This is a genomic window from Pseudomonadota bacterium (genome assembly GCA_038533575.1).
Lineage (GTDB): Bacteria > Pseudomonadota > Alphaproteobacteria > Rhodobacterales > Rhodobacteraceae > Shimia_B.
Genome location: JBCAYL010000001.1, coordinates 1107555 through 1219790, shown reverse-complemented (window position 1 = coordinate 1219790; position 112236 = coordinate 1107555). Strand labels below are relative to the sequence as shown.

At 66.7% G+C, this 112236-nt stretch carries 107 protein-coding genes and 4 tRNA genes (1 of these 111 cut by a window edge); 54 read left to right on the top strand and 57 right to left on the bottom strand.

Annotation, left to right across the window (positions count from 1 at the left end):
* Positions 1-354: the 5' portion of a translation initiation factor IF-3 gene (gene infC, locus AAFM92_06220; GenBank protein ID MEL7299962.1), read on the bottom strand. Its footprint begins 192 nt before the window's first position; only the first 354 of its 546 coding nucleotides appear in the window; it begins with the start codon at positions 352-354; its stop codon lies beyond the left edge, outside the window.
* Between the two features lie 262 nt (positions 355-616).
* Between infC and AAFM92_06215 the strand changes: the two genes are divergently transcribed.
* Positions 617-1453 (top strand): hypothetical protein, encoded by an 837-nt coding sequence (locus AAFM92_06215; GenBank protein MEL7299961.1) that lies wholly within the window; start codon positions 617-619, stop codon positions 1451-1453.
* A gap of 67 nt (positions 1454-1520) precedes the next feature.
* Here the strand turns inward: AAFM92_06215 and AAFM92_06210 are convergent, their stop codons facing one another.
* On the bottom strand, positions 1521-2339 hold the full coding sequence (locus tag AAFM92_06210) for a ferredoxin--NADP reductase (GenBank protein MEL7299960.1): 819 nt from the start codon (positions 2337-2339) through the stop codon (positions 1521-1523).
* A 121-nt stretch (positions 2340-2460) separates the two neighbouring features.
* Here AAFM92_06210 and AAFM92_06205 point away from each other — a divergent pair, with 121 nt between their 5' ends.
* On the top strand, positions 2461-2934 hold the full coding sequence (locus tag AAFM92_06205; GenBank protein ID MEL7299959.1) for an Lrp/AsnC family transcriptional regulator: 474 nt from the start codon (positions 2461-2463) through the stop codon (positions 2932-2934).
* On the opposite strand, the gene AAFM92_06200 is transcribed toward AAFM92_06205, so the two are convergent.
* Positions 2931-4085 carry a cytochrome P450 gene (locus tag AAFM92_06200; protein MEL7299958.1) on the bottom strand — a complete coding sequence of 385 codons (1155 nt, stop codon included), beginning with the start codon at positions 4083-4085 and terminating at the stop codon, positions 2931-2933. The two genes, AAFM92_06205 and AAFM92_06200, sit on opposite strands and share 4 nt — an antisense overlap.
* Before the next feature lie 294 nt (positions 4086-4379).
* Here AAFM92_06200 and AAFM92_06195 point away from each other — a divergent pair, with 294 nt between their 5' ends.
* The gene (locus AAFM92_06195) at positions 4380-5357 is read left to right on the top strand and encodes an extracellular solute-binding protein (GenBank protein ID MEL7299957.1); all 978 of its coding nucleotides are present in this window, start codon (positions 4380-4382) and stop codon (positions 5355-5357) included.
* Between the two features lie 46 nt (positions 5358-5403).
* On the opposite strand, the gene AAFM92_06190 is transcribed toward AAFM92_06195, so the two are convergent.
* Genes AAFM92_06190 through AAFM92_06180 form a run of 3 tightly spaced genes read right to left on the bottom strand, consistent with a single transcriptional unit; the run spans position 5404 to position 8217 of the window.
* Entirely contained in the window at positions 5404-7023 is a 1620-nt protein-coding gene (locus AAFM92_06190; GenBank protein MEL7299956.1) for an iron ABC transporter permease, read from the bottom strand.
* Positions 7024-7027: 4 nt separating this feature from the next.
* Positions 7028-7771, bottom strand: a complete 744-nt coding sequence (gene tpiA / locus AAFM92_06185) for a triose-phosphate isomerase (protein MEL7299955.1) — start codon at positions 7769-7771, stop codon at positions 7028-7030.
* A gap of 59 nt (positions 7772-7830) precedes the next feature.
* Positions 7831-8217, bottom strand: coding sequence for an iron-sulfur cluster assembly accessory protein (locus AAFM92_06180; GenBank protein ID MEL7299954.1), 387 nt, complete (start codon positions 8215-8217; stop codon positions 7831-7833).
* Positions 8218-8354: 137 nt separating this feature from the next.
* Between AAFM92_06180 and AAFM92_06175 the strand changes: the two genes are divergently transcribed.
* Genes AAFM92_06175 through AAFM92_06165 form a run of 3 tightly spaced genes read left to right on the top strand, consistent with a single transcriptional unit; the run spans position 8355 to position 10753 of the window.
* Entirely contained in the window at positions 8355-9170 is an 816-nt protein-coding gene (locus AAFM92_06175) for a transporter substrate-binding domain-containing protein (protein ID MEL7299953.1), read from the top strand.
* Positions 9171-9173: 3 nt separating this feature from the next.
* Positions 9174-10028 (top strand): amino acid ABC transporter permease, encoded by an 855-nt coding sequence (locus tag AAFM92_06170; protein ID MEL7299952.1) that lies wholly within the window; start codon positions 9174-9176, stop codon positions 10026-10028.
* The gene (locus tag AAFM92_06165) at positions 10022-10753 is read left to right on the top strand and encodes an amino acid ABC transporter ATP-binding protein (GenBank protein MEL7299951.1); all 732 of its coding nucleotides are present in this window, start codon (positions 10022-10024) and stop codon (positions 10751-10753) included. The genes AAFM92_06170 and AAFM92_06165 overlap by 7 nt, the downstream gene beginning before the upstream one ends.
* A gap of 1 nt (position 10754) precedes the next feature.
* Here the strand turns inward: AAFM92_06165 and AAFM92_06160 are convergent, their stop codons facing one another.
* Positions 10755-11576, bottom strand: a complete 822-nt coding sequence (locus AAFM92_06160; protein ID MEL7299950.1) for a LysR family transcriptional regulator — start codon at positions 11574-11576, stop codon at positions 10755-10757.
* 85 nt (positions 11577-11661) lie between these two features.
* Between AAFM92_06160 and AAFM92_06155 the strand changes: the two genes are divergently transcribed.
* Entirely contained in the window at positions 11662-11808 is a 147-nt protein-coding gene (locus tag AAFM92_06155; protein MEL7299949.1) for a hypothetical protein, read from the top strand.
* On the opposite strand, the gene AAFM92_06150 is transcribed toward AAFM92_06155, so the two are convergent.
* The 3 genes from AAFM92_06150 to AAFM92_06140 are packed head-to-tail and all read right to left on the bottom strand — an operon-like array spanning position 11800 to position 13061.
* Positions 11800-12327 (bottom strand): sugar O-acetyltransferase, encoded by a 528-nt coding sequence (locus AAFM92_06150; protein MEL7299948.1) that lies wholly within the window; start codon positions 12325-12327, stop codon positions 11800-11802. The genes AAFM92_06155 and AAFM92_06150 overlap by 9 nt on opposite strands.
* Positions 12328-12363: 36 nt before the next feature.
* Positions 12364-12693, bottom strand: coding sequence for a TfoX/Sxy family protein (locus AAFM92_06145; GenBank protein ID MEL7299947.1), 330 nt, complete (start codon positions 12691-12693; stop codon positions 12364-12366).
* Between the two features lie 8 nt (positions 12694-12701).
* Positions 12702-13061: an SUF system Fe-S cluster assembly protein gene (locus AAFM92_06140; GenBank protein ID MEL7299946.1), complete on the bottom strand. Its 360-nt coding sequence runs from the start codon at positions 13059-13061 to the stop codon at positions 12702-12704.
* A gap of 164 nt (positions 13062-13225) precedes the next feature.
* On the opposite strand from AAFM92_06140, the gene AAFM92_06135 reads away from it, so the two are divergent.
* Complete coding sequence (locus AAFM92_06135) at positions 13226-13522, top strand: DUF6525 family protein (protein MEL7299945.1); 297 nt, start codon at positions 13226-13228, stop codon at positions 13520-13522.
* A 9-nt stretch (positions 13523-13531) separates the two neighbouring features.
* Here the strand turns inward: AAFM92_06135 and rimK are convergent, their stop codons facing one another.
* Positions 13532-14929, bottom strand: coding sequence for a 30S ribosomal protein S6--L-glutamate ligase (gene rimK / locus AAFM92_06130; GenBank protein ID MEL7299944.1), 1398 nt, complete (start codon positions 14927-14929; stop codon positions 13532-13534).
* 80 nt (positions 14930-15009) lie between these two features.
* Between rimK and tgt the strand changes: the two genes are divergently transcribed.
* Positions 15010-16140, top strand: coding sequence for a tRNA guanosine(34) transglycosylase Tgt (gene tgt / locus AAFM92_06125; GenBank protein ID MEL7299943.1), 1131 nt, complete (start codon positions 15010-15012; stop codon positions 16138-16140).
* 79 nt (positions 16141-16219) lie between these two features.
* On the opposite strand, the gene AAFM92_06120 is transcribed toward tgt, so the two are convergent.
* Complete coding sequence (locus AAFM92_06120) at positions 16220-16606, bottom strand: DUF4149 domain-containing protein (GenBank protein ID MEL7299942.1); 387 nt, start codon at positions 16604-16606, stop codon at positions 16220-16222.
* Positions 16607-16667: 61 nt separating this feature from the next.
* Complete coding sequence (locus AAFM92_06115; GenBank protein ID MEL7299941.1) at positions 16668-17180, bottom strand: hypothetical protein; 513 nt, start codon at positions 17178-17180, stop codon at positions 16668-16670.
* 329 nt (positions 17181-17509) lie between these two features.
* Between AAFM92_06115 and lon the strand changes: the two genes are divergently transcribed.
* From lon to AAFM92_06080, 7 genes are all read left to right on the top strand, one after another.
* Positions 17510-19921: an endopeptidase La gene (gene lon, locus AAFM92_06110; protein MEL7299940.1), complete on the top strand. Its 2412-nt coding sequence runs from the start codon at positions 17510-17512 to the stop codon at positions 19919-19921.
* 148 nt (positions 19922-20069) lie between these two features.
* Positions 20070-20537, top strand: a complete 468-nt coding sequence (locus tag AAFM92_06105; protein MEL7299939.1) for an HU family DNA-binding protein — start codon at positions 20070-20072, stop codon at positions 20535-20537.
* A 32-nt stretch (positions 20538-20569) separates the two neighbouring features.
* Positions 20570-20644: transfer RNA gene (locus AAFM92_06100), tRNA-Val, on the top strand.
* A 92-nt stretch (positions 20645-20736) separates the two neighbouring features.
* Positions 20737-21327 (top strand): histidine phosphatase family protein, encoded by a 591-nt coding sequence (locus tag AAFM92_06095; protein ID MEL7299938.1) that lies wholly within the window; start codon positions 20737-20739, stop codon positions 21325-21327.
* Positions 21328-21369: 42 nt separating this feature from the next.
* Positions 21370-21445 (top strand) — tRNA-Val (locus tag AAFM92_06090).
* Positions 21446-21566: 121 nt separating this feature from the next.
* Positions 21567-22508, top strand: a complete 942-nt coding sequence (locus AAFM92_06085; GenBank protein ID MEL7299937.1) for a pirin family protein — start codon at positions 21567-21569, stop codon at positions 22506-22508.
* Positions 22509-22625: 117 nt separating this feature from the next.
* Positions 22626-22702 (top strand) — tRNA-Asp (locus AAFM92_06080).
* A 131-nt stretch (positions 22703-22833) separates the two neighbouring features.
* Here AAFM92_06080 and AAFM92_06075 read toward each other — a convergent pair.
* Entirely contained in the window at positions 22834-24210 is a 1377-nt protein-coding gene (locus AAFM92_06075) for a M20/M25/M40 family metallo-hydrolase (GenBank protein ID MEL7299936.1), read from the bottom strand.
* Positions 24211-24366: 156 nt separating this feature from the next.
* Between AAFM92_06075 and hemA the strand changes: the two genes are divergently transcribed.
* Both hemA and AAFM92_06065 read left to right on the top strand, forming a co-directional pair.
* On the top strand, positions 24367-25590 hold the full coding sequence (hemA, locus tag AAFM92_06070) for a 5-aminolevulinate synthase (GenBank protein MEL7299935.1): 1224 nt from the start codon (positions 24367-24369) through the stop codon (positions 25588-25590).
* A gap of 135 nt (positions 25591-25725) precedes the next feature.
* The gene (locus tag AAFM92_06065; GenBank protein MEL7299934.1) at positions 25726-27255 is read left to right on the top strand and encodes a RodZ domain-containing protein; all 1530 of its coding nucleotides are present in this window, start codon (positions 25726-25728) and stop codon (positions 27253-27255) included.
* Positions 27256-27269: 14 nt separating this feature from the next.
* On the opposite strand, the gene AAFM92_06060 is transcribed toward AAFM92_06065, so the two are convergent.
* Entirely contained in the window at positions 27270-28022 is a 753-nt protein-coding gene (locus tag AAFM92_06060) for a DsbA family protein (GenBank protein MEL7299933.1), read from the bottom strand.
* Positions 28019-29368: a M48 family metalloprotease gene (locus AAFM92_06055; GenBank protein MEL7299932.1), complete on the bottom strand. Its 1350-nt coding sequence runs from the start codon at positions 29366-29368 to the stop codon at positions 28019-28021. The genes AAFM92_06060 and AAFM92_06055 overlap by 4 nt, the downstream gene beginning before the upstream one ends.
* Before the next feature lie 23 nt (positions 29369-29391).
* On the opposite strand from AAFM92_06055, the gene AAFM92_06050 reads away from it, so the two are divergent.
* From AAFM92_06050 to prfB, 4 genes are all read left to right on the top strand, one after another.
* Positions 29392-30546, top strand: coding sequence for an aminotransferase class I/II-fold pyridoxal phosphate-dependent enzyme (locus AAFM92_06050; GenBank protein MEL7299931.1), 1155 nt, complete (start codon positions 29392-29394; stop codon positions 30544-30546).
* A gap of 54 nt (positions 30547-30600) precedes the next feature.
* Entirely contained in the window at positions 30601-31857 is a 1257-nt protein-coding gene (locus AAFM92_06045) for an N-acetylmuramoyl-L-alanine amidase (protein MEL7299930.1), read from the top strand.
* A 70-nt stretch (positions 31858-31927) separates the two neighbouring features.
* Positions 31928-34474 (top strand): penicillin-binding protein 1A, encoded by a 2547-nt coding sequence (locus AAFM92_06040; GenBank protein MEL7299929.1) that lies wholly within the window; start codon positions 31928-31930, stop codon positions 34472-34474.
* A gap of 99 nt (positions 34475-34573) precedes the next feature.
* Positions 34574-35698, top strand: coding sequence for a peptide chain release factor 2 (gene prfB, locus AAFM92_06035; protein ID MEL7299928.1), 1125 nt, complete (start codon positions 34574-34576; stop codon positions 35696-35698).
* Positions 35699-35759: 61 nt separating this feature from the next.
* On the opposite strand, the gene AAFM92_06030 is transcribed toward prfB, so the two are convergent.
* The 4 genes from AAFM92_06030 to bcp form a co-directional block, all read right to left on the bottom strand.
* Positions 35760-37217 (bottom strand): MFS transporter, encoded by a 1458-nt coding sequence (locus AAFM92_06030; GenBank protein ID MEL7299927.1) that lies wholly within the window; start codon positions 37215-37217, stop codon positions 35760-35762.
* A gap of 19 nt (positions 37218-37236) precedes the next feature.
* Entirely contained in the window at positions 37237-37728 is a 492-nt protein-coding gene (locus AAFM92_06025) for a polymer-forming cytoskeletal protein (protein ID MEL7299926.1), read from the bottom strand.
* The gene (locus AAFM92_06020; GenBank protein MEL7299925.1) at positions 37718-39037 is read right to left on the bottom strand and encodes a M23 family metallopeptidase; all 1320 of its coding nucleotides are present in this window, start codon (positions 39035-39037) and stop codon (positions 37718-37720) included. Before AAFM92_06020 ends, AAFM92_06025 begins: the two co-directional genes overlap by 11 nt.
* Before the next feature lie 176 nt (positions 39038-39213).
* A complete protein-coding gene (bcp, locus tag AAFM92_06015) occupies positions 39214-39675 on the bottom strand; it encodes a thioredoxin-dependent thiol peroxidase (protein MEL7299924.1) in 462 nt (153 codons plus the stop codon).
* A 67-nt stretch (positions 39676-39742) separates the two neighbouring features.
* On the opposite strand from bcp, the gene AAFM92_06010 reads away from it, so the two are divergent.
* From AAFM92_06010 to lpdA, 5 genes are all read left to right on the top strand, one after another.
* Positions 39743-43009 carry an AsmA-like C-terminal region-containing protein gene (locus AAFM92_06010; protein ID MEL7299923.1) on the top strand — a complete coding sequence of 1089 codons (3267 nt, stop codon included), beginning with the start codon at positions 39743-39745 and terminating at the stop codon, positions 43007-43009.
* 19 nt (positions 43010-43028) lie between these two features.
* Positions 43029-44075 (top strand): tRNA preQ1(34) S-adenosylmethionine ribosyltransferase-isomerase QueA, encoded by a 1047-nt coding sequence (gene queA / locus AAFM92_06005; GenBank protein MEL7299922.1) that lies wholly within the window; start codon positions 43029-43031, stop codon positions 44073-44075.
* Positions 44076-44188: 113 nt separating this feature from the next.
* On the top strand, positions 44189-45484 hold the full coding sequence (locus tag AAFM92_06000) for an MFS transporter (protein MEL7299921.1): 1296 nt from the start codon (positions 44189-44191) through the stop codon (positions 45482-45484).
* A 72-nt stretch (positions 45485-45556) separates the two neighbouring features.
* The gene (locus AAFM92_05995) at positions 45557-46132 is read left to right on the top strand and encodes a DUF924 family protein (GenBank protein ID MEL7299920.1); all 576 of its coding nucleotides are present in this window, start codon (positions 45557-45559) and stop codon (positions 46130-46132) included.
* Positions 46133-46266: 134 nt separating this feature from the next.
* Complete coding sequence (lpdA, locus tag AAFM92_05990; GenBank protein MEL7299919.1) at positions 46267-47673, top strand: dihydrolipoyl dehydrogenase; 1407 nt, start codon at positions 46267-46269, stop codon at positions 47671-47673.
* A gap of 224 nt (positions 47674-47897) precedes the next feature.
* Here lpdA and AAFM92_05985 read toward each other — a convergent pair whose 3' ends face one another.
* Entirely contained in the window at positions 47898-50678 is a 2781-nt protein-coding gene (locus AAFM92_05985; GenBank protein ID MEL7299918.1) for a VWA domain-containing protein, read from the bottom strand.
* A gap of 126 nt (positions 50679-50804) precedes the next feature.
* Between AAFM92_05985 and AAFM92_05980 the strand changes: the two genes are divergently transcribed.
* Both AAFM92_05980 and uvrA read left to right on the top strand, forming a co-directional pair.
* Positions 50805-51932: an MFS transporter gene (locus tag AAFM92_05980; GenBank protein MEL7299917.1), complete on the top strand. Its 1128-nt coding sequence runs from the start codon at positions 50805-50807 to the stop codon at positions 51930-51932.
* A gap of 81 nt (positions 51933-52013) precedes the next feature.
* On the top strand, positions 52014-54902 hold the full coding sequence (gene uvrA, locus AAFM92_05975) for an excinuclease ABC subunit UvrA (GenBank protein MEL7299916.1): 2889 nt from the start codon (positions 52014-52016) through the stop codon (positions 54900-54902).
* Between the two features lie 3 nt (positions 54903-54905).
* Here uvrA and AAFM92_05970 read toward each other — a convergent pair whose 3' ends face one another.
* From AAFM92_05970 to AAFM92_05945, 6 genes are all read right to left on the bottom strand, one after another.
* A complete protein-coding gene (locus AAFM92_05970; protein MEL7299915.1) occupies positions 54906-55052 on the bottom strand; it encodes a hypothetical protein in 147 nt (48 codons plus the stop codon).
* Complete coding sequence (gene mmsB / locus AAFM92_05965) at positions 55052-55921, bottom strand: 3-hydroxyisobutyrate dehydrogenase (GenBank protein MEL7299914.1); 870 nt, start codon at positions 55919-55921, stop codon at positions 55052-55054. Before mmsB ends, AAFM92_05970 begins: the two co-directional genes overlap by 1 nt.
* Complete coding sequence (locus AAFM92_05960) at positions 55918-56943, bottom strand: enoyl-CoA hydratase/isomerase family protein (protein ID MEL7299913.1); 1026 nt, start codon at positions 56941-56943, stop codon at positions 55918-55920. Before AAFM92_05960 ends, mmsB begins: the two co-directional genes overlap by 4 nt.
* 94 nt (positions 56944-57037) lie before the next feature.
* Positions 57038-58177, bottom strand: coding sequence for an acyl-CoA dehydrogenase family protein (locus AAFM92_05955; protein ID MEL7299912.1), 1140 nt, complete (start codon positions 58175-58177; stop codon positions 57038-57040).
* Between the two features lie 71 nt (positions 58178-58248).
* Complete coding sequence (locus AAFM92_05950) at positions 58249-58668, bottom strand: hypothetical protein (protein ID MEL7299911.1); 420 nt, start codon at positions 58666-58668, stop codon at positions 58249-58251.
* A gap of 2 nt (positions 58669-58670) precedes the next feature.
* Entirely contained in the window at positions 58671-60170 is a 1500-nt protein-coding gene (locus AAFM92_05945; protein ID MEL7299910.1) for a CoA-acylating methylmalonate-semialdehyde dehydrogenase, read from the bottom strand.
* A gap of 214 nt (positions 60171-60384) precedes the next feature.
* Between AAFM92_05945 and coaD the strand changes: the two genes are divergently transcribed.
* On the top strand, positions 60385-60876 hold the full coding sequence (gene coaD / locus AAFM92_05940) for a pantetheine-phosphate adenylyltransferase (protein ID MEL7299909.1): 492 nt from the start codon (positions 60385-60387) through the stop codon (positions 60874-60876).
* A 36-nt stretch (positions 60877-60912) separates the two neighbouring features.
* On the opposite strand, the gene AAFM92_05935 is transcribed toward coaD, so the two are convergent.
* The 4 genes from AAFM92_05935 to tkt all read right to left on the bottom strand — a co-directional run bounded on the left by AAFM92_05935 (position 60913) and on the right by tkt (position 64568).
* Positions 60913-61077, bottom strand: a complete 165-nt coding sequence (locus tag AAFM92_05935; GenBank protein MEL7299908.1) for a hypothetical protein — start codon at positions 61075-61077, stop codon at positions 60913-60915.
* Between the two features lie 131 nt (positions 61078-61208).
* Positions 61209-62210, bottom strand: a complete 1002-nt coding sequence (gap, locus tag AAFM92_05930) for a type I glyceraldehyde-3-phosphate dehydrogenase (protein ID MEL7299907.1) — start codon at positions 62208-62210, stop codon at positions 61209-61211.
* A gap of 116 nt (positions 62211-62326) precedes the next feature.
* A complete protein-coding gene (locus AAFM92_05925) occupies positions 62327-62470 on the bottom strand; it encodes a hypothetical protein (GenBank protein ID MEL7299906.1) in 144 nt (47 codons plus the stop codon).
* A gap of 82 nt (positions 62471-62552) precedes the next feature.
* Positions 62553-64568, bottom strand: coding sequence for a transketolase (gene tkt, locus AAFM92_05920; protein ID MEL7299905.1), 2016 nt, complete (start codon positions 64566-64568; stop codon positions 62553-62555).
* Between the two features lie 222 nt (positions 64569-64790).
* On the opposite strand from tkt, the gene AAFM92_05915 reads away from it, so the two are divergent.
* The gene (locus AAFM92_05915; protein MEL7299904.1) at positions 64791-65333 is read left to right on the top strand and encodes a hypothetical protein; all 543 of its coding nucleotides are present in this window, start codon (positions 64791-64793) and stop codon (positions 65331-65333) included.
* Positions 65326-65718 (top strand): cell division protein ZapA, encoded by a 393-nt coding sequence (locus tag AAFM92_05910; protein MEL7299903.1) that lies wholly within the window; start codon positions 65326-65328, stop codon positions 65716-65718. The genes AAFM92_05915 and AAFM92_05910 overlap by 8 nt, the downstream gene beginning before the upstream one ends.
* 52 nt (positions 65719-65770) lie before the next feature.
* Here AAFM92_05910 and grxD read toward each other — a convergent pair whose 3' ends face one another.
* The 5 genes from grxD to AAFM92_05885 all read right to left on the bottom strand — a co-directional run bounded on the left by grxD (position 65771) and on the right by AAFM92_05885 (position 70170).
* Positions 65771-66145, bottom strand: a complete 375-nt coding sequence (gene grxD / locus AAFM92_05905; GenBank protein ID MEL7299902.1) for a Grx4 family monothiol glutaredoxin — start codon at positions 66143-66145, stop codon at positions 65771-65773.
* 4 nt (positions 66146-66149) lie between these two features.
* Positions 66150-66392 carry a hypothetical protein gene (locus tag AAFM92_05900; protein MEL7299901.1) on the bottom strand — a complete coding sequence of 81 codons (243 nt, stop codon included), beginning with the start codon at positions 66390-66392 and terminating at the stop codon, positions 66150-66152.
* Positions 66393-66396: 4 nt separating this feature from the next.
* Positions 66397-66633 carry a BolA/IbaG family iron-sulfur metabolism protein gene (locus AAFM92_05895; GenBank protein MEL7299900.1) on the bottom strand — a complete coding sequence of 79 codons (237 nt, stop codon included), beginning with the start codon at positions 66631-66633 and terminating at the stop codon, positions 66397-66399.
* Positions 66634-66754: 121 nt separating this feature from the next.
* Positions 66755-68920 carry a phosphoribosylformylglycinamidine synthase subunit PurL gene (gene purL, locus AAFM92_05890; protein ID MEL7299899.1) on the bottom strand — a complete coding sequence of 722 codons (2166 nt, stop codon included), beginning with the start codon at positions 68918-68920 and terminating at the stop codon, positions 66755-66757.
* Positions 68921-69264: 344 nt separating this feature from the next.
* On the bottom strand, positions 69265-70170 hold the full coding sequence (locus tag AAFM92_05885) for a LysR family transcriptional regulator (protein MEL7299898.1): 906 nt from the start codon (positions 70168-70170) through the stop codon (positions 69265-69267).
* Between the two features lie 201 nt (positions 70171-70371).
* Here AAFM92_05885 and AAFM92_05880 point away from each other — a divergent pair, with 201 nt between their 5' ends.
* The 11 genes from AAFM92_05880 (at position 70372) to AAFM92_05830 (ending at position 79201) form a co-directional block, all read left to right on the top strand.
* On the top strand, positions 70372-71262 hold the full coding sequence (locus tag AAFM92_05880; protein ID MEL7299897.1) for a lysophospholipid acyltransferase family protein: 891 nt from the start codon (positions 70372-70374) through the stop codon (positions 71260-71262).
* A complete protein-coding gene (locus tag AAFM92_05875) occupies positions 71262-72074 on the top strand; it encodes an aspartate/glutamate racemase family protein (GenBank protein ID MEL7299896.1) in 813 nt (270 codons plus the stop codon). The genes AAFM92_05880 and AAFM92_05875 overlap by 1 nt, the downstream gene beginning before the upstream one ends.
* Positions 72075-72123: 49 nt before the next feature.
* Positions 72124-73152, top strand: a complete 1029-nt coding sequence (gene argC, locus AAFM92_05870) for an N-acetyl-gamma-glutamyl-phosphate reductase (GenBank protein MEL7299895.1) — start codon at positions 72124-72126, stop codon at positions 73150-73152.
* 16 nt (positions 73153-73168) lie between these two features.
* Positions 73169-73612, top strand: a complete 444-nt coding sequence (gene ccmE, locus AAFM92_05865) for a cytochrome c maturation protein CcmE (GenBank protein ID MEL7299894.1) — start codon at positions 73169-73171, stop codon at positions 73610-73612.
* A 194-nt stretch (positions 73613-73806) separates the two neighbouring features.
* Positions 73807-74418 carry a holin-associated N-acetylmuramidase gene (locus tag AAFM92_05860; protein ID MEL7299893.1) on the top strand — a complete coding sequence of 204 codons (612 nt, stop codon included), beginning with the start codon at positions 73807-73809 and terminating at the stop codon, positions 74416-74418.
* Positions 74409-74993, top strand: a complete 585-nt coding sequence (locus AAFM92_05855) for a holin family protein (GenBank protein MEL7299892.1) — start codon at positions 74409-74411, stop codon at positions 74991-74993. Before AAFM92_05860 ends, AAFM92_05855 begins: the two co-directional genes overlap by 10 nt.
* Before the next feature lie 72 nt (positions 74994-75065).
* The gene (locus AAFM92_05850; protein MEL7299891.1) at positions 75066-77027 is read left to right on the top strand and encodes a heme lyase CcmF/NrfE family subunit; all 1962 of its coding nucleotides are present in this window, start codon (positions 75066-75068) and stop codon (positions 77025-77027) included.
* A complete protein-coding gene (locus AAFM92_05845) occupies positions 77024-77470 on the top strand; it encodes a cytochrome c-type biogenesis protein (protein MEL7299890.1) in 447 nt (148 codons plus the stop codon). Before AAFM92_05850 ends, AAFM92_05845 begins: the two co-directional genes overlap by 4 nt.
* Before the next feature lie 60 nt (positions 77471-77530).
* Positions 77531-78307 (top strand): enoyl-CoA hydratase-related protein, encoded by a 777-nt coding sequence (locus AAFM92_05840; protein MEL7299889.1) that lies wholly within the window; start codon positions 77531-77533, stop codon positions 78305-78307.
* A gap of 127 nt (positions 78308-78434) precedes the next feature.
* Entirely contained in the window at positions 78435-78725 is a 291-nt protein-coding gene (locus tag AAFM92_05835; GenBank protein MEL7299888.1) for a hypothetical protein, read from the top strand.
* Positions 78726-78886: 161 nt separating this feature from the next.
* A complete protein-coding gene (locus AAFM92_05830; GenBank protein MEL7299887.1) occupies positions 78887-79201 on the top strand; it encodes a hypothetical protein in 315 nt (104 codons plus the stop codon).
* 18 nt (positions 79202-79219) lie between these two features.
* On the opposite strand, the gene gltA is transcribed toward AAFM92_05830, so the two are convergent.
* Together gltA and gltX are read right to left on the bottom strand one after the other, a co-directional pair.
* A complete protein-coding gene (gene gltA, locus AAFM92_05825; GenBank protein MEL7299886.1) occupies positions 79220-80515 on the bottom strand; it encodes a citrate synthase in 1296 nt (431 codons plus the stop codon).
* A gap of 72 nt (positions 80516-80587) precedes the next feature.
* Positions 80588-81988: a glutamate--tRNA ligase gene (gene gltX / locus AAFM92_05820; GenBank protein MEL7299885.1), complete on the bottom strand. Its 1401-nt coding sequence runs from the start codon at positions 81986-81988 to the stop codon at positions 80588-80590.
* Between the two features lie 92 nt (positions 81989-82080).
* Between gltX and AAFM92_05815 the strand changes: the two genes are divergently transcribed.
* A complete protein-coding gene (locus AAFM92_05815; GenBank protein MEL7299884.1) occupies positions 82081-84147 on the top strand; it encodes a ComEC/Rec2 family competence protein in 2067 nt (688 codons plus the stop codon).
* 3 nt (positions 84148-84150) lie between these two features.
* Here AAFM92_05815 and lexA read toward each other — a convergent pair whose 3' ends face one another.
* From lexA to AAFM92_05785, 6 genes are read right to left on the bottom strand one after another with little or no spacing between them, the layout of a single operon-like run.
* Positions 84151-84843, bottom strand: coding sequence for a transcriptional repressor LexA (lexA, locus tag AAFM92_05810; protein ID MEL7299883.1), 693 nt, complete (start codon positions 84841-84843; stop codon positions 84151-84153).
* A 44-nt stretch (positions 84844-84887) separates the two neighbouring features.
* Complete coding sequence (glp, locus tag AAFM92_05805; protein ID MEL7299882.1) at positions 84888-86081, bottom strand: gephyrin-like molybdotransferase Glp; 1194 nt, start codon at positions 86079-86081, stop codon at positions 84888-84890.
* A complete protein-coding gene (gene moaC / locus AAFM92_05800; GenBank protein MEL7299881.1) occupies positions 86078-86554 on the bottom strand; it encodes a cyclic pyranopterin monophosphate synthase MoaC in 477 nt (158 codons plus the stop codon). Before moaC ends, glp begins: the two co-directional genes overlap by 4 nt.
* Complete coding sequence (gene trpC / locus AAFM92_05795; GenBank protein MEL7299880.1) at positions 86551-87366, bottom strand: indole-3-glycerol phosphate synthase TrpC; 816 nt, start codon at positions 87364-87366, stop codon at positions 86551-86553. The genes moaC and trpC overlap by 4 nt, the downstream gene beginning before the upstream one ends.
* On the bottom strand, positions 87363-88382 hold the full coding sequence (gene trpD / locus AAFM92_05790) for an anthranilate phosphoribosyltransferase (protein MEL7299879.1): 1020 nt from the start codon (positions 88380-88382) through the stop codon (positions 87363-87365). Before trpD ends, trpC begins: the two co-directional genes overlap by 4 nt.
* Positions 88379-88960: an aminodeoxychorismate/anthranilate synthase component II gene (locus AAFM92_05785; protein MEL7299878.1), complete on the bottom strand. Its 582-nt coding sequence runs from the start codon at positions 88958-88960 to the stop codon at positions 88379-88381. The genes trpD and AAFM92_05785 overlap by 4 nt, the downstream gene beginning before the upstream one ends.
* 156 nt (positions 88961-89116) lie before the next feature.
* Here AAFM92_05785 and AAFM92_05780 point away from each other — a divergent pair, with 156 nt between their 5' ends.
* From AAFM92_05780 to AAFM92_05765, 4 genes are all read left to right on the top strand, one after another.
* Positions 89117-90742, top strand: a complete 1626-nt coding sequence (locus AAFM92_05780; GenBank protein ID MEL7299877.1) for a divergent polysaccharide deacetylase family protein — start codon at positions 89117-89119, stop codon at positions 90740-90742.
* Positions 90743-90849: 107 nt separating this feature from the next.
* Positions 90850-91254: a GtrA family protein gene (locus AAFM92_05775; GenBank protein ID MEL7299876.1), complete on the top strand. Its 405-nt coding sequence runs from the start codon at positions 90850-90852 to the stop codon at positions 91252-91254.
* Positions 91251-92240, top strand: coding sequence for a glycosyltransferase family 2 protein (locus AAFM92_05770; protein MEL7299875.1), 990 nt, complete (start codon positions 91251-91253; stop codon positions 92238-92240). Before AAFM92_05775 ends, AAFM92_05770 begins: the two co-directional genes overlap by 4 nt.
* Positions 92241-92247: 7 nt before the next feature.
* A complete protein-coding gene (locus tag AAFM92_05765) occupies positions 92248-93798 on the top strand; it encodes a hypothetical protein (protein MEL7299874.1) in 1551 nt (516 codons plus the stop codon).
* Between the two features lie 4 nt (positions 93799-93802).
* Here AAFM92_05765 and trpE read toward each other — a convergent pair whose 3' ends face one another.
* From trpE to AAFM92_05740, 5 genes are read right to left on the bottom strand one after another with little or no spacing between them, the layout of a single operon-like run.
* Entirely contained in the window at positions 93803-95314 is a 1512-nt protein-coding gene (gene trpE / locus AAFM92_05760; GenBank protein ID MEL7299873.1) for an anthranilate synthase component I, read from the bottom strand.
* Complete coding sequence (locus AAFM92_05755; GenBank protein MEL7299872.1) at positions 95311-97155, bottom strand: SurA N-terminal domain-containing protein; 1845 nt, start codon at positions 97153-97155, stop codon at positions 95311-95313. The genes trpE and AAFM92_05755 overlap by 4 nt, the downstream gene beginning before the upstream one ends.
* 30 nt (positions 97156-97185) lie before the next feature.
* Positions 97186-98361, bottom strand: a complete 1176-nt coding sequence (locus tag AAFM92_05750) for an aminotransferase (GenBank protein MEL7299871.1) — start codon at positions 98359-98361, stop codon at positions 97186-97188.
* Positions 98361-98864: a xanthine phosphoribosyltransferase gene (gene gpt / locus AAFM92_05745; GenBank protein ID MEL7299870.1), complete on the bottom strand. Its 504-nt coding sequence runs from the start codon at positions 98862-98864 to the stop codon at positions 98361-98363. Before gpt ends, AAFM92_05750 begins: the two co-directional genes overlap by 1 nt.
* Positions 98865-98869: 5 nt before the next feature.
* Entirely contained in the window at positions 98870-99655 is a 786-nt protein-coding gene (locus tag AAFM92_05740; GenBank protein ID MEL7299869.1) for an SDR family oxidoreductase, read from the bottom strand.
* A gap of 85 nt (positions 99656-99740) precedes the next feature.
* Between AAFM92_05740 and pdxH the strand changes: the two genes are divergently transcribed.
* The 4 genes from pdxH to AAFM92_05720 all read left to right on the top strand — a co-directional run bounded on the left by pdxH (position 99741) and on the right by AAFM92_05720 (position 101535).
* Complete coding sequence (gene pdxH / locus AAFM92_05735) at positions 99741-100346, top strand: pyridoxamine 5'-phosphate oxidase (GenBank protein ID MEL7299868.1); 606 nt, start codon at positions 99741-99743, stop codon at positions 100344-100346.
* Positions 100347-100444: 98 nt separating this feature from the next.
* Positions 100445-100981 (top strand): cold shock domain-containing protein, encoded by a 537-nt coding sequence (locus AAFM92_05730; protein ID MEL7299867.1) that lies wholly within the window; start codon positions 100445-100447, stop codon positions 100979-100981.
* A gap of 89 nt (positions 100982-101070) precedes the next feature.
* On the top strand, positions 101071-101415 hold the full coding sequence (locus AAFM92_05725) for a DUF192 domain-containing protein (GenBank protein ID MEL7299866.1): 345 nt from the start codon (positions 101071-101073) through the stop codon (positions 101413-101415).
* Between the two features lie 43 nt (positions 101416-101458).
* A tRNA-Pro gene (locus AAFM92_05720) sits at positions 101459-101535 on the top strand.
* A gap of 21 nt (positions 101536-101556) precedes the next feature.
* Here the strand turns inward: AAFM92_05720 and AAFM92_05715 are convergent.
* On the bottom strand, positions 101557-101979 hold the full coding sequence (locus tag AAFM92_05715; protein MEL7299865.1) for a hypothetical protein: 423 nt from the start codon (positions 101977-101979) through the stop codon (positions 101557-101559).
* Positions 101980-102408: 429 nt separating this feature from the next.
* On the opposite strand from AAFM92_05715, the gene AAFM92_05710 reads away from it, so the two are divergent.
* Entirely contained in the window at positions 102409-106074 is a 3666-nt protein-coding gene (locus AAFM92_05710) for a vitamin B12-dependent ribonucleotide reductase (protein ID MEL7299864.1), read from the top strand.
* Between the two features lie 211 nt (positions 106075-106285).
* A complete protein-coding gene (locus AAFM92_05705) occupies positions 106286-106516 on the top strand; it encodes a DUF2188 domain-containing protein (protein ID MEL7299863.1) in 231 nt (76 codons plus the stop codon).
* A gap of 288 nt (positions 106517-106804) precedes the next feature.
* Here the strand turns inward: AAFM92_05705 and tmpT are convergent, their stop codons facing one another.
* The 7 genes from tmpT to AAFM92_05670 form a co-directional block, all read right to left on the bottom strand.
* On the bottom strand, positions 106805-107431 hold the full coding sequence (tmpT, locus tag AAFM92_05700; protein ID MEL7299862.1) for a thiopurine S-methyltransferase: 627 nt from the start codon (positions 107429-107431) through the stop codon (positions 106805-106807).
* Positions 107431-107766, bottom strand: coding sequence for a multidrug efflux SMR transporter (locus AAFM92_05695; GenBank protein MEL7299861.1), 336 nt, complete (start codon positions 107764-107766; stop codon positions 107431-107433). Before AAFM92_05695 ends, tmpT begins: the two co-directional genes overlap by 1 nt.
* Before the next feature lie 51 nt (positions 107767-107817).
* A complete protein-coding gene (locus AAFM92_05690) occupies positions 107818-108444 on the bottom strand; it encodes a YitT family protein (GenBank protein ID MEL7299860.1) in 627 nt (208 codons plus the stop codon).
* Positions 108445-108546: 102 nt separating this feature from the next.
* Entirely contained in the window at positions 108547-108852 is a 306-nt protein-coding gene (locus AAFM92_05685) for an ATP-dependent Clp protease adaptor ClpS (protein ID MEL7299859.1), read from the bottom strand.
* Between the two features lie 86 nt (positions 108853-108938).
* Positions 108939-111122 (bottom strand): NADP-dependent isocitrate dehydrogenase, encoded by a 2184-nt coding sequence (locus AAFM92_05680; protein MEL7299858.1) that lies wholly within the window; start codon positions 111120-111122, stop codon positions 108939-108941.
* 198 nt (positions 111123-111320) lie between these two features.
* Complete coding sequence (locus AAFM92_05675; GenBank protein MEL7299857.1) at positions 111321-111548, bottom strand: hypothetical protein; 228 nt, start codon at positions 111546-111548, stop codon at positions 111321-111323.
* A 33-nt stretch (positions 111549-111581) separates the two neighbouring features.
* On the bottom strand, positions 111582-112235 hold the full coding sequence (locus tag AAFM92_05670; GenBank protein MEL7299856.1) for an alpha/beta hydrolase: 654 nt from the start codon (positions 112233-112235) through the stop codon (positions 111582-111584).
* Between the last annotated feature and the right edge of the window lies 1 nt (position 112236).

Genomic DNA, 112236 nt, shown 5'->3' with positions numbered 1-112236 from the left:
GTAGACGTTTTTCATCTTCACGTCGTAGTCGTGCGTGTCGGTGTTAGGGCGGAATTTCACCTCCTTCACCTCGATCGTTTTCTGCTTCTTGCGGGCCTCGGATTCCCGCTTCTGCTGTTCGTACTTGAACTTGCCGAAATCCATGATCTTGGCGACCGGCGGATTGGCGTTGGGCGAGATTTCCACGAGATCGAGCCCCGCATCCTCGGCCATTTCCATGGCCCGTGAGGGTGATACCACGCCGACATTGTCCCCATTTTCATCGATCAGTCGTATTTCCGGAGCGCGGATGCGGTCGTTGACGCGGGGTCCGGTGTCGCGCGTTGGCGGCGCGTTGTGGGGTCTGCGGGCTATGATCTTTTTCCTTTTATCGTGGGTCCGATTGCGAAGCCGCAAAATAGACGCGCGTGCGGCGTGATTCAAGGTCATTCCCGACAACGGGGCCGCCTCGGCGCCACGTGGGGGGATTGTTGCCACGCCGGGGCGCGGCGACACGCAAGGGCAGGCCGAAATTGCATGGAACTCTCCGTGCGGCTTCCGAATTTTTATGGCAGTGCCCACATTATGAAGGCGGGTGCCGCAGGATGCGGCCGCGCCACGGAAGAAAGGAAGCGCCATGCGCTATGTGATTTGGATTGTTATCGCCGCCGTCGTCGCGGGCGGGGCCTACGTGTATTCGAGCGGCGGCTTCGGTACGGCCTCCGAGGAACCGGCCGCCGCCGCGGAAGAGGCTGTCGACGCCGCCGAGGACGCAGTGGAGGAGGCCGGTGAGGCCGCGGGAGCCGCCACCGAGGCGGCCGAGCAAGCCACGGAAGACGCGATGACCACGGTGGAGGGCGCCGTTGAGGAGGCCACCGCCGCCGCCGAAGAGGCCGTGAACGACGCGACCGCCGCCGCGGAGGAAGCCGTCGACGACGCGACCGCCGCCGCCGAGGACGCGGTTGAAGGGGCCATGGAGGCCGCCGAAGGGGCCATGGAAACAGCGACCGAGGCGATGGACAACGCCCTCGAGAGCGTCACCGGGGCCGCGGACGAGGCCACCGATGAAGCAGGCGCAGCGCTCGACGAGGCCGCGGAAGCTGCAACGGAAACCGGTGAGGCTGCCGTGGATACCACGACCGAGGCCGCCACGGGCGCCGCAAACGCCGTGGAAGAAGGCGCTGCGGCCGTGCAGGACGTCCTGACGCCGGAAGAGGACGTGGAGACGACCTCTGACGCGTCGCGCACGATCGAGCTGCAGCCCGCGCCGGAAGCGGTCGACCCAGTGGAACTGAATGAAATGCTCAACCCGGAAAGCTTCGACTTTGAAGGCGTGGCGGAGATGGTGCAGGGCTCGGATCTCGACACGGACGTGAAGATGGGCCTCATGACGGCCATCGAGGCGGCCCAGGAGAGCCCCGAGATGCTGCAAAACGTGATCCGCCAGGTGCGCAACGAGTTCGGCGGCCAGTAAACGCGCCGTCTCAATGCCTGAAAAATGAAGAAGCCCGGTCCGTCGCCACGGATCGGCCTCTTGCGTGTCAGCCCACGAAGGCCCGCTCCACCACGAAGTGCTTGGGATCGGAGTTTGCCCCTTCCTCGAGGCCGAAGCCTTCCAGAATCTTCTTCAGATCGCTGTTGAGGCCGATGGAGCCGCAGATCATGGCGCGGTCCTCCTCGGCCGTCATCCCCGCCACACCGAGATCCGCAAAGAGGGAGCCGTCCTCGAGGCGCGTGGTGATGCGCCCCATCGTCGGGCTCTCTTCGCGGGTGGTGGTGGGATAATACGTGAGTTTTTCGATGCTGCCCGCGCCGAGAAGCTCGGCCATCATTTCATCGGTCCGGATGTGGTCGACGATCTCGCGGGAATAGGCCAGTTCGGCCACGTCGCGGCAGGTATGGGTGACGATGACGCGCTCGAACTTCTCGTAGGTCTCGGGATCCCGCAGGATCGAGGCGAAGGGCGCGAAACCCGTGCCGGTGGAAAAGAGCCAGAGCCGCTTTCCGGGCAAGAGCGCGTCGTGAACGAGCGTGCCCACGGGCTTCGGGCGCAGGATCACCTGATCGCCCGGCTCGATCTTCTGGAGCTTTGACGTGAGCGGGCCGTCCGGGACCTTGATCGAGTAAAAATCGAGCCCGTCGTCCCAGGAGGGCGAGGCGATTGAATAGGCACGCAGGATGGGCTTTGCCTTGCCCGTCGCCGGGTCCGGGTCGCCCATGAGCCCGATCATCACGAACTCCCCGGACCGGAAGCGCAGCGAGGCCGGCCGCGTCACGCGGAAACGAAACAGGCGGTCCGTGTAGTGCTTCACGTCGAGCACGGTCTGGGCGTCGGGGAGGACTGGGGTCGCTTGGTTCACGGGGGCGGGCCTCTGAATGTGTCAGCGCTGCTTTACAGCTGCGATGTGCGTGGCGGTGGCGCGGGTGTCAAGGCGCACGCGCGTCGCTTGATCCGCGCGGCATCTGTTTCTAAGGAGCGCCATGACTTCTCGTAAAGACATCCGCATCGACGATCTCGATCGCAAGATCCTCGCCGAATTGCAGCGGGATGCGGCGCGCTCCCTCGATGAGATCGCGAAGGTCGTGAGTTCGTCGAAGACGCCCGTGTGGAACCGGATCAAGAAGATGCGCGAGGCGGGCATCCTCAAGCACCAGACCGTGGAGCTCGATGCCGAGGCGCTCGGGTTCGAGGCGTGCTTTTTCGTCCTGATCCGAACGTCCGAGCATGACGCGGCATGGCAGGAGAAGTTTCTTACGGCCATTCGCAAGCGCCCGGAAGTGCAGGAGGCGCACCGCCTCGCGGGCGATATCGATTACATCCTGAAAGTCAGGGTGGCGAATGCGCGGGCTTATGATGACTTCTACCAGGCGATGATCGCAGAGGTGAAAGTCTACAACGTCACCGCGCTCCTGAGCATGGAAGAGCTGAAAAGCACGCGCGCGCTGCCGCTCTAGCTTGCGAGCGAGACCTGCAGCGCCTCGAGCCCGTGAAAGTGGTACGTGTCGCCATAGACAGGCGGGGCCTCGAGCCGCAGCGGCGGGAGCGCCCGGAGGCCAAGCAGCAGCTCGAGCCGCGCAAGGGGCGCGCCCACGCAGAAATGGAGGCCCGTGCCAAAGGCCACGTGCGCTTTCGCCGGGCGCGACGGGTCAAAGCGATGGGGATCGGGGAAAACCGCCGGATCCCTGTTTGCCGCGCCGAGGACGCAGGCCACCTCGTCGCCGCGCTTCAGGGTGTGACCTGCAATCTCGGTGTCCTCGTAGATCCAGCGCGTGAAGATATGGAGCGGTGGGTCGTAGCGCAGGATTTCCTCCACGCTGTTCTCGGACACATCCGTCAGGCCCTCGCGCAGGAGGACCGCGAGCCCGTTGCCCAGCGTGTGCACCGTGGCCTCGTGCCCCGCGTTCAGAAGCAGGATGCAGGTGGTGATGAGCTCGTCTGTGCTGAGCATCTGCCCGTCTTCTTCGGCGGCGATGAGATGGGTGATGAGATCGTCGGCGGGGCGGGTGCGGCGCTCCTTCACGTAGCCGCGCAGGAAGTCGCTGAACTCCGTGGCAGCCCGGCTGGCCGCCATCTCGATGTCTCGCGTGCGGCCGGTCTGGTACATCGCGACCATGGCGTTCGACCAGGCGAGGAGGTCAGGGGCCATGGTCTCCGGCACCCCAAGAAGCCGCGCGATCACGCGCACGGGCAGGGGGCGGGCGAAGTGCTCGAGGATGTCGAAGGCCGCGCCGCGCGGCAGGTCGGCCACGAGCTCGGCTGCGAGCGCCTCGATCTCCGGCCCGAGTTCGCGCACGCGGCGCCCCGTGAAGGCGCGGAGGACAAGGCCGCGCAGCCGCGTGTGCCGCGGGGGCTCGAGCTCCAGCATGGAATGCGCCTCCACCGCGTAAAAGGCACGGAGGTGATCCGGCACGGCGGGCGGAGAGAGCGGCGTCCGCCCCGCAGATCGGCTCTTGAGGATCGCACTGACCGCGCTGTGGCTCACGGCGGCGGCCATTGCGTACTCCTCCCACCAGACGATCTCACCCAAGGCGCGCGCGCGGTCGTAGGCCGGGTAGGGGTTCTGTACGAAATCGGGCTCGGAGGGGTCCTGGCTGAAGCGTTCCATGGCGCCTGCATCCGATGCCGCGCGGCCCTGCGCAAGGGACCGTGCGCCCGACACACGCATTCTCCATAAAAAATGCAGGGCATAGCTTGGATCGAGGTCTCCACGCGCCCAGGTGCACAGCGCGCACGAATTCCTTACTAAAATGATAAAAAATGTCGCCTGACGCAGTTGACCTCAGGGCTCAACACGGTAGTTGACTAATTGCGTCAGGCTTTCATTCAGAGAGCCGCACTAAGGGAGACCGCAATGACCACTCTTCGTGCCCGGCTTCTGGGCTCCGCCTTCATCTGTGCCATGTCCGCTCCGGCAGTGTTCGCGGAGGGTGAGCTGAACCTCTACTCCTCGCGCCATTACGACACCGACGAGCGCCTCTACTCGGATTTCACCGAGCTGACCGGCATCACCGTCAACCGCATCGAAGCAGGCGCAGACGATCTCATCGCGCGCATGCAGACCGAGGGTGCGAACTCTCCCGCAGACATCTTCATGACCGTCGACACCGTGCGCCTGACGCGCGCGAAAGAGCTCGGCCTGCTGCAGCCGGTGGAAAGCGAGGTCCTCGAGGCCGCGATCCCGGCCTATCTGCAGGACGACGACAACAACTGGTTCGGCTTCTCGCAGCGCTCGCGCATCCTGTTCTATGACAAGGATGACGTGGCCAACCCGCCGATGACCTATCAGGACCTCGCAAGCCCGGAATACGCCGGCATGGTCTGCATCCGGTCATCCTCCAACGTCTACACGCAAAACATCGTGGCAGCGCTCACCGCGCATCTCGGTGAGGAGGCGATCCAGGATTGGGCGACGGCCGTCGTCGGAAACTTCGCCCGCGATCCCCAGGGCGGCGACACCGACCAGCTGCGCGGCATTGCCTCGGGCGAGTGCGACATCGCCATGTCCAACACCTATTACTACGCGCGCGCCCTGCGGAAGGGCGACAGCACCATGACCGCCGAGGATCTCGCGGGCATCGGCTGGGTCTTCCCGAACCAGAACTCCATCGGCGCGCACATGAACATCTCCGGCGGTGGCGTGGCAGCCAACGCGCCCAACCGCGAGAACGCGGTGAAGTTCCTGGAGTATCTCGCGTCAGAGCAAGCTCAGCAGTACTTCTCGGCGGGCAATGACGAGTATCCGGCGGTGCCGGGCGTCGGTCTGAGCGACTCGGTGGCGACACTGGGCATCTTCCGCCCGGACACGATCGATCTTGCCACGATCGCCGACAATATCGACGAGGCCAACACGATCCTGACGAACGCCGGCTGGGAGTAATCGCCCCGCTGAGCGTCGAAGGCCCCCGGTTCAGCCGGGGGCTTTTTTATTTGCGCCTGCCGAGCGTCCGGCAGAGCAGGATCACCGGCAAGAGCCCCACCGCCACCAGCACGAGCGACGGCACGGCCGCCCCTTCGAGGCGCTCGTCGGAGGCCAGTCGATGGGCCTGCACGGCCAGCGTGTCGTAGTTGAAGGGCCGCATGATGAGCGTCGCCGGGAGCTCTTTCATCACGTCCACGAAGACGATGAGGAGCGCAGTGGCCACCGAGGGCCAGAGCGCTGGAACGAAGATGCGCCGCAGCAGCATGCCCGGGCCGGAGCCCAGCGTGCGCGCCACGGCCTCGGTATTGGGGTTGAGCGTGGCCATGCCGCCCTCGAAGGCATTGAGCGCGGCGGCCATGAAGCGCACCGCGTAGGCGACCACGAGCAGCCAGATCGACCCCGTGATGAGGAGCCCCGTGTCGATGCCGAACGTCCCCTCCATGAAGGCGTCGATACGATTGTCGAGCGTGGCGAAGGGCACCATGAGCCCCACCGCGATGACCCCGCCCGGCACGGCGTAGCCCAACCGCGCGATTTGCGCGGACGCATGGGCAACAGGCGTTGGGCGCAGACGTTGGCTCGCGCCGATGAGGATCGCGAAGGCCACCGTGACGATGGCCGCGACGGACGCTAGCGTGAGCGAGTTCTTCAGGAAAAGAAGGTAGCGCGCAGAGAAGAGATCCTGCTCGGAATTGAGCGCCATGGAGAAGAGGATCACGACCGGGAGCGCGAAGCCGAGGATGACCGGCAACGCACAGGCCGCCATGGCCCACCAGCGCGCCGCGCCCGTCAGCGTCACCATGCCCACCCGTTCGTGCCGCTTGCCCGCCCCGTGGTGGCGCGCGCGACCGCGCTGGGCCCGTTCGAGGAGCCCGATCAAGAGTGCCGCGAGGAGGAGGCAGAGCGCGAGCTGCGCGGTGGCGGGACGGTCCGCGAAGCCCAGCCAGGACCGGTAGATGCCCGTCGCGAATGTCTGCACGCCGAAGAAGGAGACGGTGCCGAAATCCGCCAGCGTCTCCATGACGGCCAGAAGCACCCCGCCCATGATAGCCGGGCGCGCCAGTGGGACCGAGGCACCGAGGAAGGCCCCAAGCGGACCGCGCCCGAGGGAGCGTGCGGCGAGGTAGGCCGTCGCGCTCTGCTGCAGAAACGCGGCGCGGGCGAGGAGGTAGACATAGGGGTAGAGCACGAGCGTCAGCATGAGCGCCGCCCCTCCGACCGACCTGATCTCGGGGAACCAGTAGTCGCGCGGGCCCCAGCCTGTCAGGTCGCGCAGGAGGGATTGGACGATGCCGGGATGGTCGAGCACGTCGGTGTAGGCATAGGCCAGCACGTAGGCAGGGAAGGCGAAGGGCAGGGCCAGCGCGATCTCGAAGAGGCGCGCGCCGGGAAACCGCGTCATCGTCACCAGCCACGCGCAGCCCGTCCCGATGCTCGCGGTGCCGATCGCCACCAGCACGATGAGGATGAGCGTCGTGAGCGTGTAGTCGAGGAGCACCGTGTTGGCGAGCTGCCGCACGGTGTCGAGTGTCCCGGTGGCGGCGACGCCCGCGACGAACGCCATGGGCAGCAGACAGAGCGCCGCCGCGCTGACCGCGCCAAAGCCGAGCCAGTTCGCCCTCATGGCGTCAGGGTGCCGCTTCCAGCGCTGCGATGATCGGGTTGAAGTCGTCCGCCTTCAGTGAGGCCCCGCCCACGAGCGCCCCGTCAACGTCGCCGATGGCAAAGATCTCGGCGGCATTGGCGGCCTTCACGGATCCGCCATAGAGGAGCCGCACCTCGTCCGCGCCATCCATGAGCTTCGAAAGCTCCTTGCGCAGGTCGGCATGGACCTCCGCGATCTGCTCGGGCGTCGCCACGACGCCGGTCCCGATGGCCCAGACGGGCTCGTAGGCGATGACAGTGTTGGCAGGCGTGGCGCCGGCGGGCAGGGAGCCCGAGAGCTGGCGCCGCACGATCTCGAGGGTCTGGCCCGCTTCCCGTTCGGCCAGGGTCTCGCCGATGCAGACGATGGCCCCGAGACCCGCGGCAATGGCGGCTTCGGCCTTGGCTTTCACCAGCGCGTCTGTCTCGGCGTGGTCCGTGCGACGCTCCGAATGCCCGACGATGACGGCGCTGGCCCCGGCCTCGGCTAGCATGGGCGCCGCGATATCACCGGTATGCGCACCGCTTTCGGCGGCATGGCAATCCTGCGCGCCCAGCGAGACGGAGGAATTGGCGAGCGCTTCGGCCATGCGCGTCAGCAGCGTGGCGGGCGGCGCCAGAAGCACATCGACCGACGGGGTCTGATTGGCGATGGACACGGCGCGCGCCTCGGCGATCGCGCTGCCCATCCCGTTCATTTTCCAGTTTCCGGCTGCAAGCTTGCGCATGGGATCTCTCCTTTTCGGCCCTCAATGTCGCGCAGGGCACGGGGGCGTCAAGCAGGGGCTTACGAGATCTTCGGGATGGCGTTGGGGTCGAGCTTTTCAACGGGCTCGAACTTGATCGATTCCCCGCATCCGCAGGCCTCTGTCACGTTCGGATTGTTGAACGTGAAGGAGCTCTCGAGGAGCGAGGTCTGGTAGTCGATCTCGGTGCCGAAGAGGAACATCTGCGCCGTGGGCGCGATGAGCACGCGCGCGCCATCCTGCTCGACGACCTCGTCGGATGGCTCTGCGCCGTCCACGTAATCCATGGTGTATTCCATGCCCGCGCAGCCGCCCTTCTTCAGCCCGATCTTCATGCCGTACTTTCCGCCCTTCGCCATGAGCTTTGAGATCTGCTTCACGGCGGCGGGGGTGATGGTCACGGGGGCTTGGCCCGGAATGCCAAACATGCGGCGTCTCCTGCGCTGGAAGCCAAAAGATAGGCTCTTTTGCGTGGTCGCTCAAGGGCATGGCCGCATGGGCCCCCGAAGGCTGGACACTCCGACGTGCGGGTCCATACTGAGCCGAAGCAACAAGGGAGGCTGCCATGAAATTCCTCGCGATCACCACTGCACTCACGCTCACCGCCACCACCGCTCTCGCAGGCGGTCATGCCTGCTACGAAGGCAAGACGATCACGGAGGGCAAATTGACCGTCGCGACGGGCAACCCGGCCTATTTCCCGTGGGTCATGGACGACAATCCCCAGTCCGGCATGGGCTTCGAGGCAGCCGTGGCCTACGCGGTGGCCGAGGAGATGGGGCTCGCGGCCGAGGATGTCGTGTGGGTGCGCACCTCCTTCGACGAGGCGATCCAGCCCGGTGCTAAGAATTTCGACGTCAACATTCAGCAATACTCGATCACCGCGGAGCGCGACATGATGGTGGACTTCTCGGCGCCCTACTACAGCGCGGCCATGGCTGTGCTGGCCGTGGGTCCCGCATCCTCCACCCCCGCGGAGCTCGGCGCGCTGCGCGACCTGCAATGGGGCGCGGTCGGGACCACGACCGCGGTGCCGAAGCTCCTCGAAACGATCGAGCCCACGAGCCAGCCACTCCTTTATGGCGATAACGCCGATGTCACGGCCGCCATGCAGGCAGGCCAGATCGACGCCGCGCTCTTTGACCTGCCCACGGCGCTCTTCCTGTCGGCCGTGGTCATCGAAGATAGCCAGGTCATCGGCCAGTTCCCGGCCGACCGCACGGAGATCCCGGATCAATTCGGCATGCTCATGGAAGAGGGCAACGCGCTCAAGGAATGCGTGGATGCCGCGCTCGCCGCGATCACGGAAAGCGGGCAATTGGCCGATATCGAGGCGCAGTGGCTGCAGGACACGACCGGCGTGCCGCTCATCGCGGAGTAACCCATGGCCTTGGCCGACGAGGGGGCGCGGCGCGGGCAAAAGCTGCCGCGGACGCGCCGTCAGATCTACGAAGACCGGATAAGGCGCCGCTCGCTCCTGATCGCGGGGGCGTCCACGGCGGCCGTCTTCGCGGCGATCATCGTGCTCGTGCCGATGGCGCCGGGCTGGGAGAAGGTCGCGCGCAGCTTTTTCAACGGAGACGTCTTCGCGCGCACCTTCCCGGGGCTGCTCGACGCCTTCTTGCAGAACCTGATGATCTTCGCGTGGTCCGCGCCGCTCATCGCGGTGCTTGGCCTCGGGGTCGCGCTGATGCGCGATGCGCGGTCGCCGGTGCTTTTTCCGCTGCGCATCTTCGGCGCGGCCTACACGGATGTGTTTCGCGGCCTGCCCGTGATCCTGACGGTCTATCTCATCGGCTTCGGCATCCCCGGGCTCGGGCTGCCGCGCCCGTGGAACAGCCCGTACATCTGGGGGACCGTGGCGCTTGTGCTGACCTATTCGGCCTACGTGGCCGAGATCTTTCGCGGGGGCATCGAGAGCGTGCACACCTCCCAGCGCGCGGCAGCGCAATCGCTGGGCCTGAGCGACCGGGACACCATGCGCTACGTGATCCTGCCGCAAGCGATCCGCCGGGTGATCCCGGCCCAGATGAACATGCTCATTGCGCTCCAGAAGGACGTGGCACTCCTCAGCTTCATCGGGCCCGTGGAGATCTTCCGGCAGGCGGGCGTCTACAAATCGCTTCTCGCGAATTTCACACCCTATGTCGGGGCCGCGCTGATCTTTCTGGCGATCACCATCCCGGCAACCCGCTACGCGGATTATCTCATCTCCAAGCAGGCGCGGGAGCGATCATGAAGCTCGCGCTGCGGGACGTGGTCAAGGAATTCGGGTCAAATCGGGTCTGCGACGGGATCTCGCTCGACGTCGAAGAGGGGCAGATGGTCTGCCTTATCGGTGCCTCCGGCGCCGGCAAGTCCACGCTGCTGCGCTGCATCAACCTCCTCGAGCCCATCGAGGACGGCGCGATCTATCTGGATGGCGAGGATATCAGCGTGCCCGGGCTCGATCCCGAGCCCGTGCGGCGGCGCATCGGCATGGTCTTCCAGAGCTACAACCTCTTTCCGCACATGACGGCGGAAGAGAATGCGATGCTCGCGCCGCGCCGTGTGCGCGGGATGAGCGTCGAGGCGTTACGCCCTGAGATCACAGCGCTTTTCGAGAGGTTCGGTCTCGCAGATCGCAGGGGCCACTATCCGGATCAGCTGTCCGGTGGGCAGCAGCAGCGTGTGGCGATCGTGCGCGCGCTGGCCATGCGGCCCGAGGTGATGCTCTTCGACGAGATCACCAGCGCGCTCGACCCCCAGCTCGTGGGCGAGGTGCTCGATGTCCTGCGCACGCTGAAGGGTGACGGCATGACGATGGTCCTCGCCACCCACGAGATGAACTTCGCCCGAGAAGCTGCTGACAAGGTGTGTTTTTTGAAGGATGGGCGCGTGGTGGAGGAGGGACCGCCCGCGCAGGTGCTCGCAGCGCCGAAGCGCGCGGAGACCCAGGCCTTTCTCGCGCGGACGATCAAGTGAGCTAGGGCAAGGCCGCGAGGTAATCGGCCAGCGCATCGAGCGCCGCACGGATGCCGGGCTCGTGGCGGCCCTCATGGTGGCTTACGAGCCAACGATGGTGCGTAAGCTCTTCGATGATCTCGCCTTTTCGCTCCAGCTCCTGCCGCGCTTCTCCCACGAAGGTCGGCAGCATGACCTGCCCGATGCCGGCCTCTGCCATGGCGAGAGCCAGCCTTGGATCATTGGCCGTCGTGACTATGTCGGCGCCGTGGTGCCGCGCTACCCAGGTCGACGACGCCGTGGCAGCCGCATCATAGGAGGCCCCGATCCAACCGGAGACTCCAGGCCGCCCATAGGCGGCGAAGGACACCGATCCGATGGCGCGCCCGGCCAGCCATGGCTGTTCCGGCCTGCGATTGCGGAGGCCGATGTCGATCTCGCGCCGCGCGATATCCATCTCGAGGTTGCAATGCAGGAATTCCGGCACCCAGATAGCGCCGGGCTGCCAGACTTGCGCGATATTCTCAGCCAAATGCAGCGCGGTCCACGTCCCGGCGGAGATCCGCACGCGCACCGGTCCGGCCTGCGCCTCGCGCCAGGTGGCGATATCGGCGGCAGCGGCCTCCATGCGCTCGGTCCGCTGCAGGAGCGCGCGGCCTTCGGCGGTGGGCGTGTAGCCTTGCGCGCCGTGCAGAAAGAGCCTGCGCCCCATCCGCGCCTCGAGCGAGGTCATCCGGCGCGACAGGGTGGCGGCGCTCACGCCTGTTTCTTGCGCGGCACGGGCCAAGGCACCGTGGCGGGCCACGGCGGAGAAAAGCGCGAGATCGTCCCAAGGCATTTGCATGAATGAAAGTGTGGTTGCGATTTGGCCGGGATGCAAGGGCGGGGCCGTGGCGTATCTTACTCCCGAGACACAAAGGAGTAAGTCCATGGCCGTTTGGTTCTTTCCGCCGCGTCCCGCCAAAACAGAAGCAGAGAAGGAGCGCGCGCTGTTTGCAAAATTGGTAGCAAAAGATCGCATCGAGCGCCGCGCGCGGCTCTGGGCACGGCTGCGCGCAGTGCTTGGCTTAGCGTAGGGGGCGGGCCGGATTGCCCGCAACGGTCACACCGTCGCGCACGTCCCGCGTGACAACGGCGCCCGCGCCGATGATCGCGTGGTCCCCGATGGTGACGCCCGGCAAGATGAGCGCACCACCCCCGATCCAGACATCCGCGCCAATGGTTATGGGCTGGCCAAGCTCGAGAAACGCGGCGCGGCTCTCCGCGTCTCGCGGGTGATCTGCGGCGAGGATTTGCGTCATCGGGCCGATCTGCGTTCGGTCGCCGATGGTCACCGGGCAGATGTCGAGCACGGTGCAGCCGTAGTTGAAGAAGACGTCGTCACCGAGGTGAATATTGGTGCCGTAATCGACGTAGAAGGGCGCTCGTATGGCGCAGTCCTTGCCGCGCGAGCCGAGCAGCTCGTCGAGGATCGGGCGACGCGCGTCACCGTCGGAGACGGTTGTCCGGTTATAAGCGGCCATGAGCTCCTGTGCCCTGGCACGCGCGGCCACGAGCTCCGCATCACCGGGGCGATAAAGATCGCCGGCGATCATCTTTTCTCTCTCGCTGCGGGTGTCTGTCATGCAGGATCAGCCGCGCACGGCTGCATCCAGAGCGCGCCGTGCCCAGTCCGCCGCCTCGTCCGGGTCATCGAGCGCGCTTTCCGGGAGCGTCCAATAGCCCATGGACGCCGTCTTTTCCTTGCCCTCGTAGACAAATTGCGCGCCGCCCTCCGCGGCGAGCGCCTCAGCCAATGGACCGGAGGCCTTGATGTAGATGCGGTTTTCCGGACCGATGATTGCGAAGATCTGCCCCTCGGAATAGACCGAGAGCCCGCCAAACATCTTGCGCGTGGTCAATGCTGGCAGGCCGGAGAAGAGATCCCTGACAAAGGCGATATCTTCTGCCGTGACCGCCATCTATCGCGTCACATGAAGCCGAGCTCGAGCCGGGCTTCCTCGCTCATCATGTCCATGCCCCAGGGCGGGTCCCAGGTGATCTCTACATCGACCTGCTTGATCCCCGGAAGGGGCTCGACGGCGTCTGCTACCCATCCGGGCATGTCTTCGGCCACCGGGCAGCCCGGTGCGGTCAGCGTCATGATCACAAGCACGGCGTTCTCTTCGCTGATCGAGATCGTGTAAATCAGGCCCAGATCGAAGATATTGACGGGGATCTCCGGGTCGTAGACCGTCCGGATCGCTTCCACCACGCTGTCATAGAGCGTGTGGTCGGTCGTCGACGGGCGAATTACGAGATCGCCCTCTGCCTGGCTCATTTGGGTCATGTGTCGCTCCTCGTGGGCGATATATGCACAAGACGAAGCATCGTAAACTCTTTCCCCGGCCATTCCAACGCGCGACGAACCGCGCTTCGGCGGTCTGCTCGGCGTCTTCCATTGGACGCAAGGGGGCTCCGTTTGCTATTCTACCTCTGATTGCTTCCGGGAGGATGCCCATGGCCCGCAATCTTGGCATGACCGGCTTGAGGTGCCGGGCGTCTCGGCGCCCGATGCAGGACTTCGATCAGCTGCCGCCTGAGCTGCGGCGCTGGGTGGCGAGCGCCGTGCTGCCCTGGAGTGTGGCGACCGTGCGCAAGGCCTTCGATCGCGCGCTCGCAAAGACCGGGAGCGTCGCGCTGGCCCTCGAGGAGCTCGACCGGCGGCAGAATGCGAAGCTCGAAAAGGATGCGGCGCTCGTCTGGGGCGTGGACCATCCGGCGGGTCATGCCCCGGGTAAACCGCACTAGCACCGTGATCTAGGCACTCCGCGTCCGGCCCTTGCGCAGCGGGGCAGGGCGCACGCGCGTCTCGATCTCGTCGAAGAGAAGCCCAGCGATGTTCTTGCCCGTGCTCTTCTCGATGCCTTCGAGACCGGGAGAGGAGTTCACCTCGAGGAGCTTGGGCCCCTCGGCCCCCCGCAGCAGATCGACTCCCGCGATGCCGAGCTTGAAGGCTCTCGCGGCCTTGGTCGCCGCCTCACGTTCGGCCCTCGAGAGCTTTGTCACCTTCGCCGTGCCGCCCCGATGCAGGTTCGAGCGGAAATCGTCGCCCGCGCTCGTGCGCTTCATGGCCGCCACCACCTTGCCCGCGATGACGAGGCATCGAATGTCTTCGCCGGCGGCTTCCTTCACGAAGTCCTGCACGAGAAAGTTCGCCTTGAGGCCGCGGAAGGCATCGATGACGGACTGCGCCGCCTTCTTCGTTTCTGCGAGCACGACGCCCTTACCCTGCGTGGATTCGAGTAATTTCACGATGAGAGGTGCCGTGCCCACGAGGCTCATCAGGTTCTCGGTGTCCTGCGGAGAGTTCGCAAAGGCCGTAACCGGCATTCCGATCCCGTGCCGCGCAAGGACTTGGTGCGCGTGGAGCTTGTCGCGGGAGGCGGTGATCCCGTCCGACCCGTTCACGCAATAGGTGCCCAACGTCTCGAACTGGCGGATGATGGCGGTGCCGTAGGGGGTGATGGAGGCGCCGATGCGGGGGATGACCGCGTCATAGCGCGGCAGGCGCTGGCCGTCGTAATAGACCTCCGGCGCCCGCGCGTTGATCGCCATGTAACAGCGCGTGGTGTCGATGACCTCCACGGTGTGCCCGCGCTTTTCCCCCTCAAGAACGATGCGTTTCGTCGAGTAGTTGTTCGGTTCGCGGCTCAGGACCGCCACGCGCAGGGCCCGGCTTTTGATCGCCTTCTTGAGCTGCGGCGCGGTGTAGGCCTCGTAATTGAGCTCCGGCTGCAGGCAGGCTTCCGTGGGGTTCACGATCGTGTCTTCGGTGAAGGCCTGTCGTCCGAGCAGCATCCGGTAGGCCATGCCGTCGCGATCGGTGAGGGTAACATGGATGGGCCAGGAGCGGTCGCCGAACTTGATCGGCGTCTCGATGACGTATCGCAGCTCCGTCTCCCCGTTCGACGAGGTGACCTCGCGGCGGTCGACGACCGTGGCCGAACAGGGGATGGTGAGATCGCGGTTTCCCGGGATGGGATGGATGGCGAAGCGGACCTTGGGGCGCGTGGCCGGACCGAATTGCTCGATATCGAACGCATGGAGGGCTGACGTCTTGGCCCCGGTGTCGATCTTCGCCTTGATCGCGGGAAGGCCGAGATCCGGCAGGGACAGCCACTCCTCCCAGCCCAGACTGATCGCCGTGTCGCTCATGCAATTTCTCCCCGTTGGCTTTATGCGCGTCTTGGCGTAGCTCGCGACATTAACCAGAGGCAGAAGAGTTGGTTCCCGGGATGAGCGACCGGTTCGAGTTTGAGCTGACGGCGCGCGACGGGCGCGCCCGCACAGGCGTCATCCGCACGCCGCGCGGCGAGGTGCGCACGCCCGCCTTCATGCCCGTGGGCACGGCGGCGACGGTCAAGGCCATGATGCCCGAGTCCGTGCGCGCGACGGGCGCCGATATCCTGCTCGGCAACACCTACCATCTCATGCTGCGTCCCACGGCGGAGCGGATCGCCGCGCTCGGAGGCCTGCATCGCTTCATGAACTGGGAGCGGCCGATCCTGACTGACAGCGGCGGCTTCCAGGTCATGAGCCTCGCGGGCCTCCGGAAGCTCGATGAGACCGGCGTGACCTTCAAGAGCCATATCGACGGCTCCGAGCACGCGCTCACTCCCGAGCGATCCATGGAGATCCAGCGGCTTCTCGGTTCCGACATCGTGATGTGCTTCGACGAATGCCCGGCCCTTCCGGCGGACCGCACGCGCATCGAGGAAAGCATGGAGCTCTCGATGCGATGGGCGGCGCGCTCGCGTGAGGCCTTCGGTGACAGGCCCGGACACGCGCTCTTCGGGATTCAGCAGGGCGGGCTCGAAGAGGATCTGCGCGCCCGGTCGGCGGAGGCGTTGCGCGCCATCGAGTTCGACGGCTACGCCGTGGGCGGCCTGGCGGTGGGCGAGGGGCAGGAGGCCATGTTTGGCTGTCTCGACTACGCGCCCGAACAGCTGCCGGTGAAGAAGCCCCGATATCTCATGGGGGTGGGCAAGCCCGATGACATCGTGGGCGCGGTGAAGCGCGGCATCGACATGATGGATTGCGTGCTGCCCTCCCGGTCCGGCCGCACGGGGCAGGCCTTCACGCGGCGCGGCGTCGTCAACATCAAGAATGCGCGCCATGCCGACGATCCGCGCCCCCTCGATGAAGACTGCACCTGTCCGGCCTGCCGGAACTACGCGCGCGCCTACCTCCACCACGTCTTCCGTTCGAACGAGATGATCTCTGGCATGCTGCTGACATGGCACAACCTGCATTACTTCCAGGAGATCATGGCAGGGATGCGGGCCGCCATCGCGGCAGGAACCTTTGACGCGTGGGAGGCAGACTTTCACTCCCGCCGAGCCGAGGGGGACATCGAGCCCCTCTAGCGCTCTCGCCGCAAGAGCGCACACCCCGCTTCTTTGTGCCTCGTACCTCCCCCGGAGGGCCGCCGGAGGCATCCGGTCTTCAGATCAGGAGCAGGGCCCAGCCACAGAGCCCGAGCTGGACGAGCTGGATCGCCACCGAGAGCCCATGGAGCCGCCCGAACGCTCTCGTGTCGCCCGCGTCGCTGGCCGCGTTGATCTGGTTCATCAGAACTTGCCGGGCGTAGATCGTGCTGACCGTGATGAGCGCAAGGAGGAGCCCGGCGCCCGTGCTCTGCGTGAACGCGAGTGCGGTCGCGAGCGCCGCGAGCAGAATGACCGCGGCGTAATAATAGGGAAACGTCCCGCGCAGCAGCGGTCGCACGCGCTCCATCGGCAGTTGCTTGAAGAGCACCGGCGCGAAACCGAAGCTGAAAAAGGTCATGCCGCCGAAGAGGATGGCGGTGGCGAGAAGGGCGATCTGTTCCATGGCCGGGCTCCCAAAAGGTCAGAGCGGGAGCTAGGGCATCCCTGCGCCGTGTCAGCCTTCCTCAGCGTCGGAACGTGAACGTCGCGTCCGGGTAGCGGAAAACATCGAAGCGGCCCTCGCGGCGGCGATCGAAGTTGAGCGACAGGAGGATCCGGGTGCCGGACACGCCGTCTTCCTCCAGGTCCTCGAGAGCGCGCTGGCGCGCCTCGCGGCGTTTGCGTTCGCTGATATTGGCGGCTGTGAGCGTGCGCGTCTGGGTTTCACCCTGGTAGGTGCAGGACAGGGCAAGCTGCGGCGCCGTGTTCTGAAAAAGCGGGAGCTGGACGGCGGCGGGGGTCGTGAATTGCGCGGCGTATCCCGGCCCGGTGAGCTGGCAGGGGACGGCGGAGAGCTCTGCCCGTGTATCGCCCGTCCTGAGGCGATTGCGCACGATCACCGTGTCGATGCCCGTCACGGAGGCCTCCCGGATGTCATTGGAAAAACGCATCTGGATGGGAGCCTGCGTAATCGGCGCGGTGGCCACGCAGGCGCTCAAGAGGGAGGGGAGGAGGAAAACACCGGCGCGCAGCAGCATTCGAAGACCTTTCACTGGAGACATATAAAAAGTAGCGCGAAGACGAAGGGTTATCCAATAGCATCCCTGTCAACAGCCGCGCCCGCGGATCCCGCGCCGCTCCCACTGCACCACGCCTTGTGGACAGTATTTAGGCCCCGAGGCCGATTATCTCGCTAAATCTGGGCCTGCGGCCTTGCGGCAGGGCGCGCGCAGGGGCACAGTGATGTGCAACGCGGATCGGTTGAAACCGCACGGCTCGGGCATTAGCTCCAGCTGACCTCAGTCGGAAAGGCCGGCGTCGCCGCTCTCGGGACGCCCGCACTTTGCCAGAAACAAGGATAGGTATCATGCAAGAGCCTCTCGCCGCTTCCTACCCGGTCTTGCCGTTGCGCGACATCGTGGTCTTCCCGCACATGATCGTGCCGCTCTTCGTCGGACGCGACAAATCCGTCCGCGCGCTCGAAGCCGTCATGCGCGACGACAAGCAGATCCTGCTCTCCTCTCAGGTTGATCCGGCCGATGACGAGCCCGACACCGACGGCATCTACAAGGCCGGCGTGCTGGCCAACGTGCTCCAGCTTCTCAAGCTCCCCGACGGCACCGTGAAGGTCCTCGTGGAGGGCAAGGCCCGGGTGCGCATCGACAGCTATCTGGAGAACGAGGATTATTTCGAGGCCTCCGCCGAGTATCTCACCGAGATGCCTGGGGATGGCGACGCCGTGGAAGCGCTGGTGCGCTCCGTGGCCAAGGAATTCGAGCGCTACGCCAAGGTGAAAAAGAACGTCCCCGAGGAGGCCCTGACCGCCGTGGCCGACACGCGCGAGCCGGCGAAGCTCGCCGATCTTGTTTCCGGTCACCTCGGGATCGAGGTCCAGCAGAAGCAGGAGCTTCTGGAGACGCTCTCCGTGAGCGAGCGCCTCGAGAAGGTCTACGGCCTCATGCAGGGCGAGATGAGCGTTCTGCAGGTCGAGAAGAAGATCAAGACGCGCGTCAAATCCCAAATGGAGCGCACGCAGCGCGAGTATTACCTGAATGAGCAGATGAAGGCCATTCAGAAGGAGCTCGGCGATGGCGAGGATGGCGCGGGCGAAGTGGCCGAGCTCGAAGAGCGGATCGCCAAGACCAAGCTGTCGAAAGAGGCCGCCGAGAAGGCGGAAGCCGAGCTGAAGAAGCTCAAGAACATGTCGCCCATGAGCGCCGAGGCCACCGTGGTCCGCAACTACCTCGACTGGATGCTGTCGATCCCGTGGGGGACACGCTCGCGGGTGAAGAAGGATCTAGGCCGCGCGCAGAAGGTCCTCGATGACGATCACTACGGCTTGGACAAGGTCAAAGAGCGGATCGTCGAATACCTCGCCGTGCAGCAGCGCTCCAAGAAGCTGAAGGGGCCGATTATGTGCCTCGTCGGCCCGCCGGGCGTGGGTAAGACCTCGCTGGGCAAGTCGGTCGCCAAGGCCACGGGGCGCGAGTTCATTCGCATCTCGCTGGGCGGCGTGCGCGATGAGAGCGAAATCCGCGGCCACCGCCGCACCTATATCGGCTCCATGCCCGGCAAGATCATCCAGGCGCTGAAGAAGGCGAAGACGACGAACCCGCTCATTCTGCTCGATGAGATCGACAAGATGGGGCAGGATTTCCGGGGCGACCCGGCGTCGGCCATGCTCGAGGTGCTCGATCCCGAGCAGAACTCGACCTTCGTCGATCACTATCTGGAGGTGGAATACGACCTGTCTGACGTGATGTTCCTGACAACCTCGAACTCCTACAACATGCCGGGGCCGCTCCTTGACCGGATGGAGATCATCCCGCTGGCGGGCTACACGGAGGACGAGAAGGCCGAGATCGCCCACCGTCACCTGATCCCCAAGCAGATCAAGAACCACGGCCTCAAGAAGGGCGAGTTCACGCTGGAGCCCGATGCGCTGCAGGAGATCGTGCGGACCTACACGCGTGAGGCCGGTGTCCGGAACCTCGAGCGCGAGATCGGCAAGCTTGCCCGGAAAGCGGTCACAAAGCTCGTGAAGAAGGAAGCCGACGAGGTGGTGGTGACGCCGGAGAACCTCGACGAATTCCTCGGGGTGAAGAAATTCCGCTACGGCCTCGCCGAACAGGAAGACCAGGTGGGCGTTGTGACCGGCCTCGCCTACACCTCCGTGGGCGGCGATCTGCTCCATATCGAGGCGCTGAAGCTCCCCGGGAAAGGCCGGATGAAGACCACCGGCAAGCTTGGCGATGTGATGAAGGAGTCGATCGACGCGGCCGCGTCCTATGTCCGCTCCGTGGCGCCCGAAATCGGCGTAAAACCGACGAAGTTCGACACGATGGACATCCACGTGCACGTGCCCGACGGGGCCACGCCGAAGGATGGCCCCTCGGCGGGTCTCGCCATGGTGACCTCCATCGTGTCCGTCCTCACGGGTATCCCGGTGAAAAAGGATATCGCCATGACGGGCGAGGTCTCGCTCCGCGGGAACGCCATGCCCATCGGAGGCTTGAAGGAAAAGCTTCTAGCCGCGCTTCGCGGCGGGATCACCACGGTCTTCATCCCCGAGGAGAATGAGAAGGACATGGCCGAGATCCCGGACAACGTGAAAGAGGGGCTCAAGATCATCCCCGTGAGCCACGTGTCCGATGTGCTGGCGCAGGTCCTCACGGACGTGCCCGAGCCCATCGAATGGGACGAGGCCGCCGAGGAGGCCGCGGCCGCTGCTCTGGCCGCGGAGCGCAATGACGGGGCCGGAGGCGCCGTCGCGCACTGAGCCTCCTCAGCTGACTGAAGAGAGGGCCGCGGCATCCGTCGCGGCCTTTTTCGTTGCGCTTTCTTCCGCGAATTCACTGCTTGGCGAACATTTTGGGTTCAGGTCACGGGCAAATTCGATATCTTGTGCGCAAAAAGGAGAGCAGATCATGGCAGCCAAACCGACCCGCAAGACCACATCGACCAAGTCCACCGCGACGAAGGCGCCCGCGAAGACCGCCTCCCGGACCACGACGAAGGCCGCCACGCCGCGTAAGACCGCGACACCGGCGAAGGCCGCATCGGCCCCCAAGCCCGCGGCTCAGGGGGTCACGGCACCGAAGGCCAATGTGCCGCCCGTGGTGGATCGGGAGCTCAAGAAGAAAGAGTTCCTCGAGCGGGTGGCGAAGCTGTCGGGCCTAAAGAAACCGCAAGCCAAGGCCGCCGTGGAAGCAGCGCTCGCCCTCCTCGGCGAAGCGCTCGAAAAGGGAGAGGCGGTCAATCTCGAGCCGCTCGGCAAAATGAAGATCCAGAAGAAAAAGGACCTCGGGAACGCCACGGTCTATACCTGCCGGGTTCGCCGCAAGAAGCCTGCCGCAAAACCGCCGAAGGCCCCCCTTGCGAAGGCTGCAGAGTAAGGCTATCTCCCGCGCCACAGGCATGGCCCTGCGGGTGATTAGCTCAGTGGTAGAGCGCTTCGTTCACATCGAAGATGTCAGGAGTTCAAATCTCTTATCACCCACCACTCCCCCTTTCAGGTGATGGTCGGGCGGTTCGGGCGCTCGTGGCTGCGCCCCTCGCACCCGCCCACCCGAATCCGTATCCGCGATCCTCTTGATGGTCGCGTCTTCCTATCCAGAGATCTTCGTCCTTCGGCACGGTCAGACGACGTGGAATGCCGAAGGGCGTCTGCAGGGGTCGCTCAATTCATCGTTGACCGCGCTCGGGCGTGAACAGGCGGCGGCGCAGGGGTGTATCCTGGCGAGGTGCGATCTTGCAGGCTTCAGGGCATTCGCCTCTCCGCTCGGTCGTGCGATCGAGACGGCGGGGATCGCCGTCGCGCCGCTCATGGCCCGCATCGAAACCGATGACAGGCTCAGGGAGATCGACGTCGGCGCGTGGTCCGGAAAGCTCAGGGATGAGCTCGGTGTCCTCTATGATCCGGCGATGCCCTCGGGGGAGACGATGGAGCTCTACGAAGCGGCACCGGGCGGCGAGGGGCTCGCGCGACTGGAAGAGCGTTGCCGCGCGTTCCTCGACAGTCTTGAAGGGCCCGCTGTTCTTGTCACTCACGGGATCACGAGCCGGATGCTGCGCGCGCTTCATCTCGGGCAGGGGCGGGACAGGCTCTCCGAGCTGCCGGGCGGGCAAGGGAATGTCTTTCATCTCAAGGACGGGACGCATCAGGAGCTGAGAGACGCGCGCTGAACCCTTGCGCTTCGCCGTGAGCTGTCGCAAAAGCCGCGGCACGGGTGGTTAGCTCAGCTGGTAGAGCGTTTCGTTTACACCGAAAATGTCGGGGGTTCGAGCCCCTCACCACCCACCACACCCCACCTTTGGCGACATCCCGAGCTCTGCGCGCTGGCGCACGATAGCTCATCTGTTCAGGGCGTTTTGTGCGCGCTTCCATCGCGCTACCGTACAATTGAGCTAGGAAGGAGACGCCCATGTCCTGGAACCCCGCCCTCGATCCGCATTGCCCCACGGGCACCGAGATCGATGCCATCGATACGGTCATCGTGCCGCGCGCCCGAGACATCGGCGATTTCGAGGTGCGCCGTGCCTTGCCCGCGCCCAAGCGGCAGATGGTCGGCCCCTTCATTTTCTTCGATCAGATGGGGCCTGCGGAGTTCGTGACGGGGCAGGGCATGGACGTGCGCCCGCATCCTCATATCGGCCTCGCCACTGTGACCTACCTCTACAGGGGTACCATCCACCACCGTGACAGTCTCGGGACCGATCAATGGATCGAGCCGGGCGCGGTGAATTGGATGGTCGCCGGTCACGGGATCACGCATTCGGAGCGGACCGACGGGGAGGTCCGCAAGAAGCCGCACAGCCTCTTTGGCATCCAGACCTGGGTGGCGCTGCCCAAGGATCACGAGGACCGCGGGGCCGATTTCGTCCATGCTGCAAAGGCCGATCTGCCCGAGATGGAGGGCGAGGGCAAAGTGGTGCGTCTCATCCTCGGGACGGCCTATGGGGAACGGGCGCCGGTGAAGACGGCGTCGGAGATGTTTTATGCCGATGCGGTGCTCGAGGCGGGAGCGAAGCTGCCGATGCCCGACGACCACGAGGATCGTGGGGTCTACGTTGTCGACGGCGCGATCGACGTGGCCGGGCAGCGCTTCGAGAAAGGACAGATGATGGTCTTCCGGCCCGGCGATCCGGTGAGCCTGACGGCTCTGGAGACCGGCGCGCGGGTCATGCTCCTGGGCGGAGAGACGCTCGAAGGCCCCCGATACATCTGGTGGAATTTCGTGGCCTCCTCCAAGGAACGCATCGAACACGCAAAGGAAGCATGGCGCGCAGGTGACTGGGAACATGGACGTTTCCAGCTGCCGCCCGGCGATGATCAGGAGCATATCCCGTTGCCGGAAAAGCGGTGATCTGCCGCCTGACGGGGCGATTGTTGCGGGTCACGCGAGGGCGCGGATGAAATTCGAGCAAGCGGTGACAAACGTGCTTGACGCCCCCTGACGCAAAGCCTAATCCGCACCCCACGCGCGGTTGTAGCTCAGTTGGTTAGAGTACCGGCCTGTCACGCCGGGGGTCGCGGGTTCGAGCCCCGTCAACCGCGCCACTTCCCCGCAGAACCCACTTCCATTCAGAACGCCGTCATCACGATTGGCCCATGGCTTAATTCGGCCATGCATCACCGGTGCACCGAGCGCCGACTGGGCACGGGCCCGTGCCAGCGCGCCCTCCGTCCCATTAGCGCGTCATCTCGGCGAGGATGCGGGCCCAGCTGCGGGTGCCCCTGTGAAAGCTCTCGAGGTCGTATTTCTCGTTGGGGCTGTGGATCTGGTCGTCGTCGCGGCCAAAGCCCACGAGCATCGCGTCCATCCCGAGGACCTCCTTGAAATGCCCCGCGATGGGGATCGACCCGCCGCCGCCTATATAGGCGGCGGGCACCGACCATTCCGCGCTGAGCGCGCCGCGCGCGGCCTCGAAGGCCGGGTGGTCGATGGCCATCTGGCTCGCCGGGCCGGTGCCGTGCTCCTTCCAGCTGACCGAGCAATCGGCGGGCAGGGCGGCCTCCACCATGGCGCGGAAGTTCCTGCGGATGGCGTGCGGATCCTGCGTGCCCACGAGACGGAAGCTGACTTTCGCATGGGCCTCGGATGGCAGGACCGTCTTGAAGCCGTCGCCGGTATAGCCGCCCCAGATCCCGTTCACCTCGCAGGTGGGGCGCGACCAGAGCATCTCGAGGACGCTGCGGCCCGCCTCGCCGGCGGGCTCCGAGAGCCCCACATCGCCGAGGAAGCCCGCCGCGTCAAAGCCGAGCGCGTCCCACTGTCCCTTGAGCTGGCCGGGTAACTCCGGAACGCCCTGGTAGAAATCGGGGATCGTGATGCGGCCGGTTTCGTCATGGAGGCTGGCGAGGATGCGCGTGAGCACGCGGATCGGGTTCATCGCCGCGCCGCCATACATGCCGGAATGCAGATCCTTCGTGGGCCCCGTGATGGTGAGCTCTTCCCCGAGCAGCCCGCGCAGCTGGGTGATTATGGCAGGGGTCGTGTCCTCGAACATGCCGGTGTCGCAGATGAGCGCGATATCCGCTGTGAGCTCGGCTGCGTTTTCTTCCATGAAGGGCACGAGGGAGGGGGAGCCTGATTCCTCCTCACCCTCGAAGAAGATTGTGATCTTGCAGGGCAGGGAGCCGTGGACGGCCTTCCAGGCGCGGCACGCCTCAACGAAGGTCATGAGCTGGCCCTTGTCGTCCGCGGCCCCACGGGCACGGATCACGCGGCCCTTGGCGGTCTCTTCGATAGCGGGGTCGAACGGGTCGCGATCCCAGAGGTGAAGCGGGTCCACCGGCTGCACGTCGTAATGGCCATAGAACAGAACGTGGGGCCCATCCGCGGGCCCCTCGCCATGGGCCACCACCATGGGGTGGCCGGGCGTGGGGCGCTTTGAGGCCGAGAAGCCCAGGGTCTCGAGATCGGCCACCAGCCAATCGGCGGCGAGATCACACTGCGACTTGTAGGCCGGGTCCGTGGAGATCGACGGGATGCGCAGAAGCTCCATGAGGCGCTCGGTGGCGGCGGGCAGGTCTGCGTCGATGCGCGACAGGACGGGGTCGATCATGGGAGCCTCTCTTTCTTCGTCCCGGGGACGCTAGAGGCTGGGCAGAAAGTGTCGAGGGCCTTGATCCAAATCAAGGCAGAATGCGCGGCAATTTGGAACTTGGAACCATTCCAAAAAGCGGCATATATCCGTTGAAAGCCAGAAAGGTCTCGTCTCTTGGACACAGAAGCCCATCTCGCCAGAGCGCTTGCACGCCTTCACGACGAAGGCCGCTACCGCACCTTCATCGATATCGAGCGGACGCAAGGCAACTACCCCAATGCCACGTGGACGAAGCCCTGCGGCGCGCAGGTGCCGATCACGGTCTGGTGCGGCAACGACTATCTCGGCATGGGCGAGCATCCCAAGGTGATCGCGGCGATGCACGCCGCGCTCGACGCCACGGGCGCGGGCTCCGGCGGGACGCGCAACATCTCGGGCACGACGGTCTATCACAAGGAGCTCGAGGCCGAGCTCGCCGACCTGCACGGCAAGCCCGCGGCACTGCTCTTCACCTCCGCCTACATCGCCAATGACGCGACGCTTTCCACGCTGCCCAGGCTCTTCCCCGGGCTCATCATATACTCGGACGCGCTGAACCACGCCTCCATGATCGAGGGCGTGCGCCGCAATGGCGGGGCCAAGCGCATCTTCCGGCACAACGACGTCGCTCATTTGCGCGAGCTCATGGCCGCCGATGACCCGGCCGCGCCAAAGCTCGTGGCCTTCGAGAGCGTCTATTCCATGGACGGCGATTTCGGTCGGATCGAGGAGATCTGCGACGCCGCCGACGAGTTTGGCGCGATGACCTATATCGACGAGGTCCATGCCGTGGGTATGTACGGCCCCCGCGGCGGCGGCGTGGCCGAGCGTGACGGGCTCCTTGACCGGCTCGACATCATCAACGGGACATTGGCCAAGGCCTATGGCGTCATGGGCGGCTACATCGCCGCCTCCGAGCGCATGGTGGATGCAATCCGCTCCTATGCGCCGGGCTTCATCTTCACGACCTCGCTTGCCCCGGCGATCGCGGCCGGAGCGGCGACCTCCGTGCGGCACCTGAAGGAAGATGCCGGACGGCGTGCGGCGCACCAGGCCAAGGCGGCTTCGATCAAGCTCCGCCTGAAAGGGCTCGGGCTTCCGATCATCGATCACGGCTCGCACATCGTGCCCGTGCATGTGGGCGACCCTGTGAAGTGCAAGATGATCTCGGACATGCTGCTCGAGCAGTTCGGGATCTATGTCCAACCGATCAATTTCCCCACGGTCCCCCGGGGGACGGAGCGCCTGCGCTTCACACCGTCGCCTGTCCATGATGCCGCGGCCTGCGATCACCTCGTGACCGCGATGGACAGTCTTTGGGCACGTTGTGAGCTAAATCGTGCCCAATTGGCGGGCTAACGGTAGCGTCATTCGTGCAATCCTAACCATTTAGTGGTAGGCACTTTTCAACGCTAGGCAGCGCCCGAATCGAGACGCGCTGCTTGTTTGGGGACAAGGGCAACCGATGAACGTGCAGGCAGCAGTTTCATCATGATGGGACGTTGGTCGCAGCCGACGGCTCCCGAAGCCGAAGACCAGCCGCGCGGCTTCGATGACTTCGAGCTCAAGCTCGGGGACATGATGCGCGGTGAGCGTGCGACGATGGGCAAGTCCCTCCTTGACGTGCAGCGCGAACTGAAGATCAAGGCCTCCTACGTGGCCGCGATCGAGAATTGCGATCCCTCCGCCTTCGAGACGCCCGGCTTCATCGCGGGCTTCGTGCGCTCCTATGCGCGCTATCTCAACATGGATCCGGAATGGGCCTTCGCACGGTTTTCCGAAGAGAGCGGCTTCACCACCGCCCACGGCATGTCCGCCGAGGCGCTCCCCGCCCGCAAGGGCCGCGAGGAGCGCGTGACGGGCCGCCCGGCCGCAGAGGCGCTCGCCGCGCCCTCCGTGCCGTTTCAGCCCGTGGCCGACAGCTTCCTGAGCAACGTCGAGCCCCGTGCCATCGGGTCCTCGCTCGTGCTTCTCGCGCTCGTGGCGGGCCTTGGCTACGGCGGCTTCGCGATCCTGCAGGAAGTGCAGCGCGTGGATCTCGTCCCCGTGGAGCAGGCCCCTGACGTCGTCGCCGATCTGGGCGATTTCACCGGCGGGCTCGACGTGGGCTTCGGCGCCTCCGATCTCACGAGCGATCTGGCCAGCGGCGGCGTGCCCACGGCTGCGGCCCCTTCGGCCGATGCGCTGGAGCGGCTCTACCGCCCGGCCGCGCTCGATGTGCCTGTCATGGTGGCGCGCGACGCGCCCATCGCCTCCCTCGATCCCAATGCCAACGGCCTTTTCGCCGCCGGGCCCCGCATCGACGCGGTCCCCGATGCCGACCGCGCGCCGAGCATCATGGTCACCGAGGGCGACGCCCCCGAGATCACGCTCGTCGCCACGCTGCCCACCTGGGTGCGCGTGCAGACGCCGGGCCGCTCCGTCGTCTTCGAGAAGGTGCTTGCCCCGGGCGAAGAGTACGCCGTGCCCGTCACGGAAGAGACACCGGTCCTGCGCGCGGGCAATGCGGGCGCGCTCTATTTCCGCGTGAACGGGACTCTTGTGGGCCCCGCGGGGCAGGGCTCTGGCGCCATCGACGATATCGAGCTCGCTTCCACCGATCTCAGCGCGGCCTACGCTCCGGCGAACCCGCTCTCCGACAGCGCGCTCTTCGAGCTCCTCGCGGAGCTTGGATCGCCAGACGTCCTGCCGAAGCCCACCGCGGCCTCGGCGGTCCTGCCTGATCTGAGCGAAATGACCGTCTCTCTCGTCGCGGTGGACGACAGCTGGGTGCGCGTGCGTGACGGCGCGGGCACCGTGCGGTTCGAGGGCATCATCCCGCCAGGCGGCACGGAAGAGCTGCCCATCGATATGGGCGATGCAACGCTGCGTGCGGGCAATTCCGGCGCGCTCTACTTCCAGGTGGGGGAGCTCTATTTCGGCCCGGCCGGCCCCGGCTCCTCCACGGCGCGCAACGTGGCGGTGACGCCGGAGGCTATCAAAGAGGCCTATCCGCTCGTGTCTGCTGAAGAGCTCGGCCTCTAGCCTCTAGGATCGGCTCAGCCGCGTTCTTCTGCCACGAGGGCCTGCATGCCCTCGAGCGGCAGAAATCCCCGCAGCATCTGACCTCCGATCACGAATGTCGGCGTGCCGGTGATCTGCATGGCCTGCGCAAGCGCGCGGTTGTCGGCGATGACTTCGTCGACCTCCGGCGCAGTCATCTTGGCCAGAACGGGCGCGGGCTCGAAGCCGAGATCCACGGCGACGGTGGCCAGGGTCGCCTCGCTGATCGGGCCACGAAAGCCGATGAGCGCGTCATGGACGGCCTTGTAGGCATCGTCTCCCTCCAGCATCTTCGCGGCGATCGCAAAGCGCGAGGCGAGGACGGATTGCGGCCCGAGGATCGGGAATTCCTTCACGATGAGGCGGATATTGCCATCGGAGGACACGAGCTCCTCGACCTCCGGGAAGGCGCGCTTGCAGAACCCGCAGCGGTAATCGAGGAACTCGATGATGGTGATGTCGCCGTCGGGATTGCCGCCCACCCATGAATTTTCGTCGCGCACGAGCGCGTCGTAATTGGCCTTTACGAGGGCCGCGTCTGTGTTGGCCTGCGTCACCGCCTCGCGGCTCTCCAGCACCTCGATGGCCTCCATGAGAACCTCCGGGTTCTCCAGCAGATAGGCGCGTATCTCGGCCCGGAAGGCTTCCCGCTCGGTCTCTGTCATGCCGGAGACGTCAAGCGCTGGGGCCTGCGTGGCGAGGCCGCCTGCGAGGAGGAGGGCGGCGAGGATCGGTCGGGTCTGGATCAACGTGAAAGCTCCGCTGTTCGGATGATGTCTTGGGCGCGCTGCCACCCTGTGGAGCCCGTGGGCAAAAGTCCAGCGGCGCGGCGGGCGAGGGTGGCGGCCTCGCCGATGGAGCCGCGTAGGGCGAGACGTTCGGCGCCCGAAAGAGCGGCCATGCCGGGATTGCCCGCGCGGGCATAGGCCAGACCAAGGTCCCGCAGGATGCGGGCATCCTGGGCGTCACGGCCGCGGGCGCGGATGAGCACGTCGAGGGCGCGGGCGTTGGAGCCCGCGGTGTCCTGCGCGAGGAGGGCACGGCCGTAGGCACCGAGGATCAGGGGATCGTTCGGTGCGAGGTTCACGGCCCGCGCATAGGCGTCCACGGCGGCGCCCACCTGCCGGCTTTCGAGCAGGATCTGGCCCTGCAGGTCCCGGTAATAGGGATCGTTCGGGCGCGCGGCCACGACGCGCGCGATCTCCGCGGTGGCGCGGCCGGTATCGGCTTGTCGGTGATGGGCCACGGCGCGGCGCATCATGTCCACGTCGCTGCTGCCTGTGGCGCGCCGGAGCGTCCAGCCCGGTGCCCTCTTGAACGCGCTCAGCACGCCCTGGGCGCGGGCGAAGTAGTATGCGGCGGTGCCATCGGCGGGTGCCGCGCCGCTCGCGCTCGCGCCCACGAGGGCCTGGATGGCGCGGTAGCGGTCGCTGGTGAGCGGGTGGGTTCGGTTATAGGGGTCCTGTCGCCCGGCGGAGAGCGCCTCCTGCCCGCGAAAGATGTCGATCAGTTCGAGCTTGCCACGGGTGTCGATCCCGGCGCGCAGCATGTAGCGGATGGCGGATTGATCGGCGGAGGCTTCCTCGGCGCGGGTGTGGCTGAAGAAGAGCCGCTGCGCCGAGCCGCTGGAGCCGATGGCGATGCCCGCGACGGCGCGTCCGTCGGCCCCGGCAGCAGCGGCGGCGCCTGCGAGCAGCATACCAAGCGCAGAGGCCCGGCCCGCGGCGCGGGCATTGGCCATGCGGCGCGAGATATGGCCGTTGGCGATATGGGCGGCCTCGTGGGCGATGACGGCCTGGAGCTGTTCTGCGCGGCCGAGCCGCATGAGCAGACCCGAATGGATATAGATGGTATCACCGTTGATGACGAAGGCATTGAGGCTCGCATCGTCGACGATGAGGATCTTGACCCGCCCGGTGGAAAGCCCGGCGGCCTCGAGCACGGGGCGCGCGAGCTCGCGCAGCGACCGCTCCATGCCCGCGTCGCGCAGGAGGCTCACGGCCTGCGCGGCCTGGGCCGCGAGGAGGCAGGCGAGAACGGCGAGGATCCGAATGACGGGAAGCACCATTGACGCGGCAGGCATCTGCGTAGACATGCGCGAACCATAGGAGGAGTGCCATGGAGAGCTCAAGCCGCAGCGCCGTCGATGCCTTCATCGTGATGGATGTCATGGAGGCCGCGCGCCGCGCGGAGGCCAGCGGCCGCCACGTGATCCGCATGGAAGTGGGCCAGCCCTCGACACCTGCCCCGGCGGCGGCGCGCCGCGCGGTGGCGGAGGCGATGGAGACCGGGCCCCTCGGCTACACGGTAGCCCTTGGCATGCCTGAACTCAGGGAAGGGATTTCGGCGCATTACCGGCGCTGGTACGGGCTCGAGATCCCGGCGGAGCGGATCGTGGTGACGGCAGGGGCCTCGGGCGCGTTCCTTCTCGCCTTCTCTGCGCTCTTTGATGCGGGTGACCGGGTGGGTCTCGCTGCCCCGGGCTATCCCTCCTACCGGCAGATCCTGAAGGCGATGTCGCTCGAGGCGGTCTCGATCCCCGGCGCGCCGCAATTCGGATTCCAGCCGCAGCCCTCGGACGTGACGGGGCTCAAGGGCCTGATCGCCGCATCGCCGGCCAATCCCACGGGAACGATGCTCTCCAGCGAGGCGCTGGCGGAGCTGAGCGCGGCCTGCACCGCCGAAGGGTGCGCCTTCATCTCCGACGAGATCTACCACGGGCTCACCTACGAGGGACGCGCCGTCTCCGCGCTCGAGGTCACGGACGAGGTCTACGTGATCAACTCGTTCTCGAAGTACTTCTCCATGACGGGGTGGCGCATTGGCTGGATGGTCGTGCCCGCGGCCCACGTGCGTGTGGTGGAGCGGCTTGCGCAGAACATGTTCATCTGCCCGCCCGCGGCGAGCCAGGTGGCCGCCCTCGGCGCGCTCACCGCTCACGAGGAGCTCGATGCCCATATCGAGACCTACCGCGCCAACCGAGCGCTTTTGCTCGACGGGCTCGCGCGGGCAGAGCTTCCAGTCATCTCTCCCGCCGACGGGGCCTTCTACATCTATCTCGATGTGAGCGCTTTCGTCAGCGACGCCTATACCAGCCTTGAGCTCTCGCAGGACATCCTCGCCGAGGCCGGTGTGGCGGTGACGCCGGGGCTCGATTTCGACGCCGTGCGCGGCGCGCGGACCTTGCGCCTCAGCTACGCGCGGGCGACAGCAGATATCGAGGAGGGCCTCGCGCGGCTCACGCGCTTTTTTGCCTCGCGCCGCGCCGTGTGAGTGGCGGCAGGTGCACGACTTTGGTAGGTGTCGGGCAAAACAAAGAGCAGGCGGATGCGCGCAGTCGCACTCATCTTCATTTGGCTAACGGGGCTTCTCGGCCCGGCTGGGGTTATTGGCCCAGTTGGAGTGCTTTACCTGACTGGCCTTGCAGCCCTCCCGACGCCCGTGCAGGGGCAAGAGCTCGGCGCGTTGGCGCGCGTGCTCCCGGACGAGACCCGGCTTGAACAATCGAGGGGCAACCTGACGCTCACGCTCGGCCTGAGCCAAGGCGTCCCTTACCGCGTCTATACCCTCGCCGACCCGCACCAGCTCGTGCTGGAGTTCTCCGATGTCACCTGGGCGGGCCTCGACGCCGAGGGCCTTGTGACGACCGATGCGGGGCCCGTGGAGGTCGGCGGGCTTGCGCCCGGCTGGTCGGGCCTCGTCGTCTCGCTCGGGGACCCGTTTCTCCTCGAAGGCAGCGCGCTCCGGCAGGGCGCGGACATGGCGACGCTCACGGTGGAGCTGAAGCGCGGCTCGGAGGCGGCCTTCCGCGCGGCCTCGGGCGCCCCGGCGAGCGCCGTGGCGCTCACCCGCAGCGCGCCTGCGCCAGAGGCCCCTGACGACACCGTCGTCGTTGTCATCGATCCCGGCCATGGCGGCGTCGATCCCGGCGCGGAGCGGGGCGGGGTGAAGGAGGCCGATCTCATGCTCATGATGGCGCGGGAGCTACGCGATGCGCTGCGGCGCGCCGGTGACTTCGAGGTGCACCTCACGCGGACGGAAGACGTCTTCACGAGCCTGCCCGCCCGCGCCGCGCTCGCGCGGCAACTCGGTGCCGATGCCTTTATCTCGCTTCATGCCGATGCGCTCGAGGAGGGCTATGCCGAGGGGGCCACGGCCTATGTCCTCGCAGACGAGGCCACCGACGCGGCCTCTGCGCTCCTCGCCGAACGCCACAACCGCGCGGATATCCTTGCGGGCGTCGATCTTGGCGGGCAGGGCGACGAGATCGCCACGATCCTGCTCGATCTTGCGCGGCTCGATATCGGGCCACGCTCCAGCACGCTGCAGGACGACGTCGTGAAAGGCCTTGAGGGCCGCGGCGCGCGGCTCAATTCCAATCCCCGCCGTGCGGCCGATTTCGCGGTATTGCGGAGCGCGGATGTGCCGTCGGTCCTCGTGGAGGTGGGCTTCCTGAGCTCCGAGCGCGACCGGCTCGAGCTGCAGAGCCCCGAAAAGCGTGGCCGGATCATCCGGGGGCTCGCCGACGGGATCAAGAGCTGGGCCGAGACGGACCGTGTCGAGCGGGCACTTCTCCGCCAGTGACACCAGCCAGTGATTTGATGCGGCGCGGCCTTTCTGGCAAAAGCGTGGCACTCAGCGAGGAGAGGCTCTGATGAGCGGACAGGCAATCAAGACCGGGGTCGATGCGACGAGCCGGGCCGTGGGCGGGGTCACGAGGCTCCTGCTCTCCATTCTTGGCGGGCTCTTCTCCTTCGTCACGCTCGGCATCTTCATGGCCGCCCTCGGGATCGGCGGCATTTTCTACATGTATGGCCGGGACCTGCCGTCCTACGGCGAGCTCGCGACCTACGCGCCGAAGACGATCAGCCGGATCTATTCCGGCGAGGGGCGTATCATCGACGAGTTCGCCTCCGAGCGGCGCCTCTTTGCCTCCGCCGAAGAAATCCCGCCGCTGGTGAAGGCGGCGTTCATCTCCGCCGAGGACAAGAATTTCTACGATCACACGGGCTATGACCCACGCGGCATCGCCGCCGCGATCCGCGATGCCGTCGTCAGCCGGGGCGAGGAGCTGCGCGGGGCCTCCACCATCACCCAGCAGGTGATGAAGAACTTTTTGCTCGACGGGTCGCGCTCGGTGGAGCGGAAGATCAAGGAGATCATCCTCGCCACGCGGATCGAGAAGACGCTATCGAAGGACCAGATCCTCGAGCTCTACCTCAACGAGATCTTTCTCGGTCAGAACTCCTACGGCGTGGCGGCGGCGGCGCAGACCTATTTCAACAAGTCGCTGCGCGAGCTCACGGCGCCCGAAGCGGCCTATCTCGCCGTCCTGCCCAAGGCACCCTCGACCTATCACCCTGTCCGGGAATACGACCGTGCCGTGGAGCGGCGCAACTTCGTGCTCCGCGAGATGTACGAGAACGGCTACCTGAGCGAGGCGGCCTTCCAGAGCGCGCGGGACGAGCCGCTGCGCACAGTGCAATCCGGCGATTTCGAGAGCTTCAAGTCGGCGCTGCCGCCCCGCGATTACTTCACCGACGAGATCCGGCGTCAGCTCACGCGCGATTTCGGCGAGGCGGAATTCTTTTCAGGCGGCTACTCCGTGCGCGCGACGATCGACCCGGAGATGCAGGTGGAGGCCGCCGAGGCCCTGCGCCGCGGTCTTGAGGACTATGACCGCCGCCAGGGGAGCTGGCGCGGCACGGGGGAGACCATCCCCACCGAGGCGCTCGGGAGCGAGACGGCATGGCGCGCGGCGCTCAGCGATGCCGATGTGGCCCGCGACATCGTGCTCGACGGCCTCTGGCATCCGGCCGTGGTGCTCGAAGCGGGGGCCGGTGCGACGCTCGGTATCGAGGGCTTCGAGGGCACCGCGTCGGTGCCCGCAGGCGATCTTGGCTGGGCCGGGTCCGAGGCCGTTGGCGATCTCGTGAGCGCGGGCGACGTCGTGCATGTGCGCCGGGACGGCGAGGGCTGGAGCCTGCGCCAGGTGCCCGAGGTGCAGGGCGGCTTTGTGGCCATGGACGTCAATACCGGGCGCGTGCTCGCCATGCAGGGGGGCTTTTCCTACCAGCATTCGGTCTTCAACCGCGCCACGCAGGCCGAGCGGCAGCCGGGCTCCTCCTTCAAGCCCTTCGTCTACGCGGCGGCGCTCGATTCCGGCTATTCGCCGGCCACCATCGTCATCGACGCGCCCATCGAGATCAACACGCCCCAGGGCGTGTGGCGGCCGCGCAATGCCTCCAACCAGTTCTACGGGCCCACGCCCGTGCGCACCGGCATCGAGCGTTCGCGGAACCTCATGACCATCCGCCTCGCCCAGGAGATCGGCATGGGCACGGTGGGCTCCTACGCCGAGCGCTTTGGAGTCTATGACGAGATGAACGAGGTGCTCGCGGCCTCGCTCGGCTCGGACGAGACGACGCTCTACAAGATGGTCGCCGCCTACGCGATGTTTGCCAATGGCGGCGAGCGGGTGGAGCCCACGCTCGTGGACCGCGTGCAGGACCGCTACGGCAGGACCGTCTTCCGCCATGACCAGCGCACCTGCGAGGATTGCGGGGTCCTGAACCTGCGCGAGGGCGAGCCGCCGTTCATCTGGTCGAACCGGGAGCGGGTCATGGATGCGGTGACGGCCTACCAGCTCACCTCCATGATGGAGGGCGTGGTCCAGCGCGGCACCGCGGCGCGCACGGTCAACCTGCCCGTGCCCGTGGCCGGCAAGACCGGGACGACGAACGACGCCAAGGATGTCTGGTTCGTGGGCTTCACGTCCAACATCGTGGCGGGCTGCTATATCGGCTTCGATGACCCGGCCCCCCTCGGGCGCGGCGCGGGCGGCGGCTCCATGTGCGGGCCCGTCTTCCAGGAATTCATGGAAGAGGCGGTGGAGAAATACGGCGGTGAGGCGTTCGACGTCCCGCCAGGCGGTGTGTTCATCAACATCGACCGCTTCACCGGCGCGCGCCTTTCGAACGAGGCCTTCGGCGAGAATGTCGTAGCCGAGTATTTCCGTGAGGGCGAGGAGCCGATCTTCGGCCTGACCTTCGACGGCGGCTTTGCCATGAGCAGCGACGTGCCGCTCTTCGGCACGGGCGAGGACGAGGCGGTGCGCACCATCCAGAAATCGGACGGGACAACGGCCACCGTGGGCGGCCCGGCATCGGTGGGCGCGCTCGGCTCGGGCGGGCTCTACTAGGCCACCTAAATCCCGGCAGCATCCACACGTCCCGGCCCCGGCGCGGGTTGTAAGCGCGGGGGCGCGGCGGTACTTAGGCGGCCTCAGACGGAGGGCCCCATGCGCACGGAAATTCAGTCACTTGCCGAGGCGATCGAGAAATCGCTCGACCTGCTCGGCCAGCGGATGGACATCGAGACCGCGGCGCACCGCATGGAAGAGTTCGACGCCATGATCGAGGATCCCAACCTCTGGGACGATCAGGCCCGCGCGCAAAAGCTCATGCGCGACCGGCAGGCGCTCATGGACAAGATGGCCACCTACGAGGGGATCCGCGGCGAGCTCACCGACAACGTGGAGCTCATCGAGCTGGGCGAGGCGGAGGGCGACGCTGAGGTCGTCGCCGATGCCGAGGGCGCAATCAAAGCGCTCGCGGAACAGGCCGCGCAAAAAGAGCTCGAGGCGCTCCTCGACGGCGAAGCAGACAGCAACGACACCTTTCTCGAGATCAACGCCGGTGCGGGCGGCACCGAGGCCTGCGACTGGGCCCAGATGCTCCAGCGGATGTATGTCCGCTGGGCCGAGAAGAAGGGCTACAGGGTCGAGCTGCAATCCGAGGAAGCGGGCACCGAGGCGGGCATCAAGTCCGTCGGCTACAAGATCAGCGGGCACAACGCCTATGGCTGGCTGAAATCCGAGAGCGGCGTGCATCGCCTCGTGCGCATCTCGCCCTTCGGCAAGGGCACGCGCGAGACCTCCTTCGCCTCGGTCTGGGTCTACCCTGTGGTGGACGACAATATCGAGATCGAGGTGAACCCGTCGGATATCCGCATCGACACGTTCCGCTCCTCGGGCGCGGGCGGGCAGCACGTCAACACGACCGACTCGGCGGTGCGGATCACCCACCAGCCCACCGGCATCGTCGTGACGAGCTCGGAGAAGTCCCAGCACCAGAACCGCGATATCGCCATGAAGGCGCTGAAATCACGGCTCTATCAAATGGAGCTCGACCGCCGGAACGCCGCCATCAACGAGGCCCACGAGTCCAAGGGCTCGGCGGGCTGGGGCAACCAGATCCGCTCCTACGTGCTCCAGCCCTACCAGATGGTGAAAGACCTGCGCACGAGCCACGAGACCTCGGATACCTCGGGCGTCCTCGACGGCGATCTCGATGCGTTCATGGCGGCCACGCTGGCCATGGATGTGGCCGGCAAGAGCCGGGCCGAGGCCACCGCGGAGGATTAGGCGCGAAGAGCAGGGCCTCTCCGATGCGCTCTCATTTTAGGTAGAAATCCGAGCCCCCGCCTCAGACCGCGCGCCGCGATCTGGCGGCGAGCATCACGACACTCGACGCCGCGCAGAGCGCAGCCGCCACGTAGGAGATCGCCGCGAAGGCCGTATTGACCGCGGCCACGTGGCCCGGCCCCGTCTCATCTCCGCCGAAGCTCAGCGTGCCGCCGGCGGCGCCGTAGCTCCACGCGGCCAAGGAGCCGAAGGCCGCGATGGCCACGAGGCTCGCCATGCGGCTGATGGCATTGTTCACGCCGGAGGCCGCGCCTGTTTCCGAATCGTCAACGCTGCCCATGACCGCCGCGGAAAGCGGCGCCACGACGAAGGCCATTCCGAGCCCCGCCAGCACCATCGCCGGGAAGGTGGCGAACCAGAAGCTCTGGAGCGGCGCTGTGACGGCGGTGGCGAGGTAGGCCAGCGCCACGATACCCGCGCCGATGGCGATGATGGGCTCCGGTCCGAAGCGGTCCGCGAGGCTGCCCATGCGTGTCGAGAGCGTCGAGATGAAGATGGAGAGCGGCGCGAAGGCGGCGGAGGCCTCGATCGGGGTAACGTCCCAGGCGGTGATCACGGCCATGGGCAGGTAAAAGAGCATGGCGCCGAGCGCGGCGTATAAGAGGAAGGTGGCGAGGTTGGCCGCCGAGAAACGTGCATCGCCGAAAAGCGAAAGCGGCATCATCGGGTGCGGGTCACCGGCCTCGTGCCAGAGAAACGCGGCCATGAGCAGCACCGAGAGCCCGAGAGCGGGCAGGGCGGGCCCCGCGCCCTCCAGCGCCGTGAGCCCGTAGGCCAGCGCGCCGAGGCCTGCAGTGGCAAGGCCCGCGCCGATCCAGTCCACGGGGTGATCCTCCTGCGCCGGGTCGCTCTTGACAGCGCGCCTCAGGATCCAGAGCGCGAGGAGCCCGAGCGGAAGGTTGATCGCGAAGATCCAGCGCCAGAATTCGGGGCCGCCGGCTGTCAGCACGAGCCCGCCGATGATGGGGCCGAGCGCTGTGGTGAGCGCCGAGGCCGCCGCCCAGATGCCGATGGCGCGGCCGCGCTCCGCCTTGGGATAGGCGCGCGAGATCAGCGCGAGGGAGCCCGGCACCATGAGCGCGGCGCCCACGCCCTTGAGCGCGCGGGCCACGATCATGAATTCCGGGGTGGGTGCCACCGCGCAGGCGAGCGAGGCCAAGATGAAGGCGCCGATCCCGATGGAGAAGACGCGCGCGAGGCCGAAGCGATCTCCCAGCGCGCCGCCCGCGAGGATCAGCGCCGAGAGAAAGAGCATGTAGGCATTGGAGAACCATTGCGCCTGCGGCAGCGTGGCCTCGAGCGAGGCGCGCATGGCCGGGAGCGCGATGGAGACGACCGTACCGTCGATGAAGCCCAGCGAGGAGGCGAGGATCGCGGCGGTGAGGATCAGCTTGCGGTTCTTCTCCGCGCAAAAGGAAAGCGCCGCAGAGGGCTGCGGCGCTTGATCCGTGGTCACCATGGTGTGCGGCCTCTGCCGATCAGTCGGCCGCGGCGGCCGCTTTTGGCACGGGCTTCTTCGAGGCCGTGGAGAGCGGATCGTCCTGCCGCTGGACCGAGCCTTCGAAATGCGCGCCGCTTTCAATGGCGATGGTCTTGTGGATGATGTCGCCTTCCACCCGGGCGGTGGAAGTCAGGCGGACCTTGAGCCCCCGCACACGGCCGATGATGCGGCCGTTGACGACGACGTCGTCGGCGATGCACTCGCCCTTCACGGTGGCGCCTTCGCCCACGGTCAGGAGGTGCGCGCGGATGTCGCCCTCCACCTGGCCTTCGATTTGGATGTCGCCGGAGGTCTTGAGGTTGCCCTGGATCGTAAGATCGGCGGAGAGGGTGGAGGCTGGCGGCTTCGCCTTCGGCGTCGCGGCCACGGAGCTCTTGAACTCCGGCTTCGGTGCCTCGGACTTTGTCTCCGGCTTCGGGGCGTTCTCGCCTGTGCTGGCGGGCTCGTTGATTTTGCTCTTAGAAAACATCTTGTGCAGCCTTGATGTAGATCATCGGATTGACGGGTTTGCCGCCGACGCGGATTTCGTAGTGCAGGTGAGTGCCGGTAGACCGTCCGCTGTTGCCCATATCACCGATATGCTGCCCGCGCGATACCCGCTGCCCCACATTCACTCGAATCTTAGATAAATGGGCGTAGCGCGTCTCGATCCCGAATTCATGCTGAATCTTGATCAGTCGGCCATAGCCCGAGAGCCATCCGGCATGGATGACCACACCGTCGGCAGTCGCGAAGATGTCGGTGCCCGTGGGCGCGGCGAAATCGGCGCCGTTGTGCATCCGCCCCCAGCGCGGCCCGAAGCCCGAGGTGAAGCGATGACGGTCGCGAACCGGGTGCGAGAAGGGCGCCCGCTCGGCGGCGATCCGGTAGAGGTTCATCTTGTCGAGCTCGTTCAGGATCCGGTTGGCGCGCTGGCCGTCCGGATTGGGGCCCGCGCCGCGCGTGGAGATGACGAGCGGCGTGAGCGGGCCGCCTTGCCCGGAATAGCCGCGGCGCACCTGCTCGAGGAGGCTCTCGGTGGGCAGGCCCGCCGCGCGGAACATCTTGTCGAGCGGCTCCACGCTCACGGTCATGGCTTCTTCGAGGCGGCGGAAGATCTGATCGTTGCGTGCCTCGAGCAGCTTCAGCTCGTTTTCCATGTCGGCGGCCAGCGAGAGGGCGAGGGCGGCATCGGAGGCCTCGGTATCACGCTCCTCGGCGGTGTCGGCGAGCGCATCGGCGAGGAAGGCCAGCGTCGCCTCGATCTCACCGGCACGCGCGGCCTCGGGCAGGGCGCCCCCGGCGGCTTCCATCTGCGCCAGCTCCGTTTCGAGCTCGTCGCGGGCGGCGTCGCGCTCCAAGGCCGTGCGGCGCAGCGTGGCCTGCACGACCTCGATCCCGCGCTCGAGCTCGCGGCGGCGATCCTCGCTTTCAAGAAGCTCGGCCTGCATGACCGAGACCTGCTCGAGCGCAGCATTAAAACGCTCCTGTGCCGCGGCAGCCTCGGCGGCACGGGCATCTCGCTGGGCCGAGAGGCTGTTGAGGCGGTCTTCGTAGATGGCCTGCTCGCGCTTGGCCTGTTCGCGGAAGTTGCCCGCGCCGATGGAGTCCATGAGCAGGATGGCTGTGGCGACGATGGCCCAGGCGACGATGGCGGTGCTGCCAGCCCAGGCGATGAGCTGGGTGCCGGGGCCGAGGCGGACGAACCGGGTCTCCGTGTCGGTCCTTAGAAACAGGCGCTTTTCAGGAATACGGCGCTCGAGCGCCGTGTGAAACCGGTGTCTGAATCTCGTCAGCAAGAAATCTGCCCCGCTCCCTTTGCCTCTTTTGGCAGGTCGCGCGCATTCCCCCAGCGCAGCCTGCGAGCCTGTCGCGCGTGTCTAGCCGCGGCGTTTCAGGCCCGCAACATGTTCGCGGTCAAACATGTCAAAACTGCGGCGTATTCGCTTGGGATTGGCGGGTTTTCGCCGAGTGCTCAGAGCCCTTTCACAGCCTCGAGGACGGCGTCCGCATGCCCCGGCACCTTCACCTTCCGCCAGACCTTGGAGACCTTGCCGGAGCCGTCGATGAGGAAGGTCGCGCGCTCGATGCCCATGTAGGTCTTGCCATACATGCTCTTTTCAACCCAGGTGCCGTATTGCTCGCAGACATCGCTCTCCTCGTCGCTGACGAGGGCGACCTTGAGATCGTGCTTGGCGATGAACTTGTCATGCTTTTTGACCGGGTCCTTGGAGACGCCGACGATTACTGCGCCGGCGGCCGCGAAGTCATCCACGCTTTCGGTGAACGCAATCGCTTCCTTGGTGCAGCCGGGCGTGTCATCCTTGGGGTAGAAGTAGAGAACGACTGCCTTCGGCTGGAGCGAGGAGAGCGTCAGGTCGCCCGCGCCGTCGCGGGGCAGGGTGAAATCGGGGGCGGTGTCGCCTTCGTTGATCATGAGGTGGTCTCCCGTGCGTTCATGTGCCTTGTTCTAGGCGGCGCAGGGACGGGTTAAAGGGCGGTCCGTGCAGGAAAAGACGCAGACGCCGAAGCGACGACGCTGGCCTTGGGTCACGGGGGGCATTGCCGCCCTTCTTGTCGTGCTCATCGTCGTGGCCGTGGCGCGCCTCCGCACGGATCCGATCCCCGTGGGGCCCTGGGTGACGGAGCGCGTCAACGCCGAGGCCGAGGCGATCGTGCCGGGCGGCGCGCTGAGCTTCGGGTCGATCCGCGTGGGGCTCGACGCAGACTTCCACCCGCAGGTCTACCTCGACGACGTGGCGCTGATTCAAGCGGGGGCGCCCATGCTCGACCTGCGCCGCCTGCGGGGCGACCTGGCGGTCGGGGCGCTCATCGAAGGCGATCTGCGCCTGCGGAAGCTCGCGCTCTCGGGCCTCGTGCTCCGCGTGGCGCGCAGTGGCGATGGCAGCTTCGACATATCGCTCGGCGGGGCACCGGGCAGCGGCTTTGGCGCGCTGCGGGACCTCGACGAGTTCTTTCGACGGATCGACACGGTGCTCGACCGGCCGGATTTCGAACGCCTCGTGGAGATCTCGGCGGAGAACGTCACGATCAACTACTCGGACGGCGTGACCGGCGGCAACTGGACAGGCGATGGCGGGCAGCTCCGCCTTTTCCGCGACGGCGATGACCTGCTCCTGACGGCGGAAGCCGCGCTTCTCACCGGGCGCCAGGACCTCGCCACGCTCTCGCTCTCGGTGGGCCGCGAAGGGAGTGACGGGCAGATCTCTGTCTCTGCCGTGGTGGAGGATGCGGCGGCCGCGGACCTCGCAAGCCAGGTGCCGGCACTGGCCTGGCTGGGCGTGCTCGACGCGCCGGTGTCCGTGGCGATGCGCACGAGCGTCGGGCGCACGGGGCTCGACACGCTCGAGGGCTCTCTCGAGCTCGGGCAGGGCGCGCTGCGCCCCAATGCGGCGAGCCGCCCGATCCCGTTCACGACGGCCTTCATGGCGCTCGCCTATGACCGCGCGGAGCAGCGGCTCCGCTTTGAAGAAATCTCGCTCGAAACCGACTGGGGCTCGGCCACGGCTCACGGCACCGCGCAGCTACAGGATTTTCGCGGCCTCGCGCCGCGCGAGATCGTCGGGCAATTCACCGTCGATCACATCGAGGGCAATCCCGGCGGGCTCTACGACGCGCCGCGCGCGCTCGATGCCGTCGCCGCCGATTTCCGGCTCCGTCTCGACCCCTTCACGCTCGATGTCGGGCACGGCGTGGCCGTGGACGGAGAGACGACCGCGACCGTCTCCGGCCGTATCGCGGCAGGGCAGGCGGGCTGGCGCGTGGCCGTGGATGCCGCCGTGGACCGGGTGGACGCGGCGCGCGCGCGCGAGCTCTGGCCGGAGAGCGCGCGGCCGGGGCTCCGCCGCTGGCTCGCGGCCAATATCGAGGGCGGCGTCATCGAGGATGCCCGCTGGGCGATCCGCACCGAGCCGGGGGAAAAGCCCACCATCTCCATGAGCCAGCGCTTCCGAGACGCGGAGGTGCGTATCCTGCGCAGCCTGCCCGCGATCACTAGCGGCGTGGGTGTCATGTCCGTCCATGACCACCAGTTCACGATCCTTGTCGAAGAGGGAGAGATGCAGGCTCCCCAGGGCGGCGTGCTCGATGCAGCAGGATCGGTCTTCAACGTGGCCAATATGCGCGAGAAACCCGCCACAGCGGAGATCGATCTCCGCGCGGCGGGGACTGTCACGGCGGCGCTTTCCGTGCTCGATGAGGAGCCATTCCGCTTCCTGTCGAAGGCCGGCCGGCCCGTGACCCTCGCTGACGGGCGCGCGAAGGTGGCGGGCCGCATCGCTTTTCCGATGAAGCCGCGCATTCGCGGCAGCGACGTGGCGCTCGAGATGGGCGCCGAACTCTTCGGCGTGCGCAGTACGGAGATCATCGCGGGCAAGACGCTCACGCTGCCCAGGGGGCGCGTGACCGTAGGCGTGGACGGGATCACCATCGCCGGGAGCGGGAGCCTCGGGCGCGTGGATTTCGACGGTGCCTGGTCTGCCGTCTTCGGCCAGGGCCCGCAGCCCAGCGAAGTGCGCGCAGAGGTGGCGCTCTCGCCCGCGCTCCTCGACGAATTCGGGATCGACCTTCCGCCCGGGAGCGTGAGCGGGGAAGGGCGGGGCACGCTGGCGCTCACGCTGCCACCGCGGGAGGCCGAGGGTGCGTTTCCGCGCTTTTCGCTGAGCTCTGATCTGGTGGGGCTGCGGGTGGCGGTGCCGCCGGTGAGCTGGGTGAAGCCGCCCGCAAGCTCGGGCGAGCTTCTCGTGGAGGGCCGGTTGGGGGAGACGCCCGAGGTCGAGGCCCTCGTCCTGCGTGGCCCGGGGCTTTCGGCGGAGGGCCGCATCACGCTCGCCCCCGGCGGGACAGGGCTGCGCCGCGCGGACTTCTCGCGGGTCTCGGTGGGCAACTGGCTCGTGGGCAGTGTCGCGCTGATCGGGCGCGGTGCGGGCCGCCCGCCGGCCGTGAGCCTCAGACAGGCCGCCCTCGATCTCCGCGGCGCGCGCTTCGGCGAAGGCGCAGGCGGGGCCGAGGGGCCGCCGCTCGAGGTCTCGCTCGACCAGCTCGTCGTCTCCGAGGACATCATTCTGACCAACCTGCGGGGCGACTTCACCACCACGGGCGGTCTTGCGGGCGTTTTCACCGCGCAGATGAACGGCGGAACCGCGCTCCAGGGCCGCGTGCAGGGCACGCCGGACGGGCCGCGCATCCGCGTGGAGAGCACCGATGGCGGCGGTGTCATCCGGGATGCCGGGCTCTTCCGGCAGGTGCAGGGCGGCAATCTCGCGCTCAATCTCGAGCCGCGCGCGGGCGAGGGGGTCTTCGATGGGCGCGTGGCGCTGAGCAACATCCGCGTCACCGACGCGCCCTCCATGGCCGCGCTCCTCTCGGCGATCTCGGTGGTGGGTCTTCTCGAGCAGATGGATGGCGGCGGGCTCGTCTTCTCGGACGTGGAGGCTGACTTCCGGCTGACGCCCGCCCAGGTGATCGTGACGGAATCGAGCGCCACCGGGGCCTCGCTCGGCATCTCGCTCGACGGGATCTTCGACCTCCGGAACCGCAGCATGGACTTCCAGGGCGTCGTCTCGCCCTTTTACCTCGTCAACAGCATCGGCTCCTTTCTCACACGGCGGGGCGAGGGGCTCATCGGCTTCAACTTCAACCTTCGCGGACCGGCCGCCGCGCCAGAGGTCTCGGTGAACCCGCTTTCCATCTTGACGCCGGGCATGTTCAGGGAAATTTTCCGCCGCGCGCCGCCCGAGGTGTCGCAGTAGCTGCTGGACGGTCAGGCCCATGAAGCTCTCCGATTTCGATTTCGCGCTGCCCGAGGCGCTCATCGCCACGCGCCCGGCTGTCCCGCGGAGCGCGGCGCGGCTTCTGGTCTCGGCGGCGTCGGGCCTGCGGGACGCGGTCGTGCGCGACCTCGCCGATCATCTCAATCCCGGCGACCGGCTCGTCTTCAACGACACGAAGGTCATTCCCGCGCGCCTCTTTGGCACGCGCACGCGGGCGAGCGCGCAGGGCGAGGTGACGGCCAAGATCGAGGTCACGCTCCTCGCACCGCAGCCCGACGGCACCTGGGACGCGCTTCTCAAGCCCCTGCGCAAGGTGGCCGAGGGCGAGACCATCGTCTTTGGTGACGCGCTCTCCGCGCAGCTCGTCTCCAAGGGCGAGGGGCAGGGGCGGCTCGCCTTCTCGCTCGCCGGGGATGATTTCGACGCGGCCCTCGACCGCGCCGGGCACATGCCCTTGCCGCCCTACATCGCCGCAAAGCGCCCGGCGGACGCGCAGGACCGCGATGATTATCAACCGATCTTTGCCCGCCATGCGGGCGCCATCGCGGCGCCCACGGCCTCGCTTCACTTCGATGACGGTGTCATGGCGAGCCTCGCGCGGCGCGGTGTTGAGCATTCCTTCGTCACGCTCCATGTGGGCGCGGGCACCTTTCTGCCCGTTAAGGTGGACGACATATCAAAGCACAAGATGCATGCCGAATGGGGCGAGGTCACGGAGGCTGCGGCCGCGGAGATCATAGCGACAAAGGCGGCGGGCGGGCGCGTGATCCCCGTGGGCACCACGGCCATGCGGCTCCTCGAGACCGCGGGCCGCGGCGGGACGCTCGGCGCGTGGACGGGAGAGACGGACATCTTCATCACGCCGGGCTTCGAGTTCGCCGTGGCCGACGGGCTGATGACGAATTTCCACCTGCCCAAATCAACGCTCATGATGCTCGTGAGCGCCTTTATCGGGAAGGACCGGGTGGACGCGGTCTATGACCATGCCATCGCCGAGAGATACCGCTTTTTCTCCTACGGAGACGCCTCCCTGCTCTGGCCCTGAGACGCCGCCAAGGGCGCGCGGTCTGAAACCGACATTCTTGGCCGTGGACGGGTGGACGCACCGCTGATTCCCAGCTAGCCGCGCCGCAGAAGCGCAAGCGAAGGAGCGGTGCGATGCGGGCTGTGGTGGCGAGCGCTTGGGCGCTCTTGCTCGGGATGGGCCTCTTGATGGTGGGCAACGGTCTGCAGGGCACGCTTCTGGGCGTGCGCGGCGGGATCGAGGGCTTTTCCACGCTCGAGATGTCGATCGTCATGTCGGCCTATTTCGCGGGCTTCCTCGGCGGCTCACGTGCCACGCCCGAGCTCATCCGCCGGGTCGGGCATGTCCGTGTCTTCGCCGCTCTTGGCTCGCTCATCTCGGCTGTGCTGATCCTCTTTCCGGTGCTCACCGATCCCATCGCCTGGACGCTGGGGCGCGCGATCATCGGCTTTTGCTTCTCGGGCGTCTACGTGACCGCCGAAAGCTGGCTCAACAACGCCACCACCAAGGAGAACCGGGGGCAGGCGCTCTCGCTCTACATGATCGTGCAGATGACCGGCGTGGTGGCCGCGCAGGGCATCATCGGCTTCGGAGATCCGGCGGGCTACGAGCTCTTCATCATTCCTTCGGTGCTGGTGAGCCTCGCCTTCGCGCCGATCCTGCTGTCGATCTCGCCCACGCCCGCCTTCGACAGCACGAAGCCCATGACGCTGCGCCAGCTCATCGCCATCTCGCCCTTGGGCTGCATGGGCATGGCGCTTCTCGGCGGCGTGTTCTCCGCCATGTTCGGCATGTCGGCGGTCTACGGCACGCAGGCGGGGATGAGCGTGCAGCAGATCTCGATCTTCGTGGCGACGCTCTACGTGGGCGCGGTCGTGCTGCAATACCCGATCGGCTATTTGTCGGACCGAATGGATCGCCGGGTGCTCATCCTTTACACGGCGGCGCTCGGCGGCGGCGCGGCGGCCTTCGCGTTCCTTTTGCCGTTTTCCTTTCCCGTGATCCTCGTCGCGGCGTTCTTCATCGGCGGCGCGGCCAACCCGCTCTATGCGCTCCTCATCGCCTATACCAACGACTTCATCGAGTACGAGGACATGGCGGCGGCCTCCGGTGGGCTCATTTTCATCAATGGGTTGGGCGCGATTTTCGGCCCGCTCGTCACCGGCTGGGTCATGGGGACGGTGGGGCCTCAGGGCTTCTTCCTTTTCCTGACCGTCCTCCTTCTCGGGCTCGCAGGCTACGCGGCCTACCGGATGATGCGCCGCCCGAGCACCTACAGCGCCGAGGATTACGAGGCGACGAGCTACGCGCCGATCTCGCCGGCCTCCTCGCCCGTGGCTTTCGAGGCCGCGCAGGAATACTACTTCGAGAGCGCCGAGGAGGACGCGAAAGAAGCAGAGGGCGGACAATCACCCGACAAGGTCGCCTGACCCTTGCGTTTTGGCCGCGGCTTTCGCAGCGTGGCGCAAAAGACGGTGGATGGCGGTGAAGGAGCGGGCACCATGACGACCCCGGAAGACGTGCTGGGCTTCTGGCTCGACGAGCTGAAGCCTGAAGACTGGTACCGCGGTGGCGCGGAGCTCGATGCCGCCGTGCGCGACCGGTTCGAGGCGGGCTGGACCGAGGCCATGGAAGGCCGCTACGGGCTCTGGCTCACCTATCCCTCGGGCACGCTGGCCTACATCATCCTGATGGATCAGTTCCCGCGGAACATGTTTCGCGGTACGGGCGAGGCCTTCGCCTCCGATCCCTACGCGCTCGCGGCCGCGAAGATGGCCGTCGATAAGAGCTGGGACAAGCGCATCGACGCCCCCGCGCGGCAGTTCTTCTACCTCCCGCTCATGCATTCAGAATGCCTGCCGGACCAGGACCGCGCCGTGAGGCTCTTTGCCACCCGGATGCCGGAGGCGGGCGCGGGTAACCTCCTGCACGCCAAGGCGCACCGCGAGATCATTCGCCGCTACGGCCGCTTTCCCACCCGCAACGCCGCGCTCGGGCGTCGGATGACGGCCCCTGAGCGGGAATTTCTCGATTTCGGTGGCTATGGCAGCGTGCTCCGGCAGGTGGAGGACGCCTGAGGCGGCGGTTCACGGCCGCGCCTCAGCTATGCCGTGGGCGCAGTGCGGCATTGCCGCCGGGTTGGCCTGCACCCCCTTTTGACCTTGGGTGAGTTTGTTTAACGTTAAACAAACGCTTGAGAAAGGTCTGCAGAATGGCTCAGAATTTCGACATGGTCGTCATCGGCGCTGGCCCCGGGGGCTACGTGGCCGCGATCCGCGGCGCACAGCTCGGCCTCAAGGTCGCCGTGGTGGAACGCGAGCATATGGGCGGCATCTGTCTCAACTGGGGCTGCATCCCGACGAAGGCGATGCTGCGCTCCTCCGAGGTCTTTCACCTGATGCACCGCGCCAAGGAGTTCGGGCTGAAGGCCTCTGGCATCGACTACGACCTCGACGCCGTCGTCGCGCGCTCCCGCGCGGTGGCCAAGCAGCTCAACGGCGGGGTGGGGCACCTCCTGAAGAAGAACAAGGTCACGGCCATCATGGGCGAGGCGAAGCTTGCCGGTAAGGGCAAGGTTACGGTCAAGACGGAGAAGGGCTCCGAGGAGCTCACCGCCAAGAACGTCATCGTGGCCACCGGCGCCCGCGCGCGGGAGCTGCCGGGCCTCGAGGCCGACGGCGATCTCGTCTGGACCTACAAGCACGCGCTGACGCCGAAGAAGATGCCGAAGAAGCTTCTCGTCATCGGCTCCGGCGCCATCGGCATCGAATTCGCCAGCTTCTACAACACGCTGGGCTGCGACACGACCGTCGTCGAGGTCATGGACCGCATCCTGCCCGTGGAGGACGAAGAGATCTCCGCCTTCGCGAAGAAATCCTTCGAGAAGCAGGGCATGAAGATCCGCGCCAAGGCGATGGTCAAAAAGCTCGACCGCAAGCCCAACGGCGCGGGCGGGAAGGTCACCGCGCATATCGAAGAGGGCGGCAAGGTCACCACCGAGGAGTTCGACACTGTCATCTCCGCCGTGGGGATCGTGGCCAACACCTCGGGCATCGGCCTCGAGGAGGCGGGTGTGAAGCTCGACCGCTCCTTTGCCGTGACCGATGAGTATTGCCGCACGGGCGTCGAGGGGCTCTTCGTCATCGGCGACGCCACGAACGGGCCCTGGCTCGCGCACAAGGCCTCCCACGAGGGGGTCATGGTGGCCGAGCTCATCGCGGGCAAGAACAACGTGCACCCGGTGAAGCCAGAAGCCATCGCCGGCTGCACGTATTGCCACCCGCAGGTCGCCTCCGTTGGCCTCACCGAGGCGAAGGCCAAGGAGACGGGCCGCGAGATCAAGGTGGGCCGCTTCCCCTTCATCGGCAACGGCAAGGCCATCGCGCTGGGTGAGCCCGAGGGCCTCGTGAAGACGGTCTTCGACGCCAAGACGGGCGAGCTCCTCGGCGCGCACATGGTGGGCGCGGAGGTCACCGAGATGATCCAGGGCTACGTCATCGGCCAAAAGCTCGAGACGACGGAAGAGGACCTCATGGAGACCGTCTTCCCGCACCCGACTCTGTCGGAGATGATGCACGAGAGCACGCTCGACGCGTGGGACCGCGCGATCCACTTCTGAGCGAGGTGTGCGCCGCCTAGCCGACGAGCGCCACCGCGATGGTGGTGGCGCCACCCCAGATGATCGCGGCGATGGTGAGGTAATGCAATTGCTTGAACATGGCGGCAGCCTTTCGAGATAATACAAAGAGGATGCCGCAATGGGTGGCGCCCTCCCAGTCTGGAAATCCTTCCTTCAGCTAAGTGAAGAATGCGTTAACGCGCGGCGCAATGGCGCCACGCGGATCAGTTCTCCGTCACGGTGATGGGGATGGCCGCGAGGCGCGACGTGTCGAGGCCGAGCACGTATTCGAGCACGTAGTCGCCCGGCGTGTCAGGCAGCGTGAGGCGCAACACCTCGCCGGGCAGGTCTCGCGTCCGCTCCGCGAAGCGATAGGGCCAGGCGATATCCTCGTAGTTGGCCGGGGTGATCCCGATGAAATCCCGGGCGTAACCCGGCCCCTCCCAGGCGATGTCTATCTCGCTGCCTGCCGCGCCTGTGGCGGGTGCCGTGAGCGTGGCGCTGACGGGCGTCACCGTGATGGGCACGGAGGCAAGGCGGCTCGAATCCTGGCCCAGCACGTATTCGAGGACGTAAGCGCCCGGCGTCGTGGGCAGCTGCACGCGCACGACCGCGCCCTCCGAGACCGGGGTCTCATCGGCGGCGAAGCGGTAGGGCCAGGCGATATCCTCGTAGTCGGCCGCTGTGACGCCGAGCTTGTCGCGCGGGTATCCTGGGCCGGTCCACGCCACGTCCACCTGCGCGCCCGCGGGGGCTTCTGCCGGCGCGGTGAGGGTGGCTGCGAGTGCCGTGACCGTCAGTGGCTCGGAGACGAGGCGGGAGCTGTCCTGCCCCAGCACGTATTCGAGGACGTAGGCGCCCGGCGCGGTGGGCGCGAGCATCGTGAGCGTCGACCCGCCCGCGACATCCACCGTGTCCTCGGCGAAGCGATAGGGCCAGCTGACATCCTCGGCATCGGCGGCGGTGATGCCCAGCTTGTCGCCCGCGTATCCCGGCCCTGTCCAGGCAACCTCGAAACGGGAGCCGGCGGCGACGCTTTCGGGCGCGGTGATTGCCGCGCTGACGCCGGTGACCTCGAGCGCCACGGCGACGAGGCGGGAGCTGTCTTGCCCCAGCACGTATTCGACCACGTAGGCACCGGGCTCCGTGGGGGCAGTCAGCATGAGCGGGCTACCCTCTGCCACCTCCGCGGTGTCGGAGACGAAGCGGTAGGGCCAGCCGATGTCTTCATGATCCGCCGCCGTGATCCCGAGCTTGTCGCCGGTGTAGCCGGGCCCGTCCCAAGCGACCTCGAAGGTCGCGCCCGCCTCCACGCGGGCGGGGGCGGTGAGCGTCGCGGCGACCTCTACCACCTCGAGCGCCACGGCGAGGAGGCGGCGGGCGTCCTGCCCGTAGGCGTATTCGACGACGTAGGAACCAGGCTCTGTGGGGGCCTGCAGCATGAGTGTCGTGCCTTCGGTCACGTCCACGGCGCGGGTCGCGAAGCGGTAGGGCCAGTTCGGATCCTCCGCGTCGGCCGCTGTGACACCGAGCTTGTCGCCAGCATAGGCCGGCCCCTCCCAAGCCACCTCGAACCGCGCGCCGGCGGTGACCGTCTTTGGTGACGTGATCGACGCGGGCGGCTCAGTGAGCGTGATGGGCACCGCGCCGATACGCGCGTCGCCTGCGCCGAGGCTGTATTCCACAACGTAATCCCCCGGGACCGTCGGCATGAGGAGGGGGAGCGGATTGCCCTCCGCCACGTCCGCCGTGTTGGCGTAGCGGTAGGGAAAGGTCACATCCGTCCGGCTCGCATCGGTGACGGCGACGAGATCGCCCGCTGTGCCGGGCCCAGCCCAGGCTACCTCGATGGTGGATCCGGCGAGGGCCGTCGCTGGGGCGGTGAGCGTGGCCGTGGGCGCGGGCTCCTCGAAGACGACCAGCACCTCGCGCCCGCCGGGGACGGCGATGAACTGCCGCGGATCAGAGGCGGCCTCTCCTGCGAGCCAATAGGCCGTGACAGTGTAGGAGCCTGCTTCGAAATCCGCCTGCAAGGGGTTGCCCGTCTGCGAGGCGCCGTTGCCCAGCGTCCATTCCACGGGGCCCTCCACGAGGGGGCCGTCCTCGGTGCCGAGCACGGCGCGGAAGGTGACGGGGACAATTTCCGGCAGGGGCTGGAAGATGACCTCGATACTGCTGCCCTCGGGCGGCACGACGAAGCCGCCGGAGATGACTTCGCCCGATTGCGCCCACTGGGCCGAGAGCGTCCAGTCCCCCGGCTCGAGCGTGAGCGTCTCTGTGCCCTCGAAGGCGCGCGCGTCCGCGCTGCCCGCGGGCGCGACGCTCCAGCGCACATCCTCGAGCAGGGGCCCATCGGCGCCCGCCCGCGCAACAAAGGCCATCTGCGCCAGTACGGGCTCCGGCGCCACCGCCACGCGGGTGAGCGCCGTGCTCAGTTCGGCGGCGTTTGCCGCGGTCAGAAACTGGCCGCCGGTATTGCCCGCAAGGCACTGCATCTGCGCCAGCGCCTCGGGATCGGTGACGTCGAAGCCCACCACGTGGGCGGTGAAATCGATGCCCGCCTCCTCGAGCGCCGTCGCCGCCGCGCAGGGATCGGGATTGCAGGTCTCGATGCCGTCGGAGACGAGGATGACGGTGGCCGCTTCCTCGGTGTAGCGCAGCGCTTCGGCAGCGTTGATGATGGCATCTGTCATGGGCGTCTTGCCGCGCGGGTTGATCCCGTTGACCGCCTGCTCGATGGCGCCGCGCGTGCCCTGGCCGGGGGCGACGACCGTCTCGATATCGCTGCAATCGCCCCGCGTGCGGTGGCCATAGACGGTGAGCCCAAGATTCTGACCGCCGGGAAAATCGGCGAGCAGCGTGCCTACCACCTCCCGTGCGATGACGATCTTGTTGACCCCGTCGATCTGACCCCACATGGAGCCCGACCCATCGAGCACGAGGATCGTATTGGTGCGCTCCTGCGCAGCGAGCGGGGCCGACAGGAGCAGGAAAAGAGCGATCAAAGAACGCAACAGCATCGGAAATCTCCAAAAGAATGCCCCGCAGGGTTGCGCGATTCGACCGCCCGGCAAAGAAAGGAATTCCGGGCCTGTCTTGCCTTCTTGCCGCAGTGGCGCGATGGGAGGCGGATGCAGCCTCCCGCGCGGACATCCTGGACACTCGTCGCCATTCTTTTCTTCGTCGGCCTTTTGGCGGCGATGCAGTTCATCAAGGTTTCGCTGACCCTCGATGCGCTCGCGGAGCACTACGAGGCAAGCGTGCAAGCGGTCTCCTTTTTCGTGACGATGGTCTCCTCCATCGGGATCGCGCTGGGCGTGGTGGCGGGCGCGCTCGTGGCGCGGCTCGGCACGCGGCCCGTGATCCTCGGCGCGCTGGCGCTGGGGGCAGGGGTGAGCCTCGCCGGCGCGCTTTTGCCGCCTTACCTGCCCATGCTGCTCCTGCGCGCGCTCGAGGGGGTCTCGCATCTCGCGCTGGTGGTGGCCGTGCCGCCCACTATGGCCGCGGCGGCCACCGATGCGGACCGACCGGTGGTCATGTCGATCTGGGCGATGTTCTTCGGCGTGGCCTTCGCCGTCGCCGCCGCCGTCTTTCCACTGCTTCTGGCGCTCGGCGGGGTGGAGGCGCTCTTTCTCACCCACGGCGCGGCCTTCGCTTTGCTCTTCGTCGTGCTCTGGGTGCTCCTGCCGCCCACGCGCGGGGAGCCCACGGACATCGCTTTCTTTTCCGCGCACCGGGAGGCCTATGGCAGCGCCCGGCTCGCGGGTCCGGCGCTCGTGTTCGTGATCTACACGCTGCTCTTCGTGGCAACGGTGACCTTCTTGCCGCCCGCCTTCGCACGTCCGGAGCTCGCGGGCATCCTGCCGCTCGTCTCGCTCGCGGGAACTTTCGCGGCGGGCTGGCTCTGCAAGTCGCAGCCGCCGGGGCGGGTCATGGCGCTGGGATATCTCTGCATGCTCTTTGGCGCATTGCCGCTGCCGCTCGGCTTCTGGCCCGCGAGCTACCTTCTCTTCATCGGGATGGGCCTCGTCCCGGGCGCCTGCTTTGCCGCGATCCCGGCGTGGAACGCGCGCGGGGGCGATCAGGCCCGGGCCACGGGAGCCATCGCGCAGATGGGCAATGTGGGGACCGGGCTCGGCACGCCGATCTTCGCATTCGTCATCGCGGGGACGGGAGATGCGGGCCTCTGGGCGCTGCTGATCCTCTGGCCGGTGGCCGCGCTCATGATTGTGCGTGCGGTGACGCGGCGCTTGAGGTAGGGTGTTCATGCTTCGTTCACAAATCTGAATTGGCGAGCGCGGGTTCGGGACCTATGTCTTGGATGTCATTAAGGGGTGGCCATGGCTGAGCAGAAATTCATCGAGGTTCGCGGCGCGCGAGAGCATAATCTCAAGGGCATCGACGTGGACATTCCGCGCGACGAATTCGTCGTCATCACGGGGCTGTCGGGCTCCGGTAAATCCTCGCTCGCCTTCGACACGATCTATGCCGAGGGTCAACGGCGCTATGTCGAATCCCTGTCGGCCTATGCGCGGCAATTCCTCGACATGATGGAAAAGCCCGACGTCGATCACATCTCGGGCCTCTCCCCGGCGATCTCCATCGAGCAGAAGACCACCTCGAAGAACCCGCGCTCGACGGTGGGCACGGTCACCGAGATCTACGATTACATGCGGCTGCTCTTCGCGCGCGCCGGCACGCCCTATTCGCCGGCCACGGGTCAGCCCATCGAGGCCCAGCAGGTCCAGGACATGGTCGACCAGGTCATGCGCATGGAAGAGGGGACGCGCGGTTACCTCCTCGCGCCCATCGTGCGCGACCGGAAGGGCGAGTACCGCAAGGAGTTCCTCGAGCTCCGCAAGCAGGGCTTCCAGCGGGTGAAGGTCGACGGCGAATTCTACGAGCTCGACGAGCCGCCCACGCTCGACAAGAAATTCCGCCACGATATCGACGTGGTCGTGGACCGGATCGTCGTGCGCGAGGGGCTGGAAACACGGCTCGCCGACAGTTTGCGCACGGCGCTCGATCTGGCCGACGGGATTGCGATCCTCGAGACGGCGCCGAAAGAAGGGGACCCGGAGCGCATCACCTTCTCGGAGAATTTCGCTTGCCCGGTATCCGGCTTCACGATCCCCGAGATCGAGCCGCGCCTTTTCTCCTTCAACGCGCCCTTCGGAGCTTGCCCTGATTGCGACGGTCTTGGGCACGAACTTTTCTTCGACGAGCGCCTTGTCGTGCCCGACCAGGGGATCACGCTGGCCGATGGCGCGCTCGCGCCCTGGCGGAAGGGCAAGAGCCCGTATTTCCTGCAGACCATCGACGCCATCGCGCGGCACTACGAATTCGACAAGAAGCTTAAGTGGAAGGACCTGCCAGCCCATGTGCAGCAGGTCTTCCTCCATGGCTCGGGCGAGGAGGAGATCGCCTTCCGCTACGACGAGGGCGGCCGGGTCTACCAGGTGTCACGGCCCTTCGAGGGCGTCATTCCCAACATGGAGCGGCGCTACCGCGAGACGGATTCGAGCTGGATCCGCGAGGAATTCGAGCGCTACCAGAACAATCGGCCCTGCGGGACCTGCGGCGGCTACCGCCTGCGCCCCGAAGCGCTCGCGGTGAAGATCGGCTCGAAGACCGACGGCGAGGTCGTGCTGCGTCACGTGGGCGAGGTCGTGGAGATGTCGATCCGTGAGGCGCTCGAATGGTGTGATGGCGTGCCCGAAGCGCTCTCGCGCCAGAAGAATGATATCGCGCGGGCGATCCTTAAGGAGATCCGCGAGCGGCTGGGCTTTCTCAACAACGTGGGCCTCGATTACCTCACACTCTCGCGCTCATCGGGGACGTTGAGCGGCGGCGAGAGCCAGCGCATCCGGCTCGCCTCCCAGATTGGCTCGGGGCTCACGGGCGTGCTTTATGTGCTCGACGAGCCCTCCATCGGGCTCCACCAGCGCGACAATGACCGCCTGCTGACGACGCTGAAGAACCTGCGCGACCAGGGCAATACCGTCATCGTCGTCGAGCATGACGAAGAAGCCATTCGCGAGGCGGATTACGTCTTCGATATCGGCCCGGGGGCCGGGGTCCATGGCGGCGAGGTCGTGGCGCGGGGCACGCCCGCGGAGATCATGTCCACCGACGCCTCCGTCACCGGCGATTACCTCGCCGGGCGGCGCTCCATCCCCGTGCCGGACGAACGACGCCCAGGCAAGAAGGGCAAGAAGAAGGTGACCGTGGTGAAGGCCACGGGAAACAACCTCAAGGAGGTCACGGTGGACTTCCCGCTGGGCAAGTTCGTCTGCGTCACGGGGGTCTCCGGCGGTGGCAAATCCACGCTCACGATCGAGACGCTCTTCAAAACCGCCTCCATGCGCCTCAACGGCGCGCGCCAGACGCCCGCGCCCTGCGAGACGATCAAGGGCCTCGAGCATCTCGACAAGGTCATCGACATCGACCAGCGGCCCATCGGGCGCACGCCGCGCTCGAACCCCGCGACCTATACGGGCGCCTTCACGCCCATTCGCGATTGGTTCGCCGGGCTGCCCGAGGCCAAGACGCGCGGCTACAAGCCGGGACGCTTCTCCTTCAACGTGAAGGGCGGGCGCTGCGAGGCCTGCCAGGGCGACGGCGTCATCAAGATCGAGATGCACTTCCTGCCGGATGTCTACGTCACCTGCGAGACCTGCGAGGGCAAGCGCTACAATCGCGAGACGCTGGAAATCCAGTTCAAGGGCAAGAGCATAGCCGACGTTCTTGATATGACGGTTGAAGACGCACAGGAATTCTTCAAGGCGGTGCCCTCGATCCGCGAGAAGATGGACGCGCTCATGCGCGTGGGGCTGGGCTACATCAAGGTGGGCCAGCAGGCCACGACGCTCTCGGGCGGCGAAGCGCAGCGGGTGAAGCTCTCCAAGGAGCTCTCAAAGCGCTCCACGGGCCGCACGCTCTACATCCTCGATGAGCCGACGACGGGCCTGCATTTCGAGGATGTCAGGAAGCTGCTCGAGGTGCTCCATGAACTCGTCGACCAGGGCAACAGTGTCGTCGTGATCGAGCACAATCTCGACGTCATCAAGACGGCAGATCACATCATCGACGTTGGCCCAGAGGGCGGGGATGGCGGGGGTACGATCGTGGCCACCGGCACGCCGGAAGAGGTCGCAGAAGTGCCGGAGAGCCACACGGGCCGCTATCTCAAGCCCATGCTCGAAGCACGGAAGCTCGCGGCCGAGTAGGGCTCAGAAGCCCGAGCGGTAGAGCCAGATGGCGCCGAGCCCGGCAAACGCGATGATGAAGATGCCGACGACGGTGGTGGTGGCCATGAAAGCCTCCTTCTTTAAGTCGCGGACGCAGGCACGATAGCAGGCGGGGTCAGCCCCGTCCATTAACCTCGTCCACGGGCCTCGAAGCGGGGCAGCATAGCGCTGAAATCCTTGCCGCCCTGGCCCTCGTCATCGACGAATTGCCGGTAAAGCTCCGTGGCGGCCGCGCCGAGCGGAGTGTCGGCGTTGGCATCGGCGGCGGCGGATTGCGAGAGGCGCAGATCTTTGAGCATCAGCGCTGCCGCGAAGCCCGGCGTGTAGTCGTTGTCCGCCGGGCTCTGGGGGCCGATGCCCGGGGCGGGGCAATAGGCATTCATGGACCACGAATATCCCGAGGACGTGCTCACCACGTCGAACATCGCCTGCCGGTCGAGACCCAGCTTGTCGGCGAGCGCGAAGGCCTCGCAGGTGCCGATCATGGTGATGCCGAGGATCATGTTGTTGCAGATCTTGGCGGCTTGCCCGTTGCCCGCGGGCCCACAATGGACGGCCTTCTGGCCCATGATATCGAAGAGCGGCTTGGCCGTCTCGAAGGCGGTGCCCTCTCCGCCCACCATGAAGGTGAGCGTACCGTTCGTGGCCCCGCCGATCCCGCCGGAGACGGGTGCGTCGAGCGTGGCCACGCCATGATCCGCCGCCGAGGCGGCCACCTCCCGCGCGGAGGCCACGTCCACCGTGGAGCAATCCAGCAGGATCGCGCCCTCGGCCATGGCTGGCAGGATGTCGGCTGCGACCGCGCAGAGGATATCGCCGTTGGGCAGCATCGTGATGACGACGTCCGCGCCCTCGGCGGCGCCCTGTGCTGTCTCGGCCATCGAGAGGCCCTCGGGCCGCGTGGCCGTGTCGAAGCCTATCACGTCATGGCCCGCCGCCACCAGATTGGCCGCCATGGGCGCGCCCATGTTGCCGAGGCCGATAAATCCGATCTTCATGCCGGGTCCTCCAGGTTCAGTGTGTCGGGGCCGAGCGGGCGGAGCATCGCGCTCACCTCCGCCGCCGAAAGGGTATCGATGCCCTGCCGCCAGCGCGGGCTCTTGTCCTTGTCGATGATCTGCGCGCGGATGCCCTCGATGAAATCGCCGTGCTCCATCGCGCGGTGCGTGAAGCGGTATTCGAGCTCGAGCGCGCGGGTGATGTCATCGGTAGAGCGCAGGCGGCGCACGGCCTCGAGCGCGCAGGCCATGGCAAGCGGGGAATGGCGCTTCATGCGCTGAGCCGCGCCTCTGAGGAATGGATCCTCCACGCCCTCGAGGCTGCGCAGGATGTCGGCGGGACCCGCGCCCGCGAAATGCTCCGCGAGCGCGTCCTGCTGCGCTGCGAGCGGCGCGTCGGTCGCGTCATGGCGGGGCAGGTCCACGCCCTCGCGGAGCGTGGCCTTGAGCGCAGGCCAGTCCGCCTCCGGCACGAAATGGTCGGCGAAGCCTGCATAGATCGCATCCCCGGCGGACATGCGTGCGGCGGTGACGGCGAGGTAATCGCCCGTGCGCCCCGGCGCGTGGGCGAGGATGAGCGAGCCCCCCACATCGGGCAGGAGGCCGATGGAGACCTCCGGCATGGCGATCTGTGAGCTTTCGCAGACGATCCGGTGCGAGGCATGGCACCCCACGCCCACGCCGCCGCCCATGGTGAAGCCGTGGAGAAAAGTGACGATGGGCTTCGGGTAGAGCTTGAGCTTGGCGTTGAGGCGGTATTCGTCCGTCCAGAAGCGGCGGCCATAGGCATAATCGCCTGCCATGCCCGTGGCATACATCTCTGCGATGTCGCCGCCCGCGCAGAAAGCCTTGTCGCCGGACGCGTCGATGACGATGTGGCCCACGCTGTCATCGCCGGCCCATGCGGTGATCGCCTCTTCGATCTCGAGGCACATGGCATGCGTGAGCGCATTGAGCGCGGCGGGGCGTTTGAGCGTGATCCAGCCCGCGCGGCCCTCGGTTCGGATATGAACGTCCGTCATCGCGTGCAACACGCCCCGGGCCTGACCCGGGGCCTCTCACTCCTGGCCACGAGGTCCCGGGGCAGGCCCGGGACGCGCTGAAACGGGGCCGTGCTCACGCGCGCAGCATGTCCCGCGCCACGATGAGGCGCATGATCTCGTTGGTGCCCTCGAGGATCTGGTGGACGCGGAGGTCCCGGACGATCTTCTCGATCCCATAATCGGCCAGGTAGCCGTAGCCGCCATGGAGCTGGAGGCACTGGTCGGCGACCTTCGAGCCCGCCTCGGTCACGAATTTCTTGGCCATGGCGCAGCGCTTGGTGGCGTCGGGCGCACCGGCATCGAGCGACTGGGCGGCCGAGCGCAGGAAGGTGCGCGCCGCCTGCAGCTCGATCTCCATCTCGGCCAAGCGGAATTGCAGAGCCTGGAACTCGGTGAGTTTCTTACCAAAAGCGCCGCGATCCTTCATGTAAGCGAGGGTCGCATCGAGCGCGGCCTGCGCGCCGCCGAGCGAGCAGGCGGCGATGTTGAGGCGTCCGCCGTCGAGGCCCTTCATGGCGTAGGCAAAGCCCATGCCCTCTTCCCCGAGGAGGTTTGCCGCGGGGATCGCGCAGGCATCGAGCTGCACCTGTCGGGTGGGCTGGGCCTTCCAGCCCATCTTGGCTTCGAGCCCGCCGAAGCTGAGCCCTTCTGCGCCGTCATCGACGATGACCGACGAGATGCCCTTCGGCCCGCCGTCACCCGTGCGCGCCATGACGATGTAGGCGTCCGAGTAGCCGCCGCCGGAGATGAAGGCCTTCGTGCCCGTGAGGATGTAGCCCTCGTTGGTCCGCTCCGCTTTCGTCTTCAACGCGGCCGCATCGGAGCCGGAGCCGGGCTCTGTGAGGCAGTAGCTGTAGAATTTCTCCATCGAGACGGCGTCCGCGAGCCGCGCCGCGTGCATCGCCTCGGAGCCGAAGCTGTCGATCATCCAGGCGCACATATTGTGGATCGAGAGAAAGGCCGAGACGGACGGGCAGGCCATGGCAAGCGCCTCGAAGACGAGCGTCGAGTCGTGGCGCGAGAGCCCCGAGCCGCCGCTTTCCTCGCGCACGTAGAGCCCGCCGAAGCCAAGCTCCGCGAGCTTGGGCCAGAGTGCCTTGGGGATCGTGCCGGCCCCTTCCCACGCGCGGGCATGGGGCGCGATCTCGGACTGGCCGAGCGCCTTGGCCATGTCGAAAATGGCGGTCTGGTCTTCGTTCATCTGGTCAAACATCGCATCCTCCCTGCGAGGTCTTGCACGTCTGAGATACTAGCGCCGTGGGCACCGGTGCAAGCCGATGACCCTTACGCGGGGACAAAGCCCAGCTCGGAAAAGCGCGTCTCGCTCCGCCCCACCATGGCGAGCGCCGCGGCCTCCTCGTCGGCGATGCGCGGCACCACAACCCCCGAACCATGCCAGAAGTCATACATCATCTTGGCCATCCGGCGCGCGGTGATCGTGGGCGCGTACATCACGAGCAGCGTCTCACCGCCCAGAAGGTCGAGCATGACCGCCACGTCGAGATTGATCTTCATCACTTCGAGCGCGTCCTTGTCGAAGCTCTCCACCCCCGAGAGATCGAGCAGATGCGGCACGCCCGGCTTCAGCCGCCCCTCGCTTACGATCTTGTGGAGCTCGGCATAGGCATCCTCGAGAGAGGCATGCCCGCGGTGCCAGAGGTAGAGAAGCGACCCGTCCGGGAGCGCGTTCGATCCTGTTGCCATGACTACTCCATGACGGGGATCGAGAATTCACCGCCCTCCTTGATGCCCGAGGGCCAGCGGGAGGTGATGGTCTTGGTGCGGGTGTAGAATTTGATCGCATCCGGCCCGTGCTGGTTGAGGTCGCCGAACATGGATTTCTTCCAGCCACCGAAGGTGTGGTAGGCAAGCGGCACGGGGATCGGGACGTTGACGCCCACCATGCCGATATTGATGCGGTTGGCGAAGTCGCGGGCGGTGTCACCGTCGCGCGTGAAGATGGCGGTGCCGTTGCCGTATTCATGGGACATGGCGAGATCGAGCGCGTCCTCGTAGGACTGCGCTCGGACCGTCGTGAGGACCGGGCCGAAGATCTCTTTTTTGTAGATGTCCATGTCCTTGGTGGCGCGGTCAAAGAGGTGAGGCCCGATGAAGTAGCCGTCCTCGTAGCCTTGCAGGCTGAAATTGCGGCCGTCGACGACGAGCTTCGCGCCTTGGTCGATCCCGCTTTCTACGAGCTTCTCGATATTGGCCTTGGCCGCGGCTGTGACGACGGGGCCGTAATCGACCTCGTTTCCGGCGGTGTAGGGGCCGACCTTCAGCTTCTCGATCCGGGGGACAAGCTTTTCGATGAGCCGGTCGGCGGCCTCATCCGTCACCGGCACGGCCACCGAGATCGCCATGCAGCGTTCGCCCGCGGCACCGTAGCCCGCGCCCACCAGCGCGTCGGCGGCCTGGTCCATATCGGCGTCAGGCATGACGATCATATGGTTTTTCGCGCCGCCGAAGCACTGCACGCGCTTTCCGTGCGCGCAGCCCTGGGCGTAGATGTATTCGGCGATGGGGGTGGAGCCCACGAAGCCCACCGACTGGATCACTGGATGCTCGAGGATCGCATCCACCGCTTCCTTGTCGCCGTTCACGACCTGGAGGATGCCCTTGGGGAGGCCCGCCTCCTCCATGAGCTCGGCCAGCATGAGCGGGACGGAGGGGTCGCGCTCAGACGGCTTCAGGATGAAGGCGTTGCCGCACACGATGGCGGGCGCGAACATCCACATCGGGATCATGGCGGGGAAGTTGAAGGGGGTGATACCGGCGGTTACGCCGAGCGGTTGTTTCATCGAATACATGTCGATGCCCGGGCCCGCACTGTCGGTGTAATCGCCCTTCAAGAGATGCGGCGCGCCGATGCAGAACTCGACGACTTCGAGACCGCGCTGCACGTCGCCCTTGGCATCGGGCAGTGTTTTGCCGTGTTCGCGGGAGAGCGCCTCTGCGAGCTTGTCCATATCGCGGTGGAGGAGCGAGACGAACTGCATCATCACCCGCGCCCGGCGCTGGGGATTGGTGGCGGCCCATGCGGGCTGCGCGGCCATGGCGATCTCCACGGCGCGGTCGAGCTCTGCGCGGGTTGCGAGCGGCACCTTGGCCTGCACTTCGCCCGTGGCAGGGTTCATCACATCGGCAAAGCGGCCCGAGCTGCCTTTGACATGGGTGCCGTCGATGTAGTGGGTGAGCTCTTGCATGGGATCCTCCGCAGTTGGCGCCGAACGTGCCGCGCCGCGCGGGGAGGGTCAAGCCGAGGACGCGCCGCCGCCCAGGGCGGCCCGAAGAGGGGCGCGATCACCTCGAGGTCGCGGATCCCGGCCCGCGCGCATCGCGAGCAGATCACCCAAATGGTTGACGGGGGAGGGCGGCTTTTGCTTTGTCCCCCGCTAGGCAGACCTCAAAGGGCAGCACATGCGCATCGGACTCTACCCAGGCACCTTCGACCCGATCACGCTCGGACATCTCGATATCATGCGCCGCGCCGGGGCGCTCGTGGACCGGCTCGTCGTCGGCGTGGCGATCAACCGTGACAAGGGCCCGCTTTTCTCACTGGAAGAGCGGGTGGCCATGGTGGAGGCGGAATTCGCGCCGCTCAGCGAACAGACGGGCTGCGAGTTCGTGGCGCATCCCTTCGAAAACCTGCTCATCGACTGCGCCCGGGACGTCGGCGCGCAAGTCATCGTCCGCGGCCTGAGGGCCGTGGCGGATTTCGAGTACGAGTTCCAGATGGTCGGCATGAACCGCCAGCTCGACGACAGCGTGGAGACGGTGTTCCTCATGGCGGAGGCCGAGCACCAGGCCATCGCCTCCAAGCTGGTCAAAGAGATCGCGCGCTTGGGCGGGGACGTGTCGAAATTCGTGACCCCCGCCGTCGAGCGCGCGCTCGGCGCGCGGCTGCCCTAGCGGCCGCGCAAGCTGCCGGCGTTTGAAGCCCGGAGCCTAGCGGCCGTAAACGGCGCTGCTCGCCACCCGCTCCGCATCCTCGCGGTAGATGTCGAGGTCGAGCGCCACGTCGAGCGGCATGGCCCGCAGCTCTGCCACGGTGCGGTTGTAGGCCCGGCGCTTTTCCAGCCGGTCTTGGATATGGGTGAAAAGAGCCATCATTGAGCCCTCCATCGTTCTGCTTTCGATAGCGCTAACGTATGGAAGAGAGGCCCTTGGTGAAGTGGTATTTCAGCAATGCTGCATTGCAGCGTCGGCATGGCTCGGGCGGGAACCCGAGCCATGCGCGGGCGTTAGATCAGCCTGCCCATGGCGACGGCGGTGTCGCCCATGCGGTTCGAGAAGCCCCACTCGTTGTCGTACCACGTGAGGATCCGGCACATCGTGCCTTCCATGACCTTCGTCTGGTCGGTGTGGAAGATCGACGAATGCGGATCGTGGTTGAAATCCTGGCTCACGAGCATCTCGTCGGTGTAGCCGAGGATGCCCTTGAGCGGGCCGTTGGCGGCGGCGCGGATGGCGTCGTTGATTTCATCCACCGTGGTCGTGCGCGCGGCCTCGAAGGTGAGGTCGACGACGGAGACGTTGGGCGTCGGCACGCGGATCGCCACGCCGTCGAGCTTGCCGTTGAGCTCCGGCAGGACGAGGCCCACGGCCTTGGCGGCGCCCGTCGAGGTCGGGATCATCGACATCGCCGCGGCACGCGCGCGGTAGAGATCCTTGTGCATCGTATCGAGCGTGGGCTGGTCGCCCGTGTAGGAGTGGATCGTGGTCATGAAGCCCTTCACGATCCCGATCTCGTCGTTGAGGACCTTGGCCACCGGCGACAGGCAGTTCGTGGTGCAGGACGCGTTGGAGACCACGAGGTCGTCGGCGGTGAGCGTGTCATCGTTCACGCCGAAGACGATGGTCTTGTCCGCGTCCTTGCCCGGTGCGGAGATGAGCACGCGGGAGGAGCCGTTTTCGAGATGCGCCTGGCAGGCCTCTTTGGAGGTGAAGATGCCCGTGCATTCGAGGACGATATCCACATCGCTCCAGGGCAGGTCTGCCGGGTTCCGCATGGCGGTGACCTGCATGGGTCCGCGGCCCACATCGATCGTCGTGTCGGTGGTTTTCACCTCCGCCGGGAAGCGGCCGTGGACACTGTCGTAGCGCAGGAGGTGGGCATTGGTTTCCACCGGGCCCAGATCATTGATGGCGACGACCTCGATATCGGTGCGGCCCGACTCGATGATCGCGCGCAGCACGTTGCGTCCAATCCGGCCAAATCCATTGATTGCGACTTTCACGGCCATGGTGATGCCTCCAGATGATCTTGCTGAGCCAATACGCGCGCCCTCCGGCGCACGCTGGGGCTATCTCAGTGCTGCGCCGCGAGGTCAACCGTCGAAGGGGAAAGCCGGCATCGGCGCTAGCGCCAGAAGGCCACCCATTCGATCAGATCGAGAAAGCGGCGGATCAGGAAGACGGTCGCCTCGCCGCCCAGAAGCGCTGCATCGATCGCGATGGCCGCGAGGATGAGCGCGAAGATGATGATCGCGAGGCGGGTGGTCATGGCGCTGGTGGACGAGCCTTAGGCGGAAGCGGGTCAAAAGACCGGGACGGGCACCTTGAGGCACCCGTCCCCACGATCCGCCTCAGAGCATGTCCTTGGCCGCGGCAACGGTGGCTGCGGGCGTGATGTCGAAATGCTCGAAGAGAGCCGCGCCGGGGGCCGAGGCGCCGAAGCCGTGCATCCCCACGAACGCGCCTTTTTCGCGCTTGCCGCGCTCGCCGTAGAGCCAGCGATCCCAGCCGAAGCGGATGCCCGCCTCGATGGCCACGCGCACCGGCCCGCCGGGCAGGACACGGCGCCGATAGGCATCGTCCTGCGCCTCGAAGAGCTCCCAGCAGGGCATGGAGACGACGCGCGTCCCGATGCCTTCCGCCTGCAGCATGTCGCGGGCCTCCATGGCAACGCTCACTTCCGAGCCCGTGGCCATGAGGATGACCTGGCGTTTGCCCTCGGCGTCGGCGAGCACGTAGGCGCCCTTCGAGACGAGGTTGGTATTCTTGTGCTCGGTGCGGAGTGTGGGCAGGTTTTGGCGCGTGAGCGCGAGAACGGAGGGCCCGCTCGGGTCAGCCAGCGCGAGCTCCCAGGATTCCGCCGTTTCCACCGTGTCGCAGGGGCGGAAGAGGCGCGTGTTGGGCGTCGCGCGGTGGATCGCGTAGTGCTCCACCGGCTGGTGCGTCGGGCCGTCCTCGCCCACGCCGATGCTGTCATGGGTGTAGACGTAGATGACCGGGATCCCCATGAGCGCGGAGAGGCGCATGGAGGGGCGCGCGTAGTCGGTGAAGACCATGAACGTTCCACCATAGGGGCGCAGGCCACCGTGAAGCTGGATGCCGTTCATCGCGGCCGCCATGCCGTGCTCGCGGATGCCGTAGTGAATGTAGCGCCCCGTGCGGTTGTCGATGTCGTGGATGCCGAGATCGGGGGTCTTCGTGTTGTTGGAGCCGGTGAGGTCCGCGGAGCCGCCCACCGTTTCGGGCATGACCGGGTTCACGACCTCGAGCACCATCTCCGAGCTCTTGCGCGTGGCGACCTTGGGCTGGCTCTCGCTGATCTGCTTCTTGAATGCCTTGATCGTGGCCGAGAGCTTCTTCGGCGGTTCGCCGGAGAAGGTGCGATTGAACTCCGCCTGCTTGGCATTCGAGAGCTTGAGGAACCGCTGAGCCCAGTCGGCGTGGGCCGCCTTGCCACGCTCGGCAAAGCTCTCCCAGGCGCGCTTGATGTCCTCGGGGATCACGAAGGAGCCGTGCTCCCAGCCATAGGCTTTCTTGGCATCCTCGAGCTGGCCCATATCGGTGAGCGCGCCGTGGGCCTTCGAGGTCCCCTGTGCCGCGTGGCCGAGGCCGATATGCGTGGTGCAGCGGATCATGGAGGGGGTGCCGGTGGCCTTGGCGGCCGTGATGGCGGCGTCGATGGCCTCGGGGTCGTGGCCGTCAATCTCCTGCACGTCCCAGCCGGACGCGCGGAAACGCATGACCTGGTCGGTGCGGTCGGCGATGTCGACGGAGCCGTCGATGGTGATGGCGTTGTCGTCCCAGAAGACGATGAGATGGCTGAGCTTTTGCCGGCCGGCCAGCGCGATGGCCTCCTGGCTCACACCCTCCATCAGGCAGCCGTCGCCAGCGATCACGTAGGTGTAGTGGTTCTGCACTTTCTCACCCCAGCGCGCGCGCAGGATTTCCTCGGCGAGCGCGAAGCCCACGGAGTTTGCGATGCCCTGTCCCAGGGGACCGGTCGTCGTTTCGATGCCGGTGGCATGGCCGAATTCGGGGTGGCCGTCGGTGATGGAGCCCAGCTGCCGGAAATTCCGGATCTCATCGATCGTCATGTCGCGATAGCCCGTCAAATGCAGGATCGCATAGAGCAGCATGGAGCCGTGCCCGGCCGAGAGGATGAAGCGATCCCGGTCGGGCCAGAGCGGCGCGGTGGGATCGAAGTTCAAATGGTTTTTGAAGAGGACCGTTGCCACGTCCGCCATGCCCATGGGCATCCCGGAATGCCCGGAATTGGCCGCGGCGACAGCGTCGAGCGTCAGCGCGCGGATGGCGGTGGCTTGGCGCCAATGGTCAGGGTGCTTGGCGGCCAGGGCGGATAGGTCCATATCGGTCTCCGATTGTGATCTGCGGGCGTTGGCGGAGGCATAACAACGTGCAGCCGAAGATCAAGCGCGCTGGACACCGAGGGTGCAGCGGAGCCTGCCGAGGCAGACCCGCAGCCCACGGCGAGGTTTGCGCGCTTTCGGGACATTCATCATAGTTAAGGCCAGAGCAGCTTGATTCGACGACAGCGGCCAACCGCGCGGCGGATCGATGAGGAGGCAGACATGTCGGAGACATCCGAGAAATTCACGGCGCTGGAAGGCCGGCTCGCCGCCGCGCTCGCGCGTATTCAGGGCGGGCTGACGAAAATACCCTCCGCCGCGCCCGAGGCGGAGCCGTCGCTCCCGCTGGAAGCCACCGCGCCGGCAGCCCAGCCCGACGCGGGCCGCATGGCAGAGCTCGAAGCCCAGCTCGAGGAGGAGCGCTCCGCCAACGCGCAGCTTCAGCAGCGCGTGAAGCAGGTGCGCCGCAAGTTTGAGGAGCGCGTCAACACGCTGGAGAGCGATCTGGCGGCCGCGCAGGCGCAGGTCGACGCCTCTGAACAAGAAAACGCCAAGCTTCAGCGCGCGGGCAAGGAGATGCGCAGCGCGCTCGAGGCGCTGCAGAAATCCTCCGTGGACGAGGCGCCCGACGCGCATCTCATCAACCGCGCCATGATGACCGAGCTCGAGGCGCTCCGCGCCGAGCGCTCTTCGGAAGCGCGGGAGATCTCGGAGCTCGTCTCCGTGCTGGAACCCATCGTCGCCAAAGGAGCGAGCAATGCCTGAGGTCAAGATCACCATCGGCGGCCGCCAGTTCGACGTGTCCTGCGAGCCGGGGCAGGAACACTTCCTGCAGACGGCGGCGGCCATGCTCGACCGCGAGGCTGCGACACTCATCAAGCAGACCGGCCGCATTCCCGAGGCACAGATGCTGCTCATGGCGGGGCTGATGCTCGCTGACCGGACGGCGGAGGTCGAGGACCGCGTGCGACAGGCCGAGGACAAACTCTCCCGCCGCGACGCGCTGATCTCCGAGCTTCAGGACCGGCCCGCGCCCACGCCAGATCGCGTGGAGGTGCCGGTGCTACCGGTGCAGGTCACGGAGGCCATGGAAGAGCTCGCCGCCCGGGCCGAGGCCATCGCCTCGGAAGTGGAGAAGCGCTCCGCTTGAGCCTCATGCGATGCCTGAGCTGCGGGCCGTAAGGGGCCGCACTTAAGAGATTTTAGGAGTTGTGCTCGCGGATCTTCTCGGCCGCGGCCTTGTCAAAGCCCACGCCGTTCTCTTCGAAGAGCGTGTCGAGCTCGCCCGAAAGCGTCATGTCGGTGATGATGTCACAGCCGCCGACGAACTCGCCCTTGACGTAGAGCTGCGGGATCGTGGGCCAGTCGGAGAAATCCTTGATGCCCTGCCGGATGCCGTCATCCATGAGCACGTTCACGTCCTGGTATTCGACGCCCATGTAATTCAGCACCCCAGCCACCTTGCTCGAAAACCCGCATTGCGGCATCGCCTTCGTGCCCTTCATGAAGAGCACGACGTCATTCGTTTCGATGGTGGATTTGATAGCCTCGGAGGCGCTCGTGGTCGTGTCGGTCATGGGGTCAATCTTTCTGTCTCGGTACGAAGCGGCGCGCATAGGCCTGCGGGTCGCGGGGCACCTTGTAGCTGGAATGGTGGCCAGAGAGGCCAGAGCTATATTCTGCGTGGATCGTGTGGTCGCCCTCGCCGGGGGAAAGGCCGCGTTCAGGCGTGTCTGTCTCAGATCGCACGACGTAGATGGCTCGCGCCACGAGGATCACGAGGATCGCGGCGCTCACGCCCACGATGAGAAGGCTCGCATCCACAGGGCTACTCCGGCACCTTCGTCGTCAGGGCCAGCGCGTGGAGCGCGCCGTTGGGGCCGTCCATGGCCCCTTTGAGGGCGGCGTAGACCATGCGCTGCTGCTGGACGCGGTTCTTCCCGCGGAAGCTTTCATCCACCACCACGGCGGCGAAATGCGCGCCATCATCGCCCTCCACCTTGATCTCCGCCTCGGGGAAGTCTTCCCGGATGAGGATCTCGATGTCGTGGGATGAAATGGCCATGGGCGCCTCCGGTATTGCTCTCAAAAAGGTAGAACGCGCCCTGCGCAACTGCAAGGGGAGCCTCTACGCGCGAAGGCTTTGGCCTGCCCGTGTGCACGCGAGTTGGGCGGGCGCGGGCGCCTCAGCCGAGATCGAGCGCTTTCGCGAAGGCGGTGGCGTGGATCTCTCGCAGCTCGTCTAACGGCGCAGATTTGCGGCCCATACGAACGTCTCGCCCCTTGAAGCGGCCGACGGTGGAGATGGGAACGCGTGCCTGACCAGCGGCGATGGTAAGCGCCTCGGCCTTGTCGAAGGAGGTGGCGATGAGATAGCGCGCCTGGTCTTCGCCGAAGAGGGTGGCGGTGTCCTCGGCGGTGAGATGCACGCCCACATCGGCGGCGGCGGCCATCTCGAAGGCGGCCAGCGCGAGGCCGCCATCGGAGAGATCGGTGCAGGCGTCGATCCACGCGACATGGGCGAGGATGAAGTCGCCCGCGGCTCTCTCGGCGGCGAGATCGACCGGGGGCGCGTCACCTTCGGGGCGGTTGAAGACCTCCGTGAGGAGCGCGGATTGGCCCATGTGGCCTCGCGTTTCGCCGACGAGGAGGGCCACGTGCCCCTCGCGGGCCGTCCGGCAGACGCGGTGCGCGATGTCGGTGATGAGGCCCACCGCACCGATGGTGGGGGTGGGCAGGATCGGCTGGCCGTCGGTCTCGTTGTAGAGCGAGACATTGCCCGAGACGATGGGCATGTCGAGCGCCTTGCAGGCCGCGCCGATGCCCTCGATGGCGCCCACGAACTGGCCCATGATCTCGGGCTTTTCGGGATTGCCGAAATTCAAGTTATCGGTCGTAGCCAGCGGCTTGGCCCCGGCGGCGACGAGGTTGCGATAGGCTTCCGCCACCGCCTGCTTGCCACCCTCGACGGGGTTCGCGCGGACGTAGCGGGGGGTGACATCTGAGGTGAAGGCGAGGGCTTTCGAGGTCCCGTGGACGCGGACGACGCCGGCACCGGCCCCGGGCGTGACGAGCGTGTCGGCCATGACTTGGCTGTCATATTGCTCGTAAACCCACGATTTCGCCGCGTAATTCGGGCTGGCTAACAGGGCCTTGAGCCCATCGATCGGGTCGATATTCGGGCAATCTTCGACCGCCGCCGCCGGGGCCGTGGGCTCCCAGGGGCGGTCGTATTCCGGTGCCGTGGAGGAGAGTTTCGACAGCGGCAGGTCTGCCTTGACCACGCCGTGATGCATGATGAGAAAGCGGTCTTCCGCAAGCGTCTCGCCCACGATGGCGAAGTCGAGGTCCCACTTGGTAAAAACGGCGCGCGCTGCCTCCTCGAGCTCGGGCTTGAGGACCATGAGCATGCGCTCCTGGCTCTCCGAGAGCATCATCTCGTAGGCGGTCATATCCGCCTCGCGCTGGGGCACCTTTTCGAGGTCGAGGCGGATGCCGAGCCCGCCCTTGTCGCCCATCTCCACGGCCGAGCAGGTGAGGCCCGCGGCGCCCATGTCCTGGATCGATATGACGGCGCCGGTGGCCATGAGCTCCAGCGTCGCCTCCATGAGGCGCTTTTCCGTGAACGGGTCACCCACCTGCACGGTGGGGCGCTTTTCCTCGATGGTTTCATCGAATTCCGCGGAGGCCATGGTCGCCCCGCCCACGCCGTCGCGGCCCGTCTTGGCGCCCAGATAGACGACCGGCATGCCCACGCCCGAGGCCGCGGAATAGAAGATTGCATCGGTGTCGACGAGGCCCGCGGCGAAGGCATTGACGAGGCAATTGCCGTTGTATGCAGGATCGAAGCGCACTTCGCCGCCCACGGTGGGCACGCCAAAGCAGTTTCCGTAGCCGCCAATGCCCGCCACGACCCCGCTCACGAGGCTCTTGGTTTTTGGATGCGATGGCTCCCCGAAGCTCAGCGCATTCATCGCCGCGATGGGCCGCGCGCCCATGGTGAAGACGTCGCGCAGGATGCCGCCCACCCCCGTGGCCGCGCCCTGATAGGGCTCGATATACGAGGGGTGATTGTGGCTTTCCATCTTGAAAACAACGGCTTGGCCGTCGCCAATATCCACGATGCCGGCATTCTCGCCGGGCCCGCAGATGACCTGCGGGCCGTCCGTGGGCAGCGTGCGGAGCCACTTCTTGGAGGACTTGTAGGAGCAATGCTCATTCCACATCGCGGAAAAGATCCCGAGTTCCGTGAAGTTCGGCGCGCGGGACAGGATGCGGACGACCTCGTCGTATTCCTCGGGCGTGAAGCCGTGCGCCGCGATGAGATCGGCAGTGATTTCAGGATTGGACATGGGGCCCCTTCATGTGCTCATCGCGGTTTAGGCGATGCCGCGCGGGAGGAAAAGAGAGGGCCGTGCGGCGCATCAACGGGGTGAGCCTGCGCGCGCGGGTTCAAGGACATCACCGGCGCTTTGCCCCTATTGGGCGCTGACAAAGGGGGCCGCGACTTGGTTCTGGCCGCCGCGGCAAAAAAAGCCGGGCGTACTCGTGTGAGCAGCCCGGCAAGTCCAACAGGGAGGTTGAAAACGAACGCGAAGCGCTGCTTTCGAGAAGGGGTATGTGTCGATGACCGCGGTGAGGCAATGGTGCACATGCATCAAGTTGTTCATAGCCGCTATGCGCCGGGCGCATGGCTTTACGCGGGCGTCACGTCCCGTTGCAATTTTCGAGTCTCGAGGATCTCGGCCTGGACGAAATCGCGGAAGGCCGCGATACGCCGCGACTGCCGCAATTCCTCCGGGTAGGCGAGAAAGACCGGGACCTCCGCGCTGTCCACCTCGGGCAGCACGGGGACGAGGCCATCGGTGTCGAGAGCCAGATAATCGGGCAAAACACCGATGCCGAGATTGTGGATCACCCCCTGCAGCACGCCGAAGTAGTTATTGACCGTGAGAAGCGAGGGGATGTCGAAGGTCATCAGGTGCTGGACAAGGCTCGCCCCTGCGGCGACCTGCGGGCTCTTCGTGCTCTGGCAGATGAGGCGGTGGGCAGAGATGTCTTCCAGCCGCTCCGGCGCGCCATGGGCCGCGAGGTATGCAGGTGTCGCATAAAGGCGCATACGGATCGACATGAGCCGCTTGCGGATCAGGTCCGCTTGGGAGGGCTCCTTCATGCGGATCGCCACGTCGGCCTCGCGCATGGGCAGGTCGAGCACGCGCTCCTCGAGCATGAGGTCGATCTTCATCTCCGGGTATTTCTCGTAGAACTTGGAGAGCCGGGGCGCGAGCCAGAGCGTGCCGAAGCCCGTGGTCGTCGTCACGCGCAGCTCGCCGAACACGCCTTCCTCGCTGTCGCGGATGCGCGCGGCGGCGGCATCGAGGCGCTTGTTCATGGACGAGGTGGCGTCGAAGAGAAGCTCACCCTGCTCGGTGAGGATGAGCCCCCGTGCGTGACGGTGAAAGAGCGTAGCGCCGAGTGCTTCTTCCAGCGCGCGGATCTGGCGCGAGACAGCCGATTGCGACAGGTGCAGCGTGTCGCCCGCGTGGGTCAACGAGCCTGCATCGGCCACCGCGTGAAAGATACGTAGCTTGTCCCAGTCCATCTCGGCCTGCTCTCCCCAGGGCCCGCGCCGCGCGCCGCCTCTCGGGATCGTTATAGAGGGTTCTCGCCGTAATACGCCACACTTGCTGGTGCTGCGGCGACTTTGCCGCCCGCGCGCCATGCGATCGGCGCTTGGAACGCGGGGGGGCAGGCTTTAAGTAAGACACATTGAGGGAGAGAGGGGCAGGGCAGAATGCGCTCCATGAGAACGGACGGTAGCCGCAAGGCCCGCCACGTGGCGCGGGACATTTCCTATTCGCATTCAGCGGAGACGAAGGGCGGGCGCGCGCTGATCCGCGCCATGGAGAACGCCACCGGGCGGCTCCGGCTCATCCGGCGTGCGCGGGGCTACGAAGAGGAAGTGGCGCAGGGCCGCGACTTCTGGGAGGTGATGCTGAGCCGCTACGGCCTATCGCTCGACATCGTAGGCGGCTCGCTGGAGACCATTCCCCGTGACGGGCCGCTCATCCTTATCGCCAACCATCCCTACGGCATTCTCGACGGGCTCGTGCTGGGGCACATCCTGTCCAATCTGCGTGGCGATTTCCGGATCATGGCGCACCAGGTCTTTCGCAAGGCCGAGGAACTCAACCGCGTGATCCTGCCCATCTCCTTCGACGAGACGAAGGAGGCCATGAAGCTCAATCTCGAGACCCGCAAGGCCGCGCTCGACTATCTGGGGCAGGGCGGGGCAATCGGCATCTTCCCCGGCGGGACGGTCTCAACCGCCATGAAGCCCTTCGGGCGGCCCATGGACCCCGGCTGGCGCAGCTTCACGGCGAAGATGGTCGCCAAGTCCGGCGCGACCGTGGTCCCGATCTTCTTCGACGGGCATAACAGCCGCCTCTTCCAGATCGCCTCGCATCTCCATTACACCTTGCGCATGGCGCTCCTGATCAAGGAATTCAAATCCCGGGTGGACGAGCCCGTGCGCATGGTCGTGGGGGAGCCGCTGCCGCAGGCGGAGCTCGCGGCCTGCGCCAAGGATCCCAAGGCGATGATGGAATATCTGCGCGCCGCCACTTACGCGCTCAGCCCGAACCCCTTCAAGGTGACCGACCGGGGCTTCGAGTTCGAAGAGAAGCGCCGCTGATGGCGATCGGAATCTTCGATTCAGGGCTCGGTGGGCTCACAGTCCTCGCCGCCTGCCAGGCGCGGCTGCCGGACGTGCCCTTCAAGTATTTCGCCGACAGCGCCCACGCGCCCTACGGCGTGCGGGACGCCGATGACATCTATGGGCTGACCACCGCCGCCGTGGGCCGGCTCTTCGAGGAGGGCTGCGACCTCGTCATCCTCGCCTGCAACACCGCCTCCGCCGCCGCCCTCCGGCGTATGCAGGAGGGCTGGGTGCCGCGCGACAAGCGCGTGCTCGGTGTCTTCGTGCCGCTCATCGAGGCGCTGACGGAGCGCCGCTGGGGCGATAATTCCCCGCCGCGGGAGGTGGATGTGAAGCACGTGGCGCTCTTTGCCACGCCCGCCACCGTGGCCAGCCGCGCCTTCCAGCGCGAGCTTGCGTTCCGCGCCATCGGGGTCGACGTGGAGGCGCAGGCCTGCGGCGGCGTGGTCGACGCCATCGAGGAGGGCGACATGATCCTCGCCGAGGCCCTCGTGAAGAGCCATGTCGACGCCCTCAAGCGCAAGATGCCCAACCCCGACGCGGCGATCCTTGGCTGCACGCATTACCCGATCATGGAGGCCGAATTCGCCCAGGCGCTCGGCCCGGGCGTGCGGGTCTACAGTCAGGCCGATCTCGTGGCCGAAAGCCTTGCCGATTACCTCGAGCGCCACCCCGAGATGCACGGGCAGGGGCAGGCCACGGGCTACCTGACGACCGGCGATGCCGGGCGCGTCTCCGACCGGGCCACGCAGTTCCTGCGACGAAAGATCGAGTTCGCCGCCGCCTGATTGCGGCTCAGACCGATTTTTCCTACATGAGCGCCGAAGGGATCGTGCCATGTCGCATAAAGCCATCATTCTTGGGGCCTCGGGCTATACGGGCGCGGAGCTCGTGCGCCTCATCGCCACCCATCCCTCCATCGACATCATCGCACTGAGCGCGGACCGGAAGGCCGGGCGCGAGATGGCGGAGGTCTTTCCGCATCTGCGCCACCTGCGCCTGCCCACCCTGAAAAAGATCGACGACATCGATTTCTCGCGGGCCAACATCGTCTTTTGCGCGTTGCCCCATGCCACGAGCCAGGCGGTGATCCGGGCGTTGCCGGCCGATATCAAGGTGGTGGACCTCTCCGCCGATTTCCGGCTCCGCGACGCAGCGGAATACGAGAAGTGGTACGGGAAGCCGCATTCGGCCACCGACCTGCAGGATGAGGCGGTCTACGGGCTCACCGAGTTCTACCGGGATGAGATAGAGAGCGCACGCCTCGTGGCCGGCACGGGCTGCAACGCAGCCACGGGCCAGTATGCGCTCCGCCCGCTCATCACCGCCGGGGTCATCGATCTCGACGAGATCATCATGGATCTGAAGGCCGCCGTCTCCGGCGCGGGGCGGGCGCTCAAGGAGCATCTTCTCCATGCCGAGCTCTCCGAGAACGGCTTTGCCTATGCCGCGGGCGGCACCCACCGGCACCTGGGCGAGTTCGATCAGGAATTCAGCAAGATCGCGGGCCGCGAGGTGCAGGTGCAGTTCACGCCCCATCTCATTCCTGCGAACCGGGGCATTTTGCTCACCACGTATCTGAAGGGGGACGCCGCCGAGATCCACGCCACCCTCGACGCCGCCTATGCCGACGAGACCTTCCTCCAGGTGCTGCCCATGGGAGAGGTCCCGGCCATGAAGGACGTGCGCGGCTCCAATTTCTGCCACCTGGGCGTGGTGGCCGACCGGCGGCCGGGCCGCGCCATCGTGGTCAGCGTGCTGGACAACCTCACGAAAGGCTCGAGCGGGCAGGCGTTGCAGAACGCCAATCTCATGCTCGCCGAGGAGGAGACGGCGGGGCTCATGCTCGCGCCTGTCTTCCCCTGAGCGGAGGGGCTGCGCCATGCGTGGGTTGAAGAAGAAACGGCGGATGCAGGTGATCGCGCTCGCGCTCGTCTCGCTGATCGGCGCCACCGCGCTCGTGGGCTACGCCTTCCGGGACGGGATCAACTTCTTCCGCTCGCCCAGTCAGGTGGCCGAGGCTCCGCCGCCGCCCACGGAGGTATTCCGCATCGGGGGCCTCGTGGAGGAGGGCACGCTCATCCGCGGCGAGGGGGAGGCGATCACCTTCTCCGTCACCGATGGCGGCGCCTCGATCCCCGTCACCTACACGGGCATCCTGCCCGACCTCTTCCGCGAGGGCGAGGGCATGGTGGGCACCGGCTCCTTCATCGACGGCACCTTCCGCGCCACCGAGATCCTCGCGCGCCACGACGAGACCTACATGCCCAAGGAGGTCATCGATGCCCTGAAGGAACAGGGGGTTTATCAGGAGCCTGAGACCTGAGGCCGCGCGCCTCCTGCCGGGCCGTCGCCCACGCCAGGCTCCCCACCGCCGCCCATGCCGGACCGAGTGCGCGCGCCCCGGCATCTTTGTGCCCCGTACCTCCGCCGGAGGCATCTGGCCCTGCACCGCGCGCTGTCCTCAGCGGCGGTTAACCCTTCGCCGCCACCCTCCGCACGATCCAGACGGAGGCCCCCATGCACAGCGTCAGAGACATCGCCGCCGAGATCGTCGCCCGCGAGGGCGGCTACGTGAACGACCCCGATGACCCCGGCGGGGCCACGAAGCACGGCGTCACGATCCACACGATGCGACGGCTGGGCCTCGATCTCGACGGGGACGGGCAGATCTCGAGCGCCGATGTGCGCCGCCTGACTGTGGCGCAGGCCGTGGACATCTTCCTGCGCCACTACTTCCACGGCCCCGGCATCGCGGAGCTGCCCGCGCCGCTTCAACCCAGCGTCTTCGACATGCAGGTCAATGCCGGGGCCAACGCGATCAAGATCCTGCAGCGGCTCCTCGGGCGCATGGGCGTCCCCGTGACAGTGGATGGCGCGCTCGGGCCGCAGACGCGTGAGGCCGCCGCGCGCGCGCTCGCCGCTGCACCCGATCACATGGTGGACGCCTACGGGATCGAGCGGCGCAACTATTACTACGCGCTCGCCGATCGCCGTCCCGCCTCGCGCAAATACGCGCGGCGCCGCGATGGTGGCAAAGGCGGCTGGATCACCCGGGCGGAGGAATTCATCTCCCCCCGCTACCATTTCTCCGCCGCTGAACATGCCGCGCGGGTGGCCCCATGGGCCTGATCGACAGCTTCTTCGGGCTCATCTTCGGGAGCGGGCGCAACGCGGTGCGTGAGACCGTGGAGATCTTCCGCGAGAACGCCGAGAAGGGCGCGGCCCGCGCGAGCGAAGCGCAGATGGCCTCGCTCGCGCAATTCGCCGCTGAATTCGCCCATCCGCGCCGCGCCCGGTTCGATGTTTTCATCGACGGGCTCAACCGCGTGCCGCGCCCGGCCATGGCACTGGGGACGATCGGGCTCTTCGTGGCGGCCATGGTGGACCCGGCCTGGTTTGCCGCGCGCATGGCGGGGCTCGCCCATGTGCCCGAGCCGCTCTGGTGGCTTCTCGGCGCGATCGTGAGCTTCTATTTCGGCGCGCGGCACCAGCTGAAGGGGCAGGAATTCCAGAAATCGCTGGCCGAGACGCTGGCCCGCGCGCCGCGCCCCGTCGCCCCGGCGCCAGCGCCAGCGCCCGCTCGGACCGTCGCGCCTACGGAAGCCATCGAGGCCCCCGTGGCTGCGGCAACCTCTGAGGGCCGCGATCCCTATGCGGACAACGCCGCGCTCCGCGATTGGCACCGGGGCCGCGCCGCGCGTTAGGGCTCTAGAGCCCCCGTGCGACATGGTGCTCGGCCCGTGGCAGCGCGGGCCCGGCTGGGTTATATCCACCCCATGATCGTGGAGCTTGGACATTTCGCCCTTGTGCTGGCCTTCGCGCTGGCGGTCTTCCAGACAGTCGTGCCGCTCGTGGGTGCCCATCGGCGCAACGCGGGCTGGATGGCGGCGGGGGAGCCCGCGGCCACGCTTCAGTTCATCCTCATCGGCTTTTCCTTTGCCGCGCTGACCTATGCCTTTGTCACGTCGGACTTCTCGCTCAAGGTCGTGGCCGACAATTCCCACACCGACAAGCCCATGCTCTACAAGGTCACGGGCGTCTGGGGGAACCACGAGGGATCGCTCCTTCTCTGGGTGCTGATCCTCGCGCTGTTCGGGGCCATGGCGGCGTGGTGGGGCACGGGGCTCAACGACACGCTCCGCGCGCGCGTTCTCGGCGTGCAGGGCTCCGTGGGCGTGGCCTTTCTCGCATTCATCCTCTTCACGTCGAACCCCTTCGCGCGGCTGGCGAACCCGCCGCTCAATGGCGCGGATCTCAACCCGCTCCTGCAGGATCCCGGACTCGCCTTCCATCCGCCGTTTCTCTACCTGGGTTATGTGGGCCTCTCGCTCACCTTCTCCTTCGCCGTGGCTGCCCTCATCGAGGGGCGCGTGGACGCGGCCTGGGCCCGCTGGGTGCGGCCCTGGGCGCTTGCGGCGTGGCTTTTCCTGACCATCGGCATCGCGCTCGGCTCATGGTGGGCCTACTACGAGCTCGGCTGGGGCGGTTTCTGGTTCTGGGACCCGGTGGAAAACGCCTCGTTCATGCCCTGGCTTCTCGCCGTGGCGCTCCTCCATTCGGCCATCGTCGTAGAAAAGCGCGAGAGCCTGAAAGCCTGGACGATCCTGCTCGCCATCCTCGCCTTTGGCTTCTGCCTTATCGGGGCCTTCATCGTGCGCTCGGGCGTGCTGACGTCTGTCCACGCCTTCGCCAATGACCCCGAGCGGGGGACCTACCTCCTCGCGATCACGGCGCTCTTCACCGGCGGGGCGCTGACGCTTTTCGCCTGGCGCGCGCCGATCCTGCAGGGTCGGGGGGTCTTCTCGCTCGCCTCTCGCGAAAGCGCGCTCGTGGCCAACAACATCCTCCTCGCGGTCTCCACGCTCATCGTCTTCGTGGGCACGATCTGGCCGCTGGTGGCCGAGCTCTTTTTCGACCGGAAGCTGAGCGTGGGCCCACCCTTCTTCAACATCGCCTTCACGCCCTTCATGGTGGCACTGGCGCTCATCCTGCCCTTCGGCTCCGTCTTCCCGTGGAAGCGGGCAAAGCTCGGCAAGGTGGCGTGGAAGCTGCGCTATTTCGCGGTGTTCACCCTCGCGCTCGCGGCGCTCCTATGGGCCGTGCAGACGGGGCGCAGCGCGCTTGGCCCCGTGGGCATCGCGCTCGGTGTCTGGCTCGTGGTGGGCGCCCTGCGCGAGCTTTGGGAGCGGGCAGGCGGCACGCTGGACCGGCTCAAGCGGCTTCCCGGCGCCGATTGGGGCAAGGCCACCGCCCATTCAGGGCTCGGCATCCTCTTCATCGGTGTCGCGGGCCTCATGGCCTACGAGGTGGAGGATATCCGTGTGGCGCAGCCGGGGGAGAGCTACTTCGTCGAGAATTACGAAGTAACGCTCCTCGATGTCCGCGAAGTCGAGGGGCCGAACTTCATCTCCACCACCGCCGATATCGCCATCGCGCGGCCAGGCGGCGCGGTCATCGAGGTGCTGCAGCCGGAGCGGCGGATCTACCCCGTGGCGGGCATGCCCACCACCGAGGCCGCGATCCGCAACGGCTTTTTCCGCGATGTCTACCTCGTCATTGGCGAGCCCCAGACGAATGGCGGCTGGGCCGTGCGCACCTTTATCAAGCCCTTTGCCAACTGGATCTGGGCGGGCTCTATCCTCATGGCCATCGGAGGGGCGTTTTCACTCTTCGACCGACGGCTCCGGGTAGCCGCCGGCGCGCGCAAGACGCCCGCACGGGCGGTGCCTGCCGAATGAGGGCGCTCTCGCTCCTCCTCGTCTTCGTGGCCTCCATGGCCGTGGCGGTGGAGCCGGGCGAGGTGCTCGATGACCCAGCGCTCGAAGCGCGCGCGCGGGAGATCAGCAAGGGCCTGCGCTGCCCGGTCTGTCAGAACGAGAGCATCGACGAGTCGAGCGCGCCGGTCTCGGGCGATCTCCGGCTCCTCGTGCGCGAGCGGCTTCTCGCGGGGGATAGCGACAGCGAGGTCGTGGATTTCGTCGTGGACCGCTACGGCGAGTTCGTCCTGCTGCGCCCCGATACGGGCGGGGCGAACCTCGTGCTCTGGCTCGTGGGGCCCGCGGCGCTCATCCTCGCGCTAGGCGGCGTGGCGCTGGCCTTCCGCCGCCCGAAGGCCACCGAGACACCGCTCACCGAGGCGGAGACGCGACGTCTCTCCGAGCTTTTGGGCGAAGAGAAGTGAGCCGCCTTCCCGCCGCAAGCGAAGCCGCGTAGGGAAGGGCGAGACAGGAAGGGACGGGCCATGGACTACGATACGATCACCTATGCGGCGGATGGCGGAATGGCCGTCATCACGCTGAACCGGCCCGACGTGATGAACGCGCTCAACGCGCAGATGCGCGCCGAGATCACCCACGCCATGAAGTCCGCCGCGCGCACCGAGCGCGTGGTGGTGATGACGGGTGCCGGGCGCAGCTTCTGCTCGGGCCAGGATCTCGGCGACAACGGCACCGCCGCCAATCTCGATCTCGAGCGCACGCTCAGGGACGAATACGTGCCCATGCTCGAGACCATCGTGAATTGCCCCATTCCCACCATCGCCGCCGTCAATGGCGCGGCAGCTGGCGCGGGCGCGAACCTCGCGCTCTCGGCGGACGTGGTCATCGCCTCCGAAAGCGCGTTTTTCCTTCAGGCCTTCACGCGGATCGGCCTCATCCCCGATGCGGGCGGCACGTGGCTCCTGCCGCGGCAGATGGGGCTCGCCAAGGCCATGGGTGCTTCGCTTTTCGCCGACCGCATCAGCGCGCGGCAGGCGAGCGATTGGGGTATGATCTGGGAGGCGGTGCCAGAGGCGGAGTTCGACGCGCACTGGCGCGCGCGGGCAACGCACCTCGCCGAGGGGCCGACGCTGGCCTATGGCCACATCAAGACCGCACTCCGCGCCGCCGATAGCAACACGCTCGAAGAGCAACTGACGCTCGAGGCGCGGCTCCAGGGCGAATGCGGCGACAGCCGGGACTTCAAGGAGGGCGTGCTGGCCTTCACCGAAAAGCGCCCGGCGCGCTTCGAAGGCCGGTAGGCACTGCGCATTGGGAGGCGCTGCAGGAGCGGCCCCCAACCGCCTCACAAGGCGCACTTTTTGGTACTGGGCGGCTTTGATGGTATTCTAGAGGGCATTCACCCAACAGCAGGTTGGAGGAAGAGCCATGCGATACCTGACAATCACCACGTGGGAGCTGCTCGACAGCGTCGATTTCGATCTGACGATGCAGCAGATGGAAAAGAAACGCCTCCCCGCGCTGCGAGAGCTGGGGGCGGAGCGCGTTCAAGTCATCCGCACGAGCGAGCGCACCGTCGCCGCGATCTCTGAATGGCCGGACCGGCGCACGCGCGATGACGCGGAGGCGCTCATCGAGCGCATTCGTCGGGAGGTCCGCTCGGAAGATCACAGCAAGATGACGGGCGAAATGCGGGGCGAGGTGGTCGCCGACGCCTGACGCCGCAGGCGTGCGGTGGCGTGACCGGGGAGGGGGCATGATCAACTCTCCGGCACATCTGGGTGCGCGGCAGGCCTCCGCACCCCACATGATGAGGACACTTTGCACGCGGCAGGGGGCATCCCTGACATCTCCGTCCCCTGTCCGGGAAGGAGATCGCCATGTGGAAACGACTGATCGCCATGAGCCTGACCTTCGGCCTTGCCGCCAATGCCCCGCCCGCGCTGGCGCAAATGCACTGCGGCGTGCACGGGGCCATCACGGGAAAGCTCGAGACACTCTACGCGGAAGCGCGGATCGGTCGGGGCCTGCAATCGCCGCTGAGCCTCATCGAGGTCTGGCGCTCGCAGGAAACCGGCAACTGGACAATCCTCACCACCCGCCCGGACGGCACGGCCTGTGTCGTGGCCTCAGGCGTGGCCTGGGTCGATGACACGCAGCCCGAAAGGCCGGATGAAACGAAGCTGAGCCGTTAGCGCGCCAGGGCGGTCCAGTTACCGGTTCTCGATGTCCACGTAATCGCGCGCGGTCTCGCCGAGATAGAGCTGCCGCGGGCGGCCGATCTTGTTCTGCGGATCGGCGATCATCTCTTTCCACTGCGAGATCCAGCCCACCGTGCGCGAGAGCGCGAAGATCGGCGTGAACATCGAGGTGGGGAAGCCCATGGCCTCCAGGATGATGCCGGAATAGAAGTCCACGTTGGGGAAGAGCTTCTTCTCCGCGAAATACGGGTCTTCCAGCGCGGCTTTCTCGAGCGCCTTGGCGACCTGAAGCTTCGGATTGTTCTCGACGCCCAGAAGCTCCAGCACCTCGTCGGCGGACTGCTTCATCACCTTCGCGCGCGGGTCGAAGTTCTTGTAGACGCGGTGCCCGAAGCCCATGAGGCGGAACGGGTCGTTCTTGTCCTTCGCGCGGGCGATGAATTCGGGAATGCGGTCGACGGAGCCGATCTCCTCGAGCATCTCGAGGCAGGCCTGGTTGGCGCCGCCATGGGCCGGGCCCCAGAGGCAGGCGATGCCCGCTGCGATGCAGGCGAAGGGGTTGGCACCCGAGGACGAGGCGAGGCGCACCGTGGAGGTCGACGCGTTCTGCTCGTGATCGGCGTGGAGCGTGAAGATCCGGTCCATCGCGCGCGACAGGATCGGGTTCACCTCGTAATCCTCCGCCGGCACCGAGAAGCACATGCGCAGGAAATTCGACGCGTAGTCGAGGTCGTTCCTCGGATACACGAAGGGCTGACCGATGTGATATTTGTAGGCCCAGGCCGCGATCGTGGGCATCTTGGCGATCAGGCGGTGCGTGGCGACCTCGCGCTGCCGCGGGTCGGAGATATCGGTGCTGTCGTGGTAGAAGGCCGACATCGCGCCCACCACGCCCACCATGATGGCCATAGGATGCGCATCCCGGCGGAAGCCACGGAAGAAGTTCTGCATCTGCTCGTGGAGCATCGTGTGATGCGTGATGTGATGCTCGAATTCCTCGAGCTGGTCGGCCTTCGGGAGATATCCGTAGAGCAGGAGGTAGCAGACCTCGAGAAAGTGCGATTTCTCGGCCAGCTGATCGATCGGGTAGCCGCGATGCAGCAGCTCGCCCTTGTTGCCGTCGATGAAGGTGATGGTGCTGTCACAGGAGGCCGTGGAGGTGAAGCCCGGGTCGTACGTGAAAACGCCGCCCTCGGCATAGAGACGCCGGATGTCGATCACGTCGGGCCCGGCGGTGGGCGAATGGATTGGCAGATCGAGAACCTTGTCGTCGATGGTGAGCGTCGCTGTTCTGATACTGTCTTTCATGGTGGCTCTCTCTCTCCGATCCATCCCCGCTCGCGCTCGGCCCCCTGGCAAGGGGCGCGGAGGCCTCAGCCCTCAGGGGGCCGCGGCATCCGAGATCCGGGCGATGGATTCGTCCCGGCCGAGCACCAACATCATATCATAGACACTGGGAGTGACGCTCCTCCCGGCGAGTGCGGCACGTAGCGGACCTGCAATCTTGCCGAATTTTGTGTCATGCGCCTCGGCAAACTCCGCCATCAGCGCCTCTAATGCCTCTCGCGTCCAGCTAGCAGTTTGCAGCTGCGGCGTCAATTCTCGCAGTATACCGCGGGATACATCATCGAGGCTTTTCGCGGCCTTTTCCTCCGGCGTGATCGGGCGGTCCGTGAGGATATAATGCGCCTTTTCAATGAGTTCGGGGAATGTCTTCGCGCGTTCTTTCAGGCTGGCCATGCCCTGCGACATGAGGCCCACCTGCGCCTCGGTCAGCGCGGGCGCACCGGTGACCGCGAGGAAATCGGTGAGCTCTTGCAGCAGTGCAGCATCGTCGGCGGCGGCGATGTGCTGCCCCGAGATATTCTCCAGCTTCTTGAAGTCGAAGCGCGCCGGGGACTTGCCGATCCCGCCGAGATCGAACCATGCCAGCGCCTGCGCTTCGGAAAAGACTTCGTCATCTCCGTGGGACCAGCCCAGCCGCGCGAGGTAATTGCGCATGGCGGAGGCCGGGTAACCCATCTCGCGGTACTCCTCCACGCCGAGCGCGCCGTGGCGCTTGGAGAGCTTCTTGCCATCGGGCCCGTGGATGAGCGGGATGTGGGCATAGACCGGCAGCGGCCATCCCATCGCGCGGTAGATCTGGCTCTGGCGCGCGGCATTGTTGAGGTGATCGTCGCCCCGGATCACGTGCGTGACGCCCATGTCGTGATCATCGACGACAACGGCGAGCATGTAGACGGGGCTCCCGTCCGAGCGCAGCAGGACCATGTCGTCGAGGTTGGAATTCGGGAAGCGCACGTCGCCCTGCACCTCGTCCCTGATCACCGTCTCACCCTCGCGCGGCATCTTGAGGCGCACGACGAAGGGCGCATCCGGATGCGTGGCGGGATCCGCGTCGCGCCAGGGGCTCTGGAAGAGCGTGGCGCGGCCCTCCGCCTTTGCCGCCTCGCGGAAGGCCTCGATTTCCTCTGGCGTGGAAAAGCACTTGTAGGCCGCGCCCTGGGCGAGGAGCGCGTGGGCCACCTCCGCGTGGCGGTCGGCGCGCGCGGCCTGGCTTACGACCTCCCCGTCATGGTCAAAGCCCAGCCATGCCATGCCGCTCAGGATCGCCTCCGTGGCCTCCGGCGTGGAGCGCGCCTTGTCGGTATCCTCGATGCGCAAGAGAAAGCGGCCGCCGCGACCCCGCGCATAGAGCCAGTTGAAGAGCGCGGTGCGGGCCGTGCCGATATGCATGTAGCCCGTGGGCGACGGCGCGATGCGGGTGACGATCTCGGACATGGGTCTTACTTCTCCGGGGCGGGCGTTAACACTTCGCTAACCCTGTTCGGCATAGCCTCTGAAACGCATCCAGCTGCGAGAGAGGCTCGGCCATGGTTCGCGCGGCATTTGGCACGATGGGCGCCGCGCTGCAACGGCAGCGGGGCCAGCTGCTATGTTGGGCGCCTGTTTTTCTCGGCTTGGGGATCGGCCTCTATTTCAGCCTGAAGGAAGAGCCCGGCGTGTCGGTCCTCTGGGCGCTCGCCGGGGCCGCGCTCGTCTCGTTCGCGGTGGCGCATCTCGCGCGCGCCCATCTCGGCCCGCTCTTTTTCGCCGCGGGGCTCGTGGCGCTCGGCCTCATCCTCGGCGCGGTTCGGGCGCACAACGTCGGCGGCCCGGTGCTCGAATTCCGCTATTACGGCACCATCGAGGGCCGCGTGGTGGCCATCGACCGATCGGGCTCCGATAGGCCCCGGCTGACGCTCGACCGGGTCCGGCTCGAGCGGGTCTCTCCCGCGCGGACACCGCTCCGCGTGCGGGTCTCGCTCCACGGGCAGGAGGGCCTGCCGCTGCCGCAGCCCGGGGCTCACGCGATGATGACCGGCCACCTCTCGCCGCCGCCGAGCCCCGCGGAGCCCCGCGGCTTCGATTTCGAGCGCCATGCGTGGTTTCAGCAGATCGGCGCCGTGGGCTATACCCGCGCGCCGGCGCTCTCGTTTGCAGGGCCGGAGCCAGGCCTCGCGCTCTGGGTCTTTCGGACGCGCATGGCGCTGAGCGCGGCGATCCGCGCGGCGCTGCCGGGGGAGGCCGGGGCCGTGGCGGCCGCCATCACCGTGGGAGACCGCTCCGGCATGGGGCAGGAGACGGTGGAGAACCTCCGACGCGCGAACCTCGCCCATCTCCTGGCCATCTCAGGCCTCCACATGGGGCTGCTCACGGGCTTTGTCTTCGGTGCGCTGCGCTTCGGGCTCGCCCTTGTGCCGGCCCTCGCGCTCGCCTGGCCCACGCGCAAGATCGCCGCGATCGGCGCGCTTCTCGCGGGGGCCGCCTATCTCGGGCTGTCGGGCGGGGCAGTGGCCACCGAGCGCGCCTTCGTGATGGCGGCCGTGGTCTTTGGCGCCGTCCTCCTCGACCGCCGCGCTCTAACGCTGCGCGCCGTGGCGCTCGCTGCGCTCGTGGTGCTGACGCTGCGCCCTGAGGCGCTGCTCGGCCCCGGATTCCAGATGTCGTTTGCCGCGACGACGGCCCTCGTGGTGGCGTTTCGCTGGCTTTCGGAGCGGGACATGCTGGGCCTGCCGCGCCTCCTACGCCCGGCTTTCGCCGTGTTTGCCTCCTCGCTTGTGGCGGGGCTCGCGACGGCGCCTTTTGCTGCGGCGCATTTCAACATCGTCTCGCATTACGGGCTCGTGGCGAACCTTCTTTCGGTGCCAGTCATGGGGGCTGTCGTGATGCCCGCGGCCGTGCTCGCGGCCCTCCTCGCGCCGCTCGGTCTCGCAGCGCCCGCGCTCTGGGTGATGGAGCGGGGGATCCTGTGGATCCTTTTCGTGGCCGAGCGGGTCTCGGGCCTCGACGGGGCAGTGGGGCGGATCCTCGCCCCGCGCCCCGAAGTGCTGCCGCTCCTCGCGCTCGGCGCGATTTTCCTCATCCTCTGGCGAGGTAGGGCACGCTGTGGCGGGGCTGCGGCGCTCGGGTTGGCGGCGCTGCTCTGGGCCGGGACGGAGCGACCGCCGGTGCTGGTGTCTCCCACGGGCGGGCTCGTTGGCATCCTCGGCGCGGAGGGCCGCACGCTATCCAAGGCGCGGGGCGACGGCTTCGCGGCGCGCAGCTGGCTTGAGAACGACGGCGACGACGCTGATCAGGCGACGGCCTTTGCCCGGGGCTCCGGCGAGGGTCAAGGCGGCGCTCGCGCTGGGGCAAGGCTTTCCCGAGCCGTATCCATCCGCCATGTTACCGGAGTGAAGGCGGCGACGGCGACCTGCGGAGGCGATGACATCCTCGTTCTGAATAAGGAGCCTGAGACGATGCCCGCCTGCACGGCCCATACCCCGCGCAGCTTGCGGGACACGGGCGCCCTCGCCATGTCGATGGGGCCTGAGGGCCTGGAGACGCTCACGGCCCGCGAGGTCACGGGCCGTAGGCTTTGGAATGACCGGACCGTGCGTGCGGCGCGGTCGCGCTAGAATTCAGTAGGAGCGGATGAGACCCACCAGGCGGCCCTGCACCTTCACTTGGTCTTCCGAATACATGCGCGTCTCGTAGGCCGGGTTCGCGGCCTCGAGCGCGATGGTGGAGCCCTTGCGGCGGTAGCGCTTGAGCGTCGCTTCCTGCCCCTCAACGAGGGCCACGACGATATCGCCGTTATCGGCGCTGTTGGTCTCGCGGATGACGACGATGTCGCCGCTGTTGATGCCCACGTCGATCATCGAGTCCCCCTTGACCTCGAGCGCATAATGCTCGCCCTTGCCGGAGAGGAGGTTGCCCGGCACGGCCACGTGGCTGGCTGCGTGCGAAATCGCCTCGATCGGGACACCGGCGGCGATCTTGCCCATCACCGGGAGCTCGACCGCGCCTGCATTGGCGATCGGTCGCGCGGCGGGCGGCGTGGCCTCGGGCTTGTCGCCCTCGATGACGCGCGGAGTGAAGCCCGCGGGCTGGCCCATGCCATCGGGCATGCGCACGATCTCGAGCGCGCGCGCCCGGTGCGCCATGCGGCGGATGAAGCCGCGCTCTTCCAGCGCGGTGATCAGACGGTGAATGCCCGATTTGGAGCGCAGATCGAGCGCCTCCTTCATCTCGTCGAAGGAGGGCGGCACGCCATCGCGCTGCATCCTCTTGTGAATAAAGAGAAGAAGGTCCCGCTGTTTGCTCGTCAACATGTGCTCAGCCTCCGCCTGTTGCGCCGGGTGGTTTTGCAAATGTTCTATGGATGTTCGCTATTTGTGTCAAGCAGCACGAGCTCGATCTCCGCGCCCCGTGGCCGGGCGGGTGCATCGGGCGGGATGACGGCGAGGGCATTGGCTTCGGCGAAGACGGTCAGGAGGCTGCTGTCCTGCCGGTCGAAGATGTGGACTTCGCCCCGCGCGACGCGGGCGCGCGCATAGTGCTCCCGCGGTCCCCCGGCGGGGAGGTCATGGGCGAGGCGGGCCGTCACACGGGGCGCGAGCGCGGCTGGCAGGCCCAGCATCACGCGCAGCATGGGCAGAAGGAATATGTGGCCGCAGACGAGGGACGAGACAGGATTGCCCGGTAGCCCGAGGATGGGCGTCGCGCCGAGGCGCCCGGCCATGAGCGGCTTCCCGGGGCGCATGGCGACCCTGTAGAAGCTCGGCGCCATGCCTGCCTCGGTAGCCACGCCGCGCACGAGGTCATGGTCGCCCACAGACGCGCCTCCGATCGTGACGATGAGATCCGCGCCGCGGGCGAAGCGGAAGACGGAGGAGAGGCTCTCCTCGGTGTCGCGCGCGATGGGCAGCATCCGGGGCAGGGCGCCCGCGCCCGCCAGCAGCGCGTGGAGGGCCACGGCGTTTGACGCGATGATCTGGTCATCTCGCGGGGTCTCGCCGGGCATGACGAGCTCGTCCCCGGTGGAGATGATGGCCACGTCCGGGCGCCGGGTGACGCGGGGGGCTGGCGTGTTCATCGCCGCAAGAAGTGCAATGTCAGCGGGTCCGAGGCGGCGCGGCGCAGAGAGCTTCGCGCCCACCTCGAAATCCCCGCCCGCCGGGCGGACCCAGCGCCCTGGCGCGGCGGGGTCGGTGAGGGTGATCGTGTCGCCGTCGCGGTCCGCGTTCTCCTGGATTTCGACGTGGTCCGCGCCCGAGGGAAGCGGCGCGCCGGTAAAGATGCGCACGGCCTCGCCAGAGGAGACATGGCCCGCGAAGCGCGCCCCGGCGGCGGCCTCGCCGATAACCTTGAGCCGTGCGCCCGCGTGGGCATCGGCGGCGCGGCACGCATAGCCGTCCATGGCGGAGGCATCGAAGGGGGGCTGCGCGCGGGTGGCCGTGGCCTCCTCGGCAAGGACGCGTCCCGCGGCATCCTTCAGGGCGACGGCCTCCGTCGGGAGCGGCGAGACGAGCTTGAACAGGGCCTCGAGCGCCGCGTCGACCGAGATCATGTCGCCTCGTAGCGCCCTGATTTGCCGCCCTCTTTCAGGATCACGCGGAGCCCGTCCACGCGCATCTCCTTGTCCACCGCCTTGAGCATGTCATAGGCCGTGAGCGCGGTGACGGAGGCCGCGGTGAGCGCCTCCATCTCCACGCCCGTTTGGCCCGTTGTCTTTACGGTGGCCTCGATGCGGATGGTGCCTGCCTCTGCGTTGGGCGTGAGCGCGATGGAGACGTTCGTGATCGGCAGCGGGTGACAGAGCGGGATGAGATCGGCGGTGCGTTTCGCGGCCATGATCCCGGCGAGGCGGGCCGTGCCCAGCACGTCGCCCTTTTTCGCCGTGCCGTCGAGCACATGGCGCATCGTGGCGGGGGCCACGTGAAGATAGGCCTCGGCCACGGCGGTGCGCGCGGTGACCTCCTTGCCCGAGACGTCGACCATGTGGGCCTGTCCCGCGCTGTCGAAATGGCTGAGCCCGCTCATAGCGGCGTCGCGCGGATCGGATTGGCGAGGATCGCGCGGGTGGCGGCGGTGACATCCTCCTGCCGCATGAGGCTTTCGCCGATCAGGAAGGTGCGCGCTCCGTAGGCGGCGAGATCGTGAAGGTCGGCGTTGGCGAAGAGCCCGCTTTCGGCCACGAGGTGCCGCTCGGGCTCCGCCATCCGCGCAAGTCGCTTCGTCGTCTCGAGCGAGACTTCGAACGTGTTGAGATCGCGGTTGTTGACGCCGAGGAGCGGCGATTTGAGCGCCGCGGCGCGCTCGAGCTCGGCCTCGTCATGGACCTCCACGAGCACGTCCATGCCCCAGCCGGTGGCGGCCTCCTCGAGCTCGGCGGCCTGCGCGTCGGAGACGCTGGCCATGATGATCAGGATGCAATCCGCGCCCCAGGCCCGCGCCTCGGCGACCTGGTAGGGGTCGTACATGAAATCCTTGCGCAGGGCAGGCAGCGCGCAGGCCTCCCGTGCGGTGGTGAGGAATTCGGGCGCGCCCTGAAAACTCGGCGTGTCGGTGAGCACAGAGAGGCAGGTGGCACCGCCCGCCTCGTAGGCGCGGGCGAGTGTCGCTGGGTCGAAATCCGCCCGGATGAGCCCCTTTGACGGGCTCGCCTTCTTGATCTCGGCGATAAGCGCGTAGCCCTCGCGGCTCGCCGTGAAGAGGGCCTGCGCGAAGGGGCGCACGGGGCTTGCATCCCGCGCGGCGGCCTCGACCTCCGCCAGCGGACGGGCCTCCTTGGCCGCGGCGATCTCCTCGAGCTTGTAGGCCTTGATGGTCTCCAGGATCGTGGGCGTGCTCATGGCGCGCCGCTCGTGATCCGGGCGAGGCCCTCAACCTTGGCCTTCGCGGCCCCGTTGTCGATGCTCTCGGCGGCCATGTGCGCACCTTCGGCGAGGCTTTCGCAGCGCTCGGCCACGAGGAGTGCGGCGGCGGCATTGAGGAGGACGGCGTCGCGGTAGGCGCCCCGCTGACCCTCGAGCAGCGCCTTGAAGGCGATCCCGTTCTCCTCGGGCGTCCCGCCGAGGATATCGGCGAAGCGGTGCACAGGGAGGCCCGCCTCCTCCGGGTGGACCTCGTGCGCGGTGATCTTGCCGTCTTTCAGAACCGCGACGGCGGTGGTCCCGCAGATGGAGATCTCGTCTGTTCCGTCGGCGCCGTGGACGAGCCAGGCGGCCTCCGAGCCGAGCTCCTGCAGGGTCTCGGCCATGGGAAAGATCAGGTCGGGCGCGAAGGCCCCGGTGAGCTGGCGCTTGACGCCCGCGGGGTTCGTGAGCGGGCCCAGGATGTTGAAGATCGTCTTCGTGCCGAGCTCCTGGCGCACCGGCATGACGTATTTCACCGCCGGGTGATGCATGGGCGCCATCATGAAGCCGATGCCCACCTCCGCGAGCGCGCGCTCCACGACCGCGGCCTCGACCATGACGTCGATGCCCATCTGGCCCAGCGCGTCGGCCGCGCCGGACTTGGAGCTGAGGTTCCTGTTGCCGTGCTTGGCCACGGGCACACCGGCACCCGCCACGACGAAGGCCGTGGCGGTGGAGATGTTGAGCGTGCCCATCCCGTCCCCGCCGGTGCCCACGATGTCCATGGCGCCGTCGGGCGCAGTCACGGCCACGCATTTGGCACGCATGACGGCGGCGGCAGCGGCGTATTCGGCCACGGATTCGCCCCGCGCGCGCAGCGCCATGAGAAGGCCGCCCATCTGTGCGGGCGTGGCGGTGCCCTCGAAGAGCTCCTCGAAGGCCGCCTGCGCCTGCGCGCGAGAAAGCGGCCCCTCGGAGGCGGCAAAGATCAGCGGCTTCATCGCGTCGCTCATGCGGGCACTTTCATCTCAGCCAGGAAATTCTGGAGGAGCGCATGCCCGTGCTCGGAGGCGATGCTCTCGGGGTGGAACTGGACGCCGTGGATTGGCATCTCCCGGTGCTGGAGGCCCATGATGGTGCCATCCTCGAGCTCCGCCGTGATCTCGAGCGCATCAGGCAGGCCCTCGCGGGCCACGACGAGCGAATGGTAGCGCGTGGCCGCGAAGGGCGAGGGGAGACCCGCGAAGAGGCCCGTGCCGCCATGGGTCACCTGGCCCATCTTGCCATGCACGATCTCGCTGTGGCGCACGACCGTGCCGCCGAAGGCCTGACCGATGGCCTGGTGCCCGAGGCAGACGCCCATGAGCGGCGTGCGCGTCTCGGCGGCGGCGTTCACCAGCGCGAGGCAGATGCCCGCCTGGTCGGGGTCGCAGGGCCCGGGAGACAGAAGGATGCCCGCGGGCCCCATGCCCATGGCCTCCTGCACGTCGAGGGCATCGTTGCGGCGCACGACGACATCGGCCCCGAGCTCGCCCAGGTAATGCACGAGATTGTAGGTGAAGCTGTCGTAATTGTCGATGAGGAGGAGCATCGCTCACGGGCCTTTGGCGGGTCAGAAGGGGGCTATCGCAGCGGCCCCGGATGGCGGTATAGATCAAGAAGGCAGGCGAGGCCGTCAAGGCCTAAGCGCCTGCAAAGAGAGATGAAGCGGGGCACACCCGCCAAGGGCAGAATAGAGAGACAGAGCATGGGTCGGGGCATACTCTTTGGCGCCTTTTGGGGCTTTCTCGTGGGGGGGCTCGTACTCGCGGTCGCATCGCTTCTGGGCGATGTGCCGGTCTCCGAGGTCGCGCAGCGCGCGGCGCCAGACACCAAGGTCGTCGAAGTGCCCGCGGGATCGGAATTCGACCAGGCGGGCGTGGATCGTCCGCTGCGCGCCCCGGCCACCGAGAGTCCGGTGGATGTCACCGGCACCGCGCCGCTCGTGACCGCGCCCGTCGCTCCGGCGGCGCCGCTCCTTGAGAACACGGTCACCTCGCCGGCGGGCGTGCCCGAGACGGAAACGGGCGCCCCGGCCGGGCTCGCCCCGCCGCCCGAGGGCGCGCCCGATGCCGGCGTCACGCTGCGCGCCGAAGTGCCCGCCCTCGAGGAGACGGCGCCCGCTCTCTCCGGGACGACGCCTGCTGCCGATGACAGCGCGCTGGCCGATACGACAGCCGCCTCGCCACTTCCGCGCGCGCCCGAGGTCGTGGACGTTCCTGAGACAACAGAAGACGTGCCCGAGACGCCGGAAGAGGAGAGCGGGGCCATGGCGGCCGCGACGCCCGTGGAGGAGACCCCGGCACCCACGGCGACGGATGCGATTGAAGACGCAGAGGCAACTGAAACGCGTGATGATGCGCCTCTGGTCGAAGCGACACCCACTGCGGAGGCGCCCACCGAGCCGGAGGTGACGCAGGAGGCGGGTGTGGAGAGCGCCCCGGCGCCGCCCGCCCTGGAGGCCGACCCGGATGCGGCCACGGATAGCGTGGCTTCCGCCGTGCCGCGCCCAACGGTCTCCACCGGGGGCTTTGGCAACCGCGCGGAGGGCGTCGTCGTGAACCGGCCGACGCAAGGCACCGCTGCCGCCGCGGAAGAGGAACCCGGGGACGCCACGACGGACGACGCCGCCGAGGCCGCGCCCGAGGATGACCGCGCCATCATGCGCCACGCCGCGCGCGGCGATTGGGAGCCCGATGACCGCCCGCTCTTTTCCATCGTCCTCATCGACGAGACGGCCAGCGCGGCGCGCCTGCCGGCGCTGGCAAGTTTCGCCGGTCCGCTCACATTCGCCGTCCCGGCAGGCCAGCCCGGCGCGGCCGAGGCCATGGCGGCCTACCGCGCTGCAGGACACGAGGTGGCGCTCCTCGCCGACATCCCCGAGGGGGCGACGGCGTCTGACGTCGAGGTCTCCATGGAGGCCTATCTCGCGGCGGTGCCGGAAGCCGTCGCCGTGATGGACGGCACCTTCGCGGGCTTCCGCGGTGACCGGACGGTGGCCCAACAGGTCGCCGAAATCGCGGCGGGCACCGGGCACGGGCTTCTGACCTTTCCCCAGGGCCTCGGCACCGCCGCGCAGATGGCGCGCCAGGCCGGCGTGCCCGTGGCCGAGGTGCTCCGCGATCTCGACGGCGAGGGGCAGGGCAACACGATCATTCGCCGCTTCCTCGATCAGGCGGCGTTCCGCGCGGGGCAGGACGGCCATGCCGTCCTCGTGGGGCGTCTGCGGGCCGAGACGATCAGCGCGCTCCTCATCTGGCACCAGCAGGACCGCGCCGAGCGCGTGAACCTCGCGCCGCTCTCGGCCACGATCCTCGCGGCGTCGGGCTCCTAGCGCGCAACCTCGAATTCAGGGCCCACCCAATTCCCCCGGGCTGCCCTTGTTTCGCCCAAATCATACGCGATCAGGCCCCATCTGAAGGTCAATTCAGGTGGGGACCTATGACCGCCCATGTGGACACGAAGGCCGCGCGCAGCGGCTTCGGACAAATCTGGCGCTACGGCGTTACCGGCATCGCCAACACAGCCCTGGGGTACGGCCTCACGCTCGCCTGCGTCTACGCGCTCGGCGCAAGCATCCTCGTGGCCAATATCGTGGGCTATGGCGCGGGCTGGTGCCTGAGCTACGCGCTCAACAAGCGCTGGACCTTCGCCCATCGCGGCGCGCTGGGGCGGACGGCGCTCCTCTTCGCCGGGCTCGTGGCACTGGCCTTCACCGGCAACGTGCTCCTCACTTACGCCCTTGTCGGCGCCGGGCTTGCCTATCCGGCGGCCCAGATCCTCGGCGCGGCGAGCTACAGCATCGGCGTCTTCGTCGGCCTGAAATGGATGGTATTTGCGTCATGACCAATCCGCTCCCCACGCTTTCCTTCGTGGTGCCTTGCTACAACGAGGAGGAGGTTCTGCCTGAGCTCCTCGACACGCTCCTCGCGCTCTCCGGCGCGCTCGTGAAGGAAGGGCGCATCGCCGAACCCGCCGAGATTCTCCTCGTGGATGACGGCTCGCGCGACCGCACATGGCCCATGATCGAGGCGGCGCGGGCGTCCCACGGGGCCACGGGGCTCCGGCTCTCGAAGAACCAGGGGCACCAAGCCGCACTGCTGGCGGGGCTTCTGAACGCGGACGCCGATGTCACCATCTCCATGGATGCCGACCTCCAGGACGATCCCAATGTCGTGCGCGACATGCTGGACCGCTACCGCGAGGGGGCCGAGATCGTCTTCGGCGTCCGCGCCGCCCGCGATACCGACACCGCCTTCAAACGCATGACCGCGCGGGGCTATTACAAGCTCCTCGGCGGGATGGGCGTCGACATCATCCCCGACCACGCCGATTACCGGCTCATGAGCGCCAAGGCGCTGGCGGCCCTCGACAGCTTCCAGGAGCGCAATCTCTTCCTGCGCGGCCTCGTGCGCCAGATCGGCTTCGAGACCGCGACGGTCACCTATGACCGCGCCGCGCGGGTGGCGGGCGAGAGCAAGTACCCGCTCGCCAAAATGCTCGCGCTCGCCATCGAGGGGATCACCTCCTTTTCGATCAAGCCCCTGCGGCTCATCACGGCCATGGGCTTTATCGTGGCCGGGCTCTCGCTTTGCTACGCGGTCTATTCACTGGTGATGTGGTCCATGGGCTCGGTGGTGCCGGGCTGGACCTCCATCGTGCTGCCGATCTACATCCTCGGCGGTATTCACATGATCGCGCTCGGCGTAATCGGCGAGTATATCGGCAAGATCTACCTCGAGACGAAGGGGCGCCCGCGCTTCATCGTCGACGAGATCACCCGCCCGAGCGAGGCCCAGAAGGCCAAGCCGCTCTCCATCGCGGCCGAGTAGCACGGACATGGTCGGGCAGGGGCAAACGCATTGGGTCATGCTGGGCGCGCTCGTCGTGGCGGCGGCGCTGCTTTACCCGTTCACCCAGGCACTCTACCTGCCGCTGACGGACCTGCCCAACCACATCGCGCGACACACGATCATGGCCGCCGACGAGGGCAGCGCGCTGCTCCGCTTCTGGACGGCCTCCTTCGTGCTCGTGCCGAATTCGGCGGTGGACCTTCTCTGGCAGGCGATCGGCGGGACGGATGCCGTGCGTTTCAGCCACCGGGTCATGGCGGTCTCGGTGCTCAATCTCTTCGTGTCATGCGTGGTGCTTGCCCGTGTCATCCATGGGCGCTTCACGCCCTGGAGCCTCGCGGGCGGGCTCGTCGTCTTCAGCGCGACGTTCCTCTTCGGGTTCCAGAATTACAGCTTCTCGTTGCCCTTCGCGATCCATGCCTTCGCGCTTTACCTCGTGATGGAGCAGCGCGGGCTCGGGCTGCGCGTGGCGATCTTCGCGGCGATCACGCCGGTGCTCTTTCTCATGCATTTCTTCGCCTTCGCCGTGCTCGGCGCGCTGGTCTTCGGCCGCGAGCTTCAGCGGCTGATCGAGGCGCGGGATCGCGCGAGCCTCTTCGCGGGCGCGGCCATGGGGGTGCCCTTCGTGCTGCCGGTCCTCTGGCTCGCCGCCGATATGGCCACGGGGCCCGAAAACCCGGCGGGAACCTTCACCGAGTTCGGCAGCCTTGCCACGCGCATCGCGCGGTTTGCCGAGCCGATCCACGCCTTCGCGCTCCACCCGGCGGATCCGATCAACCAGCTGGGCAAGATCATCGTCTTCGGGCTCTACGGCCTCTTCGCCACGGTCCTTTTGCCAGTGCGCTGGGGCCTGCGGCTCTCGCCCGCCATGCGGGGGCCGGTGATCGCGCTTCTCGTCGTTTCCGTGCTGTCGCCCACATGGCTTGCCGGGGTGGCCTATATCGACATCCGCTTCCCCTTCGTCTTCATCCTCCTGATGATCGCAGCAACGGATTGGCGGAGCAGCGCGCCGCGGGTCGGCGCCACCTTCCTCGTGCTGACGCTCGCGCTCGTGGTGGCGCGAAGCGGGCAAATGGCGCAGTACTTCTCGCTCCACGACGCCGAGATCCGGGAACTCACCGCGCTCATGGACGACACGCTCGAGCCCGAGGACCGCGTGCTCCCGGTGCGCGCGCCGGGGCAATTCCTCGGCCAGCGGCTCTGGCACGCGCAGGGCTACGCCACCGCCCGGAACGAGGCCTTCATCCCCACGCTTTTCCAAGGCGTCCATGCCGTCCAGCTGCGCACGGAATACGCGGCCTCGGCCACGCCGCTGATGTCAGGAAATCCGGCCTGCGCCGTCTTCGACGCCGCACCGCTCGAGCGCGACGCGCTGGGAGAATGGTGCCACGTGGAAGACTACCTCGAGGGCTGGGAGACGAAGTTCGACAAGGTTGTCAGCATGGACCCGCTCGATCCCGCGATCCTCGCGGGCGCGCCGGTGCGTCTCCTCGGGCAAAACGGCCGCTTCGAGATCTACGAGGTGACCGCGAACTAGCGCATCAGCCGTTGCCGCGGCTGAAGCCCGCCGCGTCCCGCGCGGCCGCCCATATCGCCTTCGCCTTGTTCACCGTCTCTTCGTACTCGGCCTCCGGATCGCTGTCATAGACGACACCGCCCCCGGCCTGGCTGTAGAGCGTGCCGTCCTTCAGGACCGCCGTGCGCAGCGCGATGCAGATATCCATCTCGCCGTTCGCGCTGAAATAGCCGCATCCGCCGCCGTAGACGCCGCGCTTCTCGGGCTCGAGCTCGTCGATGATCTCCATGGCGCGGACCTTGGGCGCGCCGGAGAGCGTCCCTGCGGGGAGGCCTGCAAGGAGGGCCGAGAGCGCATCTTCGCCGTCATTCAATTCGCCCACGACGTTGGAGGTGATGTGCATGACGTGGCTGTAGCGCTCGATGACGAATTTCTCCGTGGGCTTCACGGTGCCGATGCGGGCCACGCGACCCACGTCGTTGCGGCCCAGATCGAGAAGCATCAGATGCTCAGCGAGCTCCTTGGGATCGGCGAGAAGGTCCTCCTCCAGCGCCTTGTCCTCCTCGGGCGTGGCGCCGCGCGGGCGCGTGCCCGCGATGGGCCGGATGGTGACCTCGCCGTCCATCAGGCGCACGAGGATCTCGGGCGAGGCGCCGGCCACCTGGAAGCCGCCGAAATTGAAGAAGAACATGAAGGGCGAGGGGTTCGTTCGCCGGAGCGCGCGATAGAAGGCGAAGGGCTGGAAGGGGAACTCCTGGCTCCAGCGCTGCGCCGGCACGACCTGGAAGATATCGCCCGCGCGGATGTACTCCTTCGCGCGCTCCACGGCGGCGAGGTAATCGGCCTTGGCGAAGTTCGAGCGGGGCTCGCCGGGCATGGCGCGCTCGCCGAGCTCGCGGCTGGCAGAGGGCACCGGGCGCTCGAGCGCGCGGATCGCGTCCATCACGCGCTCGGCGGCCTGGGCATAGGCGGCCTTGGCGGAGAGCCCGGAATTGGCCCAGGCGGGGGCCACGACGATGACGTCGCCTTTCACGCCGTCGAGCACCGCCACCACCGAGGGCCGCGCCATGCGCGCATCCGGCAGGCCGAGCGGATCCGGGTTCACATCCGGCAGCCGCTCCACGAGGCGGATCATGTCGTAGCCCAGAAAGCCGAAGAGCCCGGCAGAGGCCGCGGGCAGACCGCGGGGCAGGTCGATGCGGCTCTCCTCGATGAGCGCGCGGAGCGCGGCGAGGGGATCGCCCGCCACCGTCTCGAAGGCATCGGCGTCGAACCGCGCGCTGCGGTTGATGCGCGCGGATGTGCCGTGACATTCCCAAACGATGTCGGGCCGCATCCCCACGATGGAGTAGCGCCCGCGCACCTCGCCTCCGGTGACGGATTCAAGGACGAAGCTGTCGGGCTCTGCCGCCGCGAGCTTGAGCATCAGCGAGACGGGCGTGTCGAGATCTGCCGCGAGCCGCGCGTAGACGACCTGGTTCTTCCCCGCGTCGAAGCCGTCGGCGAAGGCGCTGAACTCTGGGATGAGCGTCGTCATTGAATCTGCGCGTGGATGCCGTTGATCTGACCTTGGTCCAGGGTCACGTCGGTCTGGTCGAGGATGCCCTGCGCGAAGGTGGCGTAGAGATCCTGCGCATAGCTCTGGCTGTACTGCGCGTTAAGCGCGTTCGCGAGGCGCGCCACGTCCGGATCGTTGCGGTCAGGGGCGGCGATGTCGATGAGGCGGACGAGGGCCACGGTGCCCGTGCCCTCCACGACGCGCACATCGTCCCGGCTCATCTCGAAGACCTCTCCGATGAAGGCCGCCGGCGCCCCCGGGATGAATGAGCCGCGCGAGACATCCTCGATCGCGGCGGTGAGGCCGAGGCCGGCCATGTCGGTCCCCGCTGCGATCTGGGGCGAGAGCGTCTCGGCGAGGCGCCCGAGCCGCGAGACCGTGGCGTTCTGCTCCCAGGCCGCGCGGACCTCGTCCTCGACATCCTCGAGCGGGCGCAGCGTGGGCTCGGTGATGCCGTCGAGGCGCAGCGCGAAGATGCCGCCATCCTCCAGCGCCTCGATCTCTGGGAAATCGTCCAGCGTCACGGCGGCGGCGGCATCCTGGAAGGCGGCGTAGGCGGCGGGGCCCTCGGACATGCCCGGGAACCAGCCCAGCGTGCCGAATTCCATGTCGGAGGCGTCCGCCAGTTCCTCGATGGTGGCGCCGCCTGCGAGCTCGTTTTCGAGGAAGTCGAACTGGTCGCCGATGATGCGCGCGGCGCGGTCGAGCGCGAGCTCGTCCTGCAGGCCGTCACGGGCCTCCTCGTAGGTCGTTTCCGTGGCGGGCAGGATCCCGTTGATGCGGAAGAGCGCGGGGCCGAGCGATGTGTTGAGCGGACCCACGACGGTGAGGTCTTCCTCGGCGAAAACCGCGGCGCCGGCAGCGCCGAGATCGCCCTCGGTCACGTCGCCCAGATCGGCATCGGAGAGATCGAGGCCACGGGCCTCCACCTCGTCCTCGAACGCGCCGCCTTCTTCGATCCGGGCGCGCGCGGCCTCGGCCTCCGCCGTGGAGCCGAACACAAGCCGCTCCACCAGGCGCCGCTCGGGCTGCACGAATTCGGAGCGTCGGTCATCGTAGAGCGCCCTCAGCGCGTCCTCGTCCACCTGCACGGAATCGAGGATCATGTCGGGCGTGAGCCAGACATAGGCGATCTCCTTGGTCTCCGGCGCGGTGTAGGCCTCCGGATTGGCGTTGTATTCCGCGGTGAGCTCGGCCTGCGTGGGCTCGGGCAGGGGCGTGATGAGGTCGTTTTGATCCATGAGCGCCCATTCGACGGAGCGCTCCTCGGCTGTGAAGCCCAGCACCGTATCCGTGAGGGTCTCGGGCGGGGTGACGCCGCCGATGACGGCGAGCTGGAGGATCGTGCGCGACAGGTCCTCCCGGATCTGGGTTTCATAGGCCCGCTCGGTGAGGCCCACGCGGCGCAGCACGTCGGCATAGGCCACGCGGTCGATCCCGCCGTCGAGCCCGGTGGCGATGCCCGAGCGGATGATCTCCTCGCGGACCTGCGCGTCGCCCACAGAAATGCCGAGTTCGCTTGCCTCATTGTCGAGCGCGCGTTGGGTGACGATCTGGCTCAGCGTCTCCTGCTGGAGCCCGAGCGCCTGGGCCTCTGGGAAGCTCAGCGCGCGGCCTGTTTGCTGGGCATAGCTGCGGAGCTGGTTCTGGAGCGCGGTGAAATAGGTCTGCGCGGAAATACGCTTTTCGCCCACGGTGCCGATCGACTGCCCGCCGCCGCCGAAATTGCCGGTGCCGAAGCTCAGAAGACCGATGCCCGTGAGGCCGATGATGACCCACACGAAGGTGCGCTGCGCCTTCTTCCCCACCGATTTGGCCATGCCTGAACTCCCTGACTTTGGCGCCCGCGTTTACCCCGCCGCCGGGGCCTCCACAAGCGCCTCCAGGCGGTCAAAGAGCGTGCTCACACCGGCGGTGTCGATATTGGCAAAAGCGATGCGGAGCTCGCGCAGGCCCTGGCCCTCGGGCTCGAACATCGTACCGGGAAGACAAAGGACGCCCGCCTCCCGCACAAGGCGTTGCGCGAAGGCGTCAGAACGCTCTTTTTGCGGGAAGCGCACATAGGCGAAATAGGCCCCCACGCCGAGAAGCTCCCAGCCGCGCGCGGCGAGCCGCGGGAAGCCCGCCTCGATCGCCGCGCGGCGCGCGAGGATCTCGTCTCGCTCCCCTGCGAGCCACCGTGCGAGGTGCTGCATCCCCCAGAGCGCGGCCCGCTGGCCGAGCTGGGAGGGGCAGACGGAGACTGTATCGAGAAACTTCTCCACCTCGGCCATGCGCGCCTCGGAGGTGACGATAGCCCCCACGCGGTGCCCGGTGAGGCGGTAGGCCTTGGAAAAGGAGTAGAGGTGAATGAAGGTCTCGGACCAGTCGGCATGGGTGAAGAGCCCGTGGGGCGCGCCCGGGGCGGAATGAAAGTCGCGGTAGGTCTCGTCGAGGATGAGCGCGATGCCGCGCTCCGCGCAGAGCTGGTAGAATGCCTCGAGCAAAGCGGGCGGATATTCGACGCCCGTGGGATTGTTGGGGCTCACGAGGGCGATGGCGCGGGTGCGGGGCGTGATGCGGGCGGCGGCGTCCTCCGTCGAGGGCAGGAGGCCCGCGCCGCAGGGCAGGGGGCAGGTGCGCACGCCCGCCATGTCGAGCCACATCTTGTGATTGAAGTAGTAGGGGGTGGGGAGGATGACCTCGTCCCCCTCGTCGCAGAGCGTGGCGATGGCGGCGGCGAAGGCCTGGTTGCAGCCCGATGTGATGGCCACCTGGTCGGGCACGATCTGCCCGCCATAGGCGCGGCTCCACTGCTCGGCGATCTCGGCGCGGAGGCCGGGCATCCCGAGCACGGGCCCGTAGAGGTGCGTGGCCGTGTCTTCGAGCGCCGCGGCCATGGCCGCCAGCAGATCAGGATGCGGCGGCTCCATGGGCGCGGCCTGGCTCACGTTGAGGATCGGGCGCTCGGGCGGAAACTCCACCCCGTCGAGCCATCGACGCGCCTCCATCACGGGCGGCGCAAAGGTGGCGGCGGTGCGCCCCATCAATCGCGCCCGCGATAGGGCTCGACATATTGCAGCGCCATGTCCCAGGGGAAGAAGATCCACGTGTCCTGGCTGACGCCGGTGATGAACGTATCCACCTGCGGCTCGCCCTTGGGCTTGGCATAGACGGTGGCGTAGTGCGCGTTGGGGTAGTGCTTGCGGCAGAGCTCGAGCGTCTTGCCGCTGTCGACGAGGTCGTCGACGACAAGGATCCCGGTCCCGTCGCCCATCATTTCGGCATCGGGCGCCTTCAGGACCTGCGCCTCGGATTGGGCCTGGTGGTCATAGCTCTTGACGCTGATCGTATCGACGGTGCGCACGCCGAGCTCGCGGGCCACGATCATCGCCGGGGCCATGCCGCCGCGGGTAATCGCCACGATCGCGCGCCAGCCGCCGTCATCGGGGCCGCGCCCGTCGAGGCGCCAGGCCAGAGCGCGGCTGTCTCGGTGAATCTGGTCCCAGCTCACATGGAAGCCTTTTTCGTGGGGCAGCTGATCGGCCATGGGGATTATTCCTTCTCAATCGGGCGCATGCCCACGACGTGGAAACCGGCATCGACATGAAGCACCTCGCCCGTGACGGCGGAGCCCAGATCGGAGAGGAGGTAAAGCGCGGAACGCCCCACCTCGTCCTGCGTGACGGTGCGGCGGAGGGGAGCGCTCGCCTCGTTGTAGTTCATGATGGCGCGGAAATCGCCGATGCCGGAGGCCGCGAGCGTCTTGATCGTGCCTGCAGAGATCGCGTTGACGCGCACGCCCCGCGGACCGAGATCGGCGGCGAGATACATGACGGAGGCCTCCAGCGCGGCCTTGGCGACCCCCATGACATTGTAGTTCGGCATCCACTTCTCGGCGCCGTAATAGGAGAGCGTCAGCGCAGAGGCACCTTCCCGGAGGAGCGGGGCCGCGCGCTGCAACACGGCGGTGAAGGAATAGACGCTGACATCCATGGTGTTCAGGAAGTTCTCGCGGGACGTCGCGAGGTAGCTGCCGCGCAGCTCGTTTTTGTCTGAAAAGCCAATGGCGTGGACGACGAAATCGATCTCGGGCCAGAGCGCGGCGAGCTCCGTCATGGCCGTGTCGATGGAGGCGGGATCCGAGACATCGCATTCGAGCACCAGCGGCGCGCCCAGCGTCTCGGCCAGCGGGCGCACCCGCTTTTCCATGGCCGCGCCGTGATAGCTCAGCGCGATCTCTGCGCCCTCGGCCTTTAGCGCCTGCGCGATGCCCCACGCAATGGACTTGTCATTGGCTAGACCCATGATTAGGCCACGTTTTCCAGCCATGAGGCCCATGTCGCTCTCCCCTCTGTGCACCAGTTCCGCGAGGTTTAGGTGAAAGGGCGGAGAGGGACAAGAAACCAGAACGAGGAGAGGCGCCATGTCCGACCGTGAGGGGATTTTTGCCGGGGATGACCCGTTTGCGCTGACCCGCGCGTGGATGGCGGACGCGGCGGGCAGCGAGCCCAACGACCCCAACGCCATGCAGCTCGCCACCGTGGATGCCGAGGGGCGCCCCAATGTGCGGACGGTGCTCCTGAAGGATATCGAGGATGATGCCTTCGTCTTCTACACCAACTATGAAAGCGCCAAGGGCCGCGAGATCGAGGCCACGGGCGTCGCCGCCTTCGTCATGCATTGGAAGACGCTGGGGCGGCAGGTGCGGGCGCGGGGGACGGTGACGCGGGAGGACGGGGTCATCGCGGATGCCTATTACCAGTCCCGCGCTCTGGGCTCGCGCATCGGGGCCCATGCGTCCGAGCAGTCGCGGCCGCTGGAGAGCCGCGCGGCGCTCGAGGCGCGCGTGGCCGAGTTCGAAGCGCAGCTGGGCGACACGCCGGATCGCCCGGCCCATTGGGGCGGGTTCCGGATCTCGCCCTTCGAAATGGAATTCTGGGCCGATGGCGCCTACCGGCTCCACGACCGCTTCCGCTGGCAGCGGAAAACCGCCCATGACCCTTGGGAAATCACCCGTCTGCACCCGTAGTTTCACGTCGCGTGAAATTTCAGTGGCTCTGAAAGGGCTTGCTTGATCGCAAGGTCCGGTGATTTATGTCCGGTTAAAGAAGAATGGGAGAGCGCGTCATGGGGGTACCTCAGCCTGCCGAAATCGAGCCGGTTTCAATCCTCGGAACAGTCAAATGGTTCGACCCGGGAAAAGGCTTCGGCTTCATCGTGTCCGACGCGGGCGGCCCCGACATCCTGCTCCATGCCAATGTGCTGAGAAATTTCGGCCAGTCCTCCGTTGCGGACGGGGTGCGCATCGAGGTGGTCACGCAGCATACGCCCCGCGGCGCGCAAGCGGTCGAAGTGATCTCGATTTCCGCGCCGCCTGTGCCGCAGGCCTCCACGCTCGAAGATATCAACACGCTCTCGACGGAGACGCTGGCCGCGCTTCCGATTGAAGCGGCCCGCGTGAAGTGGTTCGATAAGGGCAAGGGCTTCGGCTTTGCCAACGTCTTTGGATCGGATGCGGATGTCTTCATCCATATCGAGGTGTTGCGCAGCTCGGGCCTCGCGGACCTGCAGCCGGGAGAGGCGATATGCATTCGAGTGACCGAGGGGCGCCGGGGGCTCATGGCCGCCGCCGTGCAAAGCTGGGAATCTGCCTCGCTCTCCTGAGCCTCATCGCCCAACCCGCCTTTGCGGCGTGTCGGGCCGACACTCTCACCATCAAGGATGACGACGCGCAGGCGCGCTTTCGCGTGGCCGTGGCCGACGACGCGGAGGAGCGCGCACGCGGTCTGATGTTCGTCGAGGAGATGCCGGCGGGCGAGGGGATGCTCTTTGTCTATGACGCGCCGCAGCCCGTCTCCTTCTGGATGGAAAATACCCTCATCCCGCTCGACATGCTTTTCATCGGCGCGGACGGCACGGTGCGGCGCATCCATGAAAACGCGATCCCGGGCGACAGGACGGCGATCCCGGGCGGCGACGACATCCAGTTCGTGCTCGAGATCAATGGTGGGCTGGCGCGGCGGCTGAGCCTTGATGTGGGGGCCATCGTGCAGCACCCGGCGGTGCCCCAAGAGATCGCGGCATTTCCCTGCGATTGATCTTTTCAAGCGGGGCAGGCGGGCGTATGAGGCCACCCACGGTCGGGGTGTGGCGCAGCCTGGTAGCGCACCTGTTTTGGGTACAGGGGGTCGTGAGTTCGAATCTCGCCGCCCCGACCAACTTTCACAGACGATGACGCCTCAGAGAATCGGTGTTCCCCCGGCGGCCGTGAAGGCGCGCTGGATGATGCGCTGCACGCGCGGTTCGGCGAAGCGGACCTCGGCCACCTCGCCGCCGAGCTGCGGCACGCGGTAGAAATACTCCGTCACCACGGCAAAACCTTCGTCGCGCTCGGTGGCCTCGAGCGTTGTTACCAGCGTGGGCAGATCTTCCACGTCTCCGCCAAATTGCAGAATGAGCGACGCGGCGGCCTCGGGTGTGGGGAGTGTCTCGCAAAGGAGCTCGCGCTCCGAAACGAGGGTGAGTCGGTCGAGTTCGCCCTGGCAGCCGGAGGCGATGGCCTCGAAGAGCGGGGTGGGGAACTCCTGGAAGAAGGCCGATTGCCTGCCCGGGCCGTCACCGGTGGACAATTCCACCTGCTGCGCGCACGCGCAGAGTGCCAAAAGCGCGACACCTGTCGCCAAAAAACCAATGCTGCGTCGCGGCTGAGTCATCCACACAGATATGCGGGCGGATGTGGATCAAAGCAAGAAAACGTGTGCGCTCAAGAGCTTGAGCGGAATGGCTGATGTGCAAGCCTTCCAGATCGTGTGCTATCCACAGGGCGGTCCACAAGATATTGCGTGCGTCAACGAAAAAAATCCGGGAAAACTCCTAAAAAGCTGATTGACGATTCAGGGGCGGCTACGTCAGGTTGTGTGGGCTGGCAGGCAAAGCACAACATCTAGTGCAGCCTGACGCGGGGACAGACGAATAGAGATCAAACGCATTTGCGTACACGGCCTTTGGCCGGATGGTCGCTCGCGGCTCCTGCTCAGCATGGGAACGATAGGGTTACTGGCCATTTGGCGGCCAAAGCGACGAGGCAGACAATGAAAATCGAACGTTCATTCACGACGCAGGGCGAGGACGCATACGCAAGCGTTCCGTTCACGACGACGACCTCCGAGATCCGCAATCCGGATGGTACGATCGTGTTTCAGGCCAAGGATATCGAGGTGCCCGGTGAATGGAGCCAGGTGGCCTCCGACGTCATCGCGCAGAAGTACTTCCGCAAGGCGGGTGTGCCTTCCAAGCTGAAGCCGGTGAAGGAAAAGGGCGTGCCCGAGTTCTTGTGGCGCCACGTCCCCGCCGACGACGCCGAGTTTGGCGGTGAGACCTCCGCCAAGCAGGTCTTCGACCGCCTCGCGGGCGCCTGGGCCTACTGGGGCTGGAAGGGTGGTTACTTCACCACCGAAGAGGACGCGCGCGCCTACTACGACGAGATGCGCCACATGCTCGCGACCCAGCGCGCGGCACCGAACTCGCCGCAGTGGTTCAACACCGGCCTGCACTGGGCCTACGGCATCGATGGCCCGAGCCAGGGCCACATGTATGTCGATCCCTTCACCGGCAAGCTGACCAAGTCGAAGTCGGCCTACGAGCACCCGCAGCCCCATGCCTGCTTCATCCAGTCCGTGCAGGACGATCTGGTGAATGACGGCGGCATCATGGATCTTTGGGTCCGCGAGGCGCGCCTCTTCAAGTACGGCTCCGGCACGGGCACGAACTTCTCCCACCTCCGCGGCGAGGGCGAGAAGCTCTCCGGCGGCGGCAAGTCGTCGGGCCTCATGGGCTTCCTCAAGATCGGTGACCGCGCGGCGGGCGCGATCAAGTCGGGCGGCACGACGCGTCGCGCGGCAAAGATGGTGATCTGCGACGCCGATCACCCGGACATCGAGGACTTCATCAACTGGAAGGTCATCGAGGAGCAGAAGGTGGCCTCCATCGTCGCGGGCTCCAAGATGCACGAGGAGAAGCTCAACGCGATCTTCGCGGCCATCGGTCAGTGGGATGGTGCGGAAGCCGATGCCTACGATCCGAAGAAAAACAAGAGCTTGGGCGACGCTGTTCGCGCGGCGAAGAAGGTGGCGATCCCGGAGACCTACGTGAAGCGCGTGCTCGACTACGCCAAGCAGGGTCACACCTCCATCGAGTTCCCGACCTATGACACCGACTGGGACTCGGAAGCCTACAACTCCGTTTCCGGCCAGAACTCCAACAACTCGATCCGCGTGACCGACGCCTTCCTCTACGCCGTGGAAAAGGACGCTGACTGGCAGCTCATCAACCGCAAGGACGGCAAAGTCGCCAAGACGCTGAGGGCGCGTGATCTCTGGGAGCAGCTGGGCCACGCGGCCTGGGCCTGCGCCGATCCGGGTATCCAGTACCACGACACGGTCAACGCCTGGCACACGTGCCCGGAAGATGGCGAAATCCGCGGCTCGAACCCGTGCTCGGAGTACATGTTTCTCGACGACACGGCCTGTAACCTTGCCTCCATGAACCTGCTCACGTTCTTCCGGGACGGCACGTTCCAGGTGGAAGAGTACATGCACGCCACGCGCCTCTGGACGCTGACGCTCGAGGTCTCCGTGATGATGGCGCAGTTCCCGTCGAAGGAGATCGCGCAGCGCTCCTACGACTTCCGGACGCTGGGCCTCGGCTATGCCAACATCGGCGGCCTGCTGATGAACATGGGTTACGGCTATGACAGCAATGAGGGCCGCGCGCTCTGCGGCGCTCTGACGGCCATCATGACCGGTGTGTCCTACGCCACCTCCGCGGAAGTCGCGGGTGAGCTCGGTGCCTTCGCGGGCTACGAGAAGAACAAGGCGCACATGCTTCGCGTCATCGCCAACCACCGCAACGCGGCCTACGGCCACACAGACGGCTACGAGGCGGTGAACGTGAAGCCCGTGCCGCTCGATCACGGCTCCTGCCCGGACGCGCGTCTGCCGCAGATCGCCATGGAGGCCTGGGACCAGGCGCTCGAGCTCGGCAAGAAGAACGGCTACCGCAACGCGCAGGCGACCGTCGTGGCCCCCACGGGCACCATCGGCCTCGTCATGGACTGCGATACGACGGGCATCGAGCCGGACTTTGCGCTTGTGAAGTTCAAGAAGCTCGCCGGCGGCGGATACTTCAAGATCATTAACCGCTCCGTTCCCGCGGCGCTGGCCAAGCTCGGCTACCGCGAGAGCGAGATCGGGGAGATCATCTCCTACGCCGTGGGCCACGGGTCGCTCGGGAATGCGCCCGGGATCAACCACACCGCGCTCATCGGGCACGGCTTCGGGCAGGCGGAGATAGACAAGATCGAGGCGGCACTGCCGTCGGCCTTCGACATTCGCTTCGTCTTCAACCAGTGGACGCTCGGCGCGGAGTTCTGCACCGACGTGCTCGGCATCCCGGCGGAGAAGCTCACGGACCCGTCCTTCGACCTCCTCGTGCATCTCGGCTTCTCGAAGGCCGATATCGAGGCGGCGAACGACCATGTCTGCGGGACGATGACGCTCGAGGGCGCGCCTTTCCTCAAGGAAGAGCACCTGAACGTTTTTGACTGCGCCAACCCCTGCGGCAAGAAGGGCAAGCGCTTCCTTTCCGTGAACAGCCATATCGACATGATGGCGGCGGCGCAGAGCTTCATCTCTGGCGCGATCTCGAAGACGATCAACATGCCCAACGATGCGACCATCGAAGAGGTGCAGGAGAGCTACGAGCGCTCCTGGAAGATGGGGGTGAAGGCCAACGCGATCTACCGTGACGGCTCCAAGCTCTCCCAGCCGCTCGCCGCCGCCCTCGTGGAGGACGACGACGAGGCCGCGGAGATCCTCGAGACCGGGTCGGATCGCGAGAAGGCATCCGTGCTGGCCGAAAAGATCGTCGAGAAGATCGTCATCAAGGAGGTGGCCAAGGCCGCGCGGGAGAAGATGCCCGAGCGTCGCCGGGGCTACACCCAGAAAGCCATCGTCGGCGGGCACAAAGTGTATCTCCGCACCGGTGAGTATCAGGACGGCAAGCTCGGCGAGATCTTCATCGACATGCACAAGGAAGGCGCTGGCTTCCGGGCGATGATGAACAACTTCGCCATCGCGGTCTCGGTGGGCCTCCAGTACGGCGTGCCGCTCGAGGAGTTCGTGGATGCTTTCACGTTCACCAAGTTCGAGCCCGCCGGGATGGTCCAGGGCAACGACTCGATCAAGAACGCGACGTCGATCCTCGACTACATCTTCCGCGAGTTGGCCGTAAGCTACCTCGACCGCACGGAGCTCGCCCATGTGAAGCCCGAGGGCGCCACGTTCGACGATCTCGGCCGCGGCGAGGAAGAGGGCGTCTCGAATGTTCGCGATCCCTCCGAGGCCAGCGCGCTGAAAGGCGTCGAGGTGCTCAAGCAGATGGTCTCCACCGGCTATCACCGCAACCGAGTGCCGCAGGAGTTCGTCGTCTACCAGGGCGGTCAGGGCACCACGGCGCTCGACGGGTCGCTCGACCCTCAGACCGCACTCCAGACGCTGGTGCCCGAGGCGCGCCTCAACACTGCGCCGGAGGGCCGCAAGCTGCCGCTTCAGGAGACGCCCGCCATGGACGCCTCCGCCAAGGCCAAGATGCAGGGCTACGAGGGCGACCCGTGCGGCGAATGCGGAAACTACACGCTCGTGCGCAACGGCACCTGCATGAAGTGCAACACCTGCGGCGCGACGTCGGGCTGCAGCTAAGAAATTGAAGGGTTGGGAGAGGTGCTACCAACACCCCTCCCGGCTCTTGCCGCGAACGCCTAGCACGCTGCGGCAGAAACCAATTCGCCCCAAGAGGGTCGATGAATAGGAGAAAGACCGAAGTCGGGTTGGCTATCAATAGCGTGCTGCGAAACACACAGAACCGCTCACAAGAAACGTGACTGCCTGTGGAAAACTATGGAGGCCAAACATGGCTGACAAACGAGACTTTTGGACTCAGCAGCGTCCGGACGGAAAGTGGGAAACCAAGCAAGAAGGTGCCAGTCGCGCCAGCAAGGTGACCAGCACTCAAGCAGAGTCTTGGGAGTACTCGAAGTCAAGAGCGCGAGAAGCCGGCGGAGAAGCCTACCTGAAAGGGGAGAATGGCCAAATCAGGGAACGCAACACCTACGGGCGCGACCCGAGGAACATTAAAGGATAGGCACCCCTCACTTGGGGCGCTAGGGGGCCGGGCCTCGGTCTGGTCCCCGACGAGACACCGGGCCACGTCGGCTCGACAACATACCAAGTTTTGGGGCGGGTGCGCTCGCCCCGGACGCAGCTCAGGCCGCAGGCAGAAAATCACCGAGCGGTAAATTATAGGAGCCTGAGAGGCGAACCTGGCCGGGGGGAGACCCCCGGCCTTTTTCTTTTGCAGGCACGGCTCTGCCCCAGCCCCCGAGGTGTTTCTGGAAAGGTGAAGCGCGCGTGTCAGGCACACCGTGAGCGGCTAGGCCAGGTGGTAGGCCACTTCGCTCCCCGTCGTGCGGTTGAGTAGGGGGCCGGAAATGGGGCGGCGCTCCAGCTCCCGGACGCTGAACCGAGCGGCATAGTGCGCCTCGACCTCGCGCGTGGGCACGCTGTGGGGCGGGCCTTCCATGGCGGGATTCTCATACTCGAAGGTGATGAGCATCTGCGGCGCGTGCCCGGTGAGCGCGGCGACGTGCTCCGCGTAGCGTGCGCGCATCTCGGGCGGCAGCGCCACGAGCGCGGCGCGGTCGAAGACGGCATCCACCGGGCCCAGCGTGGCGGCCTCGAGCGCGAATATATCGCCCTGGTAGATCGTGATGCCGCCGGCTGTGAAGCGCGTGAGCGGCCCGGCGGGGTGTTCCTCGGGCGTGAGCCCGGCCTCCGCGAAAAAGGCCGCGACGGCCGTCGCATCGAGCTCCGCGCCGATGACCTCGTGGCCCTGCGCGGCGAGCCAGCTCAGGTCCACCGCCTTGCCGCAGAGCGGCACGAAGACGCGGCGCCCCATGGCGAGACCCGGCCAGTGGGCCGCGAGGAGGGCATTGGGCGCGCCTTCATGGAACGCGATGCGCCCCGATTGCCAGCGCTCGTGCCAGAACGCCGCCTCCATCAATGGCTCACCGAGTTCGAGAAGACATGGATCACAACGACGCCTCCGACGATCATCGCGAGCCCGAGGATCGCCGGAAGATCGAGCGTCTGTCCGAAGACGACGAACCCGATGCAGGCGATCATGAAGATGCCGAAGGCACTCCAGATCGCGTAAGCGATGCCCACGGGGATAGTGCGGAGCGAGAAGGCCAGCAGGTAGAAGCTCACGCCATAGGCCACGACGACGATGATCGAGGGGCCGAGCTTCGAGAACTGTTCGGAGGCCTTGAGCGCACTCGTGCCCACCGTCTCGAAGAAGATCGCGGCGATGAGATAATAATAGGCTGTGGGCATGGTCGGATCTCCTGGGGCTCGCGCGACTGTGCCCCAGAAGGCCCGGCCCCGCTAGTCGGCGATGTAGCGGTCGCGCCGGTGGTTGAAGGCGATGACGCCGTTGAGCACCACCGCCCCGAGGAGCGAGTAGGCCACGACGGAGGCGGGGAAGAGGAAGATCGCCACGCCGAAGATCGCGGCATCGACGATAAGCTGCACGTAGCCCGCCTTGAAGCCGGTCCTGTCCTGGATGATGAGCGCCACCACGCCGAGCCCGCCGAGCGAGCCCTTGTGGCGGAAGCAGGCGAGGAGGCCGAGGCCCACGGTCGTGCCGAAGACGATGGTGCCGATCACGGGATCGAGGCGCTCGAAGACGATGAATAGCGGCAGGTAATCGGACATGAGCGAGACGAGCGTCACGCAGGCGATGCTTTTGAGCGTGAACTCGAGGCCGAGCCGCATATAGGCGAAGATGTAGAAGGGCAGGTTCACGAGAAAGAAGACCGTGCCAAAGCTCCACCCGGTGGGATAGGCAATGAGGAGCGCGAGGCCCGCCGACTGGCCGGTCAGAAAGCCCAAATGGGTGAGAAAGACGAGGCCCAGGGAGGTCAGAAAGCACCCGATGCCGAGGCCTTGGATGTCTTCGAGCGTGGTGTGGGAGACGTCATCGGCGTCATTGAAGCGTGTTGGTGCTGGCATGCGCCCTTAGCTATCGGCGCACCCGGCGCTGTCCAGCCGTCGGCGGGAAAAGATGGGTGTCTTCCGGGGCTTCGGGCGCGTCTGCCCAGCGAATGTGCAGCCTCAGCTGTCGCGCTCGGTGGTGAAGGTGAGCGGGTAACCGGCCCGCGCGCCCACATCGGTGCCTTGGCGGGCCTTCGTCTCCGCAATCTCGCGGGTGAAGACGGCGACGACACAGCTGCCTTTCATGTGCGCGGCCAGCATGACGGCCTCCGCCTCTCCCTCGGACATGTGAAAGAGGCCCATCAGCACCTTGGTGACGAAGGCACGGGGCGTGAAATCATCATTGAGCAGGATGACTTTCCAGAGCGGCGGACGCTCTGTTTTCTTCTGTGTTTGGGGACGCACGGGAGCGATGATCTCGGACATCGCCGTGAGCCTATCACAGATGATCGCCCCGGGGGCGGCGAAAATCCGGGCAAGAGGGGCCCCGGCGCGAGGCCGGGGCAGCATGGTCAGTCGAAGATCGCGTTGAGCGTGGCCGAGGGGCGCATGACGCGGGCGAGCTTCTCGGGATCTGCCTTGTAGTAGCCACCGATATCGGCGGGCTTGCCGCGGACTTCGGCGAGCTCGGCAACGATCTTTTCTTCACCTTTGGCAAGGGCTTCGGCGACGGGCTTGAAGTGATCGCCGAGCGGACCCGTGGCGAGCGCTTCCGCCCAGTAGCGGGCAAACCAGTAGTGGCTGTCGCGGTTGTCGGGCTGACCGACCTTGCGCCCCGGGGAGCGCTCATGATCGAGCACGCCCTGCGTGGCCGCCTCGACGCCTTTGGCCAGCGCGGCGGCCTTCTCGTTGCCGGTGGCATTGGCGAGAAAATCGAAGCTCTCGCCCAGAGCGCAGAACTCTCCGAGGCTGTCCCAGCGGAGGTGGTTTTCTTCCACGAGCTGCTGGACGTGCTTCGGGGCCGAGCCGCCCGCGCCCGTTTCGAAGAGACCGCCGCCCTGCATGAGCTTGACGATGGAGAGCATCTTGGCGGAAGTGCCGAGCTCGAGGATCGGGAAGAGGTCGGTGAGGTAGTCGCGCAGGACGTTGCCCGTGATGGCGATGCTGTCCTTGCCCTGCGTGATGGTTTCCAGCGTGAGGCGGGTCGCCTCGCGCGGGGCCATGATCTCGAATTTGTCTGCGACGCCAGCGGCTTCAAGGAGGGGCTTCACCTTCTCGATGAGCTCCGCGTCGTGGGCACGATGGGCGTCGAGCCAGAAGATCGCCTGCGCGCCAGTGGCGGCCTGACGCTCGATGGCGAGCTTCACCCAGTCCTCGATGGGGGCCTTCTTGGCGCTCGACATCCGCCAGATATCGCCGGGCGCGACCGCGTGGGAATGAAGCACGTCGCCATTGGCGGCGACGACCTCGATGGTCCCTGCCTCCGGGATCTCGAAGGTGGTGGGGTGTGAGCCGTATTCCTCCGCCTTCTGGGCCATGAGACCCACGTTTTGAACGGCACCTGCGGTGGTCACGTCGAGGGCGCCGTTGGCTTTGAAGAAGTTGATCGTCTCGTCATAGACCGTGGAATAGCAGCGGTCCGGGATCACGCATTTGGTGTCCGCCTCGTTCCCGTCCGGGCCCCAGCCCTTGCCGCCCGCGCGGATCACGGCGGGCATGGAGGCATCGATGATGACGTCGGAGGGGACGTGAAGGTTCGTGATGCCCTTGTCGGAATTGACCATGTACATGGCCGGGCCCGCGGCGAGCGCGGCTTTCAGATCTGCTTCGAGCTCGGCGTGGCCAGCGATGGCCGCCTCGATCGAGCCGATGCCGCCATTGGGGCTCACCCCCAGCTTTTTCAGCGCCGCGCCGTGCTTTTCGAAGAACGGCGCAAGGTAAACGGAGACGGCGTGACCGAAGATGATCGGGTCGGAGACCTTCATCATCGTGGCCTTCATGTGGAGCGAGAAGAGGACGCCGGGCTCCATGCTCGCGATCTCGGCCTCGAGGAACGTGCGCAGCGCGGCTGCGGACATGAAGGACGCGTCGACCACGGTGCCTTCGGCGAGCGCCACGCCGTCCTTCAGCGTCTTGCCGTTCAGCCGGATCGTGGCCGCGCCCGTCTGCGCGGCTGTGACCGTGGTGGAGGTCTCGTTGGCGTAGAAATCATCGCCCGTCATGGAGGCGACATGGGTCTTCGACGCCGCGGACCATTTGCCCATGCGGTGCGGGTTGGCCTTGGCGTAGTTCTTGACGGCGGTGGCGGCGCGGCGGTCCGAATTTCCTTCGCGGAGGACCGGATTCACAGCCGAGCCCTTGATCGTGTCATACTTCGCGCGCACGGCCTTCTCGGCGTCGGTCTTAGGGTCGGCGGGGTAATCGGGCAGCGCGTATCCCTTGTCCTGGAGCTCCTTGATGGCGGCCTCGAGCTGCGGAACGGAGGCGGAGATATTGGGCAGCTTGATGACGTTGGCCTCGGCCGTTTTCACCCAGTCGCCCAGCGCGGCGAGGTCGTCCGATTGCGCCTGCGCATCGGTGAGCACTTCGGGAAAGGTCGCGATGATGCGCCCGGCGAGCGAGATGTCGCGCGTCTCCACGGTCACGTCCGCCGCCTTGGCGAAGAATTTCACGATGGGCAGGAGGGAGGCGCTGGCCAGTTCGGGAGCCTCATCGACGGTGGTGTAGACGATATCGGTGCCGGAGAAGGTGGACATGGAGTTTCCTTTCGGATGCGCTTTTGTTGCTCCATAATCTGAAGGTATGCATTTGTATACATCGAATGCTTTCAGAATTGTCGCAGGTGCGCTTGTGCGAGCGATGTGCGCGCGCACTCAGCCCGCTTTACCCTCCGAAAAGGGCCGGCTCAGCGCATGCTGCGAGTGTAGATCCGGCGCCGAAGCGTGTGCCTGGGGTCAGCCGCCGCTCGACCGGTGAGCCGCGACGGCAGCTTCGAGCGCCGCGCGGGCCTTTTTCTCGGCGATGCGGATGCGGCACTCGGTCAGGAAGGCTTCCTCGAGCGTCTGGGAGGCCGCTGCGAGCACATTGCCGATCTCCACGAAAAGCCGGTCATTGCCGAGCTCATCCTGCGCGGCGAGCACGTCATCGGCGAGCTTGGTGGCGAGGGTCTCTACGGAATTCATGGACGTCTGTCTCCTGCGCGGCGCGCCCTGCGCCTAGCGTGTCGTCTCGGTCAGGCGGCGCTGCACGTATTCGGTGACGTTGCCGATCATGGTGTCCATGTGCGGCTCGTCGAAGAAATGCCCCGCGCCCTCGATCTCCTGGTGGGTGATCGTGATGCCTTTCTGCTCGTGAAGCTTGCCCACCAGCGTCTGGGTGTCCGCCGGCGGGGCCACGCGATCGCCGGTGCCATTGATGATGAGGCCCGAGGACGGGCAGGGCGCGAGGAACGAGAAATCATACATGTTGGCGGGCGGGGAGACCGAGATGAAGCCCGTGATCTCCGGCCGGCGCATGAGCAGCTGCATCCCGATCCAGGCGCCGAAGGAAAAGCCCGCCACCCAGCAATGCTTGGAGTTGTTGTTCATCGATTGCAGGTAATCGAGGGCGCTCGCGGCGTCCGACAATTCGCCCACGCCCTGGTCATATTCGCCCTGGCTGCGGCCCACGCCCCGGAAGTTGAAGCGCAGCACGGTGAAGCCCATGTTGTAGAAGGCGTAGTGCAGATTGTAGACGACCTTGTTGTTCATCGTGCCGCCGAATTGCGGATGCGGGTGCAGCACGATCGCGATCGGGGCGTCTTTTTGTTTTTGCGGGTGATAGCGGCCTTCGAGCCGTCCTTCGGGACCGGCAAAGATTACCTCGGGCATG

Coding starts and splice junctions, on each gene's coding strand:
- AAFM92_06215 (MEL7299961.1), top strand. CDS start 617: ATGCGCTATGTGATTTGGATTGTTATCGCCGCCGTCGTCGCGGGCGGG.
- AAFM92_06205 (MEL7299959.1), top strand. CDS start 2,461: ATGACTTCTCGTAAAGACATCCGCATCGACGATCTCGATCGCAAGATC.
- AAFM92_06200 (MEL7299958.1), bottom strand. CDS start 4,085: ATGGAACGCTTCAGCCAGGACCCCTCCGAGCCCGATTTCGTACAGAAC.
- AAFM92_06195 (MEL7299957.1), top strand. CDS start 4,380: ATGTCCGCTCCGGCAGTGTTCGCGGAGGGTGAGCTGAACCTCTACTCC.
- AAFM92_06190 (MEL7299956.1), bottom strand. CDS start 7,023: ATGAGGGCGAACTGGCTCGGCTTTGGCGCGGTCAGCGCGGCGGCGCTC.
- tpiA (MEL7299955.1), bottom strand. CDS start 7,771: ATGCGCAAGCTTGCAGCCGGAAACTGGAAAATGAACGGGATGGGCAGC.
- AAFM92_06180 (MEL7299954.1), bottom strand. CDS start 8,217: ATGTTTGGCATTCCGGGCCAAGCCCCCGTGACCATCACCCCCGCCGCC.
- AAFM92_06175 (MEL7299953.1), top strand. CDS start 8,355: ATGAAATTCCTCGCGATCACCACTGCACTCACGCTCACCGCCACCACC.
- AAFM92_06170 (MEL7299952.1), top strand. CDS start 9,174: ATGGCCTTGGCCGACGAGGGGGCGCGGCGCGGGCAAAAGCTGCCGCGG.
- AAFM92_06160 (MEL7299950.1), bottom strand. CDS start 11,576: ATGCAAATGCCTTGGGACGATCTCGCGCTTTTCTCCGCCGTGGCCCGC.
- AAFM92_06155 (MEL7299949.1), top strand. CDS start 11,662: ATGGCCGTTTGGTTCTTTCCGCCGCGTCCCGCCAAAACAGAAGCAGAG.
- AAFM92_06150 (MEL7299948.1), bottom strand. CDS start 12,327: ATGATCGCCGGCGATCTTTATCGCCCCGGTGATGCGGAGCTCGTGGCC.
- AAFM92_06145 (MEL7299947.1), bottom strand. CDS start 12,693: ATGGCGGTCACGGCAGAAGATATCGCCTTTGTCAGGGATCTCTTCTCC.
- AAFM92_06140 (MEL7299946.1), bottom strand. CDS start 13,061: ATGACCCAAATGAGCCAGGCAGAGGGCGATCTCGTAATTCGCCCGTCG.
- AAFM92_06135 (MEL7299945.1), top strand. CDS start 13,226: ATGCCCATGGCCCGCAATCTTGGCATGACCGGCTTGAGGTGCCGGGCG.
- rimK (MEL7299944.1), bottom strand. CDS start 14,929: ATGAGCGACACGGCGATCAGTCTGGGCTGGGAGGAGTGGCTGTCCCTG.
- tgt (MEL7299943.1), top strand. CDS start 15,010: ATGAGCGACCGGTTCGAGTTTGAGCTGACGGCGCGCGACGGGCGCGCC.
- AAFM92_06120 (MEL7299942.1), bottom strand. CDS start 16,606: ATGGAACAGATCGCCCTTCTCGCCACCGCCATCCTCTTCGGCGGCATG.
- AAFM92_06115 (MEL7299941.1), bottom strand. CDS start 17,180: ATGCTGCTGCGCGCCGGTGTTTTCCTCCTCCCCTCCCTCTTGAGCGCC.
- lon (MEL7299940.1), top strand. CDS start 17,510: ATGCAAGAGCCTCTCGCCGCTTCCTACCCGGTCTTGCCGTTGCGCGAC.
- AAFM92_06105 (MEL7299939.1), top strand. CDS start 20,070: ATGGCAGCCAAACCGACCCGCAAGACCACATCGACCAAGTCCACCGCG.
- AAFM92_06095 (MEL7299938.1), top strand. CDS start 20,737: ATGGTCGCGTCTTCCTATCCAGAGATCTTCGTCCTTCGGCACGGTCAG.
- AAFM92_06085 (MEL7299937.1), top strand. CDS start 21,567: ATGTCCTGGAACCCCGCCCTCGATCCGCATTGCCCCACGGGCACCGAG.
- AAFM92_06075 (MEL7299936.1), bottom strand. CDS start 24,210: ATGATCGACCCCGTCCTGTCGCGCATCGACGCAGACCTGCCCGCCGCC.
- AAFM92_06065 (MEL7299934.1), top strand. CDS start 25,726: ATGGGACGTTGGTCGCAGCCGACGGCTCCCGAAGCCGAAGACCAGCCG.
- AAFM92_06055 (MEL7299932.1), bottom strand. CDS start 29,368: ATGTCTACGCAGATGCCTGCCGCGTCAATGGTGCTTCCCGTCATTCGG.
- AAFM92_06050 (MEL7299931.1), top strand. CDS start 29,392: ATGGAGAGCTCAAGCCGCAGCGCCGTCGATGCCTTCATCGTGATGGAT.
- AAFM92_06045 (MEL7299930.1), top strand. CDS start 30,601: ATGCGCGCAGTCGCACTCATCTTCATTTGGCTAACGGGGCTTCTCGGC.
- AAFM92_06040 (MEL7299929.1), top strand. CDS start 31,928: ATGAGCGGACAGGCAATCAAGACCGGGGTCGATGCGACGAGCCGGGCC.
- prfB (MEL7299928.1), top strand. CDS start 34,574: ATGCGCACGGAAATTCAGTCACTTGCCGAGGCGATCGAGAAATCGCTC.
- AAFM92_06030 (MEL7299927.1), bottom strand. CDS start 37,217: ATGGTGACCACGGATCAAGCGCCGCAGCCCTCTGCGGCGCTTTCCTTT.
- AAFM92_06025 (MEL7299926.1), bottom strand. CDS start 37,728: ATGTTTTCTAAGAGCAAAATCAACGAGCCCGCCAGCACAGGCGAGAAC.
- bcp (MEL7299924.1), bottom strand. CDS start 39,675: ATGATCAACGAAGGCGACACCGCCCCCGATTTCACCCTGCCCCGCGAC.
- queA (MEL7299922.1), top strand. CDS start 43,029: ATGAAGCTCTCCGATTTCGATTTCGCGCTGCCCGAGGCGCTCATCGCC.
- AAFM92_06000 (MEL7299921.1), top strand. CDS start 44,189: ATGCGGGCTGTGGTGGCGAGCGCTTGGGCGCTCTTGCTCGGGATGGGC.
- AAFM92_05995 (MEL7299920.1), top strand. CDS start 45,557: ATGACGACCCCGGAAGACGTGCTGGGCTTCTGGCTCGACGAGCTGAAG.
- lpdA (MEL7299919.1), top strand. CDS start 46,267: ATGGCTCAGAATTTCGACATGGTCGTCATCGGCGCTGGCCCCGGGGGC.
- AAFM92_05980 (MEL7299917.1), top strand. CDS start 50,805: ATGCAGCCTCCCGCGCGGACATCCTGGACACTCGTCGCCATTCTTTTC.
- uvrA (MEL7299916.1), top strand. CDS start 52,014: ATGGCTGAGCAGAAATTCATCGAGGTTCGCGGCGCGCGAGAGCATAAT.
- AAFM92_05970 (MEL7299915.1), bottom strand. CDS start 55,052: ATGGACGGGGCTGACCCCGCCTGCTATCGTGCCTGCGTCCGCGACTTA.
- mmsB (MEL7299914.1), bottom strand. CDS start 55,921: ATGAAGATCGGATTTATCGGCCTCGGCAACATGGGCGCGCCCATGGCG.
- AAFM92_05960 (MEL7299913.1), bottom strand. CDS start 56,943: ATGACGGACGTTCATATCCGAACCGAGGGCCGCGCGGGCTGGATCACG.
- AAFM92_05955 (MEL7299912.1), bottom strand. CDS start 58,177: ATGTTTGACCAGATGAACGAAGACCAGACCGCCATTTTCGACATGGCC.
- AAFM92_05950 (MEL7299911.1), bottom strand. CDS start 58,668: ATGGCAACAGGATCGAACGCGCTCCCGGACGGGTCGCTTCTCTACCTC.
- AAFM92_05945 (MEL7299910.1), bottom strand. CDS start 60,170: ATGCAAGAGCTCACCCACTACATCGACGGCACCCATGTCAAAGGCAGC.
- coaD (MEL7299909.1), top strand. CDS start 60,385: ATGCGCATCGGACTCTACCCAGGCACCTTCGACCCGATCACGCTCGGA.
- AAFM92_05935 (MEL7299908.1), bottom strand. CDS start 61,077: ATGATGGCTCTTTTCACCCATATCCAAGACCGGCTGGAAAAGCGCCGG.
- gap (MEL7299907.1), bottom strand. CDS start 62,210: ATGGCCGTGAAAGTCGCAATCAATGGATTTGGCCGGATTGGACGCAAC.
- AAFM92_05925 (MEL7299906.1), bottom strand. CDS start 62,470: ATGACCACCCGCCTCGCGATCATCATCTTCGCGCTCATCCTCGCGGCC.
- tkt (MEL7299905.1), bottom strand. CDS start 64,568: ATGGACCTATCCGCCCTGGCCGCCAAGCACCCTGACCATTGGCGCCAA.
- AAFM92_05915 (MEL7299904.1), top strand. CDS start 64,791: ATGTCGGAGACATCCGAGAAATTCACGGCGCTGGAAGGCCGGCTCGCC.
- AAFM92_05910 (MEL7299903.1), top strand. CDS start 65,326: ATGCCTGAGGTCAAGATCACCATCGGCGGCCGCCAGTTCGACGTGTCC.
- grxD (MEL7299902.1), bottom strand. CDS start 66,145: ATGACCGACACGACCACGAGCGCCTCCGAGGCTATCAAATCCACCATC.
- AAFM92_05895 (MEL7299900.1), bottom strand. CDS start 66,633: ATGGCCATTTCATCCCACGACATCGAGATCCTCATCCGGGAAGACTTC.
- purL (MEL7299899.1), bottom strand. CDS start 68,920: ATGTCCAATCCTGAAATCACTGCCGATCTCATCGCGGCGCACGGCTTC.
- AAFM92_05885 (MEL7299898.1), bottom strand. CDS start 70,170: ATGGACTGGGACAAGCTACGTATCTTTCACGCGGTGGCCGATGCAGGC.
- AAFM92_05880 (MEL7299897.1), top strand. CDS start 70,372: ATGAGAACGGACGGTAGCCGCAAGGCCCGCCACGTGGCGCGGGACATT.
- AAFM92_05875 (MEL7299896.1), top strand. CDS start 71,262: ATGGCGATCGGAATCTTCGATTCAGGGCTCGGTGGGCTCACAGTCCTC.
- argC (MEL7299895.1), top strand. CDS start 72,124: ATGTCGCATAAAGCCATCATTCTTGGGGCCTCGGGCTATACGGGCGCG.
- ccmE (MEL7299894.1), top strand. CDS start 73,169: ATGCGTGGGTTGAAGAAGAAACGGCGGATGCAGGTGATCGCGCTCGCG.
- AAFM92_05860 (MEL7299893.1), top strand. CDS start 73,807: ATGCACAGCGTCAGAGACATCGCCGCCGAGATCGTCGCCCGCGAGGGC.
- AAFM92_05855 (MEL7299892.1), top strand. CDS start 74,409: ATGGGCCTGATCGACAGCTTCTTCGGGCTCATCTTCGGGAGCGGGCGC.
- AAFM92_05850 (MEL7299891.1), top strand. CDS start 75,066: ATGATCGTGGAGCTTGGACATTTCGCCCTTGTGCTGGCCTTCGCGCTG.
- AAFM92_05845 (MEL7299890.1), top strand. CDS start 77,024: ATGAGGGCGCTCTCGCTCCTCCTCGTCTTCGTGGCCTCCATGGCCGTG.
- AAFM92_05840 (MEL7299889.1), top strand. CDS start 77,531: ATGGACTACGATACGATCACCTATGCGGCGGATGGCGGAATGGCCGTC.
- AAFM92_05835 (MEL7299888.1), top strand. CDS start 78,435: ATGCGATACCTGACAATCACCACGTGGGAGCTGCTCGACAGCGTCGAT.
- AAFM92_05830 (MEL7299887.1), top strand. CDS start 78,887: ATGTGGAAACGACTGATCGCCATGAGCCTGACCTTCGGCCTTGCCGCC.
- gltA (MEL7299886.1), bottom strand. CDS start 80,515: ATGAAAGACAGTATCAGAACAGCGACGCTCACCATCGACGACAAGGTT.
- gltX (MEL7299885.1), bottom strand. CDS start 81,988: ATGTCCGAGATCGTCACCCGCATCGCGCCGTCGCCCACGGGCTACATG.
- AAFM92_05815 (MEL7299884.1), top strand. CDS start 82,081: ATGGTTCGCGCGGCATTTGGCACGATGGGCGCCGCGCTGCAACGGCAG.
- lexA (MEL7299883.1), bottom strand. CDS start 84,843: ATGTTGACGAGCAAACAGCGGGACCTTCTTCTCTTTATTCACAAGAGG.
- glp (MEL7299882.1), bottom strand. CDS start 86,081: ATGATCTCGGTCGACGCGGCGCTCGAGGCCCTGTTCAAGCTCGTCTCG.
- moaC (MEL7299881.1), bottom strand. CDS start 86,554: ATGAGCGGGCTCAGCCATTTCGACAGCGCGGGACAGGCCCACATGGTC.
- trpC (MEL7299880.1), bottom strand. CDS start 87,366: ATGAGCACGCCCACGATCCTGGAGACCATCAAGGCCTACAAGCTCGAG.
- trpD (MEL7299879.1), bottom strand. CDS start 88,382: ATGAGCGACGCGATGAAGCCGCTGATCTTTGCCGCCTCCGAGGGGCCG.
- AAFM92_05785 (MEL7299878.1), bottom strand. CDS start 88,960: ATGCTCCTCCTCATCGACAATTACGACAGCTTCACCTACAATCTCGTG.
- AAFM92_05780 (MEL7299877.1), top strand. CDS start 89,117: ATGGGTCGGGGCATACTCTTTGGCGCCTTTTGGGGCTTTCTCGTGGGG.
- AAFM92_05775 (MEL7299876.1), top strand. CDS start 90,850: ATGACCGCCCATGTGGACACGAAGGCCGCGCGCAGCGGCTTCGGACAA.
- AAFM92_05770 (MEL7299875.1), top strand. CDS start 91,251: ATGACCAATCCGCTCCCCACGCTTTCCTTCGTGGTGCCTTGCTACAAC.
- AAFM92_05765 (MEL7299874.1), top strand. CDS start 92,248: ATGGTCGGGCAGGGGCAAACGCATTGGGTCATGCTGGGCGCGCTCGTC.
- trpE (MEL7299873.1), bottom strand. CDS start 95,314: ATGACGACGCTCATCCCAGAGTTCAGCGCCTTCGCCGACGGCTTCGAC.
- AAFM92_05755 (MEL7299872.1), bottom strand. CDS start 97,155: ATGGCCAAATCGGTGGGGAAGAAGGCGCAGCGCACCTTCGTGTGGGTC.
- AAFM92_05750 (MEL7299871.1), bottom strand. CDS start 98,361: ATGGGGCGCACCGCCGCCACCTTTGCGCCGCCCGTGATGGAGGCGCGT.
- gpt (MEL7299870.1), bottom strand. CDS start 98,864: ATGGCCGATCAGCTGCCCCACGAAAAAGGCTTCCATGTGAGCTGGGAC.
- AAFM92_05740 (MEL7299869.1), bottom strand. CDS start 99,655: ATGGGCCTCATGGCTGGAAAACGTGGCCTAATCATGGGTCTAGCCAAT.
- pdxH (MEL7299868.1), top strand. CDS start 99,741: ATGTCCGACCGTGAGGGGATTTTTGCCGGGGATGACCCGTTTGCGCTG.
- AAFM92_05730 (MEL7299867.1), top strand. CDS start 100,445: ATGGGGGTACCTCAGCCTGCCGAAATCGAGCCGGTTTCAATCCTCGGA.
- AAFM92_05710 (MEL7299864.1), top strand. CDS start 102,409: ATGAAAATCGAACGTTCATTCACGACGCAGGGCGAGGACGCATACGCA.
- AAFM92_05705 (MEL7299863.1), top strand. CDS start 106,286: ATGGCTGACAAACGAGACTTTTGGACTCAGCAGCGTCCGGACGGAAAG.
- tmpT (MEL7299862.1), bottom strand. CDS start 107,431: ATGGAGGCGGCGTTCTGGCACGAGCGCTGGCAATCGGGGCGCATCGCG.
- AAFM92_05695 (MEL7299861.1), bottom strand. CDS start 107,766: ATGCCCACAGCCTATTATTATCTCATCGCCGCGATCTTCTTCGAGACG.
- AAFM92_05690 (MEL7299860.1), bottom strand. CDS start 108,444: ATGCCAGCACCAACACGCTTCAATGACGCCGATGACGTCTCCCACACC.
- AAFM92_05685 (MEL7299859.1), bottom strand. CDS start 108,852: ATGTCCGAGATCATCGCTCCCGTGCGTCCCCAAACACAGAAGAAAACA.
- AAFM92_05680 (MEL7299858.1), bottom strand. CDS start 111,122: ATGTCCACCTTCTCCGGCACCGATATCGTCTACACCACCGTCGATGAG.
- AAFM92_05675 (MEL7299857.1), bottom strand. CDS start 111,548: ATGAATTCCGTAGAGACCCTCGCCACCAAGCTCGCCGATGACGTGCTC.
- AAFM92_05670 (MEL7299856.1), bottom strand. CDS start 112,235: ATGCCCGAGGTAATCTTTGCCGGTCCCGAAGGACGGCTCGAAGGCCGC.